Here is a 115,343-nt window from a genome sequence, read left to right as displayed (position 1 = left end):
TAAAAATTAAAAATGAAGTAAATACAACTACTGATACACCTCTTTCTGAACATACTGTTTTACAAGGAGAAACACTTTATGGTATAGCTAAAAAACATCGTTTGTTTGTATCAGATTTAAAAAAATGGAATCAAATTGAAAATGGGATCGTAAATCCAGGAGATGTTATTAAACTAATTGAACCTAAACAAGAAGTTATTGTTCAGACCGATTTATACACCGTAAAAAAAGGAGATAATTTCGGAAAAATTGCTAAAAATTATGGTGTAACTGTTGATGAACTCATGCAGTGGAATGATAAAACATCAAAAGATATTAAAGTAGGAGAACAGCTAAAAGTTGAAAAAGCTATTGTTGCTAAAGTTGAATTGCCAAAAAAGAAACTTCCATTTGATGAGCAAAAATTATATATAGTTCAAAAAGGAGATTCGTTATTTAAAATTTCTAAAAAGTATAATACAACAGTTGCAGAGCTAAGAAAGAAAAATAACATAAAAGAAAATGATCTACAACCAGGAATGAAAATAAAAATTTAACATATACTAAAGGACGCACTAGCGTCTTTTAATTTTTTAAAAGAATTAATTATGCAGGAATTTAAAATAAAGCGTTTTGAAGAACTTTCTGTGAACGAGTTGTATGATATGTTGCATTTACGTTCAGAAGTCTTTGTAGTAGAACAGAATTGTCCTTATTTGGATATTGATAAAAAGGATTCGAAAGCAATTCATGTGTTAGGTTATTTAAATGGAGAATTAGCTAGTTATTGTCGTATGTTTAATGCAGGTGATTATTTTGAAGAATCCTCAATTGGTAGAGTCGTAGTTTCTCCTAAATATCGTAGTCTTAAGTTAGGTCATGAGTTGATGAAAGTTGCTGTTGATACACTAGAAACCATTTATAACCAAAAGAATATCACAATATCAGCACAAGAATATCTAGTCAAGTTTTATAAAACTCATGGTTTCATACAAACCTCCGAAGTATATTTAGAAGATGATATTCCACATATAGAGATGAAAAGAAAATCTTTTTAGGTACTATAACATAAACTGTGTAAGTATAAAAAAGAGGCTGTCTAAAAAGTTCGCAATCTTGTCATTTCGACCAAAGGGATAAATCACATAATACTGATTATGAGACTACTAACGTCGGAGTGATAAACTGCATGTTGATTTATTACTTTTTGGACAGTCTCTTTTTTTGTTTAAATTTAAATATAATACAGTTTTATGAAAAAAGAAGATTTATTATCGGATGCATTTTTGAAGCAATTCAAAACGGGCGAGGATTTAAGTGGATTTCTTGCTCAACTACAAAAATGTGGATTAGATGCAATTTTAAATGGTGAGCTAGATGCCGATTTGGGTTATGATAAACACGAAAAATCGACAAGATCTAATTCTAGGAACGGATATTCTACTAAAAAAGTTAAAACCTTTTTTAGAAAATCGAAGCTTCATTCAATCCTATAATTGTTCCTAAGAGGCAAAATATGGTTGATGGTTTAGAGAATGTAATCGTATCATTATAGCCAAAGGGATGAGTGTTAGCGATATTGAAGAACAAATTAGAGAGGTGTATAATTTTGATATTTCAACTTCCACCATATCTCGCATAACAGAATCAATAGCTAATGATAGAATAGCTTGGCAAAACAGACCATTAGAACCTATTTATTTAATTGTTTGGATGGATGGTATAGTGTTTAAAGTTCGTGAAAGTTCTAAGGTCATCAATAAGACTATTTATCTGGCTATAGGCTTAAATAGAGACGGTAAAAAAGAAGTTTTAGGATGTGGTTAGGCAAGAATGAAAGTGCCAGCTTTTGGCTGGGCGTATTGACCGATTTAAAAGCTCGTGGTTGAGGATATCTTAATTACAGCAACTGATAACCTCAATGGCTTTACCCAAACTATTAAAAATGTATTCCCTGAATCACAAACACAAATCTGTGTAGTGCATCAAATTAGAAACTCAGCGCGTTATGTAGTCTGCAAGGATAAGAAAGAGTTTTCAAAGGATATGAAGCTAATTTATGATGCTCCAACCAAACAAGCCGCTAAAGGAGCATTGGAAGATTTTGCAAGCAAATGGAATCATAAATATCCTTATGCGGTAAAATCTTGGAAAGAAAACTGGGAGGAACTCCACAGTGTTTTTTGACTTTCCAATAGAAATTAGAAAAATCATTCACACTACTAATCTAATCGAAAATCTAAATGGAAAAATTAGAAAATATACCAAAAATAAATTATTATTCCCAACAGATGAAGCTGTTTTAAAATCTGTATATTTGGCATTAAAAGAAGCAACCAAAAAACGGTCAATGCAATAAAAAACTGGGGATTAATCCTCAATAAGTTCTTAACTATATTTGAAAAAAGGGTTCAACTTTAATAAAAAGTCAAACCCATTATTATAATTTACACACTTTTAGGGATAGTGTCTTTATATAGTTCAATTTTATTCCAACAACTGTATTTTCCAAATTGACTTTGCATATCTTGCCATTTCTCGTTGTCTAGAAATAAGTTTGCTTTCATTCCAAGTTTCAAACTCTTCAGTAATTCTTTTCGTAAATTTGGCATTACTCTTTGAAAACACCTCTTTTTTTACTTCAAATTTTGAATTATCTATTTCTCGATTCAAACTTTTTTCAAGCAATGCTAAATTACCTAATCTAAATATTGAACGATTGATTTCTTCATCTGTAAAATCACCCCAGTTTTCATCTGCACTTTCTGGCAATATATGTTCAATGGTAAATATATCACTTTCAAAAGAAATATCATTTGAAAATATTTTCTTTTCAATATTCCCTAAAATATATTTCACTATTTTATGGTTTCTAGTTGTTCTTTTAAAACTTTTTGAAATATAATCTTGCTCAAAATCTGCATCATTGATATAAATAGATCTCAGTAATTCTATATTATAGTTGCCATTTTTAAATATTTCAAGTGCAACTTTATTATAAGCATCTTCTTGATCATTAGGATTTAAGCCTCCAATTACATTATATCTAAATGAAATAATTGAACAGTATTTTACCAATTTTGTAAAATCGTCTATGTTTAATTTTTGATAAGCAATTAAAAACAAAGAATAGACTTGTCTTACTTGATAAAGTTTTAATTCATTCAAATAATTACTCAATTGCTTATTACTAAACCATAATTCATCATTTGGATTTTGTATAGCAGTAAAGATATCTGCATTTGTGTTCAAATCCCTAATTAAAGTAAAAGCTTGTTCTTTATTTAGGATCGATTTCTTTATAGTTTTAAATAAATTATTTTTTCTGACTATTTTATTTTTACTATTCCAATAATATCTCAAATATTCTTCAAATTTTTGACTGCCAAGTTTGCCTAAAACTTTGCTCCACAAAGATTCTAACTCCTCAATTTCTGATTTATGGGGTTTTGTCTCATCTACGATAGAAAACAAATAGTTTTTTAATAAATCAGAAGATGGTAATTGAACTCCTCTTGCATTAAGTGTTTCAAAAACTTTAAAAGCATTTAATGGATCTGTAACTTCAATTACAGTAAACGATAGTTTATCTACTATATTATCAACAAAACCAGCTAATTCCTCACCTGTTTTAAAAGTTTTTTTTGACTTATCATAAAACCATAAAAAACATTCTCTCAGATGTTTTTCTGATGAGTTTGTGTTTCTAATTGGCAAATCTTTTAACAAAACTAAATGTTGTCTATAATAATCATCACTATTTCTATTTAATTTTATTATCAGAAATCAATGTAACTGGATTTATGTTGCCAATATAACTGTTTCGTAATGCTTCTTTTCTTCTATTATTGTTATCGCTATCAACATTATTATTTATTAAATCATCCAAACATTTTAACACGGATAGGATTAGTAAACTCATCGTAGTTAACCTTTGTTGTCCATCAATAATAGAGAAATTTTTATTATCAGATGTTTGTAAAACAAGACAACCCATATAATGCTCAGATTCTTCATCTTCAAAGAGCGAAATAAGATCTAACCACAAATCGTCCCATTGTTCAACTTCCCAAGAATAGTCTCTCTGAAATTTAGGTATTTCAAAACGAAGACCATTACCGATTAATTGCCTATAAGTTTTATTTGAAGTATCTTGAATTCCTCTCATAATTGGAATTTTATCCCACCAAGTTAATAATTTTTCCTGGTACTATAATCACTTTATTAGGCGTTCTACCTTGTAATTGGTTTTGCGTGCGTTCGTCAGCCATAACTTTTTCTTGGATTTGCTCTACTGTTAAATCCAAAGGCAACTTAATCGTAAAACGCATTTTCCCATTAAAAGAAACTGGATATTCTTTTTCGCTTTCTACCAAGTATTTTTCTTCAAATTGAGGAAAAGCTACCGTTGCAATAGAACCTTCGTGACCTAAAGCATTCCATAACTCCTCGGCAATATGAGGCGCATAAGGCGAAATAATTACTGCCAATGGTTCTAAAATAGCTCTATGATGGCATTTTTGTTGTGATAATTCATTTACACAAATCATAAATTGGGAAACCGAGGTATTGAAAGAGAAATTCTCAATATCTTCCGTTACTTTTTTAATGGTTTTATGCAAAGATTTGTACATATCTGCCGTTGGTTCCTCATTAGTAACAATACTTCCATTATCATCAAAGTACAACCTCCATAATTTCTTTAAGAAACCATACACACCCGTAATACCCGCCGTATTCCAAGGTTTAGCTTGTTCTAGAGGTCCTAAGAACATTTCGTATAAACGCAACGTATCGGCACCGTATTCGTTACAGATGTCGTCTGGGTTGACTACGTTGTATTTCGATTTTGACATTTTTTCTACTTCGCGACCCACAATATAAGCCCCATCCGACTTCCCCGAAGGGGAAGAGACTGGCACGTATAGCTCACCATTGTCTAAAATGAATTCAGCGTCTTTATAATCGGAATACAAAGGATGATTTCTGAATTTCTGAATATCCAATTCATTTGTAATGTCGTTAATACACGATAAATCAACGTGAATAGGATGAACCTTTTTGTCTTTAATTAATCCTTTTGAATATATTTTTTTAGAATCTTCACTTCTATAAACAAAAGCACTCATCCCCAAAATCATCCCTTGATTGATTAATTTTTTGAAGGGTTCTTCGGTTGGTGCAAAACCTCTGTCTTTAAGAAATTTGTTCCAAAAACGAGAATATAATAAGTGACCAGTAGCGTGTTCGCTTCCACCTATGTATAAATCGACATTTTCCCAGTATTTTAAAGCTGCTTCACTTGCAAATTCATTTTCATTAGTCGCATCCATATAACGCATCCAGTACCAAGACGAACCTGCCCAACCTGGCATAGTATTTAATTCCAAAGGAAAAACAGATACATTATCAATTAACGTATTACTAACTACTGCACACTGTACACTATCCCACGCCCAAACTGATGCGTTTCCTAATGGTGGTTGACCATCTTCGGTTGGTAAGTATTTTTCTACTTCTGGTAAAATAATTGGTAAATGTTTCGCTTCAATCATTTGAGGCAATCCATTTACATAATACACTGGGAAAGGTTCGCCCCAATAACGTTGGCGTGAGAAAACGGCATCACGCAAACGGTAATTTACTTTGGCTTTTCCTGCTCCTATTTTTTCTAATTCCTCAATAACTTTCTTGGTTCCAGATTTGTAATCTAATCCGTTTAAGAAATCAGAATCTACTAATTCAAAACCAGATTTTTCCGCAAAAGCGCCAGCCTCCCCCGACCCCTCCAAAGGAGGGGAGGTAAGACTGAATATATTCTTAATTGGAATATTAAAGTGTTTTGCGAATGCGTAATCTCTTTCATCTCCAATTGGTACTGCCATTACTGCACCTGTTCCGTAGCCTGCTAATACATAATCGCCAATCCAAACGGGAATAGGTTCTTTGGTAAACGGATGTTCTGCATACGCACCTGTAAATACACCCGAAATAGTTTTTACATCGGCCATACGCTCTCTTTCTGAACGTTTTGCCGTTGCTTCAATATACGCATCTACCGCAGCTTTTTGCTCAGGAGTCGTAATTTGGGCAACCAATTCGTGTTCAGGAGCTAATGTCATAAATGTTACTCCAAAAATCGTATCAGGACGAGTTGTAAATACTTCTATATAGTTGAAAGTGGAAAGTCCAACGTCTGAAAGATCTTCTTTTGATTTTTGACTTTGAACTTTGAACTTAACAGTGGCTCCAACCGATTTTCCTATCCAGTTACGTTGCGATTCTTTCAACGATTCAGTCCAATCAATGGTATGAAGACCTTGTAGTAATCTTTCGGCATAGGCAGAAATTCGCATTGACCATTGGGTCATTTTTTTACGAATTACAGGATGGCCACCACGTTCTGAAACACCGTTTACAATTTCGTCATTAGCCAAAACTGTTCCTAATGCAGGACACCAGTTTACTTCGGTTTCTGCCAAATAGGTTAATCGATATTGTAGCAATATTTTTTGTTGCTCTTCAGAAGTGTATGATTTCCAGTCATTAGCCGTAAACACAGTAATATTATCATCAGATACCGCATTAACATTTGCATTTCCATCTTTTTCAAAAACGGAAATTAAAGTTGAAATATCTTCGGCTTTATCAGTATCGTTATTATACCACGAATTAAACAATTGAATAAAAATCCATTGGGTATGTTTGTAATAATCAGGATTAGAAGTACGTACTTCACGATCCCAATCAAATGAAAAACCTATTTTATCTAATTGTTCACGATAACGAGCAATGTTTTCGCGAGTTGTTTTTTCAGGATGTTGACCAGTTTGTATGGCATATTGTTCCGCTGGCAAACCAAAAGAATCATACCCTTGAGGATGTAATACATTATATCCTTGATGGCGTTTATAACGTGCCACAATATCAGAAGCGATATATCCCAGCGGGTGCCCTACGTGTAATCCAGCTCCCGAAGGATACGGAAACATATCTAATACGTAGTATTTTGGTTGGTTTGAATTGTTTGATGCAGCAAATGTTTTATTATTTGCCCAGTATTTTTGCCATTTGGCTTCAATTTCGTTGTGAAAATATTTCATATTATTTTTTATTTGGGTATAATGCCAAATGATTTTTAGTTTTAAAATAAATAGTTAAAAGTTTAATCAAGTTTTCCAATGAAACCCAGACCATAGGTTTTTTCATTTAAAATAGGATAAGCAATATAGCTCATTCTTTTATCTTTCTTTGTTTGGTCCCATTTAAAAGGACTCCAATAATGTACTACAATAGCGGATGCCATTCCTATACCTGCACCTGCGGCAACATCGCCAGGCCAATGACGTGTGTTAGCTACTCGTAAGACTCCTGTAGCAGTGGCAAATAAGAAACCAGAGGCTGCATACCATTTATTAGAATCTTTATATTCTAGATATTGAAGCATGGCATTTGTAAAAGCGGTTGCAGCATGTCCTGATGGGAATGAATTTTTAGCAGATCCATCAGGACGTAAGTCCCCTACAGAGTTCTTTAATCCGTGTACAATAGCAGCACTGATAGCATTTGAAACGATTTGATTTGTAATTATTTGCTTATATCCGTGCGTACTTTCAATACCTATGCTTTTACCACCTAAGGTTTGAACAATAGGAATATACTGTATATAATCATCAATTTTGGTACTAAAAGAAGCGCCAAATAATTGATTTTTAAAATCTAATAATTGATTACGCCAAGCCGGATTACGTAAAATAACACCAGATACTATTAATGTAGTAGGAATAATCATTTTCTTTATGTTAAAGGTATTATGATAATCTACCTTTTTTCCATGTATTGTATCTATTATTTGTGCAAAACTAGAAAAAGTGCATAAATAACTTATTAATATACAATAAATTAATTTTTGTTTTTTCATAATTTATCTAAAAAGTAATGGATAATCCTAATGTTTTAAAACCAGCCTTATTGGAACCTATCACATTCATTTCATATTTAGGTTTATTTAATTGTAATCCTATGTTTTTATTCACATCTTTAAATCTTCTTTTGGCAATATTTTTACCAGAAAAATATCCTATTAATAAAGCTAGAGGATAATCTGAAATCCAATGTACTTCACTTTGAACCATCTGAAAACACATACCTGCTATTAATGTATATCCAACAGGTTTAATCCATTTATAATCTGGATAATTGGTCGTAATCACGGTTAAAGCAGACATAATTGTAGTAAGATGTCCTGAAGGCATAGCGTCATAATGTGGGGTAGATTTTGCATAGGCTGAAAAACTAGGAAAAGGATTCCAATCGCCTCCTGGGTTACCATTTTCACGTGCGATAAATGGACTTTCACGTCCTGTAACTCGTTTTAAAAATTGAACATACACTCCTGATAATGCTAAACTTTCTATTAAGCCGCTGGCGGTTGATAACGCTCTATAGTCATTGTTAAACAAACCAAAGGTTGTAAATCCAGCTGTTAGTAATATAACTGTAGTACCATTTCCTATTAGATAAAAACCAGCGCCAAGATTTTTAGGGATATTCTGTAACGGACCAAATTTACCATATATATTATTAGAACTTAATCCTATACGATCTGAAAATTCACGTGATGAATTCGTGATTGATTGATCAAACGGAACTAAAAGAGCTGTACTTGCAACTGCTCCTCCTAAATACCAAGCATGATCTTTAGCAATAAAGTCTTTACTGGTAGTAACAAAATCCTTTGGTAAAAAAGTAATGGCATCTAAAATTCGAGGTTTGTTATAAATTCGACTCGTATTTGGATTGATTTGATAAGACTGTGTTTTTTGTTCTGTTTCAAGTTTATCGGTTTTGATTCCCACTAAAGTATCGTTACTTTGACTGAATAAACCTAGATTTAACAGTAAACAACAGTAAAAAGCTATTTTTTTCAACTCTTTTAAATTTTTAAGATCCTTGCAAATTTACATTTATTATAAGAAAGTGGAAACTTTGAGCATTATTAACTTTACATAAAGAAAATCTTTGTTATTTTTACCGCAAATAAATATACTGTATGAGTTCATCTTTTGATAAGTTTCAAAAACGTCGATTAATTACATCGTATTTTTCAGTAGTACTAAGTGTCGGTTTAGTACTTTTTATGTTAGGATTATTAGCATTGTTTATCGTTAATGCAAAAAAATTGTCAAATGATTTTAAAGAAGGTATTACCATGACCGTTTTCTTTAAAGATGATGCTAAGGATACCACATTAACAAAGTATGGAGAAATGCTTAAAGAAGCAAAGTTTGCTAAAGATTATATTTTTATATCAAAAGATCAAGCTGCTAAAGAGCATGAAAAAACATTAGGAGAAAATTTTACAGAATTCTTAGGAATGAACCCGCTTAAAAATTCTTTTGATATTCATCTACGTGCTGACTATGTTGAAAACGATAGCGTAGCTAAAATTGAACGTAAACTAAGGGAAAATCCCCTAGTCGCTGATATTTTTTATGATAAACAATTAGTGAAAATGGTAAATGAAAATGTTAAAAAAGCTAGTATGTGGATACTGATCATAAGCGGCTTTCTTACTGTGGTAGCTGTCTTATTAATTAATAGTTCTTTACGTTTATCCATTTATGCTAACCGTTTTATTATTAAAACCATGCAAATGGTAGGGGCCACTAAATCGTTTATCAGAAAACCTTTTATAGTAAGAAGTGTTAAATTAGGAATGATAGGAGCGGGTGTTGCTATTATAGGTTTGTTAGGTGCATTGTTTTATATAGATACTATTTGGCCTACTCTAGGTGTGTTTAACGATATGTTCTCAATTGTTAGCATTCTATTAATTGTATTTGGAATTGGAGTATTAATTACTTGGTTAAGTACTTATTTTGCTACACAACGTTTTTTAAATTTGAGAACGGATGACTTATATTAATTTTTAGATTTAAGTATTGAATGCCATATTTTAGTAGAGTTCATTCTGAGTTCTATTTTCTAAATTTTAAATTTTTTTTTATGGAAAATAAAAAACATGAATTTCTTTTTGAAAAAGTAAATTATAAATTTTTACTAATAGGTATTGCTATTATTGCATTAGGTTTTGTACTAATGGCTGGTGGCGGTAGTGATGATCCTACTGTTTTCAATCCTGAAATATTTAGTTTTAGAAGAATACGATTAGCACCAACCATGGTTTTAGCTGGTTTTGGTGTGGTCATTTATTCTATTTTCAAACAAGAAAAATAAAATAATGAAGTGATTTGTGAAGAGTAAATAATTTTGCTGACCAATTTCTTTTCGCTAATCAGTAATCGCTCAATTTAAAAATGGATGTACTCAAAGCAATTATTATCGCTATAGTAGAAGGGTTAACAGAATATTTACCTGTTTCTTCCACTGCTCACATGATTTTTACAAGTTCTTTTTTTGGCGTTCAAAATGATGATTTTGTAAAACTATTTCAAGTTTCAATACAATTTGGTGCTATTTTAGCGGTAGTTTTCTTGTATTGGAAAAAGTTTTTTGATTTCACTAAATTTAATTTTTATATTAAGTTGGCAGCAGCTGTTGTTCCCGCTTTAATATTAGGTAAACTGTTTGATGATAAAATAGAAGCTGTTTTAGAAAAACCCATTCCAATTGCTTTTGTATTAATAGTAGGAGGTGTTATTTTATTATTTATTGACCGTTTTTTTCAAAATCCTCAGATTACTTCCGAAGAAGAAATTTCTATTAAAAAAGCTATCACTATTGGATTTTGGCAATGTCTAGCTATGATGCCAGGAACGAGTAGAAGTGCTGCATCTATAATTGGAGGAATGCAACAAGGCCTCACACGTCACGTAGCTGCCGAATTTTCTTTCTTTTTAGCGGTTCCCACTATGTTGGCTGTAACTTGCTACTCTGTGTTTTTAAAAACGTATGAACATAGTCAAATGAAAGGCTATGAGTTAATCTTACAATCAAAAGACACTATTACAATGTTTATTATAGGAAATATAGTAGCATTTATAGTAGCCGTATTAGCCATCAAATTATTCATAGGAATAATCAAAAAATATGGTTTTAAACCTTGGGGCTGGTATCGTATTATTGCAGGAAGCTTATTGTTAATCTATTTTTCTATTAATAAATAAAACGTTGTACACAAAAGAAGACATATTAAACGGACAGATCTTATTGATAGACAAACCTCTCAATTGGAGCTCTTTTCAAGCGGTTAATAAATTAAAATATGTATTAAAAAACCGATTAGATTTACCTAAAAAATTTAAAATAGGTCATTCAGGTACCTTAGACCCCTTAGCAACGGGGTTACTGATTGTTTGCACAGGAAAATACACCAAAAAAATTCCTGAATTAATGGGACAAACGAAGGAATATACAGGTACTATACAATTAGGTGCTACAACTCCTTCTTATGATTTAGAAACACCTGTAAACGCTACTTTTCCTATCAATCATATTACGCCTGTACTCATAACAGAAACCGTTAAACAATTTATAGGTGAAATAGAACAAAAACCACCTGTCTTTTCTGCCTTAAAAAAAGAGGGTAAACGCTTATATGAGTACGCACGGACTGGAACCGAAATAGAAATAGAAGCACGAAAAACAACTATTTACGAATTTGAGATAACCCGAATTGAGTTACCTGAAATTGATTTTAGGGTCAGTTGTAGTAAAGGTACTTATATTCGCTCTCTAGCTCATGATCTAGGAGCTGCCTTAGAATCTGGTGGGCATTTAACGGCTTTAAGACGTACAAAAAGTGGTGATTTTTCTGTAGAAAAAGCATTAACACCTGATGCGTTTTCAGAATTAATTACTAATAATTAATTTTAAAATGAGATTATTCTAAAAGTGAAACCACATCTAGAGAAACATATATAAAATTCGGCATTGTGGTAAAAATTCATTTTTAATAGGCTTCCCAATATTTACTAATAAAAATAGGCTATCCTTCTTTTTAGGATAGCCTATTTTTAATTTTTAATTATAAGTTTTATGATGTACAAGTTCTTCTAGACGCATCATGATAGATGTTAATTCCTCCATTGTGCTTTTTCCTTTATCATGCAAATACCAAAGTTGTAATTCTTTTTTTGCTGTTTGATCTACTATCCCATGTTGAGCCTTATAATTTTTAATCAGATTAGTCGCTCCTTCAGGTCGAGGACCCCAAGTTGCTTTTAACTCCTTGTTTTCATTATCTAAAATAATAACTTTTGGTATAGCACGCGCATCATTAGTTAAAAAACAACTCATTAGAGGATCATTTGCATCTCTAAATACGAATCGTAAATTAATTTTATCCGTTACAGAACTTATCTTTGATAAAACAGGTGCTATTTGAGCCACATCTCCACACCAACCCTCTGCTAATACTAACCAAGTATATTCATTTTTTATATTTTTTAATTTTTCCAAAACATCTTCAGGAATCTGCAAAGTTTTATCTAAACGATTCATGCGAGTTTGGTTTAATTGGCTATAATACAGATGATCTTCCGACTGATCATTACCTGAAGACTTTCCTTGAACTAATAAGTCGGCTAGTGATTTTCTATACTCTGAATAGGTATAACTATTTAATAGACCTTGGATAATTTCTGTTTTCATAATAGTTAATAGTTTGTGTGTTTTTTTTAGATTTTCGAAATTATAATCTTCTAATAAAAATATTAAAATTAATTATATTATACGTAATTAATATGTAAATTTATATGTAAAAAAATATTTTTATTGTAACAAAAATTACATAATATGAAAAAAATACGTTGCAACTGGTGTGAAAAAGATGATTTATATCGTAACTACCATGATAATGAATGGGGTACCCCAGTGTACGATGATGAAACAATTTTTGAATTTTTGGTATTAGAAACCTTTCAAGCAGGGTTGAGCTGGTATACCATTCTTTGTAAGAGAGAAAATTTCAGAAAAGCTTTCAATAATTTTGATTTTGAAAAAATTGCAAAATATAGTCAAAAGAAGATGGAACTACTAGCACAAGATTCGGGTATTATTCGTCATAAACTTAAAATAAAAGCAACCGTAACAAACGCACAAGCGTTTATTAAAATCAGGGAAGAATTTGGAACTTTTTCGGAATACATTTGGGGCTTTGTAGATGGCAAACCTATAGATAATACTCCTCAAACGTTAAAAGATGTTCCAGCTACCACCGAAATATCAAACAAATTAAGTAAAGATCTTAAAAAAAGAGGATTTAAATTTGTGGGTTCTACCGTAGTCTATGCCTATATGCAGGCGATAGGTATGGTAAACGATCACATAGAAGATTGTTGGAAGAGGAATAACTGATTCAAAATTTAACATTTATAATTTAAAATAAAAGTTTACATTTGTCTCGTACTTTAGGGGTGTTTGCATAGCAAGCTGAGATTTTACCCTTTGAACCTGATCTAGTTCATACTAGCGTAGGGAAAAGTAAATGACTTCTTTTATAGCATCCTAAGCTATACCTGTGGCCATTCCTAAAGTGATAAAACTAACAAAGAATGGAACTTATAATTAATCAAGAAAAAAAAATATTTGAGAATGAAGCACTCACTGTGCAACAATTACTCGATATTGAATTACCTAATAAACAAAGAGGTATTGCAATTGCAATAAATGAACAAGTAATCCCAAAATCACAATGGGACAGTACTTCTATACAACCTAATCAAAATATAATTATTATTAAAGCTACTCAAGGAGGTTAAAATTCTAGATTTCTGAATATTACTTCTGTTTTTAAGATTTAAACCTATCCCAAAACTATTTATATAATTCTGTTAAGTATAAAACTATGGAAAATACAATCACTAGAGCACCTTTCCCGAACTCAAAAAAGGTGTACGTTCAAGGCGAAATACACGACATTCAAGTAGCAATGCGTGAAATTACTTTATCGGATACTAAACTAACTAACGGACAAGTAGAACAAAATCCACCCGTTACTGTTTATGATACTTCTGGTGCCTATACTGATCCAACTATGGAAATTGATGTACGTAAAGGGTTACCTCGTTTACGTGAACAATGGATTTTAGATAGAAAAGATGTTAATATATTAGATAGCCTAAGTTCTGAATATGGAAAACAGCGTTTAGCGGATAAAAAATTAGATCATTTACGCTTTGAGTACCTACATCAACCAATGCGTGCCAAAAAAGGAGCCAATGTAACGCAACTTTACTACGCAAAACAAGGAATCATTACTCCCGAAATGGAATATATTGCCATACGTGAAAACCAACGCATTGAACAATTAGAAACGGCACAAAAGGCGATGTGTCAGCAACACGTAGGGGAAAGTTTTGGAGCAAGAACACCTAAAGGCAAAATTACAGCCGAGTTTGTTCGTAGCGAAGTAGCAGCAGGAAGAGCCGTTATCCCAAATAATATCAATCATCCAGAAAGTGAACCTATGATTATAGGGCGTAACTTTTTGGTAAAAATTAATGCGAATATAGGTAACAGTGCAGTAACTTCAAGTATTGAAGAAGAAGTTGAAAAAGCTGTTTGGGCTTGTCGTTGGGGAGCTGATACTATTATGGATTTATCTACAGGCAAGAACATTCATGAAACTCGCGAATGGATTATTCGAAACTCTCCTGTACCTATTGGAACTGTGCCTATTTATCAAGCTTTAGAAAAGGTAAAAGGGGTTGCTGAGGATTTAACTTGGGAAATTTTCCGCGATACCTTAATTGAACAATGCGAACAAGGGGTTTCTTATTTCACTATTCACGCAGGTGTTTTATTGCGTTATATTCATTTGACGGCAAATAGAGTAACAGGAATTGTATCTCGTGGCGGTTCTATTATGGCAAAGTGGTGCTTATTTCACCATAAAGAAAATTTCTTATACACGCATTTTGAAGACATTTGCCAAATTTTAAAACAATATGATGTAGCCTTTTCATTAGGTGACGGTTTACGTCCTGGTTCTATTGCCGATGCCAATGATGCTGCTCAATTTGCCGAATTAGAAACTTTGGGTGAATTAACAAAAATTGCTTGGAAACACGATGTACAAGTATTTATTGAAGGTCCAGGTCACGTGCCTATGCACCTGATTAAGGAAAATATGGAAAAACAATTGGAATGTTGTTCTGAAGCTCCTTTTTACACCTTAGGTCCTTTAACTACCGATATTGCACCAGGTTACGACCATATTACATCGGGAATTGGAGCAGCCATGATTGGGTGGTATGGTTGTGCCATGTTGTGTTATGTAACACCTAAAGAACATTTGGGTCTGCCGAATAAAAAAGACGTGAAAGACGGAGTAATCACCTATAAAATTGCAGCTCATGCAGCCGATTTAGCAAAAGGTCACCCAGGAGCGCAATACCGTGATAATGCTTTAAGTAAAGCCCGATTTGAATTCCGTTGGGAGGATCAATTCAATCTTTCCTTAGATCCTGACACTGCTCGTGAATTCCACGATGAAACTCTACCTGCCGATGCGGCTAAAGTAGCTCACTTCTGCTCAATGTGTGGTCCTAAATTCTGTTCGATGAAAATTTCACAAGAAATTAGAGATACTGCTGTCGAAGAAGGACTTAAAGCCAAATCGGAGGAATTTATTGAAAACGGTAAAGAGATTTATGTATAATATGATGAATTCACAGAGATACACAAAGAAGCTATGTGAACTTTGTGTGACTCTGTGAAAAAACTTTGTGATACGAGCGAAGCGAACTAAAGAAGTAAACTCTGTGTAAGAACTTTGTGAAACTTAGTGAACCAAAAAAAATGATTCTACTATCAACAGAACATACTATAGAAAATGAAATTCAAACCCTGCATCAGTTATTTGATGCAGGGCTTACTCATTTTCATATCAGAAAACCTAACTACACTTTACAAGAAACAAAAGCATATTTAGAAAAAATTGACACTTATTTTCATCCATTTTGTGTAGTATATTATCCTGAATTAGTAAATGAATACGATTTGAAAGGAATCCATCAAACTAGTCAAAATAGAAATTCGATAGTAAAAAATACAAAAAGTTTATCCACCTCAACGCATAGTATTACAGAATTTAATGAACTCGATTCGGCTTATCATTATGCCTTTTTGAGTCCAGTATTTCCAAGTATTTCGAAAGTTAATTATCAAAATCCTGAGATTCTTCATCAAATTGCTCAACGTACAAATTTTAATACCCAACTTATAGCTTTGGGAGGAATTTCAGAAAAAAACATTTCCGAAGTACTTCTGTATTTTAACTCGGTTGCCTTATTAGGTGCTATTTGGTTACATCCTAATCCTATAGAACAATGGAAAAAATGTCAAAACATCGTCCTTTCGTACTCAGTCTAGCAGGCTTTGATCCTTCGGCTGGAGCGGGGGTTCTTGCCGATGTTAAAACATTTGAAATGCAGAAAGTATATGGATTAGCCGTGATTACTGGTAATACTATTCAAACGGAAGATAGGTTTCTCAAAATGGAGTGGATGAACACTTCTTGGGTAATTGATAGTCTCAATCATCTTGCTAAACAGTATGAAGTACAAGCTGTGAAAATTGGAATTATTCCCAGCTTAGAAACATTGGATACGTATCTAAAAACAATAAAACTCTTGTGGCCAAAGGCTAAAATTGTTTGGGATCCCGTTTTAAAAGCCACCGCAAATTATGAATTCACTCCGCTTATTTACGATTGTTTACCATCTATTTTAGAACAAGTTGATCTCATCACTCCTAATCATAATGAATTAGACATCTTAGTTCCTCAATCCATAAGCCCTCTAGAAAAAACTGAGTTATTGGCACAACATACGGCAGTTTTATGGAAAGGAGGACATAATATATCCCAACTAGGAACAGATTATTTGATTATAAGCCATGAAACTCATACTTTAAAACCCTCTACTAACAAAATATATCCCAAACACGGTTCAGGTTGTATTTTATCATCTGCCATCACGGCACATTTAGCTCTAGATAAATCACTTCCAGAAAGTTGTAAAAAAGCCAAACAATTTATAGAACAAACATTAAACTCAAATAAAAAATTATTAGCCTACTATGTTACCTAAAATTCAATTTATATCGCAGGGGGCAACGCCTGAAAAGCAACTTAATTCGATTCGAAAAGCCTTAGATGCGGGAATTACTTGGACTCAATTACGTTATAAAAACGCTTCTAAAATTGATGTTTTTAGATTGGCCGAAAAAGTTAAAAAAGAAACGGATCAATATAATGCTTTGCTTACCATAAATGATTTTCCTACCATAGCCAAAGCCATAGATGCTCACGGATTACATTTAGGACTTACTGATGGAAGTATTGATCAAGCACGTGAATTATTAGGTAATGTTAAAATTATAGGAGGTACAGCCAACACTCTTGAAGATGTACAACAACGATTAGCTGAAAGATGTGATTATCTGGGTTTAGGTCCATTGCGATTTACTACCACTAAAGAAAAACTAAGCCCCCCGTTAGGTTTTGAAGGTTATAAAAAAATTATCAATACCAGCTCAAATACAGCATTGGTAAAACCCATTTTTGCCATTGGAGGAATAGTAGAAAATGACCTCCCTAAACTAGTAGAAATTGGAGTGTATGGCATAGCCGTTTCTGGTTTAATTTGTAATGCCACACAACCTAGTCAAATTGTAAAACAACTCAACGAAACACTTTATACGTATGCTTAAAATAGGAAATACCACATTTAGCTCCCGATTGTTTGTTGGTACTGGAAAATTTGGTTCTAGTCAAATAATGGAAGAAGCTATTTTAGCCTCTGGTTCAGAATTAGTAACGGTAGCCTTAAAAAGAGTCGATTTTGAAACCGAAACCGATGCCATTCTTTCGCACCTCAACCATTCGCATATTCAATTATTACCCAATACTTCTGGAGCAAGAAATGCTAAAGAAGCTGTTTTCGCAGCGCAATTAGCTCGAGAAGCAATGGAAACGAATTTAGTAAAACTCGAAATTCATCCGGATCCAAAATATTTACTTCCTGACCCTATCGAAACCTTAAAAGCTACGGAAGAACTCGCTAAACTAGGATTTGAAGTCTATCCTTACATTCATGCCGACCCCGTTTTATGTAAGTTACTTGAAGAAGTAGGTACCGCGGCGGTTATGCCTTTAGGTTCTCCCATAGGAAGTAACAAAGGACTTCAAACCATTGATTTTTTAGAAATCATCATCGAACAAAGTAAAGTACCTGTAATTATTGATGCAGGTATAGGTGCGCCGTCCGATGCTGCTAAAGCAATGGAATTAGGCGCTGATGCCGTGTTAGTAAACACCGCAATTGCCGTAGCTGGAAATCCAGTAGCCATGGCACAAGCATTTAAAGAAGCCGTTATTGCAGGACGTAGAGCCTTTGAAGCTCAGTTAGCCAATCCGCTAGCACAAGCCGAAGCCTCTAGTCCGTTAACGTCGTTTTTATAGAAAAGTTGTCCGAAAATTAAAAAATCAACGCACCGTTTGTCACTCCGACGCAAGGAGGAGTCTCATAATCAATATTATGTGATTTTCTTCGCCTATTCGAGCAAAGCTCTCGGGGCTCCCGTTGATCGAAATGAGAAGATTGCGACCTTTTAGGACTACCTCTTAAAATCTAAAAATTATGACCTTTAAAACTGTATTTGAAAACTATTCTTGGGAAACTGTTGCTAACCAAATTGCTTCGGTAACGCATCGTGATATAGAAAATGTTTTGCGTAAACCTAAACGAACCGTTGAGGATTTTCTGGTGCTTTTATCTCCCTTAGCCCAAGAGTATTTAGAACCTATGGCGCAACTGGCTCATCAACTCACGCAAAAACGCTTTGGGAAAACTATTCAACTGTATGCGCCTATGTATTTGAGTAACGAGTGCCAAAATATTTGTACCTATTGTGGTTTTAGCCTTGACAATAAAATCAAAAGAAAAACACTTTCAGATAGTGAAATTCGTCAGGAAGTAAAAGCTCTAAAAGCTATGGGCTACGATCACGTTTTGTTGGTAACGGGTGAAGCTAATTATACCGTAAATATTGGTTATTTCCTAAATGCTATTGAAGTCATTAAAAACGATTTTGCCAATATTTCTGTTGAAGTACAACCGCTTTCACAAGAAGAATACGAACAATTGCATCAAGCGGGTGTGTATTCTGTATTAGTATATCAGGAAACCTATCATAAAGAAGTTTATAAACAATACCATCCTAAAGGAAAAAAGTCCAACTTCGATTTTAGGTTAGAAACGCCTGACCGAGTAGGGAAATCAGGGGTTCACAAAATAGGATTGGGTGTCTTATTAGGACTAGAGGATTGGCGAGTAGATAGCTTTTTTAATGCCTTACATATTGATTATTTACAAAAAACCTATTGGAAAAGCAAATACTCTGTTTCTTTTCCACGATTGCGACCTGCTGAAGGGATCATTGAACCCAATTTTATTATGGAAGATAAAGATTTGCTCCAACTTATTTGTGCGTACCGCATTTGGAATGAAGATCTTGAAATTTCGATTTCTACTCGCGAGAATGAACATTTTCGGAATCATATTATTCCTATTGGGGTCACAACAATGAGTGCTGGATCTAAGACTAATCCAGGTGGTTATGTTGTCGATCCGCAAACATTAGAACAATTTGAAATTAGTGATGAACGTCCTGTGGCTGAAATTGCGCAGTTGATTAGTGCAAAGGGTTATCAACCTGTTTGGAAGGACTGGGATAAGGCATTTAGAATTTAGAAATGACCTCTGTAAAACTTTGTGCTTTACTTTGTGAACCTCTGTGTAACAAAAAAATACAATTTAGAATTGAAAAATTGAAACACTCAGACTTGAAACCTATTTGTCTTCAAAAAATTAAAAGCTCCAGAGGAGCGATATATTACTTATGCTTACAATATCCGATTATTTGCGTTATTCCAAACATCTTCTTGTGCCTGAAATAAGGGAAGAAGGTCAATTAAAAATCAAAAATGCTAAAGTCCTCGTCATTGGTGCGGGTGGTTTAGGATGTCCCATTTTGCAATACCTCACTTCGGCTGGTGTAGGTACGCTGGGTGTGATTGATTTTGATACAGTAGCTTTACATAACTTACATCGTCAAGTTCTTTACAACGAAACTGATATTAATTTACCAAAAGTTACGCAAGCAAAAATTGTCCTTGAAAAACTAAACCCATCAGTTAATATACAAATTTTCAAGGAAAAACTAACTTCTAAAAACGCTCCAGATCTATTTGAAAGCTATGACATTATTGTAGATGGTTCGGATAATTTTACTACTCGATACTTGGTAAATGATGTTTGTGTACAATTAGAAAAGCCTTTAGTTTATGGCAGTATTTTTAAGTTTGAAGGACAACTAGCGGTATTCAATCATAACGGAAGCAAACAACTTCGCGATATATTTCCAGATTCACCTAACCCTGAAGACGTTCCTGATTGTTCATTAAACGGCGTAATTAGTTCGTTACCTGGCATTATAGGTACGATGATGGCACAAGAAACATTGAAAATGATTATAGGATTACCGGTTTTGAAAAACGAATTAATTGTTTTTTCAACTTTAAACTGGCAATTTCAAAAATTTGAGTTTTAATAATCTTTTAAAAATAGATTCTACATAATCTTTTGCTATTTTTGTTAAAAACACAAAAAATTGGACACATATCAAGCAATATTAATTCATCCAGATGTTTTTGGAGGAAGAATTTCAGGAAATTTACAGATAAAAACAAACGGAGTTTTTTTTGAATCCAGTTCTATAAATTATCACATAGAGTTTGCAAATCTATCCATTAGTGTTGGAGGTGCCTCTAATAGATTTATCTTTTTTTCTGATTCAACCATTAATTCCATTTCTGTTTATACTTCTGATAAATCCATTTTAAAAAATACTATTCTTGTATCAAATAATAAATTCAAACAAGAAATCAAAAAATCAAAAAGCACTTTAAACACCCCTCTTAAAGGAATAATAGTTTTTTTAATTATTATTACATTATTCATTACCTCTCTTTATCTTTTAAAAGATAAAATGGTGGAAGGAATAGCAAATCAAGTACCTATTTCTTGGGAGAAAAAAGCGGGAGATAAACTATTTAGTACATTATCTTTGCAATATCATTTTATAAAAAATGATTCATTAAAAAAGGAATTTATAAAAGTAGCTAAGCCATTATTTTGTCAAATTGAAAAAGAAGGTTATAAAATAGATTTACATTTTGTAAAAGATCCAACTATAAACGCATTTGCTCTACCAGGAGGAAAGGTTATTATTCAAACAGGGTTAATAAAAAATGCTAAATCTTGGGAAGAAGTTATGGGGGTACTCAGCCATGAGCTTTCACATGTAACAAAACGTCATCACATCAGAGGAATCATCAATAATTTAGGTGTTTTTGCTATTTTATCAGCTACCGTTGGAGATGTAAGCGCCATAGCAGGTACATTTATTAATATGGGGGGCGAATTAGCTTCACTATCCAATAGTAGAGATTTTGAAATTGAGGCCGATGAAAAGGGAATGAAATATCTAATAAACGCCAAAATAAACCCAGCTGGATTAATTTCTTTTTTTGAAACTTTAGAAAAAGAAGAAAAAACAATTTTAGATTCTACTTCAGTTAAAAACATAGATTTATCTTTTTTATCAACACATCCTGATACAAAAAGCCGTATCAAAAAATTAAAGGAACAACAAAAAGAAGATAAAACACAACATACGGTGTTGCCTAATACATTTAATGCTTTTAAAACAAAACTTTTAAACTTAAAATAAAACTATGAGAATTAAAACAGAAGGAAAACCTGCTTTTGCTTACGTAATGGTTGAACTCGAACCAGGAGAAACCATTGTTGCAGAATCAGACGCAATGTCTAGTATGTCGGCCGAGCTAGATTTAGATGCTAAATTCAATGGAGGATTTTTTGTGGGTTTGGCAAAAAAAATCTTAGGAGGTGAAAGTCTTTTTATCAACCATTTTACAAATAATACCAATAAAACACTTTCATTGCATCTAACTCAATCAACACCAGGGGATATAGAGATTAAAGAATTAGACGGTACACAAAGTTATTGTATTCAAAGAGGAGCCTATATTGCTTCCGAAAAAGGAGTTAAACTAAGTGTAAAATGGGCTGGTTTAGGATCGCTAATTGGGGGGGAAGGACTATTCAAATTAGTAGTTTCTGGAACTGGAAAAGTAATTTTTGGTGCTTATGGAGGTTTACTTGAAAAAGAAATAGATGGTGAATATATTGTAGATACAGGACATCTTGTAGCTTATGAACCTAATATGAAACTTAAACCACAACTATCAGGAGGTATATTTAGTAGTTTTTTTGGAGGTGAAGGCTTTGTTACTAGAATAGAAGGAAAAGGAAAAATATATATCCAAACAAGGAATTTATCTGGTTTAGTTTCTTGGATTAACAGACAAATATAATTGCTTACAATGGATACATTAAATATGGAAATACAAAAAAAATCAACTGCTTTAAATGTTGATTTACAAATGCGACCAAGTTCTACTGCTGCTGTAATAAAATTACAACCTGGAGAAGAATTTACCGCAGAAGCGGGATCTATGATCGCCATGACTCCAAGTGTCACTATGACAACTTCCTCACAACAAAAAAAATCGGGAGGTTTCTTAAAAGGGTTAAAAAGAATGTTATCTGGAGAGAGCTTTTTCTTAAATCATTATAAAGCAAGTAGCGAAGGGGGAACTGTTTTTTTAAGTACTACGCTCGCTGGCGATATGATGGTAAAAGAACTTCAGGGCGAAGGTATTATTGTTCAAGGTGGGTCTTATGTGGCAAGTTCACCAAATATTACTATTGACATGAGCTTTCAAGGGTTCAAAAATTTAGTTTCTAAAGAAAGCCTTTTTTGGTTATCAGTCAAAGGAGAAGGAACTGTAATTGTAAATTCATTTGGTGCTATCTACCCTATCCAAATTGATGGTGAATATATAGTAGATACAGGACATATTGTAGCTTTTGAAGAAACCCTAAATTTCACACTAACAAAAGCGGGTAAAAGTTGGATAAGTTCAATTTTAGGAGGTGAAGGATTAGTATGTAAATTTGAAGGGAAAGGAACTGTATGGGTACAATCTCATAATACTTCAACGTTTGGAGGAATTCTAGGACCTAAACTTAAACCAAGAGGCTAACAACATTATGGAAACACAAAATAAAGGATTTAAATTTACAATGGATTGCAAACCAGATTTTGGTTTTGTAACCATCAACATACCAGCAGGAGAAAAACTAAAGGTAGAGGCTAGTGCTATGGCAACTATGGATACCAATCTAGAAATGAAAACAACTTTGAAAGGCGGTTTTTCAAGATTTTTAACGGGTGAGTCATTATTTATCAATGAATTCACAGCAAAAAATGGTTCAGGTGATATTCAGTTAGCGCCCGCTTGTCCTGGAGATATAGAACACATTTATTTAAACAACGAAACTGTCTATATTCAGAACAGTGCCTTTTTAGCTTCTTCAGAAAACATAACTATTGATTCAAAATTTCAAGGTTTAACAAAAGGGTTTTTCTCAGGTGAAAATTTATTTTTAATTAAATGTTCTGGAGAAGGGGATCTTTGGTTTAATTCTTATGGTGGAATCATACCGATTAACGTAGAAGATGGTTATGTAATAGATACGGGACATATTGTAGCGTTTACAGAAGGATTAACGTATGATGTAACCAGAGTTGGTGGATATAAATCGCTGTTCTTTTCAGGAGAAGGATTAGTATGCAGATTTCAAGGAAAAGGACGAATCTGGATTCAAACTAGAAAAATAACCCCATTCTTGAGCTGGACTTATCCATTTAGACCTGAGAAAAAAAGTAAATAATATTCAAGAGGCTGTCTAAAAAGGCAGCCTTTTTATCACTTAATACATCTAGTGAGAATATCTTTTGTATGGGATTCTATAAACTAGGGTCCTTTTTTATAAAACTCTCTTTATTTTTCTTTTAAAAGAGCTATAAAGTCTTCTCTTGGTATTTCATAACATCCTAAAGAAGCCAAATGGTCGTTGTATATTTGACAATCTAACAATTTATATTTATTCCCCTTTAGATAATCTACTAATGCAATAAAAGCTATTTTAGAAGCATTACTTACATGAGAAAACATACTTTCTCCACAAAAAACAGGATTCATATCTACCCCATACAATCCACCTACTAATTCCTCACCTAACCAAACCTCAACGGACATTGCCTTTCCTCTTTCATGTAAATATGTGTAGGAATCTATCATTTCATCTGTAATCCAAGTTCCGTATTGGTTTGGACGATAAATTTGTTGACAATTAATCATTACATCACGGAAACATGTATTAAAGGTAATTTTAAAAATACCTTTATTTATTACATTTCGCATGCTTTTAGAGGGTTTAAATTCATTAGGAAATAAAACCATACGCTGAGGTGGACACCACCATAAAATAGGATCATTATCATCAAACCAAGGGAAAATACCGTTTTTATAAGCCAATAGCAATCGTTCAGGCGATAAATCGCCACCTACTGCTAGTACGCCTTCTTTTGATGTCTCTTCTACTGGTGGAAAATATAATTCTTTAGTTATAAAGTACATAATTTATTAGAAAAATAAAAAAGTACAAAGATATTATTAAACTAAAAAGTCATTCAAATATTTTGCATACTGAATGACTTTTTTATCTTTTATCTTTCCTTTCAATTAAAAAGGAAGATCGTCATGTTCTTCTTCATTAAAACTAGGCGCTGGTTCAAAAGCTTGTGCGGCAGGCATTGGAGGCATTTGTTGGGACATAGCAGGTTGTGTTGCTTGCATAGGTTGCACTCTTTCAATTCTCCACCCTTGAATGGTGTTAAAATATTTAGCTTCTCCTTGTGGATTAATCCACTCGCGACCACGTAAATTAATGGATACTTTTACCTGTTCTCCCACTTGGAAGTTATTCAAATCATCTACTTTTGCTTGAGTAAACTCAATCATGATATGTTGTGGATATTGCTCCTCTGTTGTAACTACTAATTCTCTTTTTTTAAAAGATGCACTAACCTCTTGTGTAGGGTTAATCATTTTAATTCTTCCTGTAACTTCCATGATAACTTGTATTAATTATTTTGCTAACAACACTTTCCATGCCGAAAGTATGTCCTGTTTTTTTAAATACTCTTTAGCTAATTCCTTGATTATTATAGGATTATTAGCTTGCAAAGCTTCTTTAATTGAATTGTTTTCTTGGACAAAGATAAGGATTTCTTCTTCTTTTGGCAAAGCCTCTATATTTCCTAACATACCTAAATCATTTCCTGTAAAAAAAGAATCTTCTTTAATAAAGTTAGGAATTGCATCTACTCCAATCCCCAAAGTGATCAAAGGTTTTGGAACTTCAAACAACCCCATATTAGAACGCGAATACCAATTTCCGCCTAAACGAGCCACTAAATCAATTTTATGTTGATCAATCATCCCATTTTCATCTAAGATAGTTTCATCTACATGGATTTTGAGAACTTCACAAATTATTAAATTACCAGCACCTCCTTCTGTTCCTAATGCAATTATCTCATTTACTTTACATTCAAATTGTACGGGTGATTCGGCAACACGAAATGGTTTTACAAGATCAGAAGATAAAGCCGTGAGACCTGCTTTTTCAAATTCATTTATTCCTTCGGGATACTCCGTGCTAGAAAGTGACATTTGTTGTACCATATCATAGTTTACAACATTTATTACTACTTCTTTAGTTTCTAATGCGTTTTCTAAGGTGTGCTTAGTCGTATTACCTCTTACTCTTCTGGCAGGAGAAAAAACTAATATAGGAGGATTAGCACTAAAAACATTAAAAAAGCTAAAAGGAGATAAATTAGGTCTACCTTGTGCATCTATCGTACTAGCAAATGCAATGGGTCTTGGTGCAATGGCCCCTTGTAAATAGGACTGAACTTGTGGGGTAGATAATTCAGTAGGAATGAAACTTTTCATCTATAAATTGGTTTTTAAACAAAAATAAGAAAAGAAGCTATAAAATAAAGTAAAGAAAATAGACTTTTATTATATTTAGACTTTTAAGTATAAATATGAATTTTACCAATAAAAATAATTCTATTCGTTGGCTACTAGTAGGGTTTTCTTTCCTAATTATTAGCCTTATTTTGTGGAACACCTATACTTTGATGCAAATTTTTAGAAAAGAAGAGCGTCATAAAATGGAACTTTGGGCTACAGCTCAAAAAACATTACAAAATGCAACAGATGAAACCGAAGTAGATTTGCCTCTACAAATACTAACCAATAATGAAACTATTCCTACAATACTATTAGATGAAAAAGACAATATATTGAGTTTTACCAATCTAGATGAAGCTCTATTTAAGAGCCCTAAAAAAACGAAACATCTTATTCTACAATTTAAACAAGCTAATAACAAAATTAATATTGAATACGACAAAGGAAAACGTCGCTATTTATATTATATGGACTCGGCGTTATTAAGCCAACTAAAATATTATCCTATAGCATTGATTACGATCATTGTGCTATTTGGTGCTTTAGTTTATAATTATTATAGAACCAATAAAATTTCAGCTCAAAGCAAACTCTGGGCGGGTATGGCCAAAGAAACAGCACATCAAATAGGTACACCGCTTTCATCACTAATGGGATGGGTCGAAATTATGAAAGCTGAGCAAGTAGATGAAATTATCGTTTCTGAAATTGAAAAAGATCTTTTTAGACTTCAAAACATAACGGAACGTTTTTCTAAAATAGGCTCTGAACCTAATTTAGAAAATAAAAATATTGTGGAAGAAACAAAATTAGTATACGATTATTTAGCTTCCCGATTTGAAGGACAAGTGAAATTTCAGTTTTTTTCGGCTGAACAAGATTTGTTTGTCAAAATAAATCCTACATTACATAGTTGGACAATAGAAAATTTAGTAAAAAATGCTGTAGATGCTATGCGAGGTAGAGGAGATATAGATCTAATTATAGTAAATGAAGATGATTATATTAAAATAAAAATATCCGATTCAGGTAAAGGCATTCCAAGAAATCATTTCAAAAAAATATTTGAGCCTGGTTTTACAACTAAAAAAAGAGGTTGGGGGCTTGGATTATCTTTGACTAAACGTATAGTAGAAGAATATCATAAAGGAAAAATAAAAGTTTTACATTCTGAAATTAACAAAGGAACGATCTTTCAAATTAGTTATAAAAAATGCGTCTAAGTTACTGGGAAATAAAAAATTGGTTTACAGCCGTTGATTTTGCCATAGTAGGCAGTGGAATCGTAGGTTTGCATACCGCTTTACGTCTGCGCGAACGATACCCTAACAGCAAAATACTTATTTTAGAAAAAGGGAAACTCCCAGAAGGAGCTAGTACCAAAAATGCTGGGTTCGCTTGTTTTGGTTCTCTATCAGAGATTCTAGACGATCTAAAAACACATACAGAAGAAGAAGTTATTCAACTCGTAAAAAAACGTTGGAATGGATTACAACTACTACGTAAAAATTTAGGAGATGTTTCTATTGATTTAAAACGCTATGGTGGGTATGAATTATTTTTATCGGAAAATGAAGACTGTTATGAAGACTGTTTGCAAAAAATGCCATTTATAAATAATCTTCTTCGTCCTTTGTTTAAAGCAGATACTTTTGAAAAACAAACAAATCGTTTTAATTTTAAGAACATAAAAAAATATAGCCTATTTAATCCATTTGAGGCACAAATAGATACAGGCCAAATGATGCAAGCATTGTTAAAAAAAGGATTCGAAAATAATATTCTCATTTTAAATAATCAAACGGTTAAAAATTATGCAGACTTAGGGAATGAAGTAGAAGTAGAATTAGGGGATTATACCTTTAAAACCCAAAAACTACTCTTTGCAACCAACGGATTTGCTGAAAATTTAACAAATGGTGAAGTAAAACCTGCGAGAGCACAAGTACTCATAACTGAACCTATACCTAATTTAGAAATAAAAGGAACTTTTCATTTAGATAAAGGATATTATTATTTCAGAAATATAGACAATCGGATTTTATTAGGAGGAGGACGAAATTTAGATTTTATAGGTGAAACAACTATTTCACTGGATCAAACAGCTTTAATACAAAACAAATTGGAAGAATTATTAAAAACTGTAATTTTGCCACAAAATAAAGTAACCATTGCTCATCGTTGGAGCGGTATTATGGGAGTAGGCATTCACAAAAAACCAATAGTAAAATCGCTTTCAACAAATGTTTTTTGCGGGGTACGAATGGGAGGTATGGGTGTTGCCATAGGGAGTTTAATAGGACAAGAATTAGCGGATTTAATATAAATGACAACAAAAAAAAACATAAATAACAAAACAAATACAAAAACGAAGTCTAAAAAACCATCGTCTACTTTTACGACTAAGGTTAAATTGTTTTTATGGAAGTGTTTTTTGTATTTTAATGTAATCTCTATAGCTTTTGTATTTTTATTTAAATACATACCAGTACCTTTTACTCCTTTAATGATAATACGAGCAATAGAAAATAAAGCAGCTGGTAAAGAAGTTATCTTTTCACATGATTGGGTACCCATTGATGATCTATCCCTTAATTTACAAAAAGCCGTTATATCTAGCGAAGACGGTCTTTTTCTTCAACACAACGGATTTGATTTTTCTGCTATGAATAAAGCATTTAAAGGAAATCTAAAAGGAAAAAAATTAAAAGGAGGAAGCACCATATCACAACAAACAGCTAAAAACGTTTTTTTATGGCAAGGACGTAGTTACTTACGTAAAGCATTAGAAGCTTATTACACTGTTTTGATTGAATTAGTATGGGGTAAAAAACGCATTATGGAAGTTTATTTAAACAGCATCGAAATGGGGAATGGTATTTATGGAGCAGAAGCCGCATGTCAATACTGGTTTCACAAAAGCTCTAAAAGCCTCACAAAATACGAAGCCGCTTCAATAGCAGCCATATTACCAAGTCCAAGAAAATACAAAGCCGTTGGATCTTCTAACTATGTTGAAAAGAGAAAAAATAAAACCATCCGTGTAATGCGTCATATAGGAACTTTAGAATATTAAAATTTTAATTTAAAGATAATTTTCATAGAATTTATTTTATAGTTTTCTAGGTAATTTTATGAAGTGTTTTAATAAACCATATATTATGAATCTATCCATAAAAAAAAGATATATTTTACCTGTACTTGCAGGAGGTTTTTTGTTTGTAGGAGCTAGTTTCAAAGAAGATTTTTTTGAAATAGCCAAACAAATAGAAATCTTTACAACCTTATTTAAAACTGTTAACATAAATTATGTTGACCAAACAAATCCTGCTGAATTAATGGATAAGTCAATAAAAAGTATGTTAGCAGAACTAGATCCCTACACTGTTTATTTTAATGAAGCTGACGTAGTTCGCTTCAAAATAAATAATACAGGTGAATATACAGGTATAGGTGCCATGATTACCAGAAAAGAAGGAAAAACGTATATACGTGAACCTTATAAGGGGTATCCCGCAGACAAAGCGGGTTTAAAAGCGGGTGATGAAATCATTCAAGTTAATGATGTCATCCTTTCTGATTTTAAAGAAGATGTATCTCAATTACTAAAAGGTAGTAAGAATACCAAAATTTCTATACAATATAAAAGAAATAATGAACTCAAAACGACTCAATTAGTTTTAGATGAAATAGATGTAAAAGCAGTTCCCTATTATGGTATGGCTGACTCTAAAACAGGCTATATTGTACTCTCACAATTTAATGCAAAAGCTTCCAGTGAAACGAGAGAAGCATTAGAAAATTTAAAAGATCAAGGAGCCACCCAAATCATATTAGATCTTAGAGGCAATCCTGGTGGCCTTTTACACGAAGCAGTTAATATATGCAATTTATTTGTTCCTGCGGGCGAGGTAATTGTAACCACAAAATCTAAAATAGAAAAACACAATAACGTCTACAAAACATCTAAACAACCCGTAGATTTAGACATTCCACTTGCTATTATCGTAGATGGTAAGAGTGCTTCTGCTAGTGAAATTGTTTCAGGCGCATTGCAAGACCTAGACCGAGCAGTAATCATAGGTTCTAGAAGTTTTGGCAAAGGATTAGTTCAACGTCCTATAGATTTAACATACGGTACGCAATTAAAAGTAACTATTTCTAGATATTATACACCATCAGGGCGTTGTATCCAAGCTTTGGATTATTCAAAAAAAGATCCTAATGGTAAAGCTATACGTACGGATGCAAAAAATTATAATGCTTTCAAAACACGTAAAGGAAGAACCGTATACGATGGTGGAGGGATTCAACCTGATATTGAACTGGAAGAAAGTAAAACGAGTACTATAACTGATGCTTTAGTCAGAGGGGATGCTATTTTTATGTATGCCAACCAATACTATTATAAACACCCTAATTTAGGTAATTCAATCCCGAACTTAGGAGATACAGATTTTAGCGAATTTAAAAATTACTTGAAATTACAAAAATTTTCGTTTGATACTAAAACCGATCTAGCGCTTAAATCCGTTTTAGAACAAGCTAAAAAAGAAAAAATAGAGGGACAAATTAAAACCCAATACGAGGCTTTGCAACAAGCTTTACAGAAAACAGATGAGGTAGAATTAGATAAGAATAAAAATGAAATTATAAATTTATTAAAAGACGAACTCATCAAAAGATATCAATACAAAGAAGGCCTTTATCAATACTATGCAAAAAATAATAGCGTTATAAAAAGAGCTACCGATTTATTAAACAACTCAGTAGAGTACAAGAAAATTTTATTAAAATAAAAAAGAAAGACTGTCCAAGATAAGAATAAATTGAATTTTTTGCACTAGGAAAAGCAATGAACATGGTAAGACAGTTTAAGAAATAATAGAATAAAAAAAACAAACTCAAATATTTTGTTAAGCCCAATGGTTAGAATTTGTTTTTTTGTAGCCTTTTAAAAATATCATACAATTCAAGAAATGATATATGAAATGTTTATCAGTAACAATAAATAAAAGTATAGGTTTTTCAGTATGAACAAGAAATTAGCAAAAAAGTATCTGAAGTAATAAATGATTCGTTTGTTTATTACAAAAAATCAGAGTTACTAGCTTTTATTACTTTTGTAAATAAATGTCAATTTGACATTCTTTAAAAATGGCTTAAAATTTGTAGTTTTATTAAAAAAATAAAATCATGATAGGATATTATATTTTACTTGGGGGGATTGCCCTTGTAAGTTGGTTAGTTAGTAACCGTTTACAACATAAATTTGATTATTATTCAAAAGTACATTTGAGAAATGGATTAAGTGGTGCCGAAATTGCAGAAAAAATGCTCCACGATCACGGGATTTATGACGTGAAAGTAATTTCTACACCAGGTAGATTAACGGATCATTATAATCCAGTAGATAAAACGGTAAATTTATCAGAAGCAGTGTACAATCAAAGAAATGCAGCTGCGGCTGCCGTAGCGGCTCATGAATGTGGTCACGCGGTTCAACATGCAACAGCATATAGTTGGTTAACAATGCGTTCTAAAATGGTGCCGATGGTAAATGTATCCTCTTCTATATCCCAATGGTTGATTATGGGCGGTTTGATTTTAGGAATTGCTTCTAAAGGATTATCAATAGGATATGTTGTGGCATTAATAGGTTTAGCCTTGATGACTATAGCAACCGCTTTTTCGTTAATTACATTACCTGTAGAATATGATGCAAGTAATCGAGCATTAGCTTGGTTAAAAAACAAAAATATGGTAAGTCAACAAGAATATGAAGGAGCAGAAGATTCCTTAAAATGGGCTGCTAGGACCTATTTAGTAGCAGCTATTGGAGCAGTAGCATCTATGTTGTATTGGGCAATGCAAGTATTTGGCAGGAGAGATTAATCTTCTGAGTAAAGAATCATAATTGCCTTAAAAGTAAAGTTAAAAAATTGCTTTTAAGGCATTTTTAGTTAATTTATACTTGTATTTGTCTTTCTATTTGCTGATCTAACGATATAAAAGTTTCAGTTCTAGAAACGCCTTCTATTGATTGAATTTTGGTGTTTAACAATTGCATTAAATGTTCATTATCACGACAGATCATCTTTATTAAAATACTCCAATTGCCTGTAGTATAATGGCACTCTAACACTTCTGGAATTTTACGTAACTCTTTAACAGCTTCTGAATTTCGTGCCGCACGATCTAGGTATATTCCTACAAATGCCATAGTACTATATCCTAAGACTTTTGTATTAACAATAAACTTTGAACCTGAAATGACTTTAGCTTCTTCTAATTTTCGTAACCTTTGATGAATAGCCGCTCCTGAAATTCCTATTTTGTTAGCAATTTGTAAAATAGGTTTACGAGCATCTTCCATTAAATAACGTAAGATTTCTTTGTCTATACCGTCAATTTCAATTTGTAAGTGATTTATTCGCATGGATTTAAAATTGAAAATCGAAAGTTAACTTTTGTTTTTAAATAAAACAATAAAACTAAATATTATTCGGTCTTGAAACTTATGAATACAGCCCAAAGCATCCTGTTTACTAGGTGCTTTTTGTCTTATGACCGAACAAAATTAGACCGAACGAGATATAAAAAAATCACCCATCGAAACGAATGGGTGACTTAAAAATAAGTAGGAGGGTAGATTAATTATACCCTTTGTATGGAACTTCTTTTTCATTGAAAACAACCCCATACTTTTCTAATTCTTTTAATATAGGTATATAAACCTCTTTTTTAATTGGTAATTGTACACCAGGTGTCGTAATATTCCCGTTTAAAATTTGTAAAGTTGCCATTGCCACAGGCAAACCCACTGTTTTAGCCATAGCGGTATAGGTCTGATCATCGCCTATGCAAACCATGGTGGCATCTATTTGTTTGCGTTCACCATTTAATTCATAACCAAATTTATGATACATAACAATCATATCTTTGTCATGAGGCTGTAATGTCCAAGAATCAGTTAATATCTTTTCTAAAGCTTGTGCTGGTGTAGCATTCTTAATACCGAGTATTTTTTGACTACTAAATAAATCCAATTCCACAAGTTTGTCCCACATTACATCGTCTTGGTCTATTTTTAATTGATGACGTAATTTTATTTCAACGGAGTCACTAGCGTGGTAAGGTAAAAATAGATTTATAAAATCACGATAGCTCATTTTTTCAGAATCATCAATTACATAAGAATCATCTGTCATACCCAGTTGGACAAACATATCCCATGCTTTAGAATAGCCTACACGACGGATAGTTCCTCTATAAAGAGTTAAAGCATCATCTAAATTATAGATGCTTTTATATTTTAGTGAATCTCGATTAGCGTATCCTTCAAAACGCCCAAATCCATCAATTTCTAGAAATTCCGTTCTACGAAATAATTTATTATACGGAATGTACTTGTAAGTTCCTTCTTGTATGAATTTGGCAGCTCCACCTTGACCTGCTAACACAACATTTCTAGGAGCCCAAGTAAATTTATAATTCCAAAGGTTAGAGTCATTTTCAGGAGCTACTAATCCACCACAAAATGATTCAAAGAGTATTGTTTTACCTCCTTGTTCGCGGATTTCATCTAATACTTTCATCGCACTCATGTGATCTATACCAGGATCTAATCCTACTTCATTCATGAATACTAAACCATTTTTTTTTGCCTGTTCATCTAAAGCTTGCATGGCATCACTAATGTATGAAGCGGTAACCATGTGTTTTTTGTATACAATACAATCTTTTGCTACCTCAATATGCATATGAGCAGGAAGCATTGAAATTACTATGTCCGCTTTTTGAATTTCAACTTGTCGCTGATTTGCATCATGAATATCTAAAGCAATAGGCGTTGCGTTCTTATGACCCAATGTTTTACGTTGTGCTAATTCTAATGACAAATCACCTATGGTAAGATGTAAATTTTCGCTTTCAGATTTTTCTAAAAGGTATTTTATTAAAGAAGAAGCAGAACGACCTGCTCCGATAATTAGTACATTTCTCATTTTTAGTTTGGTAAAAAATCACACAAATGTAATCAAATGTTGTTTTTTCAAAAACGAAATGGATAAAATATATAGTTTTTTTTGAGAAGACTGTGGTAAATTTGGAAAAAAATTCAATAAAATGGACAAGAAAATTCTATTAGCAGCTTTGCTCTTTGGGGCAGTTTCAATTATTCTGGGAGCTTTTGGAGCGCATGCCCTTAAAAAAACCTTGGATTCAGATCAATTAGTTTCTTTTGAAGTAGGGGTGCGTTATATGATGTATCATGCTTTATTTTTACTGTTTTTAGCTACAACCAATGTGTTCTTACCTGAACAAAAAAATATAATTTTTAATTTGGTAGTACTAGGAATATTGTTTTTTTCTGTTTCCATTTTCCTTCTTTCTACACAGTCTATCACAAGTTTTAATTTAAAATTCCTAGGGCCTATAACGCCTGTAGGAGGAATATTGTTAATATCTGCTTGGGTTCTGGCATTTTATTACATTTTTACAAAAAAAATCTAAACTGTGAGTCTATTTAAATAATATTTATACTTTTGTCGTTAAAATTGAACACACACATCATAAATTTTATGGAAGCATACACACCACCTACGAAAACGATTTCGTTAGAAAAGTACGGAATTAGTGGCGTTAAAGAAATTGTATATAATCCTACATACGAATTGTTGTATCAGGAAGAATTAAGCCCTGAATTAGAAGGTTACGAAAAAGGGCAGTTAACTGAATTGGGGGCAGTTAATGTAATGACAGGTGAGTTTACAGGTCGTTCTCCTAAAGATAAATATATTGTTAAAGATGCTGTAACAGAAGATACTATTTGGTGGACTTCTGAAAAGGCTGTAAACGATAACAAGCCTATTAGTACTGATACTTGGAATGCTTTAAAGCAAAATACAATTGAACAATTATCAGGAAAAAGACTTTTTGTAGTTGATACTTTTTGCGGGGCCAATGAAAACACACGATTAAAAGTTCGTTTCATTGTAGAAGTTGCATGGCAGGCGCATTTTGTGAAAAATATGTTTATTCGTCCAACAGAAGAAGAGTTAGCTGATTATGGCGAACCTGATTTTGTAGTAATGAATGCCTCAAAACGCGGTTTTGCAGATTATAAAACGCACGGGCTGAATTCTGAAGTTTACATTGCTTTTAACCTAACAGAAAAAATCCAACTAATTGGAGGGACTTGGTATGGTGGAGAAATGAAGAAAGGTTTGTTTTCAATGATGAACTACTATTTACCCTTACAAGGGATGGCTTCTATGCACTGTTCAGCAAATAAAGGAAAAGACGGCGATGTTGCCGTATTCTTTGGTTTGTCAGGAACAGGAAAAACTACTTTATCTACAGATCCTAAACGTGAATTAATTGGAGACGATGAGCATGGATGGGATAATGACGGTGTTTTTAACTTTGAAGGAGGTTGTTATGCAAAAACAATTGATTTAAGTAAAGAAAACGAACCAGATATTTACGGCGCCATCAAACGCGATGCTTTGTTAGAAAACGTGACGGTTGATGCGGATGGTAAAATTGATTTTAAAGATGGTTCTGTAACACAAAACACACGTGTTTCATATCCTATTTATCATATTAATAATATTGTAACTCCAGTATCAAAAGCAGGTCATGCTACTAAGGTAATATTTTTAACAGCAGATGCTTTTGGTGTAATGCCTCCCGTTTCTAAGTTAACTCCTGAACAAACAAAATATTATTTCTTGTCAGGATTTACCGCTAAATTAGCAGGAACTGAAAGAGGAGTAACACAACCAGAGCCAACTTTTTCAGCGTGTTTTGGTAAGGCGTTCTTGTCTTTGCATCCTACAAAGTATGGGGAAGAATTGGTGAAGAAAATGGAAGAACACAATGCTAAGGCCTATATGGTAAATACAGGGTGGAATGGTACAGGTAAACGTATTTCTATTAAAGACACACGTGCTATCATTGATGCTATTTTAGATGGTTCTATTGAAAATGCAGAAACAACCGTTGTACCAGTATTTAATTTTGAAGTTCCTACAGCATTACATGATGTTAATTCTGAAATTTTAGATCCTCGTAATACGTATGTTGATGCTTCAGAATGGCAAACTAAAGCAGAGGATTTAGCAGGAAGATTTATTAAAAACTTTGTACAATATACAGATAATGAAGAAGGCGAACGTTTAGTAGAAGCGGGACCCCAATTATAAAACAAGAATATCTAAAACAAGACGGGCTTTCCTTTAGGAAAGCTCGTCTTGTTTAGAATACATATTTTTGAATTTATTTGGCTCAGATTAATTTTTTGGGGATTAAGCAAAAAGTTTCTCCATTCTAAAGAGGAAGAATTTAGTATCCACCACACCTCTTTGATTAGCTCTAAAGAGTTTTATTTTTGAGTTAAAGGATTCAGCATTTGCGTTTGTATGTCTTTTTACGAAGAAGTTTGCAATTGTTTCCAAATGATAATTTAAACTATTGGCAACGGTATTAAAGACAGTCATTTTTAATTCTTTGGTTTTGGATATCCAATTCAATATTTTTTGTTTAGCCTCTTCTTTTGAGGTGTATTCATAAATATTTCTAAACTCTTGGGTGTGTTTATATGCCTGATGTATTAGAGGATAATGTTGGAACAATATTTGGGCTCGCACTTTTTGGGTTTCTGTCCATTGGTTGGGTTTCTTGGCAATGATATAACGACATCGAGCCAATAGTTGTTTGGGTGTGTCTTGGTTTTCAAAAGTTATTGGAATGTATTTTATTGCTTGCTCCTTTGCTTTTTTGATAGCTTGATTCTCTTTTTCAATCTCCTCCCAGCGATATTTTATCCTTAAATGCTGGAGAGCTTCCATTACCAACTTTACCACATGGAAACGGTCTGTGACAAGGTAACTTTCAGGAAAACACATTCTTGATGCTGATTGCATATTGTTTGCCATATCAAGTGTTATCGATTTTACTTGTTTTCTATGCGAAAGTGGAATTTTAGTAACCACATCAATAATGTCCTGACTTTTGGTGCCTTTTATAACCGCCACTAAGGATTTCTTTTTGCCTCTTCCTTGTTTATTGGTTACAAAAGTATAAAGTTCACCTTTTGACAAACTTACTTCATCAATACTTAAATTCTCCCCAATATTTTCGGGGTAAATCAGATAATTTTCGGCATGTTCTAACTGTTTCCAACTTGTAAAACCACTGATTCTTTTTTTGTAATGTCTTCGCAGTAAATCAGCTTTAATGCCATAATAACTGGCAATGTTACTTATCGTATCTTCTCGGGTCTCTACCTGTACCTTTTAAAAAATCCGAAAGTTCAACAGTTAATTTGGAACCTTCTGCAATAAAAGAATAATCGCTTTTAATTTCTGACTTATCTACTGTATTTCGCCACCTACGTCTTCTGATACCTAAATAAACAGCCTTTCCTCGTATTGGAAAATCTTGTATCAAAGTACGCTCACAAAAGCCTTTTGACTCATATTCCTCTGAAATGAAACCTTCGGGAATAATGTTCTTTTCATCAAGATAGATATAAAAGCAATCCTTTTTTGTTTGAATATCTCCTAATTCTATAAAATCAACAATATCAAAATGACATAATAATTCTTCGGGTAGAAAAGCAGAAAGTATCGAAAAATCCATTTACTTTTTTTGTCGCAATTTACAATTACTCCCCATATTTTTTATGTGAGCCATTTATTTTTCAGAATACTTATGAATAATTTCTTCAAAAACAAATAATAAATCTTGATAATTATCTAATGTAACCAATTGGTTACGATACTCCTTAAAATGAGGAACTCCTTTAAAATAATTGGTGTAATGACGACGCATTTCTACAATACCCACACGTTCACCTTTCCATTCAATAGACCATGTTAAATGGTTTTTAGCTGCTTCTACTCGATCTGTAATATTAGGTAAGTTTAATAATTCGCCAGTAGTAAAATAATGTTTAATCTCATTAAAAATCCAAGGATATCCAATAGCAGCACGACCAATCATAATGCCATCTAACCCATAAGTATTTTTGTATTCTAATGCTTTTTCCGCGGAATCAATATCACCATTACCAAAAATAGGTATTTTTATTCGTGGGTTGTTTTTTACACGTGCAATGTGTGACCAATCGGAATGACCTTTATACATTTGTGCACGCGTACGTCCGTGAATAGTTAAAGCCTGAATACCTACATCTTGTAATCGCTCAGCTACTTCATCAATATTGATAGAAGCATCATCCCAACCCAAACGAGTTTTAACCGTTACAGGTAGATTTGTGCTATTTACAACGGCTTTGGTTAAACGTACCATCAAGTCAATATCTTTTAAAACGCCTGCGCCAGCTCCTTTACAGACTACTTTTTTTACTGGACAACCAAAGTTGATGTCTAATAAATCAGGTTGCACGGTTTCTACTATTTTAGCACTCATGGCCATCGCCTCTTCATCTCCACCAAAAATTTGGATGCCTACCGGGCGTTCATAATCAAATATGTCAAGTTTTTGACGGCTTTTAATAGCATCACGAATTAGTCCCTCACTAGAAATAAATTCAGAGTACATCAAATCAGCACCATGCATCTTACACAAGCGACGAAAAGGAGGGTCACTCACGTCTTCCATAGGAGCTAATAACAAAGGAAAATCAGGTAGCTCTATATTGCCTATTTTAACCATCGGTCTATATTTTGGTGCAAAATTACAAAATAATGAGAACATACTTTAACTTAAAGTATGATTAGGTTCTAAGCATTTTTTGAAAATTCAGATTAAATTTTAAATTTATTTATCTGAAGATCTAAAGGTAAATTATATGTCTTTAATCTAGATCATGTATTAGAAAATTATTGCAGATAAAAAGGACTTTAAATCTGAAAACACTCAATTTTTATTTTTTTATTTTCATCAAAAAGTCTAATGTATATAGTTTAGGTTAAAACTTTAAATATCAAATAAATTAGGTTTTTGTACATCGTGTTTTTAAATAAAAATAATGTTTTGTCTATTTTATATGATATTATTGAATTATGATAGAAGAAGTAATGCCTAATTTTCTGTAAAAACACAAAGAAAAGGATAGGATTAATAAATGAATTTGTAATTCTAGTTGAGATATATGAATTTGATTATATTTGCATATTAAAGATTCCGCAATTTTTTGGAAGGTAAGAACGATGAAGAAAATTAGAAATTTTTGCATTATTGCACATATTGACCATGGTAAAAGTACCTTGGCTGACCGTTTATTAGATGCCACACAAACTGTAACGGCACGTGAAGCGCAAGCGCAGTTGTTAGATAATATGGATTTAGAGCGCGAACGTGGGATTACCATTAAAAGTCATGCCATCCAAATGGAATACAATTATAAAGGAGAACAATACATCTTAAATTTAATTGATACGCCAGGACACGTGGATTTTTCCTATGAAGTTTCACGCTCAATTGCTGCTTGTGAAGGTGCTTTATTGATTGTAGATGCGGCACAAAGTATACAAGCGCAAACAATTTCTAATTTATACTTAGCATTAGAGAATGACTTAGAAATTATTCCTGTATTGAATAAGGTAGATTTGCCAAGTGCTAACCCAGAGGAAGTAAGTGATGATATAGTAGAATTACTAGGATGTAAATTAGAAGATATCATTCATGCTTCTGGAAAAACAGGATTTGGTGTGGATAAAATCTTAGAAGCTATAGTAGAGCGTATTCCTGCTCCAGAAGGAAATCCAGAAGAGCCTTTACAAGCATTAATTTTTGACTCGGTATACAATCCGTTTAGAGGTATTGAAGTTATTTTCCGAGTAAAAAATGGCGAAATTAAAAAAGGTCAAAAAATTAAATTCATGGCTACAGGCAATGAATATTTTGCGGATGAAATAGGTACTTTAAAACTAAACCAAGTTCCTAAAAACGTTGTTTCTACAGGCGATGTTGGGTACTTAATTTCTGGAATCAAAGAAGCTAAAGAAGTTAAGGTAGGGGATACTATTACAGATGCTAAAACACCTACTACTAATATGATTCACGGTTTTGAAGATGTGAAACCCATGGTTTTTGCTGGAATTTATCCAGTAGATACAGAAGATTATGAAGAATTGCGTGCCTCAATGGAAAAGTTGCAGCTAAATGATGCTTCATTAGTTTTTGCTCCCGAAAGTTCAGCAGCCTTAGGGTTTGGCTTCCGTTGTGGTTTCTTAGGTATGTTACACATGGAAATCATTCAAGAGCGTTTAGAACGTGAATTTAATATGACTGTAATTACTACAGTACCTAACGTTTCGTATTTAGCTTATACAAAAAAAGACCCTGAAACAGCATTTATTGTTAACAACCCTTCGGATTTGCCAGAACCGTCTAAATTAGATAGAGTTGAGGAACCATTTATAAAAGCAACCATTATTACAAAATCGGATTTTGTGGGTAATGTTATGAGTTTATGTATTGAAAAAAGAGGACAAATTACAAATCAGACTTATTTGACTCCTGAGCGTGTTGAATTAAATTTTGATATGCCGTTAGCTGAAATTGTTTTTGACTTCTATGATCGCTTAAAAACGGTCTCTAAAGGGTATGCTTCTTTTGATTATCATCCTATCGGAATGCGTACCTCTAAGTTAGTTCGTTTAGATGTATTATTAAACGCACAGAATGTAGATGCCTTATCTGCCTTAATTCATGAAGATAATGCGTATCATATTGGTAAAAAAATGTGTGAAAAATTAAGAGAGTTAATCCCACGTCAGCAATTTGAAATTCCTATTCAAGCTGCTATTGGAGCTAAGATTATTGCTCGTGAAACCATTAAAGCTTTGCGTAAAGACGTAACCGCTAAATGTTATGGAGGTGATATATCACGTAAACGTAAACTTCTTGAAAAACAAAAACAAGGTAAGAAGCGTATGCGTCAAGTAGGAAATGTAGAAATTCCACAATCAGCATTTATGGCAGTATTAAAATTAAATGATTAATAAGAAGAATAATTTATAATCAAAAGGCGATCAGAAATGATTGCCTTTTTTTGTATTAATGATTTTTAAAGATGGATGTAAATTATAGTTATAAAATCATCTTAGTGACCTTTTAGAGATTTTAAAAGATTTGTGTTTAATATTCTGATGTATCTTTTGCCTCCCCCATGTTCTATATTAGGAAAAGGGAGAAAGTAAAAAGGCACGGAATTTTTTTGACATAGCTGTGGTTTTACATGGAAGGGAAAAATGGAGTGCTTTTCTATTCAAATCCATTTTTATCTGTAATCCATTTCTAATGCGTAATCTGAGGTTAAAATCAGGGTATAAAAAACCCAAGTTAAAAATTTTTAACTTGGGTTTTTAAAAGGTATAAATAAGTTTATTATTCTTTATCTTTATTAAGCTTACTATTTTTTTTGCCGTATATAAAGTATATAATGATGCCCAATGCCATCCAAATAACTAAACGCATCCAGCTTTCAAGTGGTAACGAATACATTAAATACAAACAAACCAAAATACCTGCAATAGGAACGAATGGTACTAATGGAGTCTTAAACGCTCTTGGAATATCTGGCATTTTAACACGCATTACCAGTACGCCAATACATACCAAAACAAAGGCTAAAAGGGTACCAATACTTACCATGTGACCTAAATCGGATACAGGAACAAAACCAGCAAAAACACTCACAAAAAGTAAGAAAAAGATATTTGTTTTCCAAGGAGTTCTGTATTTAGGGTGAATAGTACTGAAAAACTTTGGTAATAAGCCGTCATTACTCATTGTGTAAAACACGCGACTTTGTCCCATTAGCATAACTAACATTACAGAGGTATAGCCAGCTAATACAGCAACTATAAGACCTGTTTGCAAGAATGTATAAGGGGTTTTTGAAAACGCAGTGGCAGCTGGTTTCGCATCTCCAGCAAATTCATGATAAGGTACTAAACCAGTCATAACATGTGCAAAAAGAACATATAATATTGTACAAACAATCAAGGAACCTAATATACCTATTGGCATGCCTTTTTGTGGGTTTTTTGCTTCTTGTGCTGCTGTAGATACAGCATCAAAGCCTATAAAAGCAAAGAATACAGTTGCAGCACCAGCAGCAATACCTGACCATCCAAATTGACCTTTTACACCTGTGTTTTCAGGGATATATGGACTATAATTGTCAGGGTTGATGTAATTCCAGCCTAATATGATGAAAAGTATTACAACAGCAACTTTTAGAATCACTAAGAAATTATTTAAATTGGCAGATTCTTTTGTTCCTCTAATTAATAGTAAGGAAAGTAATGAAACTACAAGAACAGCAGGTAAATTTATAACGCCCCCTTCTATGACTGTACCATCGCTTAATTTTAGAGTTTCCCAAGGTGAACATATTAAGCTATGAGGTAAATGAATTCCAAATTTATTTAATAATTCTAGAAAATATCGTGACCAACTTACGCCCACTGTTGCAGCACCTAATGCGTATTCTAAAACTAAATCCCAGCCAATGATCCAAGCCATGAATTCACCCATAGTAGCATAAGAATAAGTATATGCACTTCCTGCAACTGGAATCATTGAAGCAAATTCAGCATAACATAGTCCAGCAAAAGCACAACCAATTGCAGCTAAAACAAAAGACAGAGTCACAGCAGGGCCTGCATTTTCAGCAGCGGCAATACCTGTTAGCGAAAATAGTCCTGCCCCTATAATTGCTCCAATTCCTAAGGCAACTAAGGCACCCGAAGACAGAGTTCTTTTTAGACCTTTTTCTGAATCAGAAGCTTCAGCTAATAAAAGATCAATAGATTTTCTTTTCCAAATAGACATAAAATTTAAAAGTTTGGTTTATATCGTTCCAAAAATAGCTTTTTTAGAAATAATAAACGAATAAAAATGAATTTTATAAATATCTTTAACATAAAAATTAAAAATAAAATCCTACGCTAAAGAAAGTATAATGATTGGTGGTTTCAGGAGACCAAGAATGTTTGATTTCAATGGGACCAATAAGAGTCTCTAATCCATAGCCTAAAGCATATCCTGTATAGTCTGGTTTTGTAATCCATTCGCCATTATTGAATATTTTTTTTCCAACATTTGAAAAATTCGCAGTAAAGTTAAGATGATGTTTTTTATAAAATATATAATCACAACTCAAACTTCCTTTTACATAACTATCGCCACTTTTTGATAAAAAATCATATCCTAAAAAAGGTCTAAAATTTCCAAAATGATGAAATCCATAACCTCCTAATACAAAATCATTAATGTTATTGAGTTTTTTGCCAATGGTAAATCCTCCTTCTGATTGTATTTTTATTGAAAAATGATTCCAAAACGTTTTTACGTATGCCATATCTGCCATAAATAATGAAGCTTTTTCAAAATCGCCTGAATAATTTGATGAATGAAAAATACTATTGATATCACCAAAAAAGTACCAACCCGATTTCGGAAAATATTTGTTATCGAACGAGTCAAACTTCATAAAGCCTATTGCGCTCAAATAATGGCTTTTATCTAATTGAGGAGAGAGAGAACCTGTAGAGTTGGATGTTATATCTATGTATTTGTGCTCTATTCCAGCACCAATTAAAAATTTTTGAGCAAAAATAGTTTGTAAATATGTTTTGTTTGATACTGATTTGTAGTTAATGTCTATTGAATTTCTATTGAAATGATTCATTAATTTATTTCCTTTGAAATCTACGAGACTAGTTCTGCTAAATTGATCGTAATTGCTTTTGATACCAAAACTCCAACGATATCCGTTATCAATGTAATAATCAAGGTTAAAACGGGTATTATCTCCTAGTATTAAATCGAAAGAGGCCACATCGTTTTTAAAAATCAAATTTTTTTGTGTAACATTAAATAATATTCCTGATTTAAAAATATTGTCATAATGCAAACCTAATTTAAGGTAGGTTTTTATAGGATTATCGACTACATTAATAATCAAATCATCTTTATTGTTATTTTTTATAAATTGATATGTAATAGAAGTGAAATTTTGTGTGGCATTTAGATTATTCAATCCTGAATGCAACTGATTATAAGTAATTTTGTTTTCAGGAAGAAAACGTAATTTTCCCAAAAAATAACTTCGAGTATAATTTTTAGAACCTTCAATACCTATACCGTTTATGTCTAATGTATTTTCTTTTTCCTTTTTGGTTACAGATGGAATATGTATACCTAACGTTTTTAATTTTTCCCAATGAGGTTTGCAGGCATCTACTCCTGTTTGTATAATTTCTTTGCCTTCTTCAAAAGAAATAACGGAATAAGGTTTGATATTAGGTTTGATGTATAAGTCAATTAATTGTTTTTTCTTTTCAATGCTTTGTAATGTACTAAAGTTTGATATTTGAGATAGTACATCCGTTGCCCCACTAATATCATCAATGTTTTTTAGATTATCTTGTACATCTATAGCTATAATTATATCGGCTCCCATTTTTTTAACTTCTTCAACAGGAAAATTATTTGTTACCCCTCCATCTATATAAAAACGATTGTCTATTTGTACAGGAGAATATAAAGAGGGAAAGGCACCACTTGCGGATAAACATAATGGCAGGATTCCTTTTTTTAAAACTATTTCTTGACCCGTTTCTAAATCAGTAGTGATACATAAAAAGGGGATTTTTAATAAACTAAAATCCGTAATATGTCGGTATGGGTGAGTTAATTTGCTAATCAAGTTGAAGTTGTAAAGCCCTTTTGAAATTCCTTTAGGAACCGATATTTTTAATTTTTGAAAAGGAAGTGTTACAGCATATACTTCATTGTTGTATTTTTCATAAAAAGTTTGATTGTCTCTAGGTATTCTGTCTCGTAATATAGAGTCAGGATCTGTTTCACTAAAGATAGAGTCAAGTTCGTGTGCTGTATATCCACAAGCATATAGTCCACCTATAATAGCCCCCATACTTGTACCTCCTATATAATCTATTTTGATGCCTGCTCTTTCAATTTCTTTTAATGCGCCAATATGCGCCAGTCCTTTAGCTCCGCCACCGCTTAGAACAAGACCAATTTTAGGTTTTTTGTTGAGTTCTTGTGCGGAAAGAGTTGTGTTAAAAAGAATAAGATAAGTAATGAACCCCAAATAATACGAGAATATACTTGCTAAACGACTAGCAGATTTTAGGTTAGGCATATAGCTATTTTTTAGTATAAAAGTCGTGAATTTTTTTGGCTTTTGAAAGCCCTATAACATCAGAAATTTCTTTTTCTGTTGCTTCTTTAATCCTTTTTACACTTTTAAAATGTTTTAGCAGTATTTCTCTTGTTTTTTCGCCTATTCCTGGAATTAGTTCTAATTCTGATTGTATTGCATTTTTGCTTCGTTTATCTCTATGAAAGGTAATGCCAAATCGATGAGCTTCATTTCGCAAATGTTGGATGGTTTTTAGTGTTTCTGATTTTTTATCAAGATATAAAGGAATGGAGTCTCCAGGATAAAAAATTTCTTCTAATTTTTTAGCAATACCTATTATAGCTATTTTTCCTCTTAACCCTAAATCATCTAAACTTTTTAAAGCAGAAGAGAGTTGACCTTTTCCTCCATCTATAATGATAAGTTGAGGCAAGGGTTCTTGTTCTTCTAACAGGCGTTTGTATCTTCTGTACACTACCTCTTCCATAGAAGCAAAATCATTAGGACCTTCTACTGTTTTGATATTAAAATGGCGATAATCTTTTTTGCTAGGTTTCCCGTTTTTAAAGACAACACAGGCGGAAACAGGATTAGTACCTTGTATGTTAGAATTGTCAAAGCATTCTATATGGCGGGGTTCAATGCTTAGACGCAGATCTTTTTGCATCTGTGCCATTAGTCTGTTAGTATGTCTTTCGGGATCTACGATTTTAATTTGTTTGAGTTGATCTAAACGGTAATATTTAGCATTGCGTTCTGAAAGGTCTAAAATTTGTTTTTTATCACCGGATTTAGGAATTGTTACGGTTATTTTATCCCCTAAATTTACTTCAAAAGGAGCAATGATTTCTTTGGCATTTAAATGAAAACGTTCACGTAATTCAATAATACCCAATTCTAAAAGTTCTGAATCGGTTTCTTCTAATTTTTTCTTAATTTCCATAGTGTGAGATCGAACAATAGCACCATGTGATATTTGTAAAAAATTAATGTAAGCCATTGCTTCATCAGAAATAATTGAAAAGACATCCAGATTAGTGATTTTAGGATTTAATATAGTTGATTTAGCTTGATAATTTTCTAAAACTTCTATTTTTTCTTTTATTTTTTGAGCTTCTTCAAATTGCAAGTCCATAGCCAAATCTTGCATCATTTTCTTGAAGTCACGTAATGAATCTTTAAAATTTCCTTTTAAAATCTCTCGAATAGCATTTACTTGTTCGTGATAACGAACTTGTGTTTCATAACCTTCACACGGGCCTTTGCAATTACCTATATGATACTCGAGACAAACTTTGAATTTTCCAGATCTAATATTAGATTGGCTCAAATCATAACTACAAGTACGTAAGGGATAAAGTTCTTTGATGAGTTCTAAAATAGTATTTACTGTTTTAAAACTTGTATAAGGGCCAAAATATTCGGATCCATCTTTAATCATTCTTCTTGTAGGGAATATTCTGGGAAAAGCTTCATTTTTAATGCAAATCCAAGGATAGGTTTTGTCATCTTTTAGGTTGATGTTATAACGAGGTTGTAGTTTTTTTATCAGATTGTTCTCTAGTAGCAAAGCATCTGTTTCGGTTGGAACTACGATGTGTTTAATTTCGGTGATTTTTTTTACTAAAACATTAATTCTTGCTGTGTCATGTGTTTTTGTAAAATAAGAAGAAACTCGTTTCTTTAAATTTTTTGCTTTTCCAACATATAAAATCTTTCCTTCTTTATCAAAGTATTGATAGACACCTGGTTGATCAGGGAGTGTTTGAATTTGAAGTTCAAGTGAAGAGCTCATACGGGTAGTTTAGTATATGAAAAACAAACAAATTTAATTTATTTTCTGTTAAATTTGTCTTATGAATAAAAAAGACCTTCGAGAAAAGTATAAAACATTGCGTAAATCACTTGTTTTTGATGAAATTATGAATGATAGTTTGAGTATAGCTAATCATTGTTTAGATTTACCCATTTGGGACAAAACGTATTTTCATCTTTTTTTACCTATTGAAAAACAAAAAGAAATTAATACTGAATTTATCCTTCAGATTTTATCAGGTAGGGATAAAGAAGTGGTAGTTTCTAAATCTAATTTTGAGACTAGGGAAATGACTCATTATCTTTTAACGGATAATACACAGTTTCAAGTGAATGATTATGGTATTCCTGAACCAGTAGAAGGTATAGAGGTTCCTGTTTCTAAAATAAATGTAGTCTTTGTTCCTTTATTAGCGTATGATAAGAAAGGAAATCGTGTAGGTTATGGAAAAGGATTTTATGATCAATTCTTATCAGTTTGTAAACCTGAAACAATAAAAATAGGACTTTCTTATTTTGATCCCGAGGAGTTAATATCTGATGTTAGTACTTCTGATATTGTGTTAGATTATTGCGTAACACCATTTGGTGTAATACAATTTAAATAAAAAAGGTGTCCAAAAAACAAAAAATCAATGCTTTGTTTATTGCTCCAACTCTAGTTGGTATTTCATAATCAATATGGTTTGATTTGATGTGCCTTGTTCGAGCCTCTCTTTTGTGGGAAAGACAAGAATTTTTGGTTTTCGGACACCCTTTTTGTTTTATTTATTTTGCTTCGTTATAACGTTTGGTTACTTCTGCCCAATTAATTACATTAAAAAAAGCTTCCATATAATCAGGACGACGGTTTTGATAGTTTAGGTAATAAGCATGTTCCCACACGTCCATTCCTAAGATTGGTGTGCCGCCACAACCTATACCTGGCATTAATGTATTGTCTTGGTTAGCTGTTGCACAAACCTCTAATTTGCCTTCTTTTACACATAACCAAGCCCATCCTGAGCCGAATTGTGTAGCACCCGCTTTTGTAAAAGCCTCTTTAAATGCACCAAAACTTCCAAAAGCTGAATCAATGGCTTCTGCCAATTCGCCTGTAGGCTCTCCACCACCATTTGGAGACATCACAGTCCAGAATAAGTTGTGATTGTAAAAACCACCTCCATTATTACGAATGGCAGCTTTTGTCATATCTAAATTTTTCAGAATTTCTTCTATTGACTTACCTTCTAATTCAGTGCCAGCAATAGCTGCATTTAAATTAGTGGTGTAAGCATTATGGTGTTTTGTATGGTGGATTTCCATAGTTCTCGCATCAATATGAGGTTCTAACGCATCGTATGCGTAAGGTAATTGCGGTAATTCAAATGCCATAATATTATTGTTTTAAATAAATTAATAAATGTGAATTCAAAATTAATCAATTAACTTTGGATAAGGAAATAGTTAGTGATTATTTCTCTAAAAATGTTATTTAACTATTTGTTTTTTATTGCTTTATATATTTGTAAAATTAGAATATAAAAAGTATTCTTTGTAATTTTTTTTTAATGACTAAACAAAATTCCGCTTTCACCATTTATAACGCATCAGCAGGAGCAGGCAAAACGTATACCTTGGTTAAAGAATATTTGATAATCATTTTATTATCATCTAAAGAAGATGCGTATCGAAATATTTTAGCCATCACTTTTACCAATAAAGCGGTTCATGAAATGAAAAGCAGAATTGTAAATAGCCTTTTTGATTTTACCAGTGATAATCCAGCTCCTAAAACACTTGATCTGATGCAAGACATTGCTATTGATACAGGATTAAGTCTGAATCAAATTACAACAAAAGCACAGACAATTATTAAAAACCTAATTCATAATTATGCCGCTTTTGATATTTCAACGATTGACAAGTTTACACATAAAGTAATCCGTTCGTTTGCAATTGATTTGAATTTACCCATGACTTTTGAGGTTTCTTTAGATACAGATAATTTACTTCAAGAAGCCGTAGACGCCATAGTAGCGCAAGCAGGTAATGATCCAGAATTAACTAAGTTGTTAGTTGATTTTACAATGGAAAAGACAGATGATGATAAATCTTGGGATGTGTCCAATGAAATTTTTAATACAGGAAAATTAATTACTAATGAAAACAGTCGAGAAGAAATAGCTCTACTAAAAGACAAATCTATTCAAGACTTTGTAGTGCTAAGAAATCGTTTGTTAGAACAATGTGAACGGATTCTTCAAGAAACAAGGAGTCAAGCAGCTTTATTGTTAGAATGGATTAAAAACAAAGGAATTGATTTAAAATCATTTTCAGCAGGACATTTTCCAAAACACATACAAGGAATTGCAGAAGGAAAATTTAATCCAAGTAATAAAACCTATCATGAATTTGATGATATAAAAATTAATAAAGCAGCTAAAGATAAAACACTTATAGAATCTTGTATTCCTGAATTATTAAAAGTTTTAGAAGGTATTTATAATCAATTTCAAAAGAAAGATCTATATGATGCTTTTCTAAAAAATATTACTCCCTTATCTTTATTAAATACGGTTAGTAATCAATTAAAAAGTATACAAGAAGACCAACAAATCTTGTCAATTGCAGAATTTAATAAACTAATTAATGAACAAATTCAGAACCAACCTGCACCCTTTATATACGAACGTTTGGGAGAAAAATACAAACATTTTTTTATAGACGAGTTTCAAGATACATCTGAAATGCAATGGCAAAATCTAATTCCTTTGATAGATAACGCTCTTTCAAGTGAAGATTTGCAAGGGGTACGAGGATCGTTACTTCTAGTGGGCGATCCCAAGCAGTCTATTTATCGTTGGAGAGGCGGAAAAGCAGAACAGTTTATCAGTTTAGCCCATCAAACCAATCCTTTTAGTAATAAAGACAAAAGGGTGGTAGATTTAGATACCAATTATAGAAGTTGCGAAAACATAATTTACTTTAATAACGCCTTTTTTAAACATTTATCTTCCAAGTTTGAGGAAGATTCTTATAAAGACTTATATGAAAACAAAAGTTTTCAGAAAACTAAAAATAAAAAAGGAGGTTTTGTAAGTATTCATTTTTTACCTAAAGCAACAGATATAAACTTAGACGATGAGGAAGAAATCTCGCAAGATGATTTGTATCTAAAGAAGACTTGGCAAACTATTTTAGAAATTCAACAAAAAGGATACTCTTATAATGAAATAGTTATTTTGGTTAGAAGTAACAATAAAGGTGTTTTGTTAGCTAATTATTTAACCAAACAAGATATACCTGTTATTTCTTCAGAAAGTTTATTACTCGAAACAGCTTCGGAAGTACAGTTTTTGTTAAATATGCTTCGTTATCTTACCAATACAAAAGATCGAGAAGCATTAGCCTTAGCATTGTATTACTTAGCTACAGAATTTAATACAGTATTGCCTATCCATGATTTTATAGCAGAAGGAATAAAGAAATTAGATGAGGAAATATTACAAAAATGGTTAGTAGATTTTCAAATAACAATTGATTTTAAAAATATACGCCGCAAATCGTTATACGAATTAGTTGAACACATTATTTTAAACGGCATTCCTGCAAAAAAAAACAATGCTTATGTACAGTATTTCCTAGATATTGTATTAGAAAAAGATGTAAAAAATCAATTTTCAATACCTGATTTTCTACATTATTGGGAAAAAAATGGGCACAAGTTAAGTGTACCCACATCAGAAGGAGCTAATGCAATCCGGATTATGACAATACATAAATCAAAAGGATTGGAATTTCCAGTCGTTATTTTTCCTTTTGCGGATGAAAATTACAGTCGGAACAAACGAGAAAAAATGTGGCTAGATGCGCCAGAAGAAACAAAAGAAGTAGAAAAGTTCTTGATAGATAAATCTAGCAAAGTTACAAACTATGGTTCCGAAGCTTCTGAGGCATATCAACAAAAATTGCAAGAAGATTTGTTAGATAATATCAACGTCCTTTATGTGGCCTTAACCAGAGCTGAAGAGCAATTATATATTATATCTTCATGGAAAGAACGAAACAAACAAGGGAATTTACCCAATACTTTAGCTTCCTTTTTTATAGAATATGTTGAAAGTCAAAAAGAATTTGATAAAGAAAAACAATCATACAACTTTGGAAATCCAGAACGAGTATCTATGACACATTCTATAACCCATTCAGTAGAAGTTATTCCACCTGTAACAACCACAATTAATACAGATGCTATTAAGATTGCTCAACGGGAAGCCATGATGTGGGGAAGTAAACAGCTAGAAGCTATAGAGTTTGGTAATACTTTGCATGAAATATTATCGTACATAAAAACAAAAAATGATATAGAACTTGCCCTAATTAAAGCCGTTGAAAATGGTTTGATCATTAAATCACAAGAAGATCAAATAAAAACGACTTTGAAAGAAATAATAGAACATCCCGAATTAGCAGTTTTTTTTGCTCAAGATGTTGTGGTGTATAATGAAAAAGCAATTCTAAAAAAAGGCGAGTCAAATCATATCCCCGATAGAATAGTTATAAATAAAAACAAAGCTTTTTTGCTGGATTATAAAACAGGTACACCTCATCCAAAATATATTCAACAACTTCTGGATTATGAAAAAGCATTAAGTGAAATGGGATATCAAATCGAAAAAAAATCACTGGTTTATGTTGGTGAAAAGGTGGAAGTGGTAAATTTGTAGCTTAAAAAAGAAAGTTGAAGATTTTTTTGTAACCAAAATACATCTCAGCATTGTACTTAAAACTTTGAACTTAAAAATATGTACGGAAAGATTAAAGATTTTTTAAAAGAAGAATTAGCAAGCATAGAAGCTAATGGATTGTATAAAAAAGAAAGAATTATTACCTCACCACAAGGAGCAGAAATAACCGTAAATGGTAAAACAGTTCTTAATTTCTGTGCTAATAATTATTTAGGATTGTCGTCACATCCTGAAGTTGTACAAGCAGCTAAAGACGCATTAGATACACATGGATTTGGTATGTCATCTGTTCGTTTTATTTGTGGAACACAAGATATTCATAAAGATTTAGAAGCTGCTATTGCTAAATTTTACGGGACAGAAGATACTATTTTATACGCAGCAGCATTTGATGCAAATGGGGGTGTTTTTGAACCTTTATTAAGTGAACAAGATTGTATTATATCAGATAGTTTAAACCACGCCTCTATTATTGATGGAGTTCGTTTGTGTAAAGCTGCTCGTTATCGTTATGAAAATAACAATATGGCGGATTTAGAGCAACAGTTAAAAAAAGCAAATGAAGCAGGTCATAGATTTAAACTAATCGTAACAGATGGTGTTTTTTCTATGGACGGATTGGTAGCCCCTTTAGATAAAATTTGTGATTTAGCAGAGCAGTACGATGCAATGGTAATGGTAGACGAGTGTCATGCGGCAGGTTTTATAGGGCAAAAAGGTAAAGGTACTTTAGAAGCTAAAGGCGTAATGGGGCGCGTAGATATTATTACGGGAACTCTAGGGAAAGCCTTAGGCGGTGCAATGGGAGGTTATACAACCGCTAAAAAAGAAATTATCGAAATTTTACGTCAGCGTTCAAGACCTTATTTGTTTTCAAATTCATTGTCTCCAGCCATTGTGGGAGCTTCTTTAAAAGTTTTTGAATTGTTAGAAAAAGATACTTCATTACGTGATCAATTAGAATGGAATACTAATTATTTCAAAGAAGGAATGAAAAAAGCAGGATTTGATATTATAGACGGAGATTCTGCAATAGTACCTGTTATGTTATATGATGCTAAATTATCACAAACTATGGCGGATAAATTATTAGAAGAAGGTATTTATGTCATAGGTTTTTTCTATCCAGTAGTGCCTAAAGATAAAGCACGTATTAGAGTGCAGCTATCAGCTGGACACACAAAAGAACACTTGGATAAGGCAATAGAAGCTTTTGTTAAAATAGGTAAAGAATTAAAAATAATACTGTAGAAAAATTACTAAAGCGTGTATTTTTTTTGAAATAGATTTTGTAATTAGGTACCTATCTATTACATTTGCTGACAATAACGTATTGTAATCAAATAAAAATTTAGTATGAAACATGTTAACAAACTTTTTGTTTCTATGATGATGATTGCTGGTCTAGGTGCTAATGCACAGAGCAGTGATAATCCATGGGCGATATCATTCGGTGTGAATTCTGTAGACACTAGAACGAGTGCTGGACCAGAGGGAGCTTTTGATTCTAAGGAAGGATTCTTAGATAAATTTGCTGGTTTTAGACATTTTGACAGAGACCAAAATATTATTCCATCTGTTTCTTATTTATCTGTTACTAGAAACGTGGGAGGAAACTGGTCGTTTGGAGTAATCGGATCTGTTAACAAAATCACCAAGTTTGACTATGTTGATAGAAACCAATCTATACAAGTTGCTAATCCAGACGTGATGTATTACGGAATTGATGGTAAAATTGGTTATAGCTTCAAAAACCTAATTGGAGTAAAATGGTTTGACCCATCTTTACACTTAGGTGGTGGATACACTTTCTTTGGAAAAGCATCTGGAGGAAATGCAAATGCTGGAGCAGGATTAACTTTTTGGTTAACTGAGCAGGTAGGTCTTTCTTTCAGCACTACATACAAAAAATCTTTTGCTGATAGAGTTGATATTCCTTCAGTATTCCAAAATATGGCAGGTTTAACTTTCCAATTTGGAGGTAAAGATACAGACAATGACGGTATCTATGATAAATATGATGCTTGTCCAGATGTAGCTGGTTTAAAAGAATTCAACGGTTGTCCTGATACAGATAAAGACGGTATCCAAGATAAAGACGATGCTTGTCCAGATGTAGCTGGTTTAAAAGAATTAAATGGTTGTCCTGATGGTGATGGTGATGGTATCGCTGATAAAGACGATGCTTGTCCAGAAGTTAAAGGGTTAGCTAACTTACAAGGTTGTCCTGATGCTGATGGTGATGGTGTAGCTGATAACAAAGACAAATGTCCTAACCAAGCAGGTCCTAGAGATAACGCAGGTTGTCCTTGGCCAGATACTGATGGTGACTCAGTTTTAGATAAAGACGATAAATGTCCATCAGTTAAAGGTACTGTAGCTAACAATGGTTGTCCAGAAGTAAGCGAAGAAGTTGTTAAAAAATTAAATGACTACGCTAAAACAATCTTATTCGATACAGGTAAAGCTAGTTTCCAACAACAAACATTACCAGTTTTAGAAGCTATGTCAGCTATCTTAAACGAGTACCCAAGCTCTAAATTCTCTATCGAAGGGCATACAGATAACGTAGGTAAAAAAGATAAAAACTTACAATTATCTAAAGAAAGAGCAGCAGCTGTTAAATCTTACTTAGAATCTAAAGGTATTGCAGTTGATCGTTTAACTTCAGAAGGTTATGGTGATACTAAACCAGTAGCTCCTAACACTACTAAAGCTAACAAAGCTTTAAACAGAAGAGTTGAAGTAAAATTAGTAAAATAATTTCTTTATAATATTCTTTAAAAACGCCTCAATTTTCGAGGCGTTTTTTTATTTTTAGCACATGATTACTTTTCTTGATAAGCTGACTCTTTTCCTTTTTAATAATCACTCAAATGATTTAGAAAACATTGTAATAGTTTTACCTAATAAAAGGGCAAGAGTTTTTTTATTAGATAAGATAAAACAATATTTTTCCCAATATGCATTTGCACCCACTATTATAAGTATTGAAGAATTTATACAAGACTTAGCAGGAATTCGTCCTTTAGATAACATAGAGTTGCTATTTGCTTTTTATGATGTTTATCTTGAAATAACCCCAATAGATGAACGACAAGATTTTGAACAGTTTTCTAATTGGGCCAAAATCCTATTGCAAGATTTTAACGAAATTGATCGTTATTTGATTAAACCCAATTATGTGTTTTCTTATTTAAAAGAAATAGAAGTTTTAAAACGTTGGAATTTAGAACCCAATCAAAAAACAGAATTAATTCATAAACAAATTTTATTTTGGGACAAAGTTCCTAATTATTATCAAAAATATTATGAATCGCTCCTTTCTAAAGGGGTTGGTTATCAAGGATTAATTTATAAAGAAGCCGTTGAAAACTTAGAGTTTTTTGCGCAACAATTAAAAGCTCAAAAACTAATTTTCGCAGGATTTAACGCACTTAATCAGGCAGAAGAAAAAATAATTCAACATTTGGTGGCTATTGATAAAGCTGAAATCCTTTGGGATATAGATCGTGTTTTTTTAAACGATCCACATCACGATGCGGGTCTCTTCATTCGTAAATTTAAAATGCAATGGGGACATTATAAAAACAATCCTTTGGATTGGATTATAGATGAGTTTTCACAAGAAAAAAAAATAGAAATCATCGGTTCATCAAAATCAATTGGGCAGTCTAAAATTGTATCTAATATTATTCAAAATATAGTAAGTACAGATCCTAATTCACTTAATAAAGTAGCTTTGGTTTTAGGAGATGAAAATTTATTAGTTCCTACCTTGCATTCATTACCTGAAGAAGTTTCCAGTTTAAATATTACAATGGGATATTCTGCTCGGAATAACCCAATACAAATTTTATTGAACAAACTTTTTAAAATGCACACTAATGCCATTCAACGAAATGCTACGAGTTATGTATTTTATTACAAAGATATACTAGATGTTTTATCAAATCCTATTATTGAGAGTTTTGTAAAAGCAAAAGATTTAATCCAGATAATAAAAAAGAATAATCTTACTTTTATTACTCAAGAACGTTTACTCTCTCTTCATACTAACCCATCCGATTTGTTTAATTTATTATTTGAAAGGTGGGACGAAAAGCCATTGGTTGTTGCTCAACGATTAGGTTTTATACTATTACATATAAAACAATGTCTTTCTGATAATACACAAGAAGATAAAATTGCCAAGACATTCTTATATGCCATCTATAAAGTCATTAATAAACTGATTTCCTATTGTGAAAAAAATGATTTTGTACAGTCGTCAGCTGCATTATACTCTATTTATAAACAAATAATTGATTTAGCAGAAGTTTCTTTTGAAGGAGAACCTTTGTCGGGTTTACAAATAATGGGAGTATTAGAAAGCCGTGTTTTAGATTTTGAAACAGTTATCATTACTTCTATGAATGAAGGAAAATTTCCTGCTGGTAAATCTACCAATAGCTTTATTCCGTTCGATGTAAAGCGAGAAATAGGATTGCCTACCTTTAAAGAAAAAGATGCCATTTATACCTATCACTTTTACCATTTGATCCTGCGTGCTAAAAACATTTTTTTAATCTATAATACAGAAAATGAGGGTTTAGATGGAGGTGAAAAAAGCCGATTTATAACCCAATTGCAGGTTGAAAAACAACCCAATCATCAGTTGGTTTTTAAAACCATGCAACCCGAAATTCCAACTATTGCTTATCAACCCATGAGAATTGAAAAATCAGAAGCAGTAATGCAACGATTATATGAAATTGCTTCCAACAAAGGTTTTTCACCATCTGCTTTAACCGCTTATATACGAAATCCTATTCAATTTTATTTTCAACGTATCTTGTCAATCCGAGAAAGTGAAGAGGTAGAAGAAAATATAGCACTCAATACTTTAGGAACTATTATTCATCAGACTTTAGAGGAATTGTATAAACCTTATTTAGATAAATACCTGACAGAAGAAAGCATACAACAAATGTTAATTTCTGTTGATGATGAGGTTTACAAACAATTTAAAGCAGTTTATAAAGAAGGGGAAGTACAAAAAGGGAAAAACCTATTAGCCTATGAAGTAGCCAAACGAAATGTTTCCAATTTTCTCAAACAAGAAAAAAAAAATGTACAGGAAGGAGATACAATAAAGGTTCTAAAATTAGAAACCACTTTGATGGTTGAAATTGAAGATCCACGTTTACCTTATATCGTTAAATTATCAGGAAATGTAGACCGAATAGAGGTTCGAAATAATGCGGTAAGGATTATTGATTATAAAACAGGAAAAGTTGAAGCAAATGGGCTTAAAATTACTTTATGGGATGGTTTGACAACTGATTTGAAAAATGAAAAAATTATTCAATTGCTTTGTTATGCCTTAATGTATCAAAAGGAATTAAATGAATTTCCATTGGAAGTAGGAATTATATCATTTAAAAATATGAAAGCAGGTTTTATGCCTTTTGGATTTAAGGTAGAAAAAGAAATTAAAACCCAGATTACGACAGAAATTCTAGAAAGTTTTAAAACAGAATTAATTCAACTGATTTTAGCGATTTTGAATCCTGAAATAGCTTTTGAAGAAACTGTGGTTTAACATTTTTTAAAAAAGTCTATTAAGAGAGGACCTAATACCTCTTTATTTTCAATATGACTCATGTGTCCATCGGGCAGAGAAACTAATTCAGTTGAAGTATCTTCTAATTGTTTAATGTTTTCATTGTAATTAAGAATGCCATCTTTTTTTCCCAAAATGAGTAACGTAGGATAGAATGCGGTTTGTAAAATCTTGACACGATTTTTTCTTATTTTCATTCCCTCCTGACAAGCAATATAACCTTGTAGAGGAGTTTTAAGTGCTTCCGATTTTACTCGGTTTATTTCATCACTAAGTTGTTCTCTGTTTTCCGTACTAAACAAATTTGCTACAGAAATTTGTACTAAAGAATTGTATTCTCTCTGTGCCATTTTGATAGCTCTGTTACGATTTATTTTGCGCTCGTGATCATCCGCATAAGCTGTGGCGTTTAATAAGACCAAACCACTCATCATTTCAGGGTATTTTTCTGCAAAAGCTAAAGAAACATATCCTCCCATAGAATGTCCTACAAGAGTTGCTTTTTTTATACTTAAATTAGATAAAATAGCAAACACCACTTCTGCCATATCTTCCATGGTGTGAATATACCCTATACATTCAGTTTTTCCGTGACCTAATAAATCAATACAAACCACTTGATATTCCTTAGAGAACTCGTCTTTGTAAAAATCCCACATCGTTGAATTTTCTAAAAAACCATGAAGTAAAACTATAGCTGAACCGTTTCCGTGACTGGAATAAGCAATTTTTGTATTTTTGTAAGTAATGAAATTCATGTTACAAAAGTAGCAAAGTAGTCGTTATAATTCCACTTACTCTATAGAAAGAGCGTAAATAGCAAAAGAAGCCAGCCAATGTTCGCCGCCATATCCACCATCAAAAATAACTTTTAAAGATGTATTGATGAATTGGTTAGCGGTTGTGTTTAACCTCAGCTTTAGTTTGTTATTATCGGGTAATTTTTTGGCAATTTTTTTCATATTCCATGCACGACTGAAAGACAATCCGTCAAGATGTACTATTTGGTAATCGTTTCTATCACTCACAGTAGGAGATTGGCATAGTCTTTCGATCCCCTGTTTTGTTAAGTACTTTGTTAGCCAAGTTTGATATTCTTTAGTAGAAAGTATTCTGGTCATTAAGTCAGCAGCTTGTAAGCTTGGTGAAAAAAAATCAGAACCATCCGGTTCTAAATGTGATGGGATTTGAACATTCTTTAAATAAAAATCATTACTTTTTTTAATGATTAAATTTAAAAAAGCATGTTCCTTGTTGTGATGAGCCCAATCATAAGCAAAACATAACCCAAAAGCTGTATTAGGGTGTACTCCTGTACGATTAGGGTAGGTTTGTTTGGGTAAATATTCTTTCCAAAGGGTTACTATTTTTTGAGTAAGCGGTTGTAATTCCTGATGCCATTTTTGTCCCAAATCGTTATTCCAAGTACTTAATTCTAAATCTAATTTTAAAAGCCAAGCCCAACCATACGTTCTTTCAAATCCTTTTGAAGCAGTATATTTTCCAAAATATTCAGATTCTATTTGAATTTTATCTTTTTGAAAAGAATGATTTAAAATGTTTATTATTTCATTTTTGTTTTCAATGGACGGAAAATCTTTTAAAAGTTTGACCAACATCCAATGACCATGTACGCTACTGTGCCAATCCAAACAACCATAAAAGGAAGGATGTAAATCTTTCGGTAATAAAAGAGCGTCTTTCTCAGAATCTGAAAGATGATTGGTTTTGTTTGGAAATTGAGTGTTGATGCAATGCAATGGCATTTTACTTAGCTTTAAAGCTAGATCTTGCGTTAATTTTTCTTGAGAATGTAAAGAAAAAGGGACTAAGAATATAAGTAAAATTCCAAGATATTTCATTTCTATTGCTTTTTTATTTTGGTAAATATATAAAAAAGGGGTGTCTAAAAAGCGTAACTTAACATCTAGTTTGCCACTTCTACGATCGGATCGTACTATGTGATTCGTCTGTTCACTTCGTTCAAGCCTCTCTTTGCAAATACAAGATGACAAGATTGCGTTCTTTTAGGACACCTCCCTTTTTTCTTATTTAAAAATTAAGCGTTCATCAAACTCTCAATTTCATCCGCTTCAATAGGAATGTTTTTCATTAAATTAAATGGTTCACCAGATGGTTGAATAACTACATCATCCTCTAAACGAATACCAAAACCTTCCGCTGGAATATAAATACCTGGTTCAACAGTAAATACCATATTTGCCTGCATAGGTTCATGTAACAAACCATAATCATGTGTGTCTAGCCCCATGTGGTGTGAGGTGCCGTGCATAAAATATTTTTTATAAGCGGGCCAATCTGGATTTTCGTTCTGAACATCCGCTTTATCTAATAAGCCTAAGCCTAATAGTTCAGAAGTCATTATTTTACCAACCTCTATATGATACTCTTTCCATAAAGCACCTGGAACCAATAATTTAGTGGCTTCGTTTTTTACTTTTAAAACAGCATTATAAACAGCTTTTTGTCTTTCAGTAAAACGACCATTTACAGGAATAGTACGTGACAAGTCAGATGAATAATTAGCATATTCAGCCCCTACATCTAACAATAATAAATCGCCATCTTTACAAACTTGGTTGTTTTCTATATAATGCAATACATTAGCGTTAGCACCTGAAGCTATGATTGGTGTATAAGCAAAACCCTTAGAACGGTTTCGTAAGAACTCGTGAGCAAATTCTGCCTCAATTTCATATTCTGTTACGCCAGGTTTTACAAAACCTAGTATACGACGAACTCCTTTTTCTGTAATATTACATGCAGTTTGTATTAATTCTAATTCAATAGAATCTTTTATAGAACGTAATCTTTGTAGAATAGGATTTGATTTTTCAACTTTATGCGCTGGATATTCGTTTTTCCACCATTTGATAAAGCGGTCTTCACGAGTTTCTGTTTCAACACTTGCCCGATAGTGCTCGTTCGTGTTAATGTACATTGTATCCGCATACATCATCACCTCTTTCAATACCTTATGGAAATCTTGTAACCAGTATACAGATTTGATCCCTGAAATTTCAAAAGCACGGTCCTTGGTTAATTTTTCTCCTTCCCAGATGGCAATATGCTCATTGGTTTCTCTTAAAAATAAAATCTCTCTTAAATGTTCATAAGGGGCATCAGGAAATAATACTAGAATACTTTCTTCTTGATCAACACCCGATAAAAAAAGAATATCACGGTGTTGTGCAAATGGTAAAGTACTATCAGCACTCACAGGATAGATGTCATTAGAATTAAATACAGCTACTCCGTTTGATTTCATCTGAGCCATAAAGTTTTTACGATTTTTGATGTACAGCTCTCGGTTTATTGGTAAGTATTTCATTGGTATATTTTTTAGATAACCAAAAGTACTCAAACGGATTTTATTTATAAGTAGCCAAATGGCGTAATTTTTAATTTGAATATTAGTTATGAGCTCTAGTATTTGTTACTACCGCTGCAAACTATTCTTTCTTATTCTACTCATGTGCCTGTTTGAAATTCCTAAAAAAGAGGACAAGTAATGTAAAGGAACTTCATTTAATAATTTAGGTTCGTTTTCTAAAAGTTTTTTATATCGTTCTTCAGGACTTAAAGCCAATAAATCAATGCGATAATCATCAATTAAACAACTTTGTCTTTCGATTAGGTCATAATAAAATTGATTAAAAACAGGATTTTCCTCTTTCAGTTTCATAAAATCCTCTAAAGATATCACCAATAGTTCTGTGTTTACAAGTGCTTTGATGTGCTTTCGAGAAGGACTTTGGGTTAAAAAACTCTTTAGCGAAGCTGTAAAAGTATTTTTTAGAGATAAATAAGTTGTTTTTTCTTCATGATCTATTTCTATAGCATGTTGTAAGATTCCAGAAGTAATAAAACAAAAAAAGCGACAGATTTCGTTTTGTTCCACAAAAAACGTATTCTTTTTTAAGTACAGTGGTTTGAAATGACTTTGAAATTGTTTTATAACATCTGAAAAGTCAATATCGTTTGTAGTAAGTAGTTTATTAGTTTGAACCATAGACTGTAAAAGTTAAACTTCTCCAAGTTGTAAATTTATAAAGGTTTATTGTATTATTTTTATAGAAATCTTAAATCAATTGCATAAATGAAATTCTATACTCCCTTATTTTTGTTTATATCAACTGTTTTTTACACACAAACAAATAGTGACGAAGTTCATAAATCATGGAAACAAAAACAAGAATTAGAAAAAACTTCTTGGTTTAAATCGCTTATTTTTAAAAATATAGGTCCTACTATTATGAGCGGTCGTGTGGTGGATCTTGCCGTTAATCCTCAAAACCCAACGGAGTTTTATGTGGCTTATGCTTCAGGAGGACTTTGGTATACAAATAATAATGGAAACTCATTTGAGCCTGTTTTAGATACTGCTCCAACACAAAATTGTGGAGCAGTATCAGTTGATTGGAAATCAGGAACAATCTGGTTAGGTACTGGGGAAGCTAATTCATCTCGTTCTTCTTATGTAGGAATAGGCTTGTTAAAATCTAAAGACAAAGGTAAAACTTGGGAAAATGTAGGATTAAAAGAATCACATCATATCAGTAAGATTCTTATAAATCCAGATAATTCAGATGAAATTATAGTAGGAGTTATTGGTCATTTATATACTAAAAATAATGAAAGAGGTGTTTTTAAAACCCTCGATGGAGGCAAAACATGGAAGCAAACATTATTTGCAAATGATGAATCAGGTGTTATTGATGTTACTTATGCGCCTAATGACTTTTCCATTCAATACGCTTCCGTCTGGCAACGTGATAGAAAAGCGTGGCACTTTTCGGGTAGTGGCATCTCCTCTGGAATCTACAAAAGCACGGATGGAGGCACCACTTGGCATTGTGTGACTAATGGAGATAACGGCTTTCCCCATAATGAAGGGATAGGACGTATTGGTCTAGCTTCTTACAATGAAAATGTTATATACGCTATTTTAGATAATCAAAACAAACGACCTAGTGTACAAAAAATAAATTCAAAAGACCCTAATCAAACCTTGTTAGAAACAGAGGTAATAGGAGCTGAAGTGTATAAAACAGAAGATGGTGGAAAAACCTGGAAAAAAACGAATGAAAAATATATAGATGATTTATTTTATACCTACGGTTATTATTTTGCAAATATTGCCGTAGATAAAAAAAATCCAAATCGTATTTTTACAGGAGGTGTTCCCATAGTATTATCGGAAGACGGAGGAAAGACATTTAGATCCATACAAGGAGATAATGTACATGCAGATCATCATGTAATTTGGATAAATCCTAATAATTCTAATCATATCATTAATGGAAATGATGGAGGTGTAAATATTTCATACGATGCAGGAAAAAATTGGTTAAAATGTAATAATCAAGCAGTAGGTCAATTTTATACTGTAAATGTAGACGAACAAGAACCTTATAATGTATATGGAGGATTACAAGATAATGGCGTTTGGGTTGGACCTAATGATTATAAACATTCTTTAGATTGGCAACAAGAAGGGATATATCCGTATCAGTTTTTGTCAGGAGGAGATGGAATGCAAGTCCAGATTGATAATAGAAACCCTAATATCATCATTACAGGTTCTCAATTTGGATATTACCAAAGAATTGATAGAGCTAAAAACAAATCAGTAAGCATAACACCTAAACCCAATAAAGAAGAAAAACCTTATCGTTTTAATTGGCAAACCCCTATTTTATTATCTTCTCATAATCAAGATATATTATATATGGGCTCTAATTTCTTACATCGTTCAATGAATCAAGGTGATACATGGGAAATTGTTTCGCCCGATTTAACAAAAAAAGCTAAAGAAGGAAACATAACTTTTGGTACTATTACCACTATATCCGAAAGTAAATTACAATTTGGATTGCTGTATACAGGTAGTGATGACGGTTTAATACATATATCAAAAGACGGAGGAGCCAGTTGGCGTAAAATATCCAACTCTTTACCCCAAAATTTTTGGGTATCCAGAATAGTAGCATCAATTCATACTAAAGAAAGAGTATATGCTACCTTAAATGGATATAGAAACGATGTTTTTACAACCATGATTTATATTTCAGATGATTATGGACAAACTTGGAAACCTATCGCATCTAATATGCCAAATAGTCCAGTAAATGTTATTGTAGAAGATTATAAAAATGAAAATATTCTGTACGTAGGAACAGATAATGGTTTATATATTACCTTAGATAGAGGTTTAGTCTGGCAAGATTTTACATCAGGTATGCCAAAAGTTGCTATACATGACCTAGTTTTACAAAAAAAATCAAATGATTTAATTGTAGGTACACACGGACGTTCACTTTACAAAGTAAATGTAGAAAAAGTACAACAAATAAATGACCAAACACATACGAAAAATATTATACTCTACCCAACAAAACCAATCGTTAGAAATGAACACTGGGGAAGTGCTTGGAGTAATTGGGAAAAGACATTTGAACCTAAAACAGAATTTTGGTTTTATTCAAATAAAACGAGAAAAGTCAAATTAAAACTAAAAAACAGCGTTAATCAAATTGTTTTTTTACAAGAAATTGAAGCAATGCCAGGATTGAACAAAGTAGATCATAATTTTCAATTGCCAGAATCCATAGTTGAAAAATGGAAGAAAAAAGATCCAAATATAAAAATCGAAAAAGCAAAAAATAATCAATTTTATTTACCCATATCTAAGTATCAATTAGTCTTAGAATCACAGGAAATAAGAGAAGAAACTGTTATAGAAATTGTAGCTTCTAAATAATTCAGCGTTTTTGGATATATTGTTATAAATCCTTTGTTTTTTTAAGAAGTTCCTTTTTATATTCATTATAAATAACATTTGCTAGGTTGTATTTACCCCTAAATTCCTTTATTTTTGCTTGATTTTTTATAAAACTATACAATCAATCTAATACTATGGCAAAATCTGCACTTCTAAAGTCATCTATTGCAAAAAAATACTGGATGGCTCTTACAGGTTTATTTTTATGCTTGTTTTTGGCTGGTCATTTAGCGGGTAACTTACAGTTAATCTTTGGCGATGCGTTACAGTTTAATCAGTATGCGTTATTTATGACTACCAATCCAGCGGTAAAATTACTTTCTTATGTAACTTATTTTTCAATCCTATTCCATGCGGTGGATGGGATTATGTTAACCATTCAAAACAAAAAAGCACGTCCTGTAGCTTATGCAATGAGCAGTCCTCAAAACAGTAGTTCATTGGCATCAAGAAATATGGCAGTTTTAGGAACCTTGATATTGGTTTTTATCATTACGCACATGGCTAATTTTTGGGCTAAAATGCACTTTTCACAAATGCCATTACAAACGATTACTGTTGAACAAATGGGGCAAAAAGCAGACTACATCATTGGTACACAAGCAGGTCAGTTTTTCCCAGCGGACAAGATGTTGTTAGAGCAACAAGGGATGGAAATCAAAAATGGGAAAGATATTTACAACAAAATGGCAAACATCAAAGTAGGTGAAGGCTACAAAGATTTACACAAAATCACGATTGAGTTCTTCAAAAACCCTTCTTTTGGTTTGATTGCTACTATTTTATATGTGTTAGCTATGGCTGTATTGGCTTTCCACTTATTACATGGATTCCAAAGTGCTTTCCAATCGTTAGGAGTTAACAACGGATTCACGCCAGCTATCAAAACATTCGGAAAATTATTTGCAATCATCGTTCCATTATTGTTTGCTATCATTCCGGTTTATATTCACTTTGTTAAATAATCAGCTTACTATATAAGATATGAAGTTAGATTCTAAAATACCTGAAGGTCACATTTCTCAGAAATGGACAAATCATAAAAATAATTTAAAATTAGTTGCTCCAAACAACCGTCCAAAAATCGATGTTATCGTTGTTGGTACAGGTTTAGCAGGTGCTTCGGCTGCTGCTTCTTTAGGAGAAATGGGATATAATGTAAAAGCATTTTGTTTCCAAGATTCACCACGTCGTGCGCACTCTATTGCAGCACAAGGAGGGGTAAATGCAGCTAAAAACTACCAAAATGACGGTGACTCAGTATACCGTTTATTTTACGATACAATCAAAGGGGGTGACTACCGTGCTCGTGAGGCTAACGTACACCGTTTAGCTGAGGTTTCAGGTAATATCATCGACCAATGTGTGGCACAAGGGGTTCCTTTTGCTCGCGAATACGGAGGTATGTTAGACAACCGTTCCTTTGGGGGTACGCAAGTACAACGTACATTCTATGCGGCGGGTCAAACAGGACAGCAATTATTATTAGGGGCTTATTCTGCTTTATCTCGTCAAATTGGTTTAGGACGTGTAAAAATGTACAACCGTCACGAGATGTTAGAATTAGTGAAAGTTGATGGTAAAGCTCGTGGTATCATTGCTCGTAACTTAATTACAGGTGAAATTGAAAGACATTCAGCGCATGCCGTAATCATTGCATCTGGTGGATATGGAAACGTATATTTCTTATCAACTAACGCAATGGGAAGTAACGTAACGGCAGCGTGGAAAATCCACAAACAAGGGGCTTATTTTGCAAATCCTTGTTATGTGCAAATTCACCCAACTTGTATTCCAGTTCACGGAACCAATCAATCAAAGTTAACCTTAATGTCGGAATCATTACGTAACTCAGGTCGTATTTGGGTTCCAAAGAAAAAAGAAGATGCAGAAGCAATTCGTGAAGGGAAATTAAAACCCGTTCAAATTGCTGAAGAAGATAGAGATTATTTCTTAGAAAGAAGATACCCTGCTTTTGGTAACCTAGTGCCTCGTGACGTAGCATCTCGTGCAGCAAAAGAGCGTTGTGATGCTGGTTTTGGTATTGAAGCTAACGACACGAATGAAGGGGTTTACTTAGATTTTGCTTCTGAGGTAATCGCAAAAGGTAAGCAAGCGGCTTATGCTAAAGGAAATCACAATCCTTCGCAAGAGGAAATTGTTGCTTTAGGAAAAGCTTGGTTAGAAGAAAAATATGGTAACTTATTTACCATGTACCAAAAAATTACGGATGAAAATCCTTATGAAACCCCAATGAAAATTTACCCAGCAGTACACTATACTATGGGTGGTGTATGGGTTGATTATAACTTACAATCTACTATTCCAGGATGTTTCGTAGCGGGTGAAGCCAACTTCTCTGACCACGGAGCCAACCGTTTAGGAGCATCCGCTTTAATGCAAGGGTTAGCAGATGGTTATTTCGTATTACCTTATACAGTTTCTAACTATTTAGCAGATGAAATTCGTACAGGGGCAATTTCTACTGATTTACCTGAATTCGTTGAAGCAGAGAAAAACGTTAGAGACCAAATTAATGCGTTCTTAAACAATAATGGTTCTAAATCGGTTGATTACTTCCATAAAAAACTAGGACTTATTATGTGGAATAAAGTAGGTATGGGGCGTAACGCTAAAGGCTTAACGGAAGCCATTGCTGAAATTGATGCCTTACGAAAAGAGTTTTATGCTGATGTGTATGTTCCTGGTGCTGCTGATGAAATGAATACGGAGTTAGAAAAAGTATTACGTGTAGCTGACTTTATGGAATTAGGTCAATTAATGGCAATGGATGCGTTACAACGTAAAGAATCGTGTGGAGGTCACTTCCGTGAAGAGTATCAAGATGCTGAAGGAGAAACCTTACGTGATGATGAAAACTTCGCATTCGTAGGCGCATGGGAATACCAAGGGGCAGACATTAATAAATCGGTATTGCATAAAGAGGAGTTGAAATACGAATACATTAAAATTGCAGCTCGTAATTATAAGTAGTAAATAGTAAAAAGTAAATAGTGAAAAGTAAATAGAAGTTTAGATTGCGCTAATCACTTTTTACTAGTCACTAATCACTTAAAAAATAAAATTATGGCATCAAAGAAAACCATCAATATAAAATTAAAAGTTTGGCGTCAGAAAAAAGCTTCTGACAAAGGACAAATGGTAGATTATTCGCTAAACAATGTATCTACTGATAGTTCATTCTTAGAAATGATGGACCAATTAAACGAGCAATTAATCGCTGAAAAGAAAGAACCTATTGCTTTTGACCACGATTGTCGCGAAGGAATTTGCGGGATGTGTTCTATGTTTATCAATGGTCGTGCGCACGGACCTGATACAGGAATTACGACGTGTCAGTTACACATGCGTATGTTTAACGACGGTGATACAATTTATGTAGAGCCATGGAGAAGTAAAGCTTTCCCTGTAATCAAAGACTTAGTAGTAGACAGAACAGCTTTCGATCGTATTCAACAAGCGGGTGGATTTGTTTCTGTAAACACTTCTGGTAATACGATTGATGCAAATGCAATTCCTGTGCCTAAAGTAGATGCTGACAAAGCTTTCGAAGCAGCGGCATGTATTGGTTGTGGTGCTTGTGTGGCTACTTGTAAAAATGGTTCTGCCATGTTATTCGTAGGAGCAAAAGTTTCTCAATATGCCTTGTTACCACAAGGAAAGGTAGAAGCTACACAGCGTGTAATGAATATGGTGCGCCAAATGGATGAAGAAGGATTCGGTAACTGTACAAATACAGGAGCTTGTGAAATCGAATGTCCAAAAGGTATTTCATTAGAAAATATCGCTCGTATGAATAGTGAATACTTAAAAGCGAGTTTGAAATAATCGCTTTAACATAAGTTTATAACCCTTTCGGTCTATCTTGACTGAAAGGGTTTTCTTTTTTTAGTATATTCACGTAAAATTTTTTTATAAATGAAAAAGTTAATCTTGTGCTTGCTTTTAATAGGTCAAGCTAACTTCGCTCAAACCACCGATGAAAAAGCAGAAGCTAAAAAGAAAGTCGAACAGGAAAAAGCGGTTTTAGCCAAACCGTATCATGAAGAGGAAGATGCCTCACTTAAAGTAAAAGAATTGCTGGCTGTTGCTCAAAAAGAACACAAGAAAGTCTTAATTCAAGTAGGAGGAAACTGGTGTATTTGGTGTTTGCGATTGAATGATTTTATCAATAAAAATGAGGCATTGAAACAACTGGTTGATGCCAATTATTTGTATTATCATTTGAATTGGTCTCCTAAGAATAAAAACGAAAAGTTCTTTAGTCAATATGAGGGCAATCCTGGAGAAAAACACGGTTACCCCGTTTTTATGATTTTAGAGGCTTCAGGTAAATTGGTCAAGGTGCAAGAAACAGGTTCTTTAGAAGAAGGAAAGGGCTATAGCTTTGAAAAAGTAAAGACATTTTTAGCATCAAATGCTTCTAATTAAGCTCACTAAAAACTAAACTAATATATGCAATTTCTAAAAAATGTTTTCGTAACCTTGTTGATTGTTTGTTTGTACAGTTGCAAGGACAACACAGTTGCATTACAAAAAGAACCACAAGAGCAATCCTCCAAGATAAATAAAACGCAAGCTTCTAAGTTATTTTCAGATGTTTTTGAATTTGTTAGTTATAATGATGAAGGTGATTATCATCTGATAAATTTCAGAAAGGAGGCTAAAATATACAGTTTTATCAATGATACTAACGACGATAGAACATTACTTCGAGGAGATAAAGTAGAAGTGCATTGGAAAATAGACACTATTTATATTGCAGGAGATGGTGAAACACCTGAGCAGGCGGAGTGGTTGGTTTCCTTTAAGAAAATAAAGGAAGGAAAACTGTCTCAATTTCGTAAAACTTACAAAAAAGAGTTCAAATACCATTGGTTTAATGAAAACGAATATTCCGAAGGATATTTGAAACAACTATATAACTGGGTCGAATATTATGTGGCTAATTCTGATGATGGACTGTTAAAGGCACATCTTGAAGCAGGAGATGCGTTAGAGTATTCCATTGAACAGCAAGTACGTGAAGGCAAAACCTATACGCTTATAGGTTTAGGTACTTCTTTTGAAGGTAGAACAACTAAAATTAAATGGTTGTATTATGATGCTGAAAAAGACGATTTGTACGCTTACGATTTAGGGAATGATGTTTTAGAGCTATTTCCGTAAACTTTAACTAATTAAACGATGAAACAAACTATATTCAGTATTTCTATGCTTTGTTTTTTGCTAGGAAGCTGTAAAAACGATAAACCCATTGCAGAGGTTGCTAAGCCTCAACCTAAAGTAGCTAAAGAAAACCCTAATCCTCCGCAAATTCAAAATGCTATTCAAGAGTATATTCCCGAGGGTTTTGAAATTCAGTACGAATGTGATGGCGATTTGAATCAAGATGGGTTAAAAGATTATGCTTATGTGCTTAGAAATACAGAAGACGATACTAGGGCTAGAAAGACCTTAGTGTTTTTGGGTGATAAGGAAAAAGGAAGGCAGTTGTTCCAGCAGTCAGAACAAGTCTTTCCTGTTGAATATAGTGGTGAAGGATATAAAATTTATGACTCCGAAACCATATCTATAGTGGAAAATCAGTTGATGATGGAGCTTTCGGGACTGGGGCCTTCGGGTACGACCACTATTATTTTTCAATTTGAAAATGGAGGATTATTTCTTAAGTCAATGGAAAGTTTTCATGCAGGGGCTGGAGGGCAAACCATTGCTAGTTATGAGGTGATGACTGGTAAGATTGAAATGACGCAAGTAAATACCATGAAAGAGGATATGCCCTCAGAAACTGAAGTGAAAAATTTTGCCCCTTTGAAACTAGCTTTTGAGAAAGTAAATCCTATGGAACTTTTTGACCAACAAATTCTTAAATTTGGGTTCTAAAAAACAAACAATGAAAAAACTATTTTTACTGGCTACCCTCTGGATTACGAATTCCTTTCAGGCACAAGTAACCACTGTAGTTAGTGCTTTTACACAAAATCTGACCAAGAATGACCTTCCTTTTCAAGGCGACCGAAAAATGTTTGCTACAGGAATCAATGATACCCGAACCGAGAATGTTTTGGTAGTTTCTAAAAACAAATCTGGCGCTGCGAACGACGAACTTTTTATCGAAAAATTCACCAAAACTCCAGATGGCTATACCAAATCTTTTTCTACCGTATTTACACACCCCGTAAATAAATCCTTGGCTTTTGTTAATAATAGGATGATGTATAGCGATGCCGATAGGGATGGTAATGCCGAAATGTTATTGGTAGTTGACGAAAATGAGGCAGGACCTGAAAGTCCATTGCAAAAAGTTTGGGGCGTACTTGTTTACAAGAATGTGGTTTACAAATTTTGGGTGACCGCCGAAGATAATTTTACTGAAACAAAATACGATGCTGATTTTGAAACTTTACCTGAAAAGATAAAAAAGGATTTTTTAGCATTTTGGGAAAAATTAGACAAAGCAAATTAAACAGTTAAAAATCATGAAAAATATTTTAAGTATTGCTCTATTTTTTATCGTTCAAACATTCTTAGCACAAAATACTAATGAAATTCTTGTATTGAGTGCCGTGGTAAAAGATAAAGTGATTCCGAATGCTCAAGTTATCTTTCAAAAAAATGGAGAAACCTCATTAACACGTATGACCAATTCCGCTGGAAAAGTGATGATTCCAGAGGAATTTCGAAATACCAATGACTTAACCCTTATTATTAAAAAAGAAGGGTATTCCACCTTGGTTTCTAAATGTCCTTGCGGAGGTTTAACCTATGCCATCAGTCCGTTTATGACCGAATTAGATGGAATGCGTATCGTGTTAAGTTGGGGACAACGACCGTTGGATATTGACTCCCACTTGTCTTATCAAGGAGGATACGTGTGTTATTACCAAATGGATGCGGTGAATGCAAAATTAGACGTGGACGACACAGACAGTTTTGGACCAGAAACCATCACTATTTCTAAGAAATTACAAGGTAAAAAGTATGTGTATGCAGTGCATAATTTTTCTGATAAGGATAATACAAATAATGCAAATTTAGCCAACATCAGTAGAGCAAAAGTATATGTGTACGTTGGGAATACTTTAATCAAAACCTATACGCCACAAGCAGGTAAAGTAGGAACCGTTTGGATTCCTTTTATCATTGATGAAAATGGAAACTTAGTGGATATTAATGATTACAGAGATGCTTCGTCTTGGGAAGGGGTACGTTCAATACTACGTGAATACCGCCCTTCAGAACAGCAAACAGTGGTTTCTGCCAGTGATGTTGCAACTGCAAAGCAAATTAATAAAAGAGGGGAAGAACAATACCACGCTGGTAATTATGAAACCGCAATAGGTTTTTATCAAGATGCTATTGAATTAAATCCTACAGAAGGATTGTTTTACGGGAATTTAGGATTGGTATTTCAAAAATCAGGTAGAGAAGCGGAGGCTTTATGGGCCAATCGTAAAGCCATTGCCTTAGCTAATGGTACTACGGCAAATACGGTGAAAGCTGGTTCTTATTATAATATTGCTCGTATTTATGAAGCGAAAAATCATTTCCAGGAAGCATTAGAGAATTATAAATTGGCTAAACAACATAAACAAAATCCAGTGTATGACAAAGCGATTAGTAGAGTACAACAACGTTTATAAGCTTGCCAAAATAATAGTTATTGGATTCTTATTGCTGACGAATTTTTGTTTCGCAAGTAACGGATCCGATAAAATTGCAAAAATAGATAGGACTTTATGGCCCTATCCTATCCATAGTGCACATAATTTTGATGTGGCATCCAAGTGTGAAATGATAGCTTTTTTAAAAGCTTTTAAAGCTTATGAAAGACTTAATGAAGCTGAATTGCAACAAAAGCTTGATTTGAAAAAAGTATCCATGACTTCCGTTCGGGAATGGGAAACAAAAACAAAACAAATCATTCTAACTAACTTTAAGGCGTTAACGAAAGCTTCGCTTCAAGATTTGATTGCAATAAATGAAATCAATACATGGGAAGATGTTGCTAAAATACATCCAGAAGCTAAAATGCCTTCTGCTTTGAAAGCGTGGTATCAAGCCAGTCTGGATTTTTATGATAAATATCTGTATGAGCAATGTCGTTTAGCCTCTTTGTACCCTAGAATTACGAGTGAAATAGGATTGATGGCAAAAAATGAAATCAATGGTTTTAATTTGCCTGCAAAGCAATTCTTATTAACCTTTGATGATGGGCCAACGGTAAAAAATGGGAATACGGATAAGATGGTTAAAGTCCTGAATGAGCAACATCAAAAAGGTGTTTTCTTTGTTCTTGGTGACGCCTTACAAAAACGAATGCAGACGGATAAACAAATTCAAAATTTATATCAAGGTCATTTGTTGGCATCGCATGGAAAAACACATGTTTCACACCAGAGATTAGCAGAATGGAAAACTTCACTTACTTATACGAGTGATTTAATTCAACAATTGACCGATTCTGATAAACCCGTATATTTTCGTCCGCCTTATGGTCAAAGAACAGAAGAATTAGCTAAAAGTTTGGGAGCTACGCAGTCTAAAGTGGTTTTGTGGAATATCGATTCGCAAGATTGGAATGCACATATCACCGCTAGGGAAGTGGCTGACAGACAAATAAGTTTGATGTTATTGTGGCGAAGAGGGATTTTGCTTTTCCACGATGTTCATGAAAAAGCACAAACAGCAGTACCGTATATTCTGAATTATTTTAAAGGTTCAGGAATACAATGGATGCAACCTAATGAAATTTAAGAGATGCAAATGAAAATTGCCTTAATACAATCTGATTTGGTTTGGGAAAATCCTCAAGCTAATCGAAATCATTTAGAAGAAAAAATCAGTGCTATTCAAGAAGCTACTGATTTAATCGTGTTGCCAGAAATGTTTACCACGGGGTTTACTATGAATCCTTCCGCGGTTGCCGAAACCATGACGGGTGCGACCGTGCAATGGATGCAAACACTAGCTATACAAAATGCCTGTGCGATTACAGGAAGCGTGGTGATTGAAGAAGAAGGGAATTACTACAACCGTATGCTTTTTGTGTATCCTGACGGGAGTATGCAGTATTACAACAAGCGTCACTTGTTTACTTTGGCAAAAGAAGAAGCCGTTTTTACTGCGGGTAAAGAAAAAGTAATTGTAGAATACAAAGACTGGAAAATCTGTCTCCAAATTTGTTACGATTTACGTTTTCCAGTATTCGCACGTAATGTCGAAAACTATGATGTACTCATTTATGTAGCCAGTTGGCCGAAACCAAGAGTACAAGCTTGGGATATTTTATTGCGCGCCCGTGCGGTAGAAAATCTTTCGTATGTGATAGGCGTTAATCGTATAGGTACTGATGGCAGTCAACTGGAATACGTAGGACATTCGCAAGTGGTAGATTATCTTGGAAATTATATAGTTGAACCTTTTGAAACTTCTGATGTGCAATTAGTAACCCTCAATAAAGAAGCACTTTTGGAAACAAGAAGTCGTTTGAATTTTCTGAATGATAAGGATTCTTTTTGTCTTATTTTTTAAAAGAGTATATAATTAGATAAAGATTTTTGGAAGACTTCATCGTTTGAAACTTTAGTAATAAATGGTATTTGTAATTTTACTTTTTGTATAATTTTTATTAATTGATTTTAAGCCCAGATTATATATTAGAAATTTAGTATAGATAAAGATAACTTTCAATCTAAAAAAGTACTCCATTTTTTGTGTTCAATACAGTATAACGATAGCTGTGATAAAAAAACGTGTACTTTTATCTTCAAGACAAAGTCTAACGCATAATCTAGGTTAAACAAATTTAAAAATAGGGATCGAATTAATTCATAGAATTAATTCGTATACTGGCTTTAATTAAGGCTAGAGCTCTTATTTTGCTTATTTCTACTTCCTTGTCTTGGTGATGTTTGTTTTGACTAACTAATTTTACAAAGTTTGCGTTTTCTGATTTTTGAATGTATTTAACCATTACAAATTCTTCACCACTCATTTCAATACTTAACAAATACATTTCTCCCCAAAATATTTCATTTTGAATATCATTTATTTCCTTGTATAATACAATGTCACCACTTTTTAGTAAAGGATACATACTGTCACCTGTTACATAAATAGCACCATCGCATTTAGGTAAGTTAGGAATCGAAATATAATCTAAAGGGACATTGTTTGAAGACTCCGAAAATAAAGGAACTAAACCAGCTGTAGCCTCAATGTCATATAAAGGGATTTGTTGATAATGAACAGAATTATCTGTTTTTAAAGGAAAAGCTTGGATAGATTTGTTTAAGATAAAATCATCATCCTTTAGCATATTTCCCTCTCCTGTTAAGAGCCATGTAGGATTTAAATCAATGTACAATGAAAGAATATTTTCTAGCATACTTGAACCAATGCTTTTTCCTTCTTTTACGGCTTTAGAAATACTTCCTCTTCCAGCATTTAAGCTGTTTTCAAAAGCATAAAAACTAATTCCTTTTTTCTCTAAATAATGTCCTAATCGTTCTGAAACCATACTGTAATCGTAAAATTTGAAGTAAAAGTATGAAAAATTTCTTTACATAATGGTTTAAAGTCTTATAAAGCTTATTTGGTTTGATTTATTTCTAATTTAATCAGAAAATAATCTAATAATTACTTGTTATTACGAAAATAATCTTGTATATTTGTATTGTTGAAAGATTATAGTCTACTTGTTAAGATTATAATCGTTTAAATGCCAAATGAAGGTGTTTAAGTCAAATAGTTTTTTAAATCATTTTAGCATAAAAAATTATTGTATGAAACAAATAAAGTACTGGGATAGTTCTTAAGACTAGAATTATTCCAATAGGAATTCTTGTGTCTATTTTAAAAATAAAAAAAAAGATAAACGATAAAAAGATGTCTAGTAAAATAAGAATTTTAAGTTTAGATGGAGGCGGAATAAGAGGTATTATAACCTGTGTTATTCTTAAGTATATAGAAGAACAATTGCAAAAAGAAGACAATCCTAATGCTAAAATTGGAAATTATTTTGATTTAATAGCAGGGAGTAGCACAGGAGGGTTATTAGCTTGTTTTCTTTTACATCCTGATAATAGTAATCAAGCATTATTTTCGGTTAACAAAGCCATGGATTTATACCAAAAAGAAGGCGAAAAAATATTCAACACTTCATTTTGGGAAGGAATATTTAATCCATTTGGTCTATTTAATGAAAAAATATCTCAGAAAAATATTGAAAAAGAACTGGATATTATTTTTGGAAAAACAGAACTTAAAAAACTAATAAAACCATGTCTTATTACTTCTTATGATATCCATCAACGAAAAGCCAAGTTTTTTTGTAGTCATGAAGCACATACTGATTTAGAAAATTTTTATGTAAAAGATGTTTGTAGAGCCACAAGCGCAGCTCCTACCTATTTTGAACCAGCAAAAATTAAATCGCTGTATGGTCAAGAATTTACATTAATTGATGGAGGCGTTTATGCTAATAACCCTGCTTTATGCGCCTTTGCCGAAGCTAGTAAAATTCCATTTTCAAAAATTCTTAATAACCCGAATAAAGTAGATTATCCTGAGGTTAAAGATCTGATCATTGTATCCATTGGAACTGGAGAGGTATTAAAACCCTATGCTTTTGAAAAGTTTCAAGAAGCAGGTAAAATTAAATGGATTAGTCCATTGATAGATATTTTATTGTCTTCAAATGCTGAAACAGTTAATTATCATTTAAGCACAATGTATCAGGCATTAGGTGCGCGTAACCGTAAAAACTATTATCGCTTAGCCCCTTTATTACGAAACGCTTCTCCTGAAATGGATAATACTACAGAAAAGAATATTTATGAGCTTATACAAGCAGGAATGTACTATGTAGACCAAAATAGAGAAAAACTAGATGAGATAGTAAAAAAGTTGGTGAAAAACAAATGATCCGCTTTGCCTATCCCTCCATCTATCATAAACAAAAATAATAATCCATTAGTAATTTTAAATAATAAAAAATGAGTACAAGAAATGATGCGTCACAAACGCTTTTTAGAATGGTGAGTTTAAGAAACCCACAATTAACAGAAACTAAAATAAAAAATTTAAGCTTTATACAAAGACCTAAAGTAGTAAAAGGAGTTTTTGATGAAGTAATTATGAACTGCCCTCAAAACACCTCAAAAATTAAGGCAATAGAAGATTTTATTGAAATAAAAGGACTAAAATTCATTCCTTTTAATTCAGAAGAAGAATTAAAAAATGAGAATTATGAACAGTTACTATCTATTGGTAGAAAAATTACAAAAAGAGAAGAAATTACAGACCAAGATTGGGAAAAGACTGATTATTATTACAAACAAATGATGGATTCTAACAGAGGATTAACCTCAGAAGCCATTAGTAAATTAACAATACTTTGGGATAATTTAATTTATCAAATAATAACCCAAAAAAACTTTTATATAAAAGAAGCTCTTTGCGATATACTAAAAGCTATTCACACAGGCTTTGCACAAAATATAGAAATAGATGAAGAATTTGTAAAAATAAATGGTGAAGATCCTGCAAAAAATAGTTTGAATGGAAAAATAGTAATTCCTAAAGAATTGTTTTTACATGAAGAAACAGTTAAAGAAACAAATGAAGAAACAAATGATCCTAGGTTGTCCAGAGTTGATCAAACACAACTACGATTATATGCACAAAATAATTTAACGATTCAAACCGCTATTTATAAAAGAGAAGAACTCAAAAAATTAGATTTAGAGCTAAAATCCGTTCAACAGCACTATTTTAAAGAAAGAGAAGAAACTTATAAGAGAACATATCGTAATTACGCAGAGCAAAACCAATTAAAATTTCAAGAACAAGATCTCGTATCATCTGAAATTAATAAATTAATTAATGTAAAAGCATCAGAAGAAGAATTACAGCCTTTATATGATAAATTGAAAAAAATAGAAATTGTTCCCTACGAATTTGAATATAAAAATGAAATAGATTTAGCTGTATTTAAGACTAAACTATCTTCAGAATCATTTGATACCCTAATAGGATCCTTTACAAATTCAAAACCTTCTGTTTTCTTAACTCAAAAGACCATGTTAAAGCCAGAAAATGTGTTGAGTAGAGAAATACAATTAGGAGAAAATGTAATTCAATTAGATGATACATTAAAAACCATAGAAGATATACTAACAAAAATACAAGATAAAATATCAAATCTTGATCAAATTATTTTAGACAATACACCATTAGTTCAAGAACAATACATAAATCTAGAAGGAGCAACAATTCCAGTACACAATAACAATAATAAAATTATTCCTTTTGGATACCATGCAACAGTTGGTTCGGGAGATTCAGGTTCTTTTGTGAGTTTTTTATTTGATACTTATGAACTTGATCCCATGCTTGTAAAAGCTAAAATTATTGCAGATACTGATTTAGGACATTTTGAGGAAATTTATACCAATATTCAAGGGAAAGACCAAAAAATAATATTTCCACCCATTTTAGTTAGAAAATTTCAATCCGTAGCTAATTTTAGAGTAGAGCTAATTTTTTCAGATAATAAAGAATATTATGCCCAAATAGATAAACTTGCGTTTTCTGATGGAAAAGTAGGAATGTTAACCCCCGTTCATAAAGAAAATATTCGCTCTAAAAGAAATAATTTCGGTATAAAAAGAGTGGGTATTGCAGATTACCTAAAAGTAGTTCAAAGTGTTCATGCCTACGTGCCAGGGTTAGTTTCAAACATTGAAAACATAATGGCTAGTGAGTTACGACATAAATCATCCGTTTCTAGAGATTACTCTGAAATTACAGATACAACCTCAAAATATCAAGAATCGGAAAAATTATCAGATACCTCTAAAACATCAAGAGCTGATATGCAAACTGAAATTGCAAAAGAAATTAAGAAAGAACAAAATATAACCTCAAATACACGATTTAGTTATAATACAGGAGCTTATAATTTTGAAATGACAGGTGGTTATGCTAACAATTCAGCTCAGCAAGACAGCATTCGTCAAGCCGTTATGAAGTCCCAAGAAATTACGGAAAAAGCAATGGAAAAAGTAGTGAGCAGAGTTTCAGAAGAACGCGTTCAAAAAATTATCAAAGAATATACAGAAACAAACGTACATGAATTTGATAACAGAGGAAAAGTATCTGAAATCAATAACCCAAAAAGCATTAGACCTAAACACATTTCAGGTGTATATAGATGGATAGACATTAAATATAAAAATCAAATTTATAATTATGGTAAAAGAACCATGTTTGAATTTATGGTGCCAGAACCAGCAAGGCTGCATCGTTTAGCGTTTATGGTTTCTAAAGGTCAAATACTTACAACGCCTGTAGACCCTAGAAATGCCACAGGAGAATTAAAAATGGCAACTGGAAAAGAGGCAACAAGAAAATTATTAGAATATTGGGCTAAAATCTACAAAGTAGAGTTGACCCCTTTAAAAGAAACAGATACACAACATTATTCTTTTGTGGAAAAATTTAATAATGGAGGTAATTGTCCTGTATATCAAAGAAATATAAAAATAAATGATGGATATGTAGCTAAATCAGTGAAAATTGACTTCACTTATTGGAGAAAAGATTCAGGACCTTCCAGCAGAATTAATTTAGATTTTAGCAATGGTATTAACAAAGAATTTTGGTTTGAAACAATATCTGGAACAATAGCAATTGATGACCTAAACCTATCAGATACTTTTAGCCTAAAAAACTCAGGTTATAACTTAGGTGGAATTGAATACAATATGTATTTCAATTTAAAAATAAATCCTAACAAATTAGAAGCTTGGCAAACCGAAAATTTCAATGCAATAATCAAAGCCTATGAAGAAGCCTATAAAAAATTTCAAGAAGAACAAGCAAAGTTAGATGAAGAACAAAAGAAAAAAGAAAAAAATGCAAAAGAACAAATGAGTAACTTTTATCGCTTCATGGAGCAAGATGTGTTAAAACACAACTGTATAGCTTATTTACTACAAGATTATATAGGCACTTTAGGAGCCAGTTTTTCCATAGGAGATAGAATGGAAGACTTTCAAGTACTTTTAGATAAAGATCTTGATAAATATACTGCATTGGCAAAATTTATGGAACAGGCGTTTGAATGGCAAATTATGGATTATACTTTTTATCCTTACTATTGGGGAAAAAGAGAAAAATGGCAAGAAATGTATATTTCTAATTCGGTAGACCCTTTATTCAGAAGTTTTTTACAAGCAGGATTAGCAAGAATTATTGTAACGGTAAAACCTGGTTTTGAAGATGCCGTACAATTCTTTATGACTACTGGAAAAATCTGGAACGGTGGCGAAGTACCCGTAATTGGTGATCCACTATACATGAGTATCGCAGACGAAATGCGTGCTCCTGTAGGAGAACCTCAGGGTAAATACTGGATAACTAAGTTACCTACAACGCTGACTATTTTGCAAGATAAGTCAACTGGATTACCCGTAGATCAACCACTACCTATTTTCCCTGAAGCTGAGCCTAACAAGTGTGAAAATCCTGGTGAGTTAGAAAGGGATTCAAGCTTTAGATTGGACAACGCAAACTTGTGGAGATCAGAAAACACAGAAAGTACATTACCTAAAAACTAAGTTCAAAATAAAAATTCTAGCGATGTGTAAAGCATCGCTAGCTATTTATTTTAATAAAAAAATTAAAGAAAAATGAATCAGCCTGAAGCAACAAAACTCACAGCCTTACGATTGCCTAAAAACACAATCGACACTGTGAATCCTAGACCTTCAAATGAGGGATATAGTGCTGAATTTTATGGAAATAGATCCAATGAAGGAGTTGATTTTCTTTCATTAATAAGGTTTATTAAAAAAGCAAGCACAAATCCTCAATGTATTTTTAATTGGAAAGATTTTGAAAGAGCACCAATAGTACAAACGTACTCCACAAGAGATGGAGAAGGTGGAACTATCCAAAGGATGAAAATCATTAATAATAACATTCCTTTCACTTATAAAGATGAATCTGGAAAAATAAACACCTCTTTCTTGCAAGCCCGTTTAAACAAACGAATCGATGCTATTGATTACGATTGGGGGTTTAATATTCAAATTAATGCCAAAACAAAATTGATTTTTGCGCAATTATCATTATACTATGTTAATACAGCTAAATTTAGAAATAAAGTAACAGCAACTCCAAACCCAAACGATTTTACCGTGAATGACCAATATCGTGGTATTGTATTTCAGTCTGAAAATTTAACCGATTTTGCCTATTTAGTAAATGCCATAGATCCTAGCCAATTTGAATTTATCAAGAATAAAATCAAAACCAAGTTCGTTGATGCCATACAAAAAGCCAAAAACGAAGACGAAATCGTATTTCTTTTTGAAAATGCTCCTAATTGGATAGCCGAAAATTTTAAAAGTGATGAGTTAATTAACTATTTAAAAACTATTTTAAGTTATGATATTGAGGGATGGTTTAGCGGGTATATAGACGGAAGCTGTGCTTTTATTAATGTATTACGCGGATTCAACACACTCGACAAATGGGTAGATTTGTATAACTTTTTTAAAAAAAAAACTGAATTTGTCAAGAAAGCCTATCATGGTTTAGACAGTACTTCTATTTGGGAAGGTGTAAAACAAACAAATAAAACCATTTTTGCTTCCTTTTTAACCAGTCTGTGTTATGCGGTTATGGATTCTGAAAAAGTGGCTATTGAACCACCTACCAAAACGTTTTATTTAGGTGATGGTTATACTGTAAATACGTCTGCTTTAGGAGCCTTAGATTTTAATGATACGCAATACTTTTTAAAACAAGAAAGAACTAAGTTAGTAGGTATGATTCCTATAGCAAACTCTTGGTTCTATCCTGTTACGTATGACGAAGATTTAGAAGAAGGGGCTTATTACAATCCATTGCAAATGGTACAAGTATACAATGTTGCTCAAAAAACAGCCATGGTAGTACCCGCTATATTCTTACATGATATAGCTTCTCGGGATGAATTAGCGCAAATCATGAAAGCCGTTCGTATAGGAGTAAATGTATTTACGATAGCAGTTTCCATAGCCTCATTAGGATCTGCATCGCCACTCATCGCTTTAGCAGCAGCAGCAGATATTACACTTGCCACTGCCGATACTATTTTTGCCTTAGCCGAAGACCAACTTTCTAAAGAATTTGTCGAAACCTGGAGTAAAATCTACCTAGTAGGCGGAGCCATTACAGCAGGACCTGTATTGCTAAACAGTGTTTTTAAAGGAGGAATGAAAATCCTGAATGGCACTGCAAAAGCCGAATTTAAAAATTTTGTGCGGGCTTTTATTTTTAAAGTGGTAATGGAAAAAAATATTGCTAATTTTACAAAAAACACCTTACGCTTCGTTACAGAAAATGTAGAGCTTGTTTCCATAAGTAATGGTTTACTCAACACAGGTAAGTTACAAGAACTTAATCGATACGGTGCTATACTAGTAGCTGGTGAAGTTAAAAATGCTGACAAAATAGTTACAGAATATGCGCTTGTTTATAAAGGGGAATTAGTAATAAAAGGTGAAAAAGCTAGTTTTGTAAAAAGGGTAGAGAGGTTCTTTGAAGGAGTTAAAAGTAAAGGTCTTAAAGATTTCTTGGAGGAATTTGTAGGAGGTAATAATTACGGAAAATCGATTGTTGAAACAAAAAACCCTATTAAAGTCCAGCAGTTTGTAGAAGGTTTAGAAAATCTGTCAAAAATAAAAATTGTTAATCCTCTTGAACATATTGAAGATGCTATGCCTTATTTTAATCATAAAGCAATAGATAATGAAGTGATTCAAATTTCTGAATTAAATTGCGGTAATACAATAGAGTCTGTGGTAGTGTTTCTAAAAACAGGAAAAATAAAATTAGCAGAGCCTTCGAAAATGCAAGGTCTTGAGCAAGTCGCATCAAAATTTGGAGGAGGTAGTTTTATACCATCAACAATTCCTCGTATGAAAGAACTAATGAAAGAAGAAGAAATTATTGTTATTTACGCTATCAAAGACAAGAGCACACCAAAAGTTATTGGTCATTATTTCGTAGGAATGAAAAAAAATGGTGTTTTACATTTATTTGATGGGCAAACAGGAGAATATGTAATTTTTTCTCAAACAGATAGAAAATATGCTAATTTTATACAAAGGGGATATAAAGAATTTCAATTTTTAAAAGTAAGGTAATAAATTAATTAAAAAAAGATGATATGTTAACAGATACAGAAATGTTAGAAATAGCAAATAAGTTTTTAAATAGATTAAGTAGAGACAGTAACAATTTAGAACTTGTGCTGTATAGTGACATAATAAAAAAATCATATGGAAATATATATTTTTTTAATTCTAAAAAATTTATTTTGTCAGAGGATCTTAAATATGCTCTAGGTGGTAACGCTCCATTTTTAGTTGAAAAAAAAACAGGAAGAGTTGTTAGTTTTGGTACATCATGCACAATAGAAAATTATATAAAAGATTATGAAAACGGAACTATAGGTAAAAGTTTAGATCGTTATTGGTATCCAGATGAAGATAGGTTTGATTATAAGTAATTTAGATATTTTTAAAAACTGCAATTTTTATATTGCAGTTTTTTTATTTAAAGAATCTAAATCACTCGTTTACAACAAGCCAATGCCACATTTATAAAAGGAATTGGTTTTGATGGAAAAATAAAAGGATATGCTGTAATTTATAAAGGAGAAGAAATTGCGAGTGGAACAGCTAAGGAAGTTCGAGAAACTTTAAGGGATGTTTGGGGAGCAACTGGAAGTAAATTAATATAAGCTCTAGATGATTTATGGAAACTAAAACCTAAACTAACTAGAGATTTAAAACATTGGACAGCATTTAATTTAGCAAATACAGAACTAAGATGGTCAAGAGTGATAGAAAAAGAGATACAATCCTCACAAAGATTGTACGTTTAAAAAGATACTTCTCCGAAGTCTGTACACATAAAGTAGAAGTGAAAAATTACTCTTTATAATCGGATTGTCTTGTAAAACACTATAAAACAGGAGGTTTTAAGAGGTAGATGTTAGGTGTTTGTTTAATACAATTCCAAGATTGTTTTTAATATTAAAAAGATTAAATTATATATTTAATCCAATGTTATTTTGTTTGCCTCCTAAGAAAATCTTAGTGTATGTAGAAAAAAGCGGTGTTCATAAAAAGGATGTTGATTGGATATTTTTCTAATATTGATTGATTTTTTTCTAATTAATTTAGATTTTTTTCTTTTAAAATTTGCTTTTTAGATTGTTTTCCTTTATATTTAGAATTTAATTGTAAATAGAAGAAAATGGACAAAATAACTAAAGAACGAATTGAAAAACTCCATCCCTTAGTGCGTGACGAAGTTACAAAAATTATTAACGAATGCAATCAATCATTAACAGGAAGAGCGCAAGTTAGAATTACACAAGGACTACGGACATTTAAAGAACAAGAGGATTTATATGCTTTAGGGAGAACTAAACCGGGTAAAAAAGTAACCAATGCAAAAGGAGGGCAATCTATCCATAATTACGGTTTTGCAGTAGATATTTGCTTGATTATTGATGGAAAAGTTGCATCATGGGACACCGTAAAAGATTGGGACAATGACGGTGTTGCAGATTGGTATGAATGCGTGAAAATTTTTGCTAAACATGGATGGGATTGGGGAGGTAACTGGAAAACATTTAAAGATTTACCTCATTTTGAAAAAAGAGGTTTTTCAGATTGGAAAGAATTAAAAAAAAGGCCTTTGGATGATCATGGTTATGTAAAACTCTAAATCCTATTGTTTTATAATATAGAACGAAGAGGTTGTTTAGCCCAGATTACACATTAAAAAATGTATTACAGATAAAAATGATTTTGAATTTAAAAAAGGACTCCATCTTTGTTCTCAATGTACTAAAAATCAGTTGCGGTAAAAAATTTCCGCGTATTTTTACCTTCTTGGCTCTTTTTATCTTCATGACAAAGCCTAATGCATAATCTGGGGTTAAAAAGGATGTCTTGTTGTTTGATTTTCTTTAATCGTTTTATCCTAGTTAACCGCCAAGGAGTCTCATATTGTTGATAATGTGACTGCCCTTGAAGGTTAAACAGATGATAAAAAGTTGAGATGTTCCTTTCTGAACAGTCTTCCTAGCCAAAACAGATCGTTTTTGAAAACATAAAAAGGATATATATAGCTACATTATTTTCCTAAATCAATTTCCTGATTGACATCCCAGTTTGCTCGAACGTCAAGGATCGTTGGAAAATGATAAACCTCTTCGGGTTGTTTGTTTTCTAAGAAAGAACCGGCATCCCATTGTCCATTGTTGTTAAGATCATAGATAACTCGAATGTAATATTTTTCAGGATTTATTAGAATGAAATCCACATCCGTAGTATTACCACTCACAGGTTTCGTATAGAAAACCTTTCCTTTTTCGTTCGTAAGTTCTACAATAAGAGGTGTATTTTTTTTATTCTTAAAGTGTATTTTTAAATTTCCGTAATCTTCCACTTTCTTTGTTGAAAAATTAAACTTTAGAGTATCTTTGTTTTTATTTCCTATATAATCCTCTATTGCGCCTGGTAATAGTTTTAAATCATATTTTTCATTTTCTTCCTTTTCAAAATCCAATACAAATTTTTGAGTATAATCTTCGTATTTTGCTTTAAAAGGAATAAGTGTTTTATTTCCTTTAGTTAATAAAATTTTATTAATGTCCCATTTTTCAATAGGGGTTGATGATTTAAGTGCAAAGTTTTCTTTTAAATGCAAATAGGATGTTTTAGAGTCAAGATGTAAAGTATCTTTTTTATATTCTTTAAATTTTACAGAATAACGCTCTTGGTATTTATCTTTAGATAATTCTAACTGAATAGAATCATTCTTTATATAAGGAGTCCATATTTGTAAGGAATCTTTATCCTGAATTTTTGAAACACGCACAGGTATTTTGTTGCCTTTTAACTGTGCTTTAATTTGTATATTTTGTATATTATTCCCTTCATAACCTAATAAAATTCGATTGCCAGAAGCTTGTGTAGGTCTTTTAGGTTTAAAAGGTGGTTGTTCTTTGTATAATTCTAATTCAAATATTGAATTATCAGGTATATTAATTACTTGATTATAAACGCCTATTTTATCTTTTTTAGGATCGTATTTATAATTTGAAACATTTTCTTTTAAAGCTATTAATTTATATTTTCCTGCTTTTATGTTTTCAATTTTAAAGGTAGCGGTACTATCTAATGTATTGGTAATATAACGAGGTGTTTGTTTGTAAATAGTAGAATCATTATATTTTTCATCTACTTCATACAACATTACATTTACAAAATTTGGAGTAGCTCTTTCATAAGCATCTTTTATAATACCTTGTATAGATAATGAATCTAAATTTTTTCCTGTTGAAAAAACATATTGAAAATTTTTCAATTTATTCCCTTCATTATTGTCTGCAATGCTTTCGCCAAAATTAAAGCTATAAGTTGCATTGGGGATTAATTCCTCATTAAATTTTATGGTCAACTGTTTGCTAACTCCTCCTACAGGTTGAATATTGGGTTGGTTTTTTAAAGGAGGTGATATGATGAGGTTTTTTTGTAGATCATTTATTTTTATATATTCATCAAAAGTAATTCGGATACTTTTTTCTTTAAAATCAGTTGAAAAATTTTTCGGGTAACTACTTATCATCTTTGGAGGGGTTATGTCTTTATCGCCTCCTGTTATTGAACCTCTTTTGGCGCAATTCATAAGAGTTAAAGCAAAGAATAATAATAAAATAAATGATTTATTTTTCATTAGGATCAATTTTATGCTCATTAGACAACAAGTATCTATAACGGCTAGGTATTAAATTTATTAGAACTACAAAATAACAACATTTATTTAAGATTGTGAAAAAGCCATAGTTACTATGCTGATTTTTATTTTATCAGATTGTTGCAATGCCTTGGCGCAAGCTTCTAGTGTAGCTCCAGTGGTGAGAACATCATCTACTAAAAGAAAATGAATAGGTTCATCAAGGGTTTCGAGTTTACTGATAAAACGGTTTTTTTCAACGTTATTGCGTTCGGTCAATCTTTTTTTGGATTGACTTATGCCATATTCTTGTCTAAATAAAAGATTTTTGTTAATTGGGATTTTTAATACTTCCGATAAGCTTTCACAATAGGTGTCAATCTGATTGTATCCTCGTTCTTTTAACTTTTTAGGATGTAAGGGTACTGGAATGATATAGTTTACAGTACTAAAAACAGGAAGGTTTTGGAGGTGTTGAGCATGCCATTTGCCTAGTAAATTTCCTATTTCAGTACGTCCTTTGTATTTTAGATTATGAATGAGTTGTTGACCTATTCCTTTTTTGTGGTAATAAAACATAGAAGAAACATGTTCAATATTTATTCTTCCATAAAATTTAATAAATGCTTCATTATTGGTTTTTGTCCATTGATAGGTTAGGGGGAGTTCATGCCTGCATTCAAGGCATATTATTTGTTCATTATTAACTAATAAATTTTGACATCCTAAACATAAATCAGGGAAAAATAAATTAATCAGTTTTTTTAGCATTTCGTCGATTTTTTTTTCTGTAATAAAATTATTAAAATACATTTGATTAGTAACAAATTGAAATTAGAATGTTGTTAACGGATTCATTAACAGCCTATAAAATGGTTTCTGTAGCGCTGCTTTCAATAGCAGTTTCATTAAGCGTTAAATGTTATCAAGTTGTAGAGGAAAATCTTAAACTTCAGGAAGAAAAGGTTTTAGATAGAACGACTTATACTAATGATTTGAGTGAAATATTATTTCGATTCGATGCAGAAGTAAGAAAGAATAAAGAGTTAGTCGATAAACAAGTACAGCTTGAAAATGAACTAGTAAAAGTAAAAAAGAAACCATCTTAGGTGGTATAGATACTAACTAAGTTGGGGGTTTTTAAGATGTTTTAATAGAGTTCTTGCTGTAAAATAGTTAAGAATACGAAACTCTTTTGTAGTTAAAAGAACTTGAGAGTATAAAGTAAGAGTAAGTGTTTTTTTAAAAACCAAAAAGAATGTATTAAATTGATTACTAAAGGTTAGATAAGTTTATATCCCTAATATGACTTAATGAGAAGAAATATTGAGTGATATTATAAACACAATGCCAACTAAATAACTGATCTAATTGGTGGAGTGGGGGTTATACTTAAATAACTTTTTTAAAATTGTTGATTATATAAGGGGAGAAAACGGATTTTTTAAATCCGTTTTTTTATTTTTGCAATACTATGGCAAAACAAGACGATTTATTTAAAAATGTTATTTCGCACGCAAAGGAATACGGATTTATATTTCCGTCAAGCGAAATTTATGATGGTTTGAGCGCTGTGTATGATTATGCTCAAAACGGGGTAGAGTTAAAAAAGAATATTCGTGACTATTGGTGGAAATCAATGGTGCAAATGCATGAAAATATTGTAGGAATAGATGCTGCTATTTTTATGCACCCTACTACTTGGAAAGCTTCGGGTCACGTAGATGCTTTTAATGATCCGTTGATTGATAATAAAGATTCTAAAAAAAGATATCGTGCAGACGTTTTAATTGAAGACTATTGTGAAAAATTAAATCAAAAAGCACAAAAAGAAATAGAAAAGGCCAAATCTCGTTTTGGAGATGCTTTTGATGAAACTCAGTTTGTAGCTACTAATCCTAGAGTCGTTGAATATCTTTCTAAGAAAAAAGAAATCTTAGAACGTATGGCTCGTGGTTTAGATACTGGAAATTTAGCTGATGTTAAAGCGTTGATAGAAGAATTGGGTATTGCTTGCCCTGAATCCGGTTCAAAAAATTGGACTGAAGTACGCCAGTTTAACCTTATGTTTGGAACTAAATTAGGAGCTTCCGCAGATACTGCAATGGATTTGTATTTGCGTCCAGAAACAGCCCAAGGGATATTTGTAAACTTTTTAAACGTTCAAAAAACAGGGCGTATGAAGGTGCCTTTTGGTATTGCGCAAACAGGTAAAGCCTTTCGTAATGAAATCGTGGCACGTCAGTTTATTTTTCGTATGCGTGAGTTTGAACAAATGGAAATGCAATTTTTTGTAAAACCAGGAGAGGAAATGAAATGGTACGAATACTGGAAACAAACACGTTTAAAATGGCATAAGTCTTTAGGTTTGGGGGCTGAAAACTACCGTTACCACGACCATGAAAAATTAGCACATTATGCTAATGCTGCTTGTGACATTGAATTTAATTTTCCTTTTGGATTTAAGGAATTAGAGGGTATTCATTCACGTACTGATTTTGATTTAAAAGCACACGAACAACATTCGGGTAAAAAATTACAATATTTTGACAATGAGGAAAATGCAAGTTATGTGCCTTACGTAGTAGAAACCTCTGTTGGTTTAGATAGAATGTTCTTAGCTGTTTTTTCAAAAGCATTGCAAGAAGAAACTTTAGAAGATGGTTCTACACGTACAGTTTTGCGTTTGCCGTCAGTTCTTGCGCCTACAAAAGCAGCGGTTTTACCACTCATAAAAAGAGATGGTTTGCCAGAGTTAGCCAAAGAAATTATTGAAGACTTAAAATGGGATTTTAACGTAGCTTATGATGAAAAAGATGCTGTAGGTCGTCGTTACCGCCGTCAAGATGCTCTTGGTACACCGTTTTGTATTACGGTAGATCATCAAACATTAGAGGATAAAACGGTTACGATACGTCATCGTGACTCTATGCAACAAGATCGTGTAGCAATTGCTGATTTAAGAGCTATTATTCATAGTGAAGTTTCAGTTCGTAATTGGTTGTTAAAAATGAAATAGGTTTTTATTTTTAATCATAAAGATTTTAAGAGCCTGTCTGAAAAGGTATAAAACAATATTTAATCTGTCAATCTTGACGATAGGAAATATCAGAGTATCAACGTTATGTGATTTGTTTCGCTGGTTCGATTTGCTCAACCCTTCCTTTGGTCGAAATCATAAGATTGCATCTTTTCGGACAGCCTCTTTTATTTTATAAAATAAAAAACCTTGCAAAATCAACAAGGCATTTTTATCTATAATGTTTTTTTAGGCGTAATCAGGTTTAAAAGACATAGAATAAATAAAAAAAAGCTTTTTTTATACTTTAGTCTTGCTTTATGATTTAAAAATAATTTATTTATCCTCAGTTAAAGCATTCCAGCCCCTCGCTTTTAATTCAATTTTTGTATTGGCACGAGTAACTAGATGTATGCCTTCTTCATCAGGTGCTATATGACCTATGATAGTAAAATTGGGATTTCCTTTTAATTTATCGTAATCATCCATTTTAATGGTAAATAACAACTCATAATCTTCGCCACCATTTAATGCTATTGTAGTACTATCTATATTAAATTCTTCGCATACGTTAATAAACTGAGGGTCCAATGGTAGTTTTTCTTCATACAGATTACAGCCTACTTGGGATTGTTTGCATAAATGTAGGATTTCAGAAGATAAGCCATCTGAAATATCAATCATAGAAGTAGGGCGTATTCCTAATGCTTTTAAAATTTCAGGAACATCTTTTCTGGCCTCTGGTTTTAATTGGCGTTCAACCAAGTAAGCGTATTGATCTAAATCCGGTTGATTATTAGGGTTAACTAAAAAAACCTGTTTTTCTCTTTCAAGCACTTGCAACCCCATGTAAGCAGCCCCTAAATCGCCCGATACAACTAACAAATCATTTGGTTTTGCACCATTTCTATACACAATATCTTTTTCTTCTGCCTCCCCTAGCGCGGTAATAGATAGGATTAAGCCTTTTTGAGAAGAAGTGGTATCGCCCCCTATTACGTCTACTCCATATTGTTTAGCTGCTAAAGAAATGCCTGCATATAACTCTTCTAGTGCTTCCAAACTAAAACGATTGGATATAGCAATAGATACTGTAATTTGAGTTGCTTTTGCATTCATAGCATAAATGTCAGATAAATTGACTACTACTGACTTATAGCCAAGATGCTTTAAAGGCATATAGGCCAAATCAAAATGAACGCCTTCAATTAATAAATCCGTTGAAACTACTGTTTGTTTAGAACCAAAATTCAATACCGCCGCATCATCTCCAATTCCTTTTAAAGTAGAAGCATTGGTAATTTTAAAATGCTTGGTTAAATGTTCTATTAATCCAAATTCCCCTAATTGACCTACACTTGTTCTTGGAGACATTTTATCTTCAATCATAATTTTTTAATTTACAAAACAAAGGTACAAACTAAAAGTGAAACCCTATATAATCCCAAATTACACATTAAAAATTTATTATAAATAAAAAGTTGTAAATCTATTTTAGGATTAAGTATAAATATGTGAACTTTTTTAGGACGAGACAAGCTGCAAAAAATGTATGGAGTAACAAAAAAAGAAAATCAACTACAATCTAAAGTAAATTGAAGTTAATTTTCTTTTATAATTTCTATCGTTTAAAAATCACTTTTTTGTAATATTCTTATTATCAAATACTTCCCTTGTAAGGGACACTTTTTTCTAAAAAGATCGTAGAAGTAGCAGCGGGTTATTTCCTGCCAGTCCAATAGGATCTTGAGAGATATAATTTCCAATAGTACAATCGTAATATCGAAACCTGTTGTAATAAAGACCTTCTAATTCGGGGTCTTCATACTGTCCGAGTTGTCTAAAAGGAATAAAGTCTGGGGTTAGATTAATAGGCGAGCTAAAATTGCGTAAACCTCCGTAAATATTATAGTCTGTGCTCCATACTAAAGAGCCCTTTTCGTTATAACATTGTAGGGGTCTGCCTATATAATCAGAAATTATACTAAATTGTTCTTCTCCTTGTATTTTAGCACTAGGTACAAAGCTGTTTTCTTGGTAAATCCAAGTAACTAAATCCTCTACGGTTTCTTTTTGACTTAGATAAACTTCTCCTAGATCGTTAACAGAAGTTTCTGCCTCCTGCCCTTTTAGATATGTCCACTGGTGTAAAAGAACGTTCCCATCCTAAAAAGATGAAACAACGAACAGTTTTTTAGCCTGTTCGTTGTTTTATTTCTTTAAAATCACTTATTTAGAGAAGAGAAAAAATGAATATTATTAGCTATTTCACTATCAATAAATTCTTTTGTTATTGTATCACCATTGCCAATAGCATCAATAAAAAACAACTCTTTAATATGAGATAATCTATATTCTTTTTCTAATTCATTATCAGCTTCAGATATAGCTTCAGATATTTTGTCATTCTTTAACAGAAAACCATTTTGTCTTCTTTTTCTAGCGTTTGTATTTACTTCAATTATCATTTCATTTTTACCAATATTAAAGGCAGATTTTATTTTATTTAAACATCTTTCTAAATTCTCAATATCTTCTTTTTCCTTATTAATTCTTACTAATAAGGATAATGATGATTCAATCCAAGTCCAAATATTTTTATCGCTAGTTAATTCATATGTTAAAAAATAATTCTGAAAACTTAGAATATCATCTTTTAAGTTAATTAAATATAGTTTATATAAAATATTATTTAATTGCTGTTGAATTTCAGATTCATTATTACTATTATTAATAATGTCAATATCTTCATTTATGCTGAAGCCCTCTATTTTTAAAGTTTTTTCTTTTATCTTTTCTAATAAATCTTTCATGTATGTAAAATAATTTAAATTATGACTATTTTTACTAAGACCCCAGGGTCATAATCACTTAATGCACTTCCGATTGCTGAACCAGCTCCCCTGTTATCAGATGGATTGATATAACGTACACTTGCTCCAGATCCACCTTCTTTAAACATTGCCATAGGCCACTCATCTCTATCAAAACCTGTTTTTGTTGGAATGTTCTTCAGTGATGCTTTTCTATTTGCTGCTGCATTAATTCTTTCAATAGTTACAATATCAGGGTGACCTTTTTTTATTGCGTCTTCTATATGTTGTGCTGTTTCAGGAAAATCACTTTTTTTGATTGTTGCAACTATATCATGTGTTACACCGTCCCCAGCTGTAACCTTAACTTTACAATCTAATCCGAAAATGTCAATCCATGCGTTTGTGTTTTTTACGTAAGCATAAAGATTAGGATTACCACCTAATAACCTTATTGGATCTTGACTTAAATACAACCCTGTTTCGGGATTATAATACCTAAATCGGTTATATGCTAACTCAATATCGTGATCATAATATTGTCCTTGATATAAGAACGGAATCAAGTTTTGATCTCCTTCTATTTTACGTGTCTTTCCGTAAATATCAAGTTCTCTTTCCCAAATTAATTTTCCGTTACTATTATAAGCTTGTACAGGAGTTCCTAAATAATCATTTATGATGCTATAAACTTCCTCTCCTAAAATCTTTGCGCTTGGGTTGTAATTATTCGTATCATATACCCACGTAACTAGATTATTAACCTTTTCTTTTTGACTTAAAAAAACTTCTCCTAGATTATTAACAGAAGTTTCATGTTCTTCTCCTTTTTGGTAATCCCACTCATGTAAAAGAACGTTTCCATCCTAAAAAGAGGAAACAACGAACAGTTTTTTAGCCTGTTCGTTGTTTGGTATTTTTAATTTATTATTTCATAACTCTCTTTATAAGGGACTCTTTTTTATAAAAAGATCGTAGGAGTAGCACTGCTCAAAAAAAGTTAGATACTATTTGGAGAGAGTACATATTAGCCTCTTTTTTATTAATCAATTGTAACTAAATAATCTTGGGTAAGTTTATCTTTAAAAAAGAATTTATCAAATTCTATGAAATTGTTTAAAAAATCATTAGTAACTATTTCTTTTTCATATTCTGTAGTTTCAAAAGTGTCATACTTAATACTTATAGCCCAATGATAACTTGGTTCACTAATTAAGAAATAGACATCTCCATAATCTTCAATATCTTGTAAAAAATTACAGAACTTTAGATATGTTTTGTTTTCAGAAAAAGATGAATGAAAAAAATCGGTGATTATCGATATGATATATTCTTTATACAGTTCTCTGTTAAAGATTTTCTTTCTATCATTATCTGTTTCATCAATAAATATAAACTCCTTTAACATATTAATCATTACATTTTATGAATTTCGAAAATAATTTTGATGCAGTATCACTATTAATAGTTATTTGTGTTTCTTTTAGTGCTCTTGGAGCTTCTAACCCCCTTAGCACTTTGTCAGGATTTGCTAATTTAGGACCTATCACCATATCATAATCATGTATTAAATCTCCTTTTCGAGCTTTTGTTACAAAATCTGCCCATTCATCATTTGGTGTATCAAAGGTTTTAATTTTTAAATTAGTTAGTTGATCATCAGGAATATCAAATTTCACAATATCTGTCACTCCTCTTCCCATTTTTTCTAATCGTGCGTTATATTTTAAAGTTTCTTCTAAAGATGAGCTGGTATATAAAGCTCCTTTGCCTGATGAATTAAAGTCTAAATTAGGCCTATTTTTTGATAAATCTATCCCATTGACCCTTATTGATTCAGCACCTGCTTTACTCGTTCCATGGAATAATTCAATTAGACCAAATAAATCTACAAATACATTGCAGTCTTTAACAAAAATATAAAATTTAGAGACATTTCCATTATAACGTAGAGGATCTTGAGAGATATAATTTCCAATAGTACAATCGTAATATCGAAACCTGTTGTAATAAAGACCTTCTAATTCGGGGTCTTCATACTGTCCGAGTTGTCTAAAAGGAATAAAGTCTGGGGTTAGATTAATAGGCGAGCTAAAATTGCGTAAACCTCCATAAATATCATAGTCTGTGCTCCATATTAAAGAGCCCTTTTCGTTATAACATTGTAGGGGTCTGCCTATATAATCAGAAATTATACTAAATTGCTCTTCTCCTTGTATTTTAGCACTAGGTACAAAGCTATTTTCTTGGTAAATCCAAGTAACTAAATCCTCTACGCTTTCTTTTTGACTTAGATAAACTTCTCCTAGATCGTTAACAGAAGTTTCTGCCTCTTGCCCTTTTAGATATGTCCACTGGTGTAAAAGAACGTTTCCATCCTAAAAAGATGAAACAACGAACAGACTAAAAAACTGTTCGTTGTTTGGTATTTTTAATTTATTATTTCATAACTCTCTTTATAAGGAAAGATTTTTTTAAAAGATCATGACCATTAATATAATAAATCAATATTTAACAAAACATTTTCATTAATTTCATCATCTGTTCTGTATAATAAAAAAGAAGAAATAATAATATCATCATTTAAATCAATAAGTTTTCTTGGTTCTAAAATTACTTTTTGGCCTTTACCATACAACGGAATTTTTTCCCACTGTTTTGAACAGATATCCTCCCAATTTTTTAATAAATTGCCAGGGATAATAGATAAATCTTCAATTTCTTCCTTTATATTATAAACCCCTTTATTATCATCATAGGTCATTCCAAAATCATTAGCTATAATATTTTTGTTTTCAATACTATAAATAGGATAAGAAAAAGGATTAATACCCCAAGTTATTATTATTATTCCTTCAGCAAATAATTTTTCAATTAAATCAGTATTTGTAAATTCATGAATTAAATCTAGTTTTCTATGACTATAGTTTTCATCAATAATGGTTTTCATTTTTTCTAAATCAACTAAACAAAAACCTAAATGACTAAACGCATCGAAATATTTGTATACGTTATGATTTAAAGAATTTTGATTGCTTTGAGTTTTATTAAAATTCAAAACAATAGTTAGAATATTTGTCGGAAGTGGTATTGCGTTTAAAATTTCATATTGATTTATAGGATAATCTACATATACACTATAATCAACGTTTACATTTTCATGAAATTGGACTAAGCTATCCTGACTGTAATCTAAAATAGATAAATTATTAATAGCCCCCCTAAATAAATGCCTTTTTTCTATTTTTTTCTCACCAAATATTTTTTCATCATAAAAAAAAATCTGATCATTTAAGTTAAAAATTAACTTAATATTGTAATTTGAAAGATTATCTAATTCTGTTTCAATGAGATATTCAATATTATTAATTTTTACTTTTATTGTTGAATTATGAGTTCTAAAAGCTATAGTTTTTGTATTTTCCATTTATAAATTTAATTACATTTTATTTCAACCCCTTGATCTTTAGCCCATTTTTTCACTAAATCCCAAGCTTCAGAAGGAGAGACATTTTTCTTTATTAAGTCTCCTTTTGTTCCGTCTGCAGCTATTATATGTAGATCTCCTTTAACGTTTGCTAAGGCAGGATTATTATAATGATTTTCTAAGCTTTTTAACCATTGATCGTTTGTTAATCCTTTTGCTTTAATTTGATCTGCTTTCACAAGTGGTTTAGTATTTGTTCCAATACCATTATAACCATGCATAGCACTATGTTCGCTCCCCGTAAATTGCGTGTCATCGAAATACATACTAGGAACACCTGTTTGGCTATTAAAAGGTTTTACAGCTAGGTCAGTTGCGGCTTGATGAGGAACCATGTGGTGTCCTTGATGAATAGGATTACTTAAAGGCATTAAACCTAAAACATCAACAAAAGTATTTAAGTCATGAACATAAGAATATAAACGAAATCCACCTAAAACCGACACAGGATCTTGACTTATGTAAGTTCCTGTTTCTGGATTATAATACCTAAATCGGTTATATGCTAACTCAATATCGTGATCATAATATTGTCCTTGATATAAGAACGGAATCAAGTTTTGATCTCCTTCTATTTTACGTGTCTTTCCGTAAATATCAAGTTCTCTTTCCCAAATTAATTTTCCGTTACTATTATAAGCTTGTACAGGAGTTCCTAAATAATCATTTATGATGCTATAAACTTCCTCTCCTAAAATCTTTGCGCTTGGGTTGTAATTATTCGTATCATATACCCACGTAACTAGATTATTAACCTTTTCTTTTTGACTTAAAAAAACTTCTCCTAGATTATTAACAGAAGTTTCATGTTCTTCTCCTTTTTGGTAATCCCACTCATGTAAAAGAACGTTTCCATCCCAAAGATAACGATTTGTTTTTTCATTACAAATCTTTTTTATTCTTCTTCCTAAAGCGTCATATTCCATGGTTACAAGGGTGCCATCGGGTTTTTTTACACTTTTTAGCATCCCGTTGCCATACCAGTTGTATTCCCAATCGCCTCGTTGCCATTGTTGGTTGTTTCTTTCTTCTAGTTCTTGTTTTTCTTTTAATCGGGTGTATTCTTGTTTTTCTTCTTTTGTATAAATACGGTCTGTTTGTAAGTAGTAGGCTAGTTCTCCTCGTTTGGGTTTGGTGTCTGAAATTTCTTCTATAAAGAAAGAAAATCGGGCTGGTTTTTCTTTTTCTTTTTCCTCTTGACGTTTTTGTATTTGTGCTTGTGCTACGTTGCGTTTGCTTTTTAGGCGCAGGTTTCCTTCGGCATCGTATAGGTAGTGCCAGTCTAGGTCTTTTAGGAGTTTGCCTCCTTTGCCATATACGCGGTCTTTTTGTTCTTTGGTTTTGTAAAGGTTGCCTACTTCATCGGGTAGTTTGTAGTCGTAGCTTCCGTCTTCGTATTGGGCGGAGGCAAGGTTGCCAAAACGATCGTATACATATTGTACTTGTCCTCCTGTAAGGGCGTTTATGGTTTGTTGCAATCGGTGGTTGGCGTTCCAGGTATAGGTACGATGATAGGTGTCTTTATGTCCTCGGTGTACTTTTTGGGCAATGGGTCTTCCTGCGGCATCATACTGCATACTTAGGGTAAGCCCTCCTGTAATGCTTCGTTCTATTTCTTGTCCTAGGGCATTGTGTTTGAGCTGGGTTTCCCAGGCTTGTTTTTGGGCTTCTTTTAGAGCGGTTGTTTGGGCTGTAATTTTTTCTAAAAGACCTTTTGGGTTATAGGTGTTTTGTACTTGGGCTCCTAGGGAGGAGGTCATCTTGATGCGGTTTCCGTTGCGGTCGTATTCAGAAATGATTGTAAATCCTTGATCGCCCTTGAAGTCACTGGTTTGGGTTTCTTTTATAACGCGTCCCATTTTGTCTCGTTCTAAAAGAATGCTGACATCTTGGTTTTTGGCATGTAAGAGTTGGCCTAGCTTGTTATACGCAAAACTTTCCCAAGTTCCGTCGTTATGGTGGGCTCGTACAATGCGTCCTAGGGCATCGTACTGGTATTCAGACCATCGGTTTTCGGGTCTTTGGGTTCGGATTACCCATCCGTTTGCGTTGCGCTGGTATCTTCTGGTTAGGGCATCAAATCCTTCTTCTTGGGTAATGTGTCCTGCTTTGTTTCTTGTAAAACGGTATTTTTCGTTGTGTTCGTTGGTAATGCTTACCAATTGTTCCATTTTGTCGTAGTCAAAAAAAACTTTGGTTTTGTTTTCCTCACGCATTTTAAGACTTCCTAGGGGGGTATAATCAAACTTTATGGTATGATGTTGGTCTTGTGCTTCTATTACTTCATCGTAGGCGTTGTATACGAGTGTTGTAACGTTGTGGTCGGCTCCTTTTATGGAGGTAATTCTACCTAAGATGTCGTATCCAAAGGTTTGTGGATTGCTTCCTGGGCTTTGTACGCTAATGACTTCTCCACGGTAATTGTAGTCCCATAGGGTAGCATTTCCTTCATGATCGGTAAAGGAAATAAGGTTGTGTTGGGCGTCGTATTCTAGTTTAGATCGGTTGCCTTCTTTGCTTATTTCGCTAATGAGTCCTTTTGGGTTATAATCAAGTTGGGTAATGCCGTTATCGGGTTCTATAATACTGTTAAGGAGGTATTTTTGATTTTTTTTGTAGGTATAGGTGGTTTGATTGCCTTCGGGATCTATTACAATAGATAGGCGTTGTTCTTTGTCGTAAATATATTGGGCTACGCTGGCATCAGGATATACTATAGAGGTTTTGTTTCCAAATTCATCATAGGTATATCCGGTCATGTGGCCTTCTGGGTCTATCTGACGATAGATTTCCATATACTCGGTATATTCGGTAAAATGGCTGTTTCCAAGAGGATCTGTAACTTGGGTTACGAGCTGATTAGGTTCGTAGTAGTAGGTGGTTACGGCTTGGTTAGCATCTCTAACAAGGTTGTATCCTTTTTCAGGAAAATACTCTATCCAGCCTTCTTGCCAACCGCCATCGCCCCAAGTGTGGGTACATTTTGCACCTGTTTTGGTACCGTCGTATTCCCAATAGAAAGTCTGCCCGTTTCGGTCGGTTTTTTCGATCATGAGATGATTTTGGTATTTTATATGGGTGCTTTTTTGCAAAGCATCTGTAATACGAATCATGTTGTGATCTTGGTCGTAGGAATAGGATATTAGTAGGTCTTCTCCTTTTTGATGAATGAGGGAGAGTTGTGTAATGAGTCCTATGCTATTGGTATAGGCTTTTATTTTTCTACCCGCACAGTCTTCTATCATTAGAAGATGGTCTCCGTTTAGATAAAGTCGGGTTGTAAGTCCTGCTTTGTCTATAATTTGGGTCATACGGTATTGGTTATAACCGTTATAATGATCAAAAATATAGGTGGTAAAAGAGGTATGATCAAAAGCTTGGTAATGGTTGGAATAACGGGTAACGGTGATTTTTTCTTGTCTAAGATAAAAATCATCACCTATTTCTAGTAGGGGAAAAGCAACAATTCTGCCATCTTCTAATCGTAATCCTAGGGCTTCTTCTTCTGGAAATAATTCTACGCAACGGTCGTAATTACAATGTACCCCATGTCCTAACCAGCCTTTAAAGGCGGAGTCTGAATACCATTGTCTTTCCCATTTTATGGGTTGAGGCGATGGGATTTCAAAATCGGTTCCTTCATAAAAAACAGCTCCGTTGATAAGATTAATAGGCTCAAATCCTGCTTTACAAAGTAGTTTGCTAAGCGAGTTGGGACCAACGGAATTTTTTAGTAAATGATTGAATGCTTTTTTCCCGTATTTCATTAGGGTACTAAAACCTATACTGGATAGGAGTCCTGTTAAGGCTCCTCCCCAGTCAGGTACATAAGGTCCCCCCACCATCACAGGGGGTCCTGTAGGAATAGGTATAGAAAAAGAGGTTGGGGCAAATAGGGTAGGCGCAAAAGGAATCATCTTTTTGCCAATTTTAGTTTTTCCTAAACTAAGGGAAAGAGGAATTCCTATATCATTACAGGTCATTACGGAATACCCTTTGGGGCTTAATCGGGTTCCGTCTGCATATACATTTTGTGATGAAAAAAAGTTCATACTTTCATGTCCAATAATGGGGGTCATCAACCAAGGAGGCGTAAAGAGAGGGATATGTACTAAGGGTATAATAATACCACTGGTGTCAGAAACACCTCTTTTCATACCATTAACATGTACGGTAGCTCCTACAAAAGGAATGTAGTCTGCTGGATCTATAACAATACCTATATAGGGGTGAAAGGGATTGAAAGGAGGCAGCGTTGTAAAATGAATATCTATACCTATTACGGGTGTAAAGTGATTATCTGCTAATAACATACTTGAAATGTGTTTTTTTTAAGTGTTTTCATAGACTGGTTGGGTAGATGAGGATATTTTTTTGGCATATTCTCTCCACTCTTTACCGTAAATGGATTGCATTCTTTCTTCTATCTGATGTTTTTCAGATGTTGTAATATTTGTACTATTTATACAAAGGTATTTTTCTGTGATAAATGCAAAATTGATAACCTTTAATAATTCGTCCGACAGGTGGTATCCTTTTTCAAAACTATTTTTGATGATTTTTTGGTATAAATGATTACTGTCATTTTTAATGAGTAGTAGTGCATAAATATTGGCTAAAATCATCTGTTCTATCATTTCAACGTTTTCGGCTATTTGAGCTTGTTTGATAAAGTTTTGTATAGCTTCCTCTTTTTTTCCTGTCATACTGTAATAAGAAGCTTTGTAGGAATAGAGTTGTATGAGTGTGCCTGCTAATTCAGGTTTTTTTTGATAGTTTGCTTCTGCTATTAGAATACCTTTGTCTAGTAAACGTAAGGTTTTAGCATCATCTTTGAATTGAAATAAAAAACCAGCGTAAATCAAATGGGCAGATGCCCAAAAAGAAGGGTCTCCTGTAGATTGTGTTAGGGTAAGCATTTGTTTTCCCCAATAATGTACTTGTTCTTTGTCATTTTTAGATGCGCTTTCGCCTATTTCAAAAAGATACTTTCTGAATTTAACTTGTGGATCGTTGGGATTTCCTTGCGTGGCTAATTCTTTATAAGAACTTGCCATATTTTGATCGGGAACGTCTATTGTGACAGCCAGGGTGTCAAGATTATCTACAAGTTTTGTATGTTTTTCTTTTCCTTTGAAATCAATCAAAAGTATTCCGTAATCCTTAAGGATGGGTGAAAGGAGTTGTTTTATAAAAAGATGATAATTTTCATAATTAGATACTTTTTTAGGAACCAGACTTATAATGATTAGATTCTCTTTTTTGGATTCAAATTTTTTAAAACTTACAAGTAGTCGAATAAAAAGATCTTTCAGTTCATTTGAATTTTTATGAGATATTGTATAAAATTCTTTTTTTAATTCTTCAAATTCTATCCAATTCCAATGAGGATAACTTTGTAAATCTCTATCAAAAGAGGTTATCCATTCGTTTGTAAAATCATAAATGTACTGATTTTCGTTTTCAAAATCAATGGAAAAAAGAAGGAAAGAATCAGGACTTTTGCCATGTTCTGATGCTTCTATTTGAATAAATCCATTAACTAAAATAAAGTCTTCTTGGTAGCATACTAGTTGAAACAACCTAGCTTTGGGTTTGTTTTTTCTGGCATTAGTCCAAAGCTTGGCTATTTTACTTATGCGAACGGCAATAGGGTTGTGTTCGTTGCTTTGCATATTAGGTTAGTTAAGGTTTACAATTCCTCCTTTTACATTGGTCATGGCAGAGCCATTTACGTTAACGGTTGTAGATTCTATAGCTACTTCTGTTTCTCCGTTTATTCCTATTTTAGGTGCTTTTTCTTCAATAAGGGATTCGCTGTTGGTTTTTACAGAGGTGGTACCTGTTATTTCTGCTTCTTTTGTTTCTATTTTTACTTTTACATCGCCGCTAATTACAATTGTACCGTCTTTTGTCATTTTAATTTCTGCTCCTCCACAAGTAAATGTAATGCTTTCATTGGCATTAACAGTGGCATTTCCTGCTCCGTCAAATTTTAAATCAACACTGCCTTTATCGGTAAGGTGTACACTTCCCGCATTATCGTCCATGTGTAATTTGTTTCCGCTGGCTGTTTGCAAACCTTTGATGTAGTTGCCTGATCCGCCTTTGCCTGCGCTAGCTTTGCCATTAAACATGGCTCCAAATACAAAGGGTCTTTCGGCATTGCCATTGTCAAATCCTACAATTACTTCTTCTCCTACTTCAGGAATAATGTGCATTCCTTTTCCCTTTCCTGCATAAGGGGTTACGACTCTTAACCAAGGAGTGGTTAATCCTTTTTTCTTTTGCCAAGGAAATTGGACCTTTATCATTCCTTGTGGGTTGTCATTTTGCATGACAATGGCTGATTGTTCTTCGCAGGTAGGAAAAGCGTCTTCATCAAAGAATGGTGAAATAAAGATATCAGGTATGCCTACAAATTCGTTGTAATATTCACTGCCATCATGGTAATGATAGATTTCAATGATGCGGTAGGTTTCCATGGCTTTGGCATTGATGTCGGATATTTTGGCTTTACCTCCTATTCTTAGTTTGGGATCACGGCTTCTTCCTCTTACTTGCATAGTGTGTTCACGACTTTCTTTCTGACGACGTGCCATTTCTTTTAGATCTTTTTCTACGGTTTGTTGTGAGGTGGCATTAAAAAGCATTTCAGATTTTTTTCGGAATACTTTTTCAGAGGCTTCTATTGCTGCTTGTTGAAAGGGGTTTGTTTTTCGTTGAACGTTGTTTTTTACAGCGTCTGAATCTTTTTCTTTTACTTCGGCTGAAATACTGTCGTATGATAAATATTTGAAAAGTTGAGGTTTGATCATCATTTCAAATTCTATGTCTATTAAATCTATGTTTTCACCTAATTCTATGGTGTCTTTGATTTCGTTTCCAAAAATTAGACTTTGGCCGTCGTAATAAAAGTATTCGCCATATCTGTGGGCTAATCTTTTAATGAACTGGTAGTCTGATTCTTTGTATTGTACACAATACGGAATGGTGTAATCTGTATTGATGTTTTTAGTAGATATTGCTACTTCTCCGTTGTACTCCGCTAGGGCTTGTTTAATGATTTCGTCTAGTTTTTTATTTTCATAGCTTTGGCAATCTTTGCCATTTTCTAATAGTATGCTAGGAGAATGCCCTGTGATGTAGAGTTTTCCATACCCACCTCCTTCGTCTTTTTTATTACGAATATTGGCTATTATTCCGGTAAAAGTTTGTGTAATGCTACCAAAACGATGGAAATTAATACTTATTTTTTTTCCTAATATGTTTTTAGAATTTTCCATTACGTAGCCTTCGAAACTGTCTAGAGAGTCGTCGGGTGTAATGATTGTAAAGATATCATGTTCGTTGGTAAATTGTTTTAAATCAACTGTATATGTATTTTTTGCTAAAAAATCTTTGCCATCTATACGAAGGGTGCAATAAACTAAAGGACTGTCTTTGTCGTTTAAAAAATCATGAAATGTTTTTTTTGAAAAATGTTTTTTAAGGTCATCAGGATGGTTTAATCTTCCTATTAACCCATCGTTTTTTTGGGGATTCTCAAAACTTCCCATTTCCTCTGTTTTTTGATTGTTTAAATAGTGCCCTGCGTTTTTAATAGTGTCTTTGTTGGCTACTAATTGGTTAAATGCGGGGCTGGATAATTGCTCAGAAGCTTTTTGAGTTGCTTCTGTTTCGATGGTTTTTATGGATTCTTGTTTTAGTTGTTCAACAAGTTGTGTTTTAACTCCGTCTAATCCATTTTTTATCGGATTTTTTGAATCTGTATCTTTAAGCGGCATATCCTTAGTTTTTAGAGTTTAATTATGATATCTTTATTGTTAAAAGAAATGAATTATCGCCACTTTTTATCGTGTGATACGCCATTTACGTCAAAGTTCTTAGCAACAATACGAATGGATATTTGTAAGGGCTCTTTGCTTTCTGAAGTAAAATGTTCTTCAAAAAAGATGCAATATCCTTTTTCAAATTGTAATTCTTGCAATTTGCTCATAGCGTCTCTACGATAAAAGATGATTCTACCGTCTTTAGATTTGTTGTGGTCTAACATCCAGTCTAAAAAATCAGGATTTCCTGTACTTTCAATACGAATAAATATTTCTCCTCCCTGTGGCATTCCTTGTGGTTTGCCTGTGTTATCGATTGATTGTGTAAAATTGTACTTACATTCTAAAATATTGTACATGTTACCATCTAATTCCAATTTGGCTAAAAATGACATATATATTAATTTTTAAATTTTTTCTATTTTTGTTTGAATCAAGTTGTCCTCTTTATAATAATTGCATTGTTTTTCTATTACTTTTCCTTCGTATCCAATTAGATATTCATAATGCCAACCTTCTTTCTTTTTGTTTTTAAACCTACCTTCCCAGATAAGGAAATGGTCTTTGTCATAATATTTTATGTAACCAGTTCCTGTTTTTCCTAAAAAGGATTGATAGACTTTTTTTCCTTCTTTGGAGCATACGGTATAGGTGTTTATGAAATGCCCTTTTTGATCGGTTTCAAAACGTATGTGCAATTTTCCTGTTGGGTAAAAATCCTGTTGAATCCCTGCTAAATTATCCTTTTGATAATTCCTGTCTTCTATTACTTTTTGGGTTTTAGAGTCAAAGATTTTAGAGTTAATTAGCTCTCCTTTTTGTGAGTAGATATGTTCTTCACTTATTGTATTTTGATCCAAAAGGGGTAGATATTTTTTCCATTTTCCCACTTTGATTCCATTGACAATCTTGCCTTGTTCAAAAGATTTTTTGTCGCATTCAACTATTTTAACGAAAGCTTCTTGTGTTATTTGTTGCAGACTATCAATTAATAAGGAATCTTTTTTTTGTACAAAAGAGGAATCTGTATAAAGTTCTGCTTTATACCTGCCTTTTTCTTGTTTACAAGCTGTTTGTATAGAAAGAAATAGAAGAAATAATAATTGATGTGTTTTCAAGGTCTAAAAAATTTGATGTTATCATTATCTATTTCTCTACTTCCCCACCAACTATCAGCGTCGCATTTTTCAGTCCCATTGCCAGTGGCTCCTCTTCCAGCTCCTCTGGAGCAAAATTCGTCATCTTCAAATAGCTGTCCTCTACGTACTTGAGTAACAATTTCTACATGAGTGCCTCCAAAGGCTGCAATGTCTCCTCTTTGTACGTCTTGTTTTTTGACAAATTTGAGTTTTTCTCCGTTCCATACTTGTTTGGCGGATAAGTACTTGCCATTAAAAAGAATGTTGTAACCGGCCATAAATAAAGCTTCGCCTACAAATAAATTGCAAGACCATTTAGCATCTTCTCCATAAAATACTACATAATATCCTGATTCCCATTTGTCATAAGCTCTTTTTAGAGTAGAATAATCAGAATCGGTTACTTTTCTATCTTTATCAAGTTTTGCTAATAGAAGTAAATATTTTCTTTGGGTTAGGACAAACCAAGAACTGTCCATCCATTTTTTGCTGAATCCATTAGATGTTGAAGGAAAATGAAGTGGTTTCCTTTTGGCACCAGTTAGCATACTGTTTTTTGTTAAGAAATAACCTTTGTTTTCATAAAAATCCTTATAACTATTCATTATAACTTGATCATTGGCTATTTTTTCTGCTTCCCTAGCTACTTTTTCGCTCATAATTGTTTAGAAATTTAAAAATTATTTTAATTCTAATCTTGGGGTTACAAGTGATATGTGTAAAAGTTAATGTTTTAATAAAAAAAGGAGTAACAAAAATTGTTACCCTTTTTTTTAAAAAAATATTATACCCATTCGTTTTCGTAAGCTCCAGAGCCTAATTCGATTTTTTTAGCCGAAATAGTAAACGTTTCAGTTAAGGGGTTTACACCTGTTGAATCAAAGTTTTCTCTGAATTTTACTACGTAAGCTTCTGAGAATTTTAATTCTTTTAGGACAGCATCGCTATCTCTTTTAAAGAATTTTACACTGCCATCTTTTCTTTCAAATGAGTTGGTCATCCACTCAAAGAAAGAAGTATCTGCTGTTCCTTCAATTGTTAATTCAATTTTTCCTCCTCTAGTTACAGTAGAAGGTCTACCTGTTGCGTCAGTTTCTTGGAATAAACCATAATTTATGTTTAATACTCTGTACTCTTTTCCTGCTACTGATAATTTAGTTTTAAATGACATGTTATAAAAGATTAAAAATTACAAATGAAGATATATTTGCTTAAGGGGTATGCGAAAAAAGGTTATAAAAATGATTTTATAAAAAAGTTCTGCTTGGTGCAAACCAGTTAAAAAAGAACTATTTTGTGTTTGAAGTATCATTCATATATTTATTTTTAATAATAAAACCACTTATGGAAACATATACGGATCGAATTTAACAAATTATATTAAAAAAAACAATTTTTTTAATATTTAAATTTAAAGAAATATTTCTTTGGTTGTAGGTAAAAATAGATGTTGTTTAACGAAATTCTAGTGTTTTAAGGCGGTGGAAGAGCAAATAATCTTTTGTTTCTTGTAAAAAAATAAATCAATTATTTTTTTAATGGAAGATTTTTTATGAATGTTTTAGCTTTTATACTTAGCCTTATTGAATATTGTATGTATAAGTGGTGTTTTTTTGTGATCAATGGCAATATTTCTTTTATCCTCAACTTTTGTTCTTGATCCGTTTTTGACTTGATCCTAAATATTGATTAAATTCCAAAATAAAAAACCCTCAATCTCTTAAAGATTAAGGGTTTTGTGCGGGTGATAGGACTCGAACCTACACGTCTTGCGACACCAGATCCTAAGTCTGGCACGTCTACCAATTTCGCCACACCCGCGAAATTTTCAATCTTAAACCTTTTGGGTGGTTGCTGATTGCGAGTGCAAATATAGATATATTTTTTTAATGACAAATATTTTTTTTACTTTTTTTTTTTTAAAAAATGTGGTTAAATTTTTAAAAAGACCTTTCGATTATTTGATTCTGCAATTTGTATATTTGACTTTTACTTTATGAACTGAACATGGAAAATATTAAACAGTACGTTCAAGATAACAAAGAACGTTTTATTAATGAACTAATCGACTTATTAAAAATACCTTCAGTAAGTGCTGATAGTGCTTATTCACAAGATGTAATTGATACTGCTGATGCCGTAAAGAAGAGTTTGGAAAACGCGGGATGCGATTTCGTTGAGCTCTGTGAAACGCCTGGTTATCCGATTGTTTATGGTGAAAAAATTATAGACAAAAATTTGCCAACGGTTTTGGTGTATGGTCATTATGATGTGCAACCTGCTGATCCTATTGAATTATGGGATTCGCCTCCTTTTGAACCTGTAATAAAAAAAACGGATTTGCATCCTGAGGGAGCTATTTTTGCGCGTGGTGCTTGCGATGATAAAGGACAAATGTATATGCACGTAAAAGCTTTTGAATACATGATCCAAAACAACTGCTTGCCTTGCAATGTGAAATTTATGATTGAAGGAGAAGAAGAAGTAGGCTCGAAAAGTTTAGGCTGGTTCGTTGAAAGAAACCAAAATAAATTGGCTAATGATGTTATTTTAATTTCTGATACAGGCATGATTTCTAATCAACAACCGTCTATTACAACTGGTTTAAGAGGGTTAAGTTATGTGGAAGTAGAGGTAACAGGACCAAACCGGGACTTACATTCTGGATTGTATGGTGGAGCAGTAGCCAATCCTATTAATATTCTAACAAAAATGATTGCGTCTTTGCATGATGAAAATAATCATATTACCATACCTGGTTTTTATGACAAAGTAGAGGAACTGTCTACTGAGGAAAGAACGCAAATGGCAAAACGTCCTTTTAGTCAAGAAGCATACAATAAGGCGTTAGACATTGCGGAGGAATATGGAGAAGTAGGTTATACTACCAATGAGCGTAATTCTATCCGACCTACTTTAGATGTAAACGGTATTTGGGGTGGCTATACAGGGGAAGGAGCAAAAACGGTAATAGCAAGTAAGGCTTATGCTAAAATTTCCATGCGATTAGTGCCTAATCAAGATTGGGAAAATATTACAGAATTATTTCAAAATCATTTTGAATGTATAGCTCCGAAATCAGTTAAGGTAAAAGTAACCCCACATCATGGAGGACAAGGGTACGTAACACCAATTGATAGTATAGGGTATCAAGCAGCTGCTAAGGCTTATAATGATTCATTTGGTGTAGAGCCTATTCCTGTTCGATCAGGAGGAAGTATTCCTATTGTAGCTTTATTTGAAAAAGAATTAAAATCGAAAACGATCATGATGGGGTTTGGTTTGGATAGTGATGCTATTCATTCACCTAATGAACATTATGGTATTTTTAATTATTTGAAAGGTATTGAAACGATTCCTTTGTTTTACAAATATTTTACCGAATTAAGTAAATAATTAAAATTGACTTATATTGTGTAAACTATAGAATAGGAATGATTTTTTTGGTATTCAAATTGTCATGTGAAATGTAGTTTGAGGTTTTGTTTCTAATTAAGTCGATTTGTTTGGGTTTTATGACCGAAATAAGAGTTTTTATAGTACTTAAATATGTTTTAAAAGACAAGAAGACTAAAGGGAATTATTAAAATTTAAACCCTGTTTTTGAAGAAAAGCAATCAAAAACAGGGTTTCTTTTTTGAGTAACAAATTTTGAATTAAGAATGAAATTTTAAAAAAGCAAGAATTTATGGCTCACATAAAAAATATGGGGAGTAATTGTAAATTGCGACAAAAAAAGTAAATGGATTTTTCGATACTTTCTGCTTTTCTACCCGAAGAATTATTATGTCATTTTGATATTGTTGATTTTATAGAATTAGGAGATATTCAAACAAAAAAGGATTGCTTTTATATCTATCTTGATGAAAAGAACATTATTCCCGAAGGTTTCATTTCAGAGGAATATGAGTCAAAAGGCTTTTGTGAGCGTACTTTGATACAAGATTTTCCAATACGAGGAAAGGCTGTTTATTTAGGTATCAGAAGACGTAGGTGGCGAAATACAGTAGATAAGTCAGAAATTAAAAGCGATTATTCTTTTATTGCAGAAGGTTCCAAATTAACTGTTGAACTTTCGGATTTTTTAAAAGGTACAGGTAGAGACCCGAGAAGATACGATAAGTAACATTGCCAGTTATTATGGCATTAAAGCTGATTTACTGCGAAGACATTACAAAAAAAGAATCAGTGGTTTTACAAGTTGGAAACAGTTAGAACATGCCGAAAATTATCTGATTTACCCCGAAAATATTGGGGAGAATTTAAGTATTGATGAAGTAAGTTTGTCAAAAGGTGAACTTTATACTTTTGTAACCAATAAACAAGGAAGAGGCAAAAAGAAATCCTTAGTGGCGGTTATAAAAGGCACCAAAAGTCAGGACATTATTGATGTGGTTACTAAAATTCCACTTTCGCATAGAAAACAAGTAAAATCGATAACACTTGATATGGCAAACAATATGCAATCAGCATCAAGAATGTGTTTTCCTGAAAGTTACCTTGTCACAGACCGTTTCCATGTGGTAAAGTTGGTAATGGAAGCTCTCCAGCATTTAAGGATAAAATATCGCTGGGAGGAGGGCTCACATAAAAAATATGGGGAGTAATTGTAAATTGCGACAAAAAAAGTAAATGGATTTTTCGATACTTTCTGCTTTTCTACCCGAAGAATTATTATGTCATTTTGATATTGTTGATTTTATAGAATTAGGAGATATTCAAACAAAAAAGGATTGCTTTTATATCTATCTTGATGAAAAGAACATTATTCCCGAAGGTTTCATTTCAGAGGAATATGAGTCAAAAGGCTTTTGTGAGCGTACTTTGATACAAGATTTTCCAATACGAGGAAAGGCTGTTTATTTAGGTATCAGAAGACGTAGGTGGCGAAATACAGTAGATAAGTCAGAAATTAAAAGCGATTATTCTTTTATTGCAGAAGGTTCCAAATTAACTGTTGAACTTTCGGATTTTTTAAAAGGTACAGGTAGAGACCCGAGAAGATACGATAAGTAACATTGCCAGTTATTATGGCATTAAAGCTGATTTACTGCGAAGACATTACAAAAAAAGAATCAGTGGTTTTACAAGTTGGAAACAGTTAGAACATGCCGAAAATTATCTGATTTACCCCGAAAATATTGGGGAGAATTTAAGTATTGATGAAGTAAGTTTGTCAAAAGGTGAACTTTATACTTTTGTAACCAATAAACAAGGAAGAGGCAAAAAGAAATCCTTAGTGGCGGTTATAAAAGGCACCAAAAGTCAGGACATTATTGATGTGGTTACTAAAATTCCACTTTCGCATAGAAAACAAGTAAAATCGATAACACTTGATATGGCAAACAATATGCAATCAGCATCAAGAATGTGTTTTCCTGAAAGTTACCTTGTCACAGACCGTTTCCATGTGGTAAAGTTGGTAATGGAAGCTCTCCAGCATTTAAGGATAAAATATCGCTGGGAGGAGATTGAAAAAGAGAATCAAGCTATCAAAAAAGCAAAGGAGCAAGCAATAAAATACATTCCAATAACTTTTGAAAACCAAGACACACCCAAACAACTATTGGCTCGATGTCGTTATATCATTGCCAAGAAACCCAACCAATGGACAGAAACCCAAAAAGTGCGAGCCCAAATATTGTTCCAACATTATCCTCTAATACATCAGGCATATAAACACACCCAAGAGTTTAGAAATATTTATGAATACACCTCAAAAGAAGAGGCTAAACAAAAAATATTGAATTGGATATCCAAAACCAAAGAATTAAAAATGACTGTCTTTAATACCGTTGCCAATAGTTTAAATTATCATTTGGAAACAATTGCAAACTTCTTCGTAAAAAGACATACAAACGCAAATGCTGAATCCTTTAACTCAAAAATAAAACTCTTTAGAGCTAATCAAAGAGGTGTGGTGGATACTAAATTCTTCCTCTTTAGAATGGAGAAACTTTTTGCTTAATCCCCAAAAAATTAATCTGAGCCGGGAGGAGATTGAAAAAGAGAATCAAGCTATCAAAAAAGCAAAGGAGCAAGCAATAAAATACATTCCAATAACTTTTGAAAACCAAGACACACCCAAACAACTATTGGCTCGATGTCGTTATATCATTGCCAAGAAACCCAACCAATGGACAGAAACCCAAAAAGTGCGAGCCCAAATATTGTTCCAACATTATCCTCTAATACATCAGGCATATAAACACACCCAAGAGTTTAGAAATATTTATGAATACACCTCAAAAGAAGAGGCTAAACAAAAAATATTGAATTGGATATCCAAAACCAAAGAATTAAAAATGACTGTCTTTAATACCGTTGCCAATAGTTTAAATTATCATTTGGAAACAATTGCAAACTTCTTCGTAAAAAGACATACAAACGCAAATGCTGAATCCTTTAACTCAAAAATAAAACTCTTTAGAGCTAATCAAAGAGGTGTGGTGGATACTAAATTCTTCCTCTTTAGAATGGAGAAACTTTTTGCTTAATCCCCAAAAAATTAATCTGAGCCGAATTTATTCTTAATTCATGAAATATCTAATTCCTATAAAGCTTCTAATGCCTTGATTCGGACCGTAGATATAAGTAGGATCAAATGTAAGTGCGTATGGGTTGTCAGGAGTTGCTATTGCATTACCATTCGTGTCATATTGAACATTAGTATCAAAAGGATCATCTGAACGAGCAATAATAAAAGGATTCCCTTTGTTAGGTGTCCAGTTTAATAAATTTTTGATTCCTAAATAAATTTCTAGATTTTTAATTTTGTTAATGGTACATTGAATGTTTTGAATGCTATAGGTTGGCGAATTTGGTTTTCTTGGATCTGTGTTGTTTAAAATCGGCAATTTCATAGGGCCATATAAATTTCCAGTGTAGTCAAATGATAAAAACCATTTAGGAAAGGCATAAGATATAGACCATGTTCCTGAAAAACGTTCAGTCAATAATTGCCTTGTTTGAATGCCTTTTGAGGTTTTAGATACGTCCATAAAAGTAGCCCCTAAACTTACTTTTAATCCGCTGCCAAGAATTAGATCAAGGTTGCTACTTATTCCTTTTGATTCGGCAAAACCATCTAAATTTTTATAAATAATAGCATTACCATCAGTTTCATAATCTGGTAAAATACTATTGGTAAAATAAGTATACCAAATAGAGTTTTCCCAGCTAATGAAACTCCCGTTTTTTAAATACCATTTGTGTAGTACATTTAAGTTGCCATTATATGATTGTTCAGGTTTTAGGTTTTCAGCGATAATTAGGTTTCTAGCGCCTGTTAAAGCGGAGTGTTCTTCAGTAAAAAGATTTACAATTCTAAAACCAGTTCCTGCATTAAGTCTGGCTACTGTATTGTTATTAGGTTTCCATTTGTAGGCAAACCTAGGGGTAAATATGACTCCATGATTTTTATTAAAATCATATCGTGTCCCTAATAATATAGTATGATAATCATTCAGCTTTATCTCGTTTTGTAAAAAAACACTTGAAATCCAGTTTGTGTCTTCTGAAAGCGTAGCAGGCGTGTTGTCCTCATAGAATTGATAACGTGTGGCTAGGCCAAAGAGTAAATTATGTTTTTTGATAACCTTATCCCAAGTTAGTTGCCCAAATCCAATATTTTGTTGTGCTAAATATAATGTTTTTCCATAAGCTGAATTTTGATTATGATTGGTGTAAGAAAAATGTATTTTCATTTTTTCCCTTATAGGGAGTTCGTATAAACCTAGTATTTCATAGCGTTTGGTATAAATACTTTCGCCATATACTTGATTGCCTCCTCTAAATGACTTATTCCACTGTGTTTCACCTCCCCATCTGTCTTCATAAAAATATCGACCCGCAAGGGAAAGCATTTTTTTTGAATTTCTTTCAAAATTCCATTTTTGAAAAACGGAAATGCGATCTTGTAAGGTAACATCAGTGAAGTGATCTTTATTGTTATCTATTGGATTGGAGTAATTAAAATAATTAATTCCAGTTAGTACGGAAGTTTTTTTAAGGTTGAATTTAAATCCAAAATCTAAATTTGCTTCCCCCCAACTTGTTGAAAATCCATCTAAAGATATTATAGGTACATTTTTAGGGTTTTTAGTGATGATATTTATTAATCCTCCTATTGCTTCGCTGCCATACAATGAAGAGGCGGGACCTTTTATAATTTCTATACGTTCTATTAATGAATTAGGAATTCCAGAAAGCCCATAGACTGTGGATAGACCACTTACAATAGGCATTCCGTCTATTAATACGAATGTGTAAGGACCTTCTAAACCATTGATATGAATGTCTCCTGTATTACAAATGCTACAGTTGAGTTGAGGCCGAACACCGTTAATGTTTTGCAATCCTTCAAAAATATTAGAAACGGGATTTTTTTTAAAAAAAGAAGGTTTAAATACTTCAACAGGCACCGCACTATCTAATCGGCTTACGGGTTTTAAAGTGCCTGTAATAACCACTTCTTCTAAGTCATTTTGTTTTTCTTTAGTAGGAATAAGATTTATAGTTAAGACAATGGGAATGTTGTTGGTTATACGGATGTTTTTCTTGAATTCTTGAAAGCCGTTTTCGTTAATTTCTATGTCATAATTTCCAATTTCTAAAGCGGTTGATTTAAAATAACCATGGGTGTCTGTTTGTGTAATTTGTTTTTTATTTATTAGAATTTGTATAGAAGATAAGGCTATATTTTCTGTACGCACAATACCTTCTATGTAGGCTTGAGAGAAGCTTGTTAGGGAGTAAAAATAAAATATTAATAAGTGTATAAATTTCATTTTTTAAATTTTTAAAATAATTTTTAGTCAAATCTAAAAATTTTATTATTTCAAAACAAAATTTATAATTATATTTGTGTAAAATAAATGCAAATGACTCATTCTGAAGAGAATTATCTCAAGGTAATATATCATTTAAATGGTGCTTCACACAAAGGAGTTAATACGAATGCTATAGCCTTAATGATAGAAACAAAAGCATCTTCTGTAACGGATATGCTGAAAAAATTAGCTGAAAAAGAATTGGTAGATTATCAAAAATACCAAGGAGTTACTTTAACAGATAAAGGATTGCATACCGCTAAGATGATTATTAGAAAACACCGTCTTTGGGAGGTTTTTTTAGTAAATAAGTTGGGGTTTGCTTGGGATGAGGTACACGATTTAGCGGAAGAATTAGAACATATAAAATCCGAAAAGCTTACTGATAAATTAGATGAATTTTTAGATTTTCCTGCTTTTGATCCCCATGGAGATCCGATACCTAACAAAAATGGCGAAATTAAATGGATTCATGAATTACTCCTTAGTGAAGCGGAGTTAGAAACCGCTTATCTTTTTGTTGGGGTTAAAAATTCATCAACAGAATTTTTACAATACTTAGATAAACAAAATATAGGATTAGGTTCTACGATTAAGATAATAAGTAAAGAAGAATTTGACGCATCGCTTCATATCAAAATAGAGGATCGAAATTTAATGATTTCAAATAAAATTGCAGAAAATTTATTCATTAAACCCAAACAATTATGAGTAAATCATTAGAAGAAGTACACGAAAGTGTATCCACACAAAATAAGACATCATGGTTTAAACGAACCTTGGCTTTTTTAGGACCTGCTTATTTAATTAGCGTTGGTTATATGGATCCTGGTAACTGGGCCACTGATTTAGCAGGAGGAAGCCAGTTTGGATATAGTTTGTTATGGGTTTTATTAATGAGTAATTTAATGGCTTTGTTATTACAAAGTCTTAGTGCCAGATTAGGTATTGTAACGCAGCGTGATCTAGCACAAGCCTCTCGTGAAACTTATTCGCCTCTTGTAAACCTATTTTTGTATATACTAGCAGAAATAGCCATAGCTGCTTGTGATTTAGCAGAAGTTCTGGGAATGGCAATTGGTATTAATTTACTGTTCGGAATTCCTTTGTTACAAGGTGTTATGATTACGGTTTTAGACACTTTTTTATTGCTTTTTTTAATAAATAAAGGAATCCGAAAAATGGAAGCTTTTGTAGTAACATTGGTTGCTATTATTGGTTCTTGTTTTGTTTTTGAAATGGTATTTGCTCAACCTGAAATTGCCAAAGTAGCTAGTGGATTAATACCGTCTATTCCTGATCAGACGGCCTTGTATATAGCTATTGGAATTATAGGAGCTACTGTTATGCCTCATAATTTATATCTTCATTCTTCTTTGGTGCAAACCCGTAAATTCGAAAGGAGTAGAGCCGGAATCAAACAGGCTATTCGATATAATATTATAGATTCAACCATTGCATTAAACTTAGCTTTTTTTGTTAATGCAGCTATACTGATTTTGGCAGCAGCAGCATTTTATAAAAATGGACTTTATGAAGTAGCAGAAATACAAGATGCGTATCAATTATTAACTCCTATGCTAGGTACCAAATGGGCTGCTTCGTTATTTGCTATTGCTTTAATAGCTGCTGGACAAAGTTCAACGATTACAGGTACATTGGCTGGACAAATTGTTATGGAAGGCTATCTAAATCTACGCATTCAACCATGGGTACGACGTATCTTAACCCGATTGATTGCTATCGTGCCTGCTGTAATTGTCATTACGCTATTGGGCGAAGAAGTAACGGGTAAAATGCTTATTTTTAGTCAGGTTATTTTGAGTATGCAATTGGGATTTGCTATTATTCCTTTAATTCATTTTGTGAGTGATCCGGAGAAAATGAATGGTTTTCAAATAAATAAATTAACACAAGTTGTGGCGTGGATCATTGCTCTGATTATAGTAGGACTAAACGCTAAATTGGTTTTTGGAGAAATACAAAATATACTTCAAACGTATAATTATGCGATCAGTTTATGGTTAACAATAGTGCCTATTAGTATAGGTTTTGGTTTGTTGCTCTTATATATTATATTCAAACCGTTACTAAAGCCTACGTTTAATGAACACAAACATACTACTCATCAAAATATTAGAATAGAAATCAATCCTAATCACTCAATTTGTAGAAAAAACATTGCTGTTGCATTGGATTTTTCAACTGCAGATGCGTTAGCTGTAAATCATGCTATTGAGTTAGGTGGAAAGGATGCTGATTATACATTAATACATATTGTGGAAAGCGT

100 protein-coding genes, 1 tRNA gene, 1 pseudogene and 1 riboswitch (2 of these 103 only partly in view) are annotated in these 115,343 nt (G+C 32.6%); of the genes and pseudogenes, 61 read left to right on the top strand and 41 right to left on the bottom strand.

Translation table 11 applies throughout. The annotated features are described in order from the left end of the window. From HUE53_RS07315 to HUE53_RS14440, 5 genes and pseudogenes are all read left to right on the top strand, one after another. A protein-coding gene (locus tag HUE53_RS07315; protein WP_065212855.1) for a LysM peptidoglycan-binding domain-containing protein crosses the window boundary here: on the top strand, positions 1-536 show its final stretch. It extends 1,501 nt beyond the left edge of the window; only the last 536 of its 2,037 coding nucleotides appear in the window; the start codon falls outside the window, past its left edge; the stop codon is at positions 534-536. Positions 537-587: 51 nt separating this feature from the next. Further along, on the top strand, positions 588-1,037 hold the full coding sequence (locus HUE53_RS07310) for a GNAT family N-acetyltransferase (protein ID WP_014165860.1): 450 nt from the start codon (positions 588-590) through the stop codon (positions 1,035-1,037). Between the two features lie 195 nt (positions 1,038-1,232). Continuing rightward, positions 1,233-1,475, top strand: a complete 243-nt coding sequence (locus HUE53_RS14450; RefSeq protein WP_250645103.1) for a transposase — start codon at positions 1,233-1,235, stop codon at positions 1,473-1,475. 67 nt (positions 1,476-1,542) lie between these two features. Continuing rightward, positions 1,543-2,166, top strand: a pseudogene (locus tag HUE53_RS14445) (IS256 family transposase). Then, positions 2,156-2,338: a transposase gene (locus HUE53_RS14440; RefSeq protein ID WP_231138908.1), complete on the top strand. Its 183-nt coding sequence runs from the start codon at positions 2,156-2,158 to the stop codon at positions 2,336-2,338. The pseudogene HUE53_RS14445 and the gene HUE53_RS14440 overlap by 11 nt, the downstream one beginning before the upstream one ends. A gap of 128 nt (positions 2,339-2,466) precedes the next feature. Here the strand turns inward: HUE53_RS14440 and HUE53_RS14435 are convergent, their stop codons facing one another. The 5 genes from HUE53_RS14435 to HUE53_RS07280 form a co-directional block, all read right to left on the bottom strand. Next, on the bottom strand, positions 2,467-3,696 hold the full coding sequence (locus HUE53_RS14435) for a DUF262 domain-containing protein (RefSeq protein ID WP_050855782.1): 1,230 nt from the start codon (positions 3,694-3,696) through the stop codon (positions 2,467-2,469). Positions 3,697-3,742: 46 nt separating this feature from the next. After that, entirely contained in the window at positions 3,743-4,147 is a 405-nt protein-coding gene (locus HUE53_RS14430) for a DUF262 domain-containing protein (protein ID WP_081278968.1), read from the bottom strand. 10 nt (positions 4,148-4,157) lie between these two features. Next, positions 4,158-7,082, bottom strand: coding sequence for a leucine--tRNA ligase (gene leuS, locus HUE53_RS07290; protein WP_065212856.1), 2,925 nt, complete (start codon positions 7,080-7,082; stop codon positions 4,158-4,160). A 62-nt stretch (positions 7,083-7,144) separates the two neighbouring features. Then, positions 7,145-7,900: a phosphatase PAP2 family protein gene (locus HUE53_RS07285; RefSeq protein ID WP_077225834.1), complete on the bottom strand. Its 756-nt coding sequence runs from the start codon at positions 7,898-7,900 to the stop codon at positions 7,145-7,147. 7 nt (positions 7,901-7,907) lie between these two features. Beyond that, positions 7,908-8,909 (bottom strand): phosphatase PAP2 family protein, encoded by a 1,002-nt coding sequence (locus tag HUE53_RS07280; RefSeq protein ID WP_014165865.1) that lies wholly within the window; start codon positions 8,907-8,909, stop codon positions 7,908-7,910. Between the two features lie 122 nt (positions 8,910-9,031). On the opposite strand from HUE53_RS07280, the gene HUE53_RS07275 reads away from it, so the two are divergent. The 4 genes from HUE53_RS07275 to truB all read left to right on the top strand — a co-directional run bounded on the left by HUE53_RS07275 (position 9,032) and on the right by truB (position 11,811). Next, positions 9,032-9,907 (top strand): cell division protein FtsX, encoded by an 876-nt coding sequence (locus HUE53_RS07275; protein WP_014165866.1) that lies wholly within the window; start codon positions 9,032-9,034, stop codon positions 9,905-9,907. Positions 9,908-9,987: 80 nt separating this feature from the next. Beyond that, positions 9,988-10,218 carry a DUF3098 domain-containing protein gene (locus tag HUE53_RS07270; protein WP_014165867.1) on the top strand — a complete coding sequence of 77 codons (231 nt, stop codon included), beginning with the start codon at positions 9,988-9,990 and terminating at the stop codon, positions 10,216-10,218. An 80-nt stretch (positions 10,219-10,298) separates the two neighbouring features. Beyond that, positions 10,299-11,108 carry an undecaprenyl-diphosphate phosphatase gene (locus tag HUE53_RS07265; RefSeq protein WP_014165868.1) on the top strand — a complete coding sequence of 270 codons (810 nt, stop codon included), beginning with the start codon at positions 10,299-10,301 and terminating at the stop codon, positions 11,106-11,108. A gap of 4 nt (positions 11,109-11,112) precedes the next feature. Beyond that, positions 11,113-11,811, top strand: coding sequence for a tRNA pseudouridine(55) synthase TruB (gene truB / locus HUE53_RS07260; protein ID WP_014165869.1), 699 nt, complete (start codon positions 11,113-11,115; stop codon positions 11,809-11,811). Positions 11,812-11,964: 153 nt separating this feature from the next. Here truB and HUE53_RS07255 read toward each other — a convergent pair whose 3' ends face one another. After that, a complete protein-coding gene (locus HUE53_RS07255; protein WP_014165870.1) occupies positions 11,965-12,594 on the bottom strand; it encodes a thioredoxin family protein in 630 nt (209 codons plus the stop codon). Between the two features lie 144 nt (positions 12,595-12,738). Between HUE53_RS07255 and HUE53_RS07250 the strand changes: the two genes are divergently transcribed. From HUE53_RS07250 to HUE53_RS07190, 13 genes are all read left to right on the top strand, one after another. Beyond that, on the top strand, positions 12,739-13,299 hold the full coding sequence (locus HUE53_RS07250; protein ID WP_014165871.1) for a DNA-3-methyladenine glycosylase I: 561 nt from the start codon (positions 12,739-12,741) through the stop codon (positions 13,297-13,299). A gap of 45 nt (positions 13,300-13,344) precedes the next feature. Beyond that, positions 13,345-13,439, top strand: a riboswitch (TPP riboswitch). 57 nt (positions 13,440-13,496) lie between these two features. Next, entirely contained in the window at positions 13,497-13,703 is a 207-nt protein-coding gene (gene thiS, locus HUE53_RS07245) for a sulfur carrier protein ThiS (protein ID WP_014165872.1), read from the top strand. 86 nt (positions 13,704-13,789) lie between these two features. Beyond that, a complete protein-coding gene (thiC, locus tag HUE53_RS07240) occupies positions 13,790-15,604 on the top strand; it encodes a phosphomethylpyrimidine synthase ThiC (RefSeq protein WP_014165873.1) in 1,815 nt (604 codons plus the stop codon). A gap of 140 nt (positions 15,605-15,744) precedes the next feature. After that, a complete protein-coding gene (locus HUE53_RS07235) occupies positions 15,745-16,317 on the top strand; it encodes a thiamine phosphate synthase (RefSeq protein ID WP_014165874.1) in 573 nt (190 codons plus the stop codon). Then, the gene (locus HUE53_RS07230; protein WP_041253451.1) at positions 16,284-17,036 is read left to right on the top strand and encodes a hydroxymethylpyrimidine/phosphomethylpyrimidine kinase; all 753 of its coding nucleotides are present in this window, start codon (positions 16,284-16,286) and stop codon (positions 17,034-17,036) included. Before HUE53_RS07235 ends, HUE53_RS07230 begins: the two co-directional genes overlap by 34 nt. Then, entirely contained in the window at positions 17,026-17,658 is a 633-nt protein-coding gene (gene thiE / locus HUE53_RS07225; protein ID WP_014165876.1) for a thiamine phosphate synthase, read from the top strand. The genes HUE53_RS07230 and thiE overlap by 11 nt, the downstream gene beginning before the upstream one ends. Then, positions 17,651-18,409 (top strand): thiazole synthase, encoded by a 759-nt coding sequence (locus HUE53_RS07220; protein WP_165793176.1) that lies wholly within the window; start codon positions 17,651-17,653, stop codon positions 18,407-18,409. The genes thiE and HUE53_RS07220 overlap by 8 nt, the downstream gene beginning before the upstream one ends. Before the next feature lie 178 nt (positions 18,410-18,587). Continuing rightward, positions 18,588-19,700, top strand: a complete 1,113-nt coding sequence (thiH, locus tag HUE53_RS07215) for a 2-iminoacetate synthase ThiH (RefSeq protein WP_014165878.1) — start codon at positions 18,588-18,590, stop codon at positions 19,698-19,700. Between the two features lie 148 nt (positions 19,701-19,848). Continuing rightward, positions 19,849-20,559 (top strand): HesA/MoeB/ThiF family protein, encoded by a 711-nt coding sequence (locus HUE53_RS07210; protein ID WP_065212860.1) that lies wholly within the window; start codon positions 19,849-19,851, stop codon positions 20,557-20,559. A 60-nt stretch (positions 20,560-20,619) separates the two neighbouring features. Next, positions 20,620-21,741: a M48 family metallopeptidase gene (locus HUE53_RS07205; RefSeq protein ID WP_014165880.1), complete on the top strand. Its 1,122-nt coding sequence runs from the start codon at positions 20,620-20,622 to the stop codon at positions 21,739-21,741. 4 nt (positions 21,742-21,745) lie between these two features. Continuing rightward, positions 21,746-22,408: a TIGR00266 family protein gene (locus HUE53_RS07200; protein ID WP_014165881.1), complete on the top strand. Its 663-nt coding sequence runs from the start codon at positions 21,746-21,748 to the stop codon at positions 22,406-22,408. 9 nt (positions 22,409-22,417) lie between these two features. Then, entirely contained in the window at positions 22,418-23,140 is a 723-nt protein-coding gene (locus tag HUE53_RS07195) for a TIGR00266 family protein (protein ID WP_014165882.1), read from the top strand. Between the two features lie 7 nt (positions 23,141-23,147). Next, the gene (locus HUE53_RS07190; RefSeq protein WP_014165883.1) at positions 23,148-23,831 is read left to right on the top strand and encodes a TIGR00266 family protein; all 684 of its coding nucleotides are present in this window, start codon (positions 23,148-23,150) and stop codon (positions 23,829-23,831) included. Positions 23,832-23,941: 110 nt separating this feature from the next. Here the strand turns inward: HUE53_RS07190 and aat are convergent, their stop codons facing one another. The 3 genes from aat to HUE53_RS07175 form a co-directional block, all read right to left on the bottom strand. Continuing rightward, positions 23,942-24,580, bottom strand: a complete 639-nt coding sequence (gene aat, locus HUE53_RS07185; protein WP_014165884.1) for a leucyl/phenylalanyl-tRNA--protein transferase — start codon at positions 24,578-24,580, stop codon at positions 23,942-23,944. A gap of 105 nt (positions 24,581-24,685) precedes the next feature. Further along, complete coding sequence (locus HUE53_RS07180; RefSeq protein WP_014165885.1) at positions 24,686-25,075, bottom strand: DUF3127 domain-containing protein; 390 nt, start codon at positions 25,073-25,075, stop codon at positions 24,686-24,688. Positions 25,076-25,090: 15 nt separating this feature from the next. After that, positions 25,091-25,963 (bottom strand): flavin reductase family protein, encoded by an 873-nt coding sequence (locus HUE53_RS07175; RefSeq protein WP_014165886.1) that lies wholly within the window; start codon positions 25,961-25,963, stop codon positions 25,091-25,093. A gap of 95 nt (positions 25,964-26,058) precedes the next feature. On the opposite strand from HUE53_RS07175, the gene HUE53_RS07170 reads away from it, so the two are divergent. The 5 genes from HUE53_RS07170 to HUE53_RS07150 all read left to right on the top strand — a co-directional run bounded on the left by HUE53_RS07170 (position 26,059) and on the right by HUE53_RS07150 (position 31,882). Beyond that, positions 26,059-27,210, top strand: a complete 1,152-nt coding sequence (locus tag HUE53_RS07170; protein WP_014165887.1) for a sensor histidine kinase — start codon at positions 26,059-26,061, stop codon at positions 27,208-27,210. Beyond that, a complete protein-coding gene (locus HUE53_RS07165; protein ID WP_077225832.1) occupies positions 27,201-28,313 on the top strand; it encodes an NAD(P)/FAD-dependent oxidoreductase in 1,113 nt (370 codons plus the stop codon). The genes HUE53_RS07170 and HUE53_RS07165 overlap by 10 nt, the downstream gene beginning before the upstream one ends. Beyond that, the gene (gene mtgA / locus HUE53_RS07160; RefSeq protein ID WP_014165889.1) at positions 28,314-29,063 is read left to right on the top strand and encodes a monofunctional biosynthetic peptidoglycan transglycosylase; all 750 of its coding nucleotides are present in this window, start codon (positions 28,314-28,316) and stop codon (positions 29,061-29,063) included. An 85-nt stretch (positions 29,064-29,148) separates the two neighbouring features. After that, positions 29,149-30,786: a S41 family peptidase gene (locus tag HUE53_RS07155; protein WP_192188387.1), complete on the top strand. Its 1,638-nt coding sequence runs from the start codon at positions 29,149-29,151 to the stop codon at positions 30,784-30,786. 397 nt (positions 30,787-31,183) lie between these two features. Further along, on the top strand, positions 31,184-31,882 hold the full coding sequence (locus HUE53_RS07150) for a zinc metallopeptidase (RefSeq protein WP_014165891.1): 699 nt from the start codon (positions 31,184-31,186) through the stop codon (positions 31,880-31,882). Between the two features lie 73 nt (positions 31,883-31,955). Here the strand turns inward: HUE53_RS07150 and HUE53_RS07145 are convergent, their stop codons facing one another. After that, positions 31,956-32,426 (bottom strand): Lrp/AsnC family transcriptional regulator, encoded by a 471-nt coding sequence (locus HUE53_RS07145; RefSeq protein WP_014165892.1) that lies wholly within the window; start codon positions 32,424-32,426, stop codon positions 31,956-31,958. A 214-nt stretch (positions 32,427-32,640) separates the two neighbouring features. After that, the gene (locus HUE53_RS07140; RefSeq protein ID WP_014165893.1) at positions 32,641-33,993 is read right to left on the bottom strand and encodes a saccharopine dehydrogenase family protein; all 1,353 of its coding nucleotides are present in this window, start codon (positions 33,991-33,993) and stop codon (positions 32,641-32,643) included. A gap of 121 nt (positions 33,994-34,114) precedes the next feature. Here HUE53_RS07140 and HUE53_RS07135 point away from each other — a divergent pair, with 121 nt between their 5' ends. Continuing rightward, positions 34,115-34,501 (top strand): DUF423 domain-containing protein, encoded by a 387-nt coding sequence (locus HUE53_RS07135; protein ID WP_014165894.1) that lies wholly within the window; start codon positions 34,115-34,117, stop codon positions 34,499-34,501. Positions 34,502-34,569: 68 nt separating this feature from the next. After that, positions 34,570-36,195, top strand: a complete 1,626-nt coding sequence (pckA, locus tag HUE53_RS07130; RefSeq protein ID WP_014165895.1) for a phosphoenolpyruvate carboxykinase (ATP) — start codon at positions 34,570-34,572, stop codon at positions 36,193-36,195. 102 nt (positions 36,196-36,297) lie between these two features. On the opposite strand, the gene HUE53_RS07125 is transcribed toward pckA, so the two are convergent. Genes HUE53_RS07125 through dusB form a run of 3 tightly spaced genes read right to left on the bottom strand, consistent with a single transcriptional unit; the run spans position 36,298 to position 38,671 of the window. Beyond that, positions 36,298-37,215: an ISAon1 family transposase gene (locus HUE53_RS07125; RefSeq protein WP_225556192.1), complete on the bottom strand. Its 918-nt coding sequence runs from the start codon at positions 37,213-37,215 to the stop codon at positions 36,298-36,300. A gap of 34 nt (positions 37,216-37,249) precedes the next feature. Continuing rightward, positions 37,250-37,633 (bottom strand): ISAon1 family transposase N-terminal region protein, encoded by a 384-nt coding sequence (locus HUE53_RS07120; protein ID WP_014165862.1) that lies wholly within the window; start codon positions 37,631-37,633, stop codon positions 37,250-37,252. Between the two features lie 54 nt (positions 37,634-37,687). Then, complete coding sequence (gene dusB / locus HUE53_RS07115; protein WP_014165896.1) at positions 37,688-38,671, bottom strand: tRNA dihydrouridine synthase DusB; 984 nt, start codon at positions 38,669-38,671, stop codon at positions 37,688-37,690. Between the two features lie 497 nt (positions 38,672-39,168). On the opposite strand from dusB, the gene lepA reads away from it, so the two are divergent. Then, entirely contained in the window at positions 39,169-40,965 is a 1,797-nt protein-coding gene (gene lepA, locus HUE53_RS07110) for a translation elongation factor 4 (protein ID WP_014165897.1), read from the top strand. A 385-nt stretch (positions 40,966-41,350) separates the two neighbouring features. On the opposite strand, the gene HUE53_RS07105 is transcribed toward lepA, so the two are convergent. The 3 genes from HUE53_RS07105 to uvrC form a co-directional block, all read right to left on the bottom strand. Further along, positions 41,351-42,802: an amino acid permease gene (locus tag HUE53_RS07105; protein WP_014165898.1), complete on the bottom strand. Its 1,452-nt coding sequence runs from the start codon at positions 42,800-42,802 to the stop codon at positions 41,351-41,353. A gap of 97 nt (positions 42,803-42,899) precedes the next feature. Next, positions 42,900-45,140: a patatin-like phospholipase family protein gene (locus tag HUE53_RS07100; protein WP_107317455.1), complete on the bottom strand. Its 2,241-nt coding sequence runs from the start codon at positions 45,138-45,140 to the stop codon at positions 42,900-42,902. Between the two features lie 4 nt (positions 45,141-45,144). Then, positions 45,145-46,935 (bottom strand): excinuclease ABC subunit UvrC, encoded by a 1,791-nt coding sequence (gene uvrC / locus HUE53_RS07095; protein ID WP_014165900.1) that lies wholly within the window; start codon positions 46,933-46,935, stop codon positions 45,145-45,147. Positions 46,936-46,996: 61 nt separating this feature from the next. Between uvrC and HUE53_RS07090 the strand changes: the two genes are divergently transcribed. Beyond that, positions 46,997-47,563: a 5-formyltetrahydrofolate cyclo-ligase gene (locus HUE53_RS07090; protein WP_014165901.1), complete on the top strand. Its 567-nt coding sequence runs from the start codon at positions 46,997-46,999 to the stop codon at positions 47,561-47,563. Positions 47,564-47,723: 160 nt separating this feature from the next. Here the strand turns inward: HUE53_RS07090 and HUE53_RS07085 are convergent, their stop codons facing one another. After that, the gene (locus tag HUE53_RS07085; protein WP_065212864.1) at positions 47,724-48,329 is read right to left on the bottom strand and encodes a superoxide dismutase; all 606 of its coding nucleotides are present in this window, start codon (positions 48,327-48,329) and stop codon (positions 47,724-47,726) included. 176 nt (positions 48,330-48,505) lie between these two features. Here HUE53_RS07085 and HUE53_RS07080 point away from each other — a divergent pair, with 176 nt between their 5' ends. The 4 genes from HUE53_RS07080 (at position 48,506) to HUE53_RS07065 (ending at position 57,269) form a co-directional block, all read left to right on the top strand. Then, the gene (locus tag HUE53_RS07080) at positions 48,506-51,664 is read left to right on the top strand and encodes a UvrD-helicase domain-containing protein (RefSeq protein WP_192188386.1); all 3,159 of its coding nucleotides are present in this window, start codon (positions 48,506-48,508) and stop codon (positions 51,662-51,664) included. Between the two features lie 78 nt (positions 51,665-51,742). Then, entirely contained in the window at positions 51,743-52,936 is a 1,194-nt protein-coding gene (gene kbl, locus HUE53_RS07075; RefSeq protein ID WP_138425434.1) for a glycine C-acetyltransferase, read from the top strand. 105 nt (positions 52,937-53,041) lie between these two features. Continuing rightward, positions 53,042-54,448: an OmpA family protein gene (locus HUE53_RS07070; RefSeq protein ID WP_192188385.1), complete on the top strand. Its 1,407-nt coding sequence runs from the start codon at positions 53,042-53,044 to the stop codon at positions 54,446-54,448. 61 nt (positions 54,449-54,509) lie between these two features. Next, positions 54,510-57,269 (top strand): PD-(D/E)XK nuclease family protein, encoded by a 2,760-nt coding sequence (locus HUE53_RS07065; RefSeq protein WP_065212867.1) that lies wholly within the window; start codon positions 54,510-54,512, stop codon positions 57,267-57,269. Here HUE53_RS07065 and HUE53_RS07060 read toward each other — a convergent pair. The 4 genes from HUE53_RS07060 to HUE53_RS07045 form a co-directional block, all read right to left on the bottom strand. Further along, positions 57,266-58,048, bottom strand: a complete 783-nt coding sequence (locus tag HUE53_RS07060; RefSeq protein WP_014165907.1) for an alpha/beta fold hydrolase — start codon at positions 58,046-58,048, stop codon at positions 57,266-57,268. The two genes, HUE53_RS07065 and HUE53_RS07060, sit on opposite strands and share 4 nt — an antisense overlap. Before the next feature lie 36 nt (positions 58,049-58,084). Beyond that, positions 58,085-59,152 (bottom strand): DUF2891 domain-containing protein, encoded by a 1,068-nt coding sequence (locus HUE53_RS07055; RefSeq protein WP_014165908.1) that lies wholly within the window; start codon positions 59,150-59,152, stop codon positions 58,085-58,087. A gap of 197 nt (positions 59,153-59,349) precedes the next feature. Beyond that, on the bottom strand, positions 59,350-60,642 hold the full coding sequence (locus HUE53_RS07050) for an aminopeptidase P family protein (RefSeq protein ID WP_065212869.1): 1,293 nt from the start codon (positions 60,640-60,642) through the stop codon (positions 59,350-59,352). A 108-nt stretch (positions 60,643-60,750) separates the two neighbouring features. Then, positions 60,751-61,323, bottom strand: coding sequence for a Crp/Fnr family transcriptional regulator (locus tag HUE53_RS07045; protein ID WP_014165910.1), 573 nt, complete (start codon positions 61,321-61,323; stop codon positions 60,751-60,753). An 87-nt stretch (positions 61,324-61,410) separates the two neighbouring features. Between HUE53_RS07045 and HUE53_RS07040 the strand changes: the two genes are divergently transcribed. From HUE53_RS07040 to HUE53_RS06990, 11 genes are all read left to right on the top strand, one after another. Continuing rightward, the gene (locus HUE53_RS07040; protein ID WP_192188824.1) at positions 61,411-64,074 is read left to right on the top strand and encodes a VPS10 domain-containing protein; all 2,664 of its coding nucleotides are present in this window, start codon (positions 61,411-61,413) and stop codon (positions 64,072-64,074) included. A gap of 155 nt (positions 64,075-64,229) precedes the next feature. Continuing rightward, a complete protein-coding gene (locus tag HUE53_RS07035; RefSeq protein WP_014165912.1) occupies positions 64,230-65,060 on the top strand; it encodes a succinate dehydrogenase cytochrome b subunit in 831 nt (276 codons plus the stop codon). Positions 65,061-65,079: 19 nt separating this feature from the next. Further along, complete coding sequence (locus tag HUE53_RS07030; protein WP_192188823.1) at positions 65,080-67,089, top strand: fumarate reductase/succinate dehydrogenase flavoprotein subunit; 2,010 nt, start codon at positions 65,080-65,082, stop codon at positions 67,087-67,089. A gap of 93 nt (positions 67,090-67,182) precedes the next feature. Then, on the top strand, positions 67,183-67,944 hold the full coding sequence (locus HUE53_RS07025) for a succinate dehydrogenase/fumarate reductase iron-sulfur subunit (protein WP_014165914.1): 762 nt from the start codon (positions 67,183-67,185) through the stop codon (positions 67,942-67,944). Positions 67,945-68,034: 90 nt separating this feature from the next. Then, the gene (locus HUE53_RS07020; RefSeq protein ID WP_097609408.1) at positions 68,035-68,547 is read left to right on the top strand and encodes a thioredoxin family protein; all 513 of its coding nucleotides are present in this window, start codon (positions 68,035-68,037) and stop codon (positions 68,545-68,547) included. A gap of 24 nt (positions 68,548-68,571) precedes the next feature. Beyond that, positions 68,572-69,285 carry a hypothetical protein gene (locus HUE53_RS07015; protein WP_192188822.1) on the top strand — a complete coding sequence of 238 codons (714 nt, stop codon included), beginning with the start codon at positions 68,572-68,574 and terminating at the stop codon, positions 69,283-69,285. An 18-nt stretch (positions 69,286-69,303) separates the two neighbouring features. Then, entirely contained in the window at positions 69,304-70,002 is a 699-nt protein-coding gene (locus tag HUE53_RS07010) for a hypothetical protein (protein WP_192188821.1), read from the top strand. A gap of 10 nt (positions 70,003-70,012) precedes the next feature. Then, on the top strand, positions 70,013-70,585 hold the full coding sequence (locus HUE53_RS07005) for a hypothetical protein (protein ID WP_123906731.1): 573 nt from the start codon (positions 70,013-70,015) through the stop codon (positions 70,583-70,585). Between the two features lie 13 nt (positions 70,586-70,598). Then, the gene (locus HUE53_RS07000; RefSeq protein WP_192188820.1) at positions 70,599-71,762 is read left to right on the top strand and encodes a tetratricopeptide repeat protein; all 1,164 of its coding nucleotides are present in this window, start codon (positions 70,599-70,601) and stop codon (positions 71,760-71,762) included. Next, complete coding sequence (locus tag HUE53_RS06995) at positions 71,725-72,876, top strand: polysaccharide deacetylase family protein (protein ID WP_192188819.1); 1,152 nt, start codon at positions 71,725-71,727, stop codon at positions 72,874-72,876. Before HUE53_RS07000 ends, HUE53_RS06995 begins: the two co-directional genes overlap by 38 nt. 9 nt (positions 72,877-72,885) lie before the next feature. Continuing rightward, positions 72,886-73,653, top strand: coding sequence for an amidohydrolase (locus HUE53_RS06990; RefSeq protein ID WP_192188840.1), 768 nt, complete (start codon positions 72,886-72,888; stop codon positions 73,651-73,653). 292 nt (positions 73,654-73,945) lie between these two features. Here the strand turns inward: HUE53_RS06990 and HUE53_RS06985 are convergent, their stop codons facing one another. Further along, on the bottom strand, positions 73,946-74,641 hold the full coding sequence (locus HUE53_RS06985) for a S24 family peptidase (RefSeq protein WP_065212875.1): 696 nt from the start codon (positions 74,639-74,641) through the stop codon (positions 73,946-73,948). 368 nt (positions 74,642-75,009) lie between these two features. Between HUE53_RS06985 and HUE53_RS06980 the strand changes: the two genes are divergently transcribed. From HUE53_RS06980 to HUE53_RS06960, 5 genes are all read left to right on the top strand, one after another. Next, the gene (locus tag HUE53_RS06980) at positions 75,010-76,047 is read left to right on the top strand and encodes a patatin-like phospholipase family protein (protein ID WP_014165923.1); all 1,038 of its coding nucleotides are present in this window, start codon (positions 75,010-75,012) and stop codon (positions 76,045-76,047) included. Positions 76,048-76,118: 71 nt separating this feature from the next. Next, a complete protein-coding gene (locus tag HUE53_RS06975; RefSeq protein WP_192188818.1) occupies positions 76,119-79,745 on the top strand; it encodes a hypothetical protein in 3,627 nt (1,208 codons plus the stop codon). 72 nt (positions 79,746-79,817) lie between these two features. Then, a complete protein-coding gene (locus HUE53_RS06970) occupies positions 79,818-82,322 on the top strand; it encodes a hypothetical protein (protein ID WP_192188817.1) in 2,505 nt (834 codons plus the stop codon). Between the two features lie 23 nt (positions 82,323-82,345). After that, positions 82,346-82,687, top strand: a complete 342-nt coding sequence (locus HUE53_RS06965; RefSeq protein ID WP_065212878.1) for a hypothetical protein — start codon at positions 82,346-82,348, stop codon at positions 82,685-82,687. A 752-nt stretch (positions 82,688-83,439) separates the two neighbouring features. Next, positions 83,440-83,916, top strand: coding sequence for a M15 family metallopeptidase (locus tag HUE53_RS06960; protein ID WP_192188816.1), 477 nt, complete (start codon positions 83,440-83,442; stop codon positions 83,914-83,916). A gap of 411 nt (positions 83,917-84,327) precedes the next feature. On the opposite strand, the gene HUE53_RS06955 is transcribed toward HUE53_RS06960, so the two are convergent. Together HUE53_RS06955 and HUE53_RS06950 are read right to left on the bottom strand one after the other, a co-directional pair. Then, entirely contained in the window at positions 84,328-85,932 is a 1,605-nt protein-coding gene (locus HUE53_RS06955; protein WP_148265445.1) for an Ig-like domain-containing protein, read from the bottom strand. An 87-nt stretch (positions 85,933-86,019) separates the two neighbouring features. Beyond that, the gene (locus tag HUE53_RS06950) at positions 86,020-86,703 is read right to left on the bottom strand and encodes a ComF family protein (protein WP_041253462.1); all 684 of its coding nucleotides are present in this window, start codon (positions 86,701-86,703) and stop codon (positions 86,020-86,022) included. A gap of 68 nt (positions 86,704-86,771) precedes the next feature. Between HUE53_RS06950 and HUE53_RS06945 the strand changes: the two genes are divergently transcribed. Together HUE53_RS06945 and HUE53_RS06940 are read left to right on the top strand one after the other, a co-directional pair. Beyond that, positions 86,772-87,041 (top strand): hypothetical protein, encoded by a 270-nt coding sequence (locus HUE53_RS06945; protein ID WP_014165934.1) that lies wholly within the window; start codon positions 86,772-86,774, stop codon positions 87,039-87,041. 365 nt (positions 87,042-87,406) lie between these two features. Next, positions 87,407-88,951, top strand: a complete 1,545-nt coding sequence (locus tag HUE53_RS06940) for a glycine--tRNA ligase (RefSeq protein ID WP_014165935.1) — start codon at positions 87,407-87,409, stop codon at positions 88,949-88,951. Positions 88,952-89,287: 336 nt separating this feature from the next. On the opposite strand, the gene thiL is transcribed toward HUE53_RS06940, so the two are convergent. The 15 genes from thiL to HUE53_RS06855 form a co-directional block, all read right to left on the bottom strand. Continuing rightward, positions 89,288-90,340: a thiamine-phosphate kinase gene (thiL, locus tag HUE53_RS06935; protein ID WP_014165936.1), complete on the bottom strand. Its 1,053-nt coding sequence runs from the start codon at positions 90,338-90,340 to the stop codon at positions 89,288-89,290. A 303-nt stretch (positions 90,341-90,643) separates the two neighbouring features. Continuing rightward, entirely contained in the window at positions 90,644-90,856 is a 213-nt protein-coding gene (locus HUE53_RS14300; protein WP_225556207.1) for an RHS repeat-associated core domain-containing protein, read from the bottom strand. A 320-nt stretch (positions 90,857-91,176) separates the two neighbouring features. Beyond that, a complete protein-coding gene (locus tag HUE53_RS06925; RefSeq protein WP_065212885.1) occupies positions 91,177-91,764 on the bottom strand; it encodes a DUF6707 family protein in 588 nt (195 codons plus the stop codon). A 14-nt stretch (positions 91,765-91,778) separates the two neighbouring features. After that, a complete protein-coding gene (locus tag HUE53_RS14465; protein WP_276529503.1) occupies positions 91,779-92,369 on the bottom strand; it encodes an RHS repeat-associated core domain-containing protein in 591 nt (196 codons plus the stop codon). Positions 92,370-92,806: 437 nt separating this feature from the next. Further along, positions 92,807-93,181: a hypothetical protein gene (locus HUE53_RS06910; RefSeq protein ID WP_060383638.1), complete on the bottom strand. Its 375-nt coding sequence runs from the start codon at positions 93,179-93,181 to the stop codon at positions 92,807-92,809. Beyond that, a complete protein-coding gene (locus HUE53_RS14290) occupies positions 93,174-93,881 on the bottom strand; it encodes a DUF3990 domain-containing protein (RefSeq protein ID WP_225556206.1) in 708 nt (235 codons plus the stop codon). The genes HUE53_RS06910 and HUE53_RS14290 overlap by 8 nt, the downstream gene beginning before the upstream one ends. A gap of 374 nt (positions 93,882-94,255) precedes the next feature. After that, positions 94,256-95,191: a hypothetical protein gene (locus HUE53_RS06895; protein WP_077225814.1), complete on the bottom strand. Its 936-nt coding sequence runs from the start codon at positions 95,189-95,191 to the stop codon at positions 94,256-94,258. Between the two features lie 8 nt (positions 95,192-95,199). Then, positions 95,200-99,564: a DUF6531 domain-containing protein gene (locus HUE53_RS06890; protein ID WP_225556189.1), complete on the bottom strand. Its 4,365-nt coding sequence runs from the start codon at positions 99,562-99,564 to the stop codon at positions 95,200-95,202. Between the two features lie 18 nt (positions 99,565-99,582). Next, the gene (locus HUE53_RS06885) at positions 99,583-100,926 is read right to left on the bottom strand and encodes a hypothetical protein (RefSeq protein ID WP_192188815.1); all 1,344 of its coding nucleotides are present in this window, start codon (positions 100,924-100,926) and stop codon (positions 99,583-99,585) included. 6 nt (positions 100,927-100,932) lie between these two features. Beyond that, positions 100,933-103,038 (bottom strand): type VI secretion system Vgr family protein, encoded by a 2,106-nt coding sequence (locus HUE53_RS06880; protein ID WP_014165944.1) that lies wholly within the window; start codon positions 103,036-103,038, stop codon positions 100,933-100,935. 53 nt (positions 103,039-103,091) lie between these two features. Then, positions 103,092-103,478: a type VI secretion system tube protein TssD gene (gene tssD, locus HUE53_RS06875; protein ID WP_014165945.1), complete on the bottom strand. Its 387-nt coding sequence runs from the start codon at positions 103,476-103,478 to the stop codon at positions 103,092-103,094. A gap of 12 nt (positions 103,479-103,490) precedes the next feature. Further along, positions 103,491-104,201, bottom strand: a complete 711-nt coding sequence (locus tag HUE53_RS06870) for a hypothetical protein (RefSeq protein ID WP_014165946.1) — start codon at positions 104,199-104,201, stop codon at positions 103,491-103,493. Further along, positions 104,198-104,881 (bottom strand): hypothetical protein, encoded by a 684-nt coding sequence (locus HUE53_RS06865; RefSeq protein ID WP_014165947.1) that lies wholly within the window; start codon positions 104,879-104,881, stop codon positions 104,198-104,200. The genes HUE53_RS06870 and HUE53_RS06865 overlap by 4 nt, the downstream gene beginning before the upstream one ends. A gap of 125 nt (positions 104,882-105,006) precedes the next feature. Further along, positions 105,007-105,393: a type VI secretion system tube protein TssD gene (tssD, locus tag HUE53_RS06860; protein ID WP_014165948.1), complete on the bottom strand. Its 387-nt coding sequence runs from the start codon at positions 105,391-105,393 to the stop codon at positions 105,007-105,009. A gap of 568 nt (positions 105,394-105,961) precedes the next feature. Next, positions 105,962-106,043 (bottom strand) — tRNA-Leu (locus HUE53_RS06855). A 186-nt stretch (positions 106,044-106,229) separates the two neighbouring features. On the opposite strand from HUE53_RS06855, the gene HUE53_RS06850 reads away from it, so the two are divergent. The 6 genes from HUE53_RS06850 to HUE53_RS06825 all read left to right on the top strand — a co-directional run bounded on the left by HUE53_RS06850 (position 106,230) and on the right by HUE53_RS06825 (position 110,719). Then, positions 106,230-107,618 (top strand): dipeptidase, encoded by a 1,389-nt coding sequence (locus HUE53_RS06850; protein WP_077225811.1) that lies wholly within the window; start codon positions 106,230-106,232, stop codon positions 107,616-107,618. 346 nt (positions 107,619-107,964) lie between these two features. Then, positions 107,965-108,348 carry an ISAon1 family transposase N-terminal region protein gene (locus HUE53_RS06845; protein ID WP_014165862.1) on the top strand — a complete coding sequence of 128 codons (384 nt, stop codon included), beginning with the start codon at positions 107,965-107,967 and terminating at the stop codon, positions 108,346-108,348. Beyond that, positions 108,341-108,829 (top strand): ISL3 family transposase, encoded by a 489-nt coding sequence (locus tag HUE53_RS06840; RefSeq protein WP_454951490.1) that lies wholly within the window; start codon positions 108,341-108,343, stop codon positions 108,827-108,829. Before HUE53_RS06845 ends, HUE53_RS06840 begins: the two co-directional genes overlap by 8 nt. Before the next feature lie 25 nt (positions 108,830-108,854). After that, positions 108,855-109,238, top strand: a complete 384-nt coding sequence (locus HUE53_RS06835; RefSeq protein WP_014165862.1) for an ISAon1 family transposase N-terminal region protein — start codon at positions 108,855-108,857, stop codon at positions 109,236-109,238. Further along, positions 109,231-110,190, top strand: coding sequence for an ISAon1 family transposase (locus HUE53_RS06830; RefSeq protein WP_454951481.1), 960 nt, complete (start codon positions 109,231-109,233; stop codon positions 110,188-110,190). The genes HUE53_RS06835 and HUE53_RS06830 overlap by 8 nt, the downstream gene beginning before the upstream one ends. Then, positions 110,183-110,719, top strand: a complete 537-nt coding sequence (locus tag HUE53_RS06825) for a transposase (RefSeq protein WP_225556188.1) — start codon at positions 110,183-110,185, stop codon at positions 110,717-110,719. Before HUE53_RS06830 ends, HUE53_RS06825 begins: the two co-directional genes overlap by 8 nt. A gap of 33 nt (positions 110,720-110,752) precedes the next feature. Here HUE53_RS06825 and HUE53_RS06820 read toward each other — a convergent pair whose 3' ends face one another. Further along, a complete protein-coding gene (locus tag HUE53_RS06820) occupies positions 110,753-113,011 on the bottom strand; it encodes a TonB-dependent receptor (RefSeq protein ID WP_014165950.1) in 2,259 nt (752 codons plus the stop codon). A gap of 93 nt (positions 113,012-113,104) precedes the next feature. Between HUE53_RS06820 and HUE53_RS06815 the strand changes: the two genes are divergently transcribed. Together HUE53_RS06815 and HUE53_RS06810 are read left to right on the top strand one after the other, a co-directional pair. Continuing rightward, positions 113,105-113,764, top strand: a complete 660-nt coding sequence (locus HUE53_RS06815) for a metal-dependent transcriptional regulator (protein ID WP_041253468.1) — start codon at positions 113,105-113,107, stop codon at positions 113,762-113,764. After that, positions 113,761-115,343, top strand: partial view of an Nramp family divalent metal transporter gene (locus HUE53_RS06810; protein ID WP_065212890.1) — the 5' portion only. Its footprint extends 304 nt past the window's final position; the window shows 1,583 of its 1,887 coding nt (coding positions 1-1,583); it begins with the start codon at positions 113,761-113,763; its stop codon lies off the right edge, out of view. Before HUE53_RS06815 ends, HUE53_RS06810 begins: the two co-directional genes overlap by 4 nt.

Origin of the sequence: Flavobacterium columnare, assembly GCF_014844295.1 — a bacterium.
Classification (GTDB): Bacteria; Bacteroidota; Bacteroidia; order Flavobacteriales; family Flavobacteriaceae; genus Flavobacterium; species Flavobacterium columnare.
This window is presented reverse-complemented; position numbering and strand designations above follow the sequence as displayed.

Bases quoted from the DNA above. Each gene is read 5' to 3' on its own strand.
- thiS (WP_014165872.1), top strand. From the start codon at position 13,497: ATGGAACTTATAATTAATCAAGAAAAAAAAATATTTGAGAATGAAGCA.
- HUE53_RS07060 (WP_014165907.1), bottom strand. From the start codon at position 58,048: ATGAATTTCATTACTTACAAAAATACAAAAATTGCTTATTCCAGTCAC.
- HUE53_RS07275 (WP_014165866.1), top strand. From the start codon at position 9,032: ATGAGTTCATCTTTTGATAAGTTTCAAAAACGTCGATTAATTACATCG.
- HUE53_RS07100 (WP_107317455.1), bottom strand. From the start codon at position 45,140: ATGCCTAACCTAAAATCTGCTAGTCGTTTAGCAAGTATATTCTCGTAT.
- HUE53_RS06980 (WP_014165923.1), top strand. From the start codon at position 75,010: ATGTCTAGTAAAATAAGAATTTTAAGTTTAGATGGAGGCGGAATAAGA.
- HUE53_RS06885 (WP_192188815.1), bottom strand. From the start codon at position 100,926: ATGCAAAGCAACGAACACAACCCTATTGCCGTTCGCATAAGTAAAATA.
- HUE53_RS07065 (WP_065212867.1), top strand. From the start codon at position 54,510: ATGATTACTTTTCTTGATAAGCTGACTCTTTTCCTTTTTAATAATCAC.
- HUE53_RS07270 (WP_014165867.1), top strand. From the start codon at position 9,988: ATGGAAAATAAAAAACATGAATTTCTTTTTGAAAAAGTAAATTATAAA.
- HUE53_RS07080 (WP_192188386.1), top strand. From the start codon at position 48,506: ATGACTAAACAAAATTCCGCTTTCACCATTTATAACGCATCAGCAGGA.
- HUE53_RS06925 (WP_065212885.1), bottom strand. From the start codon at position 91,764: ATGAAAGATTTATTAGAAAAGATAAAAGAAAAAACTTTAAAAATAGAG.
- HUE53_RS07285 (WP_077225834.1), bottom strand. From the start codon at position 7,900: ATGAAAAAACAAAAATTAATTTATTGTATATTAATAAGTTATTTATGC.
- HUE53_RS06990 (WP_192188840.1), top strand. From the start codon at position 72,886: ATGAAAATTGCCTTAATACAATCTGATTTGGTTTGGGAAAATCCTCAA.
- kbl (WP_138425434.1), top strand. From the start codon at position 51,743: ATGTACGGAAAGATTAAAGATTTTTTAAAAGAAGAATTAGCAAGCATA.
- dusB (WP_014165896.1), bottom strand. From the start codon at position 38,671: ATGGTTAAAATAGGCAATATAGAGCTACCTGATTTTCCTTTGTTATTA.
- HUE53_RS07155 (WP_192188387.1), top strand. From the start codon at position 29,149: ATGAATCTATCCATAAAAAAAAGATATATTTTACCTGTACTTGCAGGA.
- HUE53_RS06995 (WP_192188819.1), top strand. From the start codon at position 71,725: ATGACAAAGCGATTAGTAGAGTACAACAACGTTTATAAGCTTGCCAAA.
- HUE53_RS07035 (WP_014165912.1), top strand. From the start codon at position 64,230: ATGGCAAAATCTGCACTTCTAAAGTCATCTATTGCAAAAAAATACTGG.
- thiH (WP_014165878.1), top strand. From the start codon at position 18,588: ATGACCTTTAAAACTGTATTTGAAAACTATTCTTGGGAAACTGTTGCT.
- HUE53_RS07005 (WP_123906731.1), top strand. From the start codon at position 70,013: ATGAAAAAACTATTTTTACTGGCTACCCTCTGGATTACGAATTCCTTT.
- tssD (WP_014165945.1), bottom strand. From the start codon at position 103,478: ATGTCATTTTTAGCCAAATTGGAATTAGATGGTAACATGTACAATATT.
- HUE53_RS07105 (WP_014165898.1), bottom strand. From the start codon at position 42,802: ATGTCTATTTGGAAAAGAAAATCTATTGATCTTTTATTAGCTGAAGCT.
- HUE53_RS07000 (WP_192188820.1), top strand. From the start codon at position 70,599: ATGAAAAATATTTTAAGTATTGCTCTATTTTTTATCGTTCAAACATTC.
- HUE53_RS07190 (WP_014165883.1), top strand. From the start codon at position 23,148: ATGGAAACACAAAATAAAGGATTTAAATTTACAATGGATTGCAAACCA.
- HUE53_RS07140 (WP_014165893.1), bottom strand. From the start codon at position 33,993: ATGAGAAATGTACTAATTATCGGAGCAGGTCGTTCTGCTTCTTCTTTA.
- lepA (WP_014165897.1), top strand. From the start codon at position 39,169: ATGAAGAAAATTAGAAATTTTTGCATTATTGCACATATTGACCATGGT.
- HUE53_RS06965 (WP_065212878.1), top strand. From the start codon at position 82,346: ATGTTAACAGATACAGAAATGTTAGAAATAGCAAATAAGTTTTTAAAT.
- HUE53_RS07120 (WP_014165862.1), bottom strand. From the start codon at position 37,633: ATGGATTTTTCGATACTTTCTGCTTTTCTACCCGAAGAATTATTATGT.
- HUE53_RS07010 (WP_192188821.1), top strand. From the start codon at position 69,304: ATGAAACAAACTATATTCAGTATTTCTATGCTTTGTTTTTTGCTAGGA.
- HUE53_RS07210 (WP_065212860.1), top strand. From the start codon at position 19,849: ATGCTTACAATATCCGATTATTTGCGTTATTCCAAACATCTTCTTGTG.
- uvrC (WP_014165900.1), bottom strand. From the start codon at position 46,935: ATGAGCTCTTCACTTGAACTTCAAATTCAAACACTCCCTGATCAACCA.
- HUE53_RS07045 (WP_014165910.1), bottom strand. From the start codon at position 61,323: ATGGTTCAAACTAATAAACTACTTACTACAAACGATATTGACTTTTCA.
- HUE53_RS06880 (WP_014165944.1), bottom strand. From the start codon at position 103,038: ATGCCGCTTAAAGATACAGATTCAAAAAATCCGATAAAAAATGGATTA.
- HUE53_RS07040 (WP_192188824.1), top strand. From the start codon at position 61,411: ATGAAATTCTATACTCCCTTATTTTTGTTTATATCAACTGTTTTTTAC.
- HUE53_RS06865 (WP_014165947.1), bottom strand. From the start codon at position 104,881: ATGAGCGAAAAAGTAGCTAGGGAAGCAGAAAAAATAGCCAATGATCAA.
- HUE53_RS06820 (WP_014165950.1), bottom strand. From the start codon at position 113,011: ATGAAATTTATACACTTATTAATATTTTATTTTTACTCCCTAACAAGC.
- HUE53_RS07150 (WP_014165891.1), top strand. From the start codon at position 31,184: ATGATAGGATATTATATTTTACTTGGGGGGATTGCCCTTGTAAGTTGG.
- HUE53_RS07220 (WP_165793176.1), top strand. From the start codon at position 17,651: ATGCTTAAAATAGGAAATACCACATTTAGCTCCCGATTGTTTGTTGGT.
- HUE53_RS07025 (WP_014165914.1), top strand. From the start codon at position 67,183: ATGGCATCAAAGAAAACCATCAATATAAAATTAAAAGTTTGGCGTCAG.
- thiL (WP_014165936.1), bottom strand. From the start codon at position 90,340: ATGATTGAAGATAAAATGTCTCCAAGAACAAGTGTAGGTCAATTAGGG.
- HUE53_RS06975 (WP_192188818.1), top strand. From the start codon at position 76,119: ATGAGTACAAGAAATGATGCGTCACAAACGCTTTTTAGAATGGTGAGT.
- HUE53_RS07180 (WP_014165885.1), bottom strand. From the start codon at position 25,075: ATGGAAGTTACAGGAAGAATTAAAATGATTAACCCTACACAAGAGGTT.
- HUE53_RS07165 (WP_077225832.1), top strand. From the start codon at position 27,201: ATGCGTCTAAGTTACTGGGAAATAAAAAATTGGTTTACAGCCGTTGAT.
- HUE53_RS07235 (WP_014165874.1), top strand. From the start codon at position 15,745: ATGATTCTACTATCAACAGAACATACTATAGAAAATGAAATTCAAACC.
- HUE53_RS07020 (WP_097609408.1), top strand. From the start codon at position 68,035: ATGAAAAAGTTAATCTTGTGCTTGCTTTTAATAGGTCAAGCTAACTTC.
- HUE53_RS07085 (WP_065212864.1), bottom strand. From the start codon at position 48,329: ATGGCATTTGAATTACCGCAATTACCTTACGCATACGATGCGTTAGAA.
- HUE53_RS06970 (WP_192188817.1), top strand. From the start codon at position 79,818: ATGAATCAGCCTGAAGCAACAAAACTCACAGCCTTACGATTGCCTAAA.
- HUE53_RS07070 (WP_192188385.1), top strand. From the start codon at position 53,042: ATGAAACATGTTAACAAACTTTTTGTTTCTATGATGATGATTGCTGGT.
- pckA (WP_014165895.1), top strand. From the start codon at position 34,570: ATGGAAGCATACACACCACCTACGAAAACGATTTCGTTAGAAAAGTAC.
- HUE53_RS06835 (WP_014165862.1), top strand. From the start codon at position 108,855: ATGGATTTTTCGATACTTTCTGCTTTTCTACCCGAAGAATTATTATGT.
- HUE53_RS06960 (WP_192188816.1), top strand. From the start codon at position 83,440: ATGGACAAAATAACTAAAGAACGAATTGAAAAACTCCATCCCTTAGTG.
- mtgA (WP_014165889.1), top strand. From the start codon at position 28,314: ATGACAACAAAAAAAAACATAAATAACAAAACAAATACAAAAACGAAG.
- thiC (WP_014165873.1), top strand. From the start codon at position 13,790: ATGGAAAATACAATCACTAGAGCACCTTTCCCGAACTCAAAAAAGGTG.
- HUE53_RS06910 (WP_060383638.1), bottom strand. From the start codon at position 93,181: ATGATTAATATGTTAAAGGAGTTTATATTTATTGATGAAACAGATAAT.
- HUE53_RS06945 (WP_014165934.1), top strand. From the start codon at position 86,772: ATGTTGTTAACGGATTCATTAACAGCCTATAAAATGGTTTCTGTAGCG.
- HUE53_RS07250 (WP_014165871.1), top strand. From the start codon at position 12,739: ATGAAAAAAATACGTTGCAACTGGTGTGAAAAAGATGATTTATATCGT.
- HUE53_RS06895 (WP_077225814.1), bottom strand. From the start codon at position 95,191: ATGGAAAATACAAAAACTATAGCTTTTAGAACTCATAATTCAACAATA.
- HUE53_RS07170 (WP_014165887.1), top strand. From the start codon at position 26,059: ATGAATTTTACCAATAAAAATAATTCTATTCGTTGGCTACTAGTAGGG.
- HUE53_RS07145 (WP_014165892.1), bottom strand. From the start codon at position 32,426: ATGCGAATAAATCACTTACAAATTGAAATTGACGGTATAGACAAAGAA.
- HUE53_RS14450 (WP_250645103.1), top strand. From the start codon at position 1,233: ATGAAAAAAGAAGATTTATTATCGGATGCATTTTTGAAGCAATTCAAA.
- HUE53_RS07200 (WP_014165881.1), top strand. From the start codon at position 21,746: ATGAGAATTAAAACAGAAGGAAAACCTGCTTTTGCTTACGTAATGGTT.
- HUE53_RS07195 (WP_014165882.1), top strand. From the start codon at position 22,418: ATGGATACATTAAATATGGAAATACAAAAAAAATCAACTGCTTTAAAT.
- HUE53_RS06950 (WP_041253462.1), bottom strand. From the start codon at position 86,703: ATGCTAAAAAAACTGATTAATTTATTTTTCCCTGATTTATGTTTAGGA.
- HUE53_RS06940 (WP_014165935.1), top strand. From the start codon at position 87,407: ATGGCAAAACAAGACGATTTATTTAAAAATGTTATTTCGCACGCAAAG.
- HUE53_RS07230 (WP_041253451.1), top strand. From the start codon at position 16,284: ATGTCAAAACATCGTCCTTTCGTACTCAGTCTAGCAGGCTTTGATCCT.
- HUE53_RS07255 (WP_014165870.1), bottom strand. From the start codon at position 12,594: ATGAAAACAGAAATTATCCAAGGTCTATTAAATAGTTATACCTATTCA.
- HUE53_RS06850 (WP_077225811.1), top strand. From the start codon at position 106,230: ATGGAAAATATTAAACAGTACGTTCAAGATAACAAAGAACGTTTTATT.
- HUE53_RS06985 (WP_065212875.1), bottom strand. From the start codon at position 74,641: ATGGTTTCAGAACGATTAGGACATTATTTAGAGAAAAAAGGAATTAGT.
- HUE53_RS06815 (WP_041253468.1), top strand. From the start codon at position 113,105: ATGACTCATTCTGAAGAGAATTATCTCAAGGTAATATATCATTTAAAT.
- HUE53_RS07175 (WP_014165886.1), bottom strand. From the start codon at position 25,963: ATGAAAAGTTTCATTCCTACTGAATTATCTACCCCACAAGTTCAGTCC.
- HUE53_RS14430 (WP_081278968.1), bottom strand. From the start codon at position 4,147: ATGAGAGGAATTCAAGATACTTCAAATAAAACTTATAGGCAATTAATC.
- HUE53_RS07030 (WP_192188823.1), top strand. From the start codon at position 65,080: ATGAAGTTAGATTCTAAAATACCTGAAGGTCACATTTCTCAGAAATGG.
- leuS (WP_065212856.1), bottom strand. From the start codon at position 7,082: ATGAAATATTTTCACAACGAAATTGAAGCCAAATGGCAAAAATACTGG.
- HUE53_RS07090 (WP_014165901.1), top strand. From the start codon at position 46,997: ATGAATAAAAAAGACCTTCGAGAAAAGTATAAAACATTGCGTAAATCA.
- HUE53_RS07050 (WP_065212869.1), bottom strand. From the start codon at position 60,642: ATGAAATACTTACCAATAAACCGAGAGCTGTACATCAAAAATCGTAAA.
- HUE53_RS07015 (WP_192188822.1), top strand. From the start codon at position 68,572: ATGCAATTTCTAAAAAATGTTTTCGTAACCTTGTTGATTGTTTGTTTG.
- HUE53_RS06955 (WP_148265445.1), bottom strand. From the start codon at position 85,932: ATGAAAAATAAATCATTTATTTTATTATTATTCTTTGCTTTAACTCTT.
- HUE53_RS07310 (WP_014165860.1), top strand. From the start codon at position 588: ATGCAGGAATTTAAAATAAAGCGTTTTGAAGAACTTTCTGTGAACGAG.
- tssD (WP_014165948.1), bottom strand. From the start codon at position 105,393: ATGTCATTTAAAACTAAATTATCAGTAGCAGGAAAAGAGTACAGAGTA.
- HUE53_RS07135 (WP_014165894.1), top strand. From the start codon at position 34,115: ATGGACAAGAAAATTCTATTAGCAGCTTTGCTCTTTGGGGCAGTTTCA.
- HUE53_RS06845 (WP_014165862.1), top strand. From the start codon at position 107,965: ATGGATTTTTCGATACTTTCTGCTTTTCTACCCGAAGAATTATTATGT.
- HUE53_RS07055 (WP_014165908.1), bottom strand. From the start codon at position 59,152: ATGAAATATCTTGGAATTTTACTTATATTCTTAGTCCCTTTTTCTTTA.
- thiE (WP_014165876.1), top strand. From the start codon at position 17,026: ATGTTACCTAAAATTCAATTTATATCGCAGGGGGCAACGCCTGAAAAG.
- HUE53_RS06890 (WP_225556189.1), bottom strand. From the start codon at position 99,564: ATGTTATTAGCAGATAATCACTTTACACCCGTAATAGGTATAGATATT.
- HUE53_RS07265 (WP_014165868.1), top strand. From the start codon at position 10,299: ATGGATGTACTCAAAGCAATTATTATCGCTATAGTAGAAGGGTTAACA.
- aat (WP_014165884.1), bottom strand. From the start codon at position 24,580: ATGTACTTTATAACTAAAGAATTATATTTTCCACCAGTAGAAGAGACA.